Raw genomic sequence first — 115,343 nt, 5'->3', positions numbered from 1 at the left:
ATAACAAATCCTACACCATAAAAATCCCAAAAGACAAGATTGAAAATACATTAGAACATTCAAATGAGTTCCATCTGGAAGATCTATTTGAAGATGCTGGTATTAAAAACGGTATATTAACAATCCATTTAAAATATAAAGAATCAGAGAATTCCAGCTGGAAGGTGGAAGTTATTAAATTTGATATTAAAAAGCATCCTTAACTGCCTTACCATTCAAATGATTGGAAAAGATCATACTTAGAGATATTTTTGTTTTTCTAAAATCCGGTTAATATTTTACTTATTTTTATAACACCAAATCACCAAACAAAATATTAATCATGAGCTTAAAAACATTAATCACAAACAGTGTTCAGTACAACAACTGGGTAGTCAATAAGTATATTGACTGGCTTTCTACAAAGTCTGATGAACAGCTTAATCAGGAAGTAATTTCTAGCTTTCCTACGATTCTAACAACTTTACACCACATCTGGCAAACACAGGAATACTGGTGGGGCTATATTTCCGAAAATAATGACTTCGATTTTGCTGCCATCTCCGCAGCCGTTACCAAAGAAGAAATTTTTACAGGCATAAAAAATAATTCTCAGAAATTAATGGATTACGTTGAAAACTTATCCGAAGAAGATCTGGCAAAAAATGTAAAAATAGAATCCCCATGGTTTCAGTGTGATTTTTCCAAATTTGAATATATTCAGCATGTGATCATCCATGGAACCTATCACAGAGGACAGATCGTAACAATGGGACGAAACGTAGGAATCACAGATGCTCCGATGACGGATTATAACTTCTGGAACATCTATAAAGAAGAAAGTGTAAAAATATAAGAATTAAAAATACACCTTTGGGAATTTAATAAACCGTTCTGATTTTCAGGACGGTTTTCTTATTTCAAAATTCCTTCAAATACATATTACACAAAAGAGTAATTGACAAATAAACGGAGATAGAATAGCTTTGAATGTATTAGAAATGAGCTATTCTGATGATATAAAATTAATCACATAATCATCTTATAACTCAACAATTATTTGTTAACCTAAAAAGTATAAATTATGTGTAAAAAATGTTTTTGTTCTATCGTACCACCTAATGTTTTAAGTGGACTATCAAAAAATGGAAGCGAAGCTTCAAAAATTGCTTTGGCTGATTTAGCAGGTCTGGAACTGAAAAGACAGGCCACTTTAGCCTCACTTACTAAACAGAAAATTGTAAAAGGTGATGCAAACCGATATGTTTATGATTCTCAAAATACCTGGGAATTAAGAAAAAAATTAGTCAGAAAAGAAGGTGATGCTCCGGTTACAGACAAAGATGTAAATAATGTGTATGATATATCCGGTTTTATGAGAGATTATTTGATGAATACATTTGGTTATGATTCATTAGACAATAATGGAATGGATCTGATTTTTAATGTACATTACAGAGAAAATTATAATAATGCCTTTTGGGATGGTGATGAAATGGCATTTGGAGATGGTGATGGAAGAGAATTTATCGGCTTTGCGGGTTCTATAGATGTAATTGCTCATGAACTTATGCATGGAATAACTCAGTTCACAGCCAATTTACAGTATTATGGACAACCAGGCGCATTAAATGAACATTTCTCCGATGTCTTCGGAACAGTGATAAAGCAAAGATTATTAAACCAAACTCCTGATGAAGCTGATTGGCTGATCGGGAATGATATTATTGGCACTGAGTTTCCCGGTGAAGCATTAAGGTCTATGAAAGCTCCAAGTACAGCAAATATTTACGATAATCAACCTGATCATATGGATAACTATTATAATGGGAATGAAGATAATCAGGGTGTCCATATTAATTCAGGAATTCCTAATAAAGCATTTTATTTAGCCACAATTCATCTCGGGCTTGATGTTACAGAAAAAATTTGGTTTCAAACCCTCAAAAAACTATGGGCTGTTGCTAATTTCAATGATATGCTTGAAAAGATTCTGGAGGTAACATCTGAAATGATCCGCAATAATGAAATACCTGCAAATTCATTGGCAATAATCGAAAAAGCATTTTCAGATGTTGGTTTAAAAAAAGATATGGCAGTTCTCAAGTATCAGATCGAAATTTCGGGCGGTCTACTTTCTCCGAGTGAAATTTTAAACGGAAAAATTCAAGATAATGATCTTACTGAATATATAGAGCAAAATAAAATCTCTAATCTCAATAATAATTTGCTCAGAGATGGACAGACATATAAATTTAATTTAACAACAAATAAATTAAAAAAAGAATTTACTGTTGACGAATCAAGTCTTAATGATAACTTAAAAAGAATCATAGATATTGCGCAAAAAAACAAGGCTTTGAAATAAAAACTTGTTCCAAAATCCGATGCAAGCCTTTCACCATGCTAAAGATCGGATCATTTTTCAAAATGCATAAAACCGTTCGAATTTTTCAGAACGGTTTTATTATTTTTACCATAAATAAATCCAAATGGAAGTAACAGCTCATTTAATTTTTGAGATGATTAAAATTGCAGCCTTAAGTGCATTCTATTCTTTAATCATTCTTATTATATTTAAGCTATTCAGAAAAAATACGATCACAGGGTTTAGAAAGATTTGGTTTAAAATTGGAATGATAATTTACAGTCTTTTATTTGTTTTTATGTTTACCCATTGGGGAAACCATGGATTTGGAGACAGTGCAAGAATTCCGTTAAAAAACGGATTAGCGCTTGAAAATATTGACTGGAATGCAGTTGCATATATAGAAGAAATAAAAACTGAAAACAACTCAACACTTGAAACAACAAAATTCCTGATAACTGATAATCAGCTTTTAGGTAATCTGGAAAGTAACTTTTATGATTATTCAAATAAATATTTTGTACTTGATATTAAAACCAAAAAACTGACAGAGTTTAAAGATGAAAAAAGTTTTGACATTTATTTACACAAAAACACATCTTCCGGTCGTAATAATCTGCTGAATTTTGAAGATAATTATCATAAATACTGGAATGGCTGGAAATTCTGGTTGCTTCCATAAATATTTTAAATTTTCATATCTTATACCTTAAAACTAACACAATAATGAGTACAAATAGAGAAGAAACTCCAATTTATTATCACGGTACTAAAGCTGATCTTAAAACCGGAGACCTCATCGAAATCGGTTTCAGTTCAAACTACGGAACCAAGAGAAAGGCAAAATATATTTATCTTTCCGCCACTTTGGAGGCAGCGACCTGGGGAGCGGAACTAGCTTTCGGAGATGAAAAAGAAAGGATTTATATTGTAGAACCAACGGGCCCTATTGAAGATGATCCCAATTTAACGGATAAAAAATTTCCGGGAAATCCCACAAAATCTTACCGTTCCCTGCATCCGTTTAAAGTTGTCGGAGAAGTTAAAGATTGGCAGGGACATTCTCCGGAACAACTCAAAACCATGAAAGATCACCTTGAAAAACTGAAGCAGCAAGGCATCGAAGCTATTGAGGATTAATAAAATAATGAAAAAATGATGGATTTTCAACTCTGGGAAGAGGAATTAAAAACAATATGGAATCAGTTGGGAAAAATTCCCGACACTGATTTTATTGACAGAATAAAAACACATACGGACAAAATCACTGACGACCAGCCCAACGCTATTGCAGATTTTGAAAAAGCCTGTGCCTACGATTCCACTGGATTTGAAAAAAATGCAGAACCACTTTACAGATCAGCTTTGGAAACAGGACTCTCAGGTCTGAGGAGGAGAAGAGCTAGAATTCAGCTCGCAAGTACATTACGAAACAATGGAAAATTCCATGAAAGCATAGAAATTTTAAGAGAAGAAAAAGAAAATTATTCTGATGAGCTGAATGATGCTGTGAATGCTTTTCTGGCACTGTCACTTTCCTCAGTCAATAACGATAAAGAAGCATTATCATTAGTATTGGAATCACTTGCTGCACATTTACCTAGATATAATAAATCCGTTTACAATTATTCTAAGGAACTTATTAAGCAAAACTAAACCGGATTCCTGTAAAAAACATACACCTTGAAAGCAAAAACATTATCAATAGACCAACTTAGTACAGAAAGATTAATTCTTATCCCTTTTACAATAAAAATTTGTGAAGACCTTCTAAATAATGATTTCAGTGAACTGCTTGCATTGGGAGTGAAAAAGGGAGAAGTATGGCCGGATCATGATCTATTGGAAATCATACCCAAAATAATCCATAACCTTTCACAAGTTGATGCCCCCACAGGGTTTGAATCCTGGATGATCATGAAAAAAGATACATCCGAAATAATTGGTGATGCAGGATTTAAAGGCTACAACGCCGAAGAAAAAAATATTGACATAGGATACGGCATTATTGAAGAAGAAAGGCGGAAAGGTTATGCCGAAGAAGCCGTGACAAAACTTATACAATGGGCTTTTTCTACCGGAATTATACGTGAGATTACCGCCCGCTGCTTATTGGAAAATACCAATTCTGCCTGTTTTTTGAAAAAACTTAATTTCATCGAAACAAAGCAGGACTCTGAAATGATTTACTGGACCCTGAAAAATAAATAAGTTCAAAAAATTAATGACCATATCTTCTCAAAATGTATTCCTGATATTCATTACCTTACTTTTACTTTCCTGCGAAAGTGACAAAGAAAGACTGTCAAAAATTGAAAAAGAATGTGCGGCAAAGACTAAAATTGACGGTTTTACTATTTCCTTCTTCGGATATTTTCCAAAGGATGCAGATTCCATAGATATTCAGATAAAAAGAGGAGATAATATGATCCAAAATTACAGCGACAAAATATCTGATATGATTTCCGATTCTTTAAGGCATCAGAGAAATTATCTTGTAAAAAATGAAATCCTGTTAACAGATACCGTTTTTGTGAAAATCAAAAATGAGCCTGCTAAAAAGATTTATGGATTTAAATACCTTGTCAGATCCCATTACACTATGATGAACAAAGACTGGGGCTGTGATTTCTATGAACTGACAACCGATGGCAAAATAAGCGAAGGAGCTACTGTAAATTTTACGGCTGAAAACTGGAAAATCCTTGACAGAAAAGATTTTAAAAATTATTATTCCCAATAGGCCGGTCTCTTTTTAAATAAATACGCTCTACATTTAACAAATTAATGGGTTTACAGGTATTCCCCATTCTATTTCTTTTTGTAATTTAACGCTCCGGAAATTTTTTCCGCCACACCAAATACCAAATTATGAAAAACTACGGCTATGTAAAAACAAAGCTTTATATGCTGTTGTGCTGTATATATTTCCTGCTCAGTTCCTGTTCCGGGCCGGCTCCTGCATCAAAAATCAAAGATATTTCTGATATAAAAGCTGAAATTGACGCATATCAAAGCTTAACGGATGAAAATGACAACTCCGTTTCCGTGATCCTTTATGATAAAAAAGGAAAAGAATTTGGCAACGATTCCGTGCAGGTCTCAGTCAATGGAAAAAAAGCAGAATACAAAGTCATACAGTCACTGTATTATTCCAAAAACTATAATTACCGTATTGACGATGTTCCTCAGAAAAACGGAAGCTATAATATTCATATCCAGTTGTCCAATGGAAAAAAATTTCTCCTTTCCAACCTTCCCTCCCTGAAGACAAGCAGCTCAAAGAATATCATTTACAATAAAGAAGGATTCCTTAATCAGGATTATTCAATACAATGGTCAGAACTTCATGATGTTAATGTTTTATACGTTACCAAAAGTGTTAAAATAGAAACAAAAGAAAAGGATAGCAACATACAGACTTTTATGGAACAGAATTCCGATACTGTAAAGATTGGTCCATCAGGAAACTATACTATAAAAAAAGAAAGATTCTCCAAACCCGGAGAAATGCTGAGCATATTGGGCTTTCAGTTCACAGCAGAGAAAACAGGCACTCTCAATCCTAACTTGCTCAAAGGAAGCAGCAGTAAGATCAGGGGCTATCACGAAGAAAGAGTAAACTTCAAATAATATTTTAAAACTACATTTTTTTGAATTGATATTTCTGAAAAAATATCACAGAATTTATTTAATAATCAGTTATGCAAAACACTAACATCCAGGAAGAATGGTTCTCGAAAGGAGAACAGTATGCCACAGAAATTAATGAAATGGTCGACTTCGGCGAGAAAAACGGCTGGGAAAACTGGAAAGGTAAAGAGCCTGAAGACAAACGAGCCAATCTTGCAGAAAGTATTTTCAAACTGCTTAAAGCAGCCAACCAGAATGGAGATACAGAAAACTTCAGAATATTTTTCCCTCCAGCCCACACCCCTATTATTCCCTTATTGGAAAACAAGTCCCAAAGTATCGAGCATCTTCATTTCATTTCCGGGCAGAAAATCGTTTTCCTTACCGGCACGTCTTACGAAACAAGACAGGCGTACCTGTTGGATCACGATCAGGTTACAAAACTTGATGAAAATATCCGAGCCATCGGAAAATCTAAACAAAATGATGTTTTTGCAATAGCCACAGACACTAAGATATCGTTCTATAAAGGCTGGAACGGGCCACTCATTAATGAGTTTCAATTGGATCAGGCTGCAAATTTCGGTATTACAGAACTGATCCCTTTCAATGACGGCAGCAAAGTGCTTATGGTAACTTCAGATGGGATTTATCTGATCTCTCAGAAAGAAGAAAAACTCATCCACCCCATCAACGAAGATGATGAGGAAGACTGGACGCCAAATATTGATATGGAAAATGCTGCACTTTCCAATGACAATTCTTATATCGTAGTTGGTGATCAGAGCTATGATCACAGGATTTTAGATTCGGAAGGCAATACATTGGGCTCTATCGGAGCACAGTCCTCCTATCCGCATTTCTGCCTTTTTTCAAAAGACGACAGCCAGCTGATTACCAATTCCTGCCATTTTTACAACGGTATTACCATAGGAATCAATTCTGACCAATATGCAGGCGCCGATATTGAAGCCTACACTGAGAGTGATGACTATACCATTATCGATGAAGAGATGAGAGTATACATGGGTACAGCTACAAAAAACTATTATATCCTTGGTGATGCTTATGGATATATCAAAGCTTTTGACAGAAACGGGAAAAGACTTTGGAGACACTTTTTAGGTTCTACCATTTCAGGTATGGCACTTTCGGACGATGAGGAAACGTTATGGGTAGCTGCCTACTCCGGTATTTTACACAAATTAAAATTGGGAAAAGGCCACAGAGACACCCATACCATAGGCAATGGAAACCACTACGAAGAATTCAGGCTGCTGATCTGGAAAAATGAGTCCCAGATATGGAAATGGTAATTTTATAAAGCAAAAACGTTCTGTATTCAGGGCGTTTTTCTGTATTTTTACCTGAACATAACCACACAATTATACAATATATGAGAAAGGTGATTCTGGATCTGGCTGTTACCCTGGATGGATTTATTGAAGGCCCCAATAGTGAAACAGACTGGTGCATTATGGATGATGATATGAATTTTGATGAATTCCTTAACAGCATTGATACTATTTTCTACGGCAGGGTAAGCTATGATACCTGGGGAACTTATCAGCCAGAAGAAAACGCGGATCCCGGAGAAAAGGAATTCTGGAAAGCCATTCATTCAAAAAATAAATATGTTTTTTCGAACCAGGACAGGAAAGATTCAGAAGCTGTTTTTGTCAGTTCCGATATTGCTGAAAAAGTTGCAGAAATAAGAACGCAGCCGGGAAAAGATATCTGGCTTTATGGCGGGGCCGGTCTTATTAAAACCTTTATTAATTTAGATCTTATTGATATATACAGGATTTCGGTTCATCCTATAGCCTTAGGGAGCGGAAAACCTCTGTTTGAAGACCTGAAAAAAAGACTGGAACTGAAACTTATCACTACAAATGTCTTCAGATCAGGTGTGGTACAACTTATCTACCAACCAAAAAACAAATAAATTCAATTATAAAAGGATATTAATTATGGAAAAATATGCACAGTCTTCGGACGGACAGAACATTCACTATAAAGAAAGCGGACAGGGAAACACTTCTATCCTGTTCGTACACGGTTGGCTCGGTAATGAAGAATGGTGGAACAGTCAGCAGGAATATTTAAAAGACCATTATCAGGTTATACAGATGGATCTTGCAGGACATGGCAAATCGGATGCTTCCAGAAATGAATGGAAAAGTGAATTATATGCAGATGATATTAAAGCTGTAGCAAACCAGATCAATTCATCTGAGATCATTCTTGTGGGGCATTCCATGTCGGGAGCTTATGTTCTCGAAGCTTCTTTAAAAATACCTAATGTGAAAGCACTTATTCTGGTAGACACCATAAAAGATCTCGATGAAGCCTTTACTGAAGAGCAGGCCGAGCAGATTTTATTTGTACATTACCGTAATGATTTTAAAAATGCGGTTGAAAATATCCTTCCCCAATATCTTTTTTCAAAAGAAACACCCCCAGAGGTAAAGCAGAAATTACAGAATGAATTTCTTCAAAATACATCAGAAACTGCTATTAATCTGCTCAGACCTTTATACAAAACAGATTTCAGAGAAACTGCATCAAAGGTTCAGATTCCGGTGAGGGCAATCAATTCGGATAACTTTCCTACCAATATTGAAAACAACAGAAAATATTTAAAAGATTATAATTATGTTGAAGTAGCAGGAACAGGGCACTATCCAATGCTGGAAAATCCAAAGGAATTTAACCGTATCCTTCATGATATTCTTAAAGAACTAAGTTAATCACCAATAAAGAAGCCATGCAGAACACCAGAATTTATACCACAGCTTTTGCCAGCGTTTACCCGCATTATATCCAGAAAGCGGAGAAGAAAGGCCGTACAAAATCCGAAGTTCATGAAATTATATTCTGGTTAACCGGATATGATGAAAAAAAATTACAGGAAATCCTGGAGAACAGAACGGATTTTCAAACATTTTTTGAGCAGGCTCCGCAAATCAATCCTAATGTTTCGCTGATCAAAGGGGTTATCTGCGGATATCGTGTGGAAGATATTGAAGATGAACTGATGAGAAACATCCGGTATCTGGATAAATTAATTGACGAGCTCGCGAAGGGCAAGAAGATGGATAAAATACTGAGAGAAAGTTGATAAAACAATCGTTTATAACATAATAAAACCGCCTTTTAAGAGCGGTTTCATTATATTAAGATGAATATCATTTGATCTGACCAAGATACCGGTCTATTGAAAAATCGACTGCTTTTTTGCCATTTTCAAGAATATAGGTTCCAAAAGCTCCAAATACAGAATTATATGCCAAAGGATCCAAAGACTCTTTAGCATATTGAATGGCTTCCGGCGGCAAAGGAATGTAATTGGGATAACTGTACATAAATGTCACCGTTTTCCTGTCCGTACAAACAAGCGGCATATCTCCGGTAAGCAGCTGCCCTCCATGATCAGGATTATATAAAACCGCAGCTCCGTCAAAATGTCCTGCACACAACACCAGCTTCATGCCATCCCAAAGATCTTTTTCCCTGCCTTTCCATAATTGGACAGCATCGCCTTTACGCTGTACCCATTTTTCATCCGAGTGATGAATATAAACCGGTACATCACCAAAAGCCTTACTCCACTCCATCATAGTTGAATAATAATGAGGGTGAGAGATGGCAATTGCTCTTATACCGCCCAGCTTTTTCACAATATCAATAGTTGTTGCATCCAGATTCGTAATACAGTCCCATAATATATTTCCATGAGGGGTAATAACCAGATGAGCATGCTGCCCGATCCCAAAACGCGGACTCGTATAGATTGCATAAATATTAGGTGCTACTTTTTCTATAATATTCTTATGTGATTTGTTGATTGCTGTCAGCGTAGTCCACTGCTGGCCGTCTGCATTAACGTATTGTCTTGAATCTTCACAAACCGGACAATTTTCCTGTGTTGAAGACTCATACTGAACGCCACAGGTAGCACAGATGGGATGTTTTGTATTCATTTGCTTATTTTTGTATAATGAAGCTGTAACAGATCCGGGAATTGTAAGAGCTAAAGCTGCATACGTATTTTGCTTGATCCATTTTCTTCGGTTAATTTTTGTCATTGTTCTTATTTTTATGTAAAATTATACTGGAAATGATCCCCGGAAAATGGATAAATTGTATCATCTATTGTACATTTCGACATGAAATCAAAAATTCCAACTCACCCGCTGAACAAGAGTTTTTCAAAGTTTGAAGAACAGGATAGAAATATTATTATTGCTGATTTTGATGACCGCTCCAAGATTTATGACCGACAGTATCCCCATAGGCATACTTATTACGAAATATTCTTGCTGCAGGACAGTTCAGGAATACATCATATTGATTTTGAAGCTTATCCTTTTTCTGGACCCGTACTATTTCTGACAGCTCCGGAACAGGTTCATCAGCTAATCAGGGAAAAAGGCGGACATGGTTTTGCCATACAGTTTGAAGATGATTTCTTTAATAATGACAGTGAAACAGATTCCAGATTATATTCTTACTTCCTGTTCGAGCATTTTCAGACCCATCCGGTAATTCCGTTGAACGAAGCTGAATGGGATAAACTTAAAACTCTTGTAGACCTTTCTTTACAGGAATATAAAAATAATGTAGCCGGTACTTCTTCCCTGATTTCCGCCTATGTAAAAATTATTCTGATGGAAATTCTCCGCATCAGGAAACAGCATTTTCAGGAGCAGGAAGTCAAGACAGACATACAGCACCAGCACCTTCTGAATTTTAAACGTTTATTAAATGAGCAATATACCGCTCATCATGAAGTTCAGGATTATGCAGAACAGCTCCGGATCACTCCGCGGCAGCTTAATAGTCTGGTGAAACAGTTTTTGGACAAATCTGCATCTCAAATTATCAAAGAACGTCTTCTATTGGAAGCCAGGCGTCTTCTGGCACTTAACAATCTGAGTACTAAAGAAGTTGGATATGAACTGGGATTTGAGGATCCTGCCTATTTTTCACGATTCTTTAAACAGGGAATAGGAATGACCGCTGCAGAATTTAAAAAATCCATCCAGGATATAGGATAATATATAAATGTAATCTGAATAATTTCTTTCATTCCTCGAAAAATACTGTCAAAAATCACTTCCCCAATTCAAAAAACTTCCCGAAATTAGCAGTCTGTGCGTTAAAATATAATTAATGAAATAAAATTTTAAATCAGAACATACAGTAAAACTTAGTATAAGTTTTCTTCGGGGCAGGGTGAAATTCCCTACCGGCGGTTACAGTCCGCGACTCCTTTCTTATGAAGGGACTGATTTGGTGAAATTCCAAAACCGACAGTTAAAGTCTGGATGGGAGAAGAAAATGAAACGGTCAGTAAGATTCCTTACAGGCTTATTGTGCCGTATTTCATTTCCATGTACCGAAGACTATTTTAACTTTTAAAAGTAAAATAACATGGAAAAATTATTAGAACAATTTGGAGCAACCTCCACAGAACGTGTAGAAAACGCACTTTTAAAACTACAGCAGGGAAAAGGAATTCTTTTAGTAGATGATGAAAACCGTGAAAACGAAGGCGATATCATCTTTCCCGCCTCCACTATTACAGAAAAAGACATGGCACTTTTGATCCGTGAATGCAGCGGAATTGTTTGTCTGTGCATTTCGGAAGAGAAAAGCAAGCATCTTAATCTTCGCCCGATGGTGGAAAACAACAATTCTAAAAACCAGACAGCATTTACCATTTCTATTGAAGCCAAAGAAGGTGTTGAATCCGGTGTTTCCGCAAAAGACCGTGTAACAACCATTAGAACAGCTGTAGCAGAAAACGCGGAAGCAGGACACATTGCAAGTCCGGGACATGTTTTTCCTCTAATTGCTAAAAAAGGCGGTGTTTTCGAAAGACGGGGACACACGGAAGGCAGTGTAGATCTTGTGAAAATGGCTAATCTGGGTGATGATGCCGTACTTTGTGAACTTACGAATGAGGACGGTTCCATGGCAAGGCTTCCGGAAATCGTGAACTTTGCCTCCCAAAAGGGAATGAGTGTGGTAACTATCGAAGATATTTACGCATACCGCAAAATAATGAGTAACTAAAAATTATATTTAACGTACAGAACCGGCGCCCGATGAAATCGGGCGCCGGTTTTATTAAACATTCACTAAGAAATTAAAAAGTAGCTGCAGGCGCAGTTTCGTTATTCAGTTTTCTCTGGATTTCCGTTTTCTTTCCTTTGGAGAAATCAAAGCTAACTCCCAGTACGAACATTGATTTATTATTCATAATCTTTGTATGCACATTATAATCCACTAAACTTTCCGGAAGGCTTTTTGTCTTATATTCCGAAGGCATACCGATCCAGTACATTCCTGCCGTAAAGCTCCAGCTTTTAAGTTTGTAACTGGCAAAGAAATGGTTTTGGTTCTCATTGGTGTTAAGGAAAGCACCATTCAATGTGTAAACCGGGATATTCACCATATACTGTACGCTGAACGATTTATATTCTGAGGATACTGAAAAGTTATTAGCGAGATAATCATTCTTGATCAATGCGCCCTTGCTTGTTCTTAATGTTTCCGAAGTTGGCGTTAATACAGCTTTTAATACAAGCAGGCTACTTCCGAACGGCTTATAGCTTCCTGACAGTTGTACTCCATACCGTTGTGCATTTTTTCCATTTTCGTAGGTTAGTGCATAGCCTCCGAAAGTATCATCCAGAACATAATATTGGTTGATCACACGATCTGTATAACGGTAGAAAAGGGTCGCATTAAAATCAAACTTTTTATTATTAAAAGAGTAAATTAAATTATTGGAAAAGTTCTGCTGTGACTTCAGGAAAGGATTTCCCTTTTGAACAATATTCGGGGCCAGCTGAACAATGTTACTGCTCAGGGCACTACTCCATGGACTTGTAGGACTATAGCTGCTTGTCAGTCTCAAACTTTGATTACTTTTCAACTGATAGCCTAAAATAACTTTTGGAGTAAATGACCACTCATCAAAAGTATTGGCGGCACTTTTATTATGAATATTCGTCAGTCCCGCACCGACTCTATAGCTGAATTTATCCACTTTTCCTGAAAATTCGGTATAGAAATACTGTTCCAGATAATTAACGCTGTATTGTGAGTATCCTGCAAGATTGTTCAGATCATTAGAAATAGCAGTACTTGAAATACGGTAACCGGAAGAGAGCTTTCCGGCTTTAAAATCATGGGTATGGGCAAGTTCACCGACAAAATTAGTTTGTTCCGTTTTCAGGATCATATCATTATCATATACTGAAACACCCGATGGGATGATCCATTCTCTGGCAGATTCTGTCGTATTGGTTTTATAATGAGAGCCCACGGCATTAAAGCTTAATTCATCTTGGGTTCCAATCTTTTTGGAATAATACAGATCCAGTTTAGGGATAACATAGCTTGAACCATTATTTTTAAACATTTCATGCTCTTCCGTGAAACTGTCTTTTGTAAAAACACTTTCTCCAATCCCTTTTGAAAACCTGCTTACGATATCCATATTCATTTTAGCCTGAAAAGCATAATCATCAGGAACCATACGGGTATAGCGCAGGGCAATATTCTGAGAGGTATATCCAAAATGATCTTTCCGCTGTTCATCCGAACGGTAATGTTCTCCGTTTAACTGATAATCATAGATACTCTGAACTTTTCTGTCATCATAATCCCTAAGATTAAATGAATACTCCAGCCCTAAATTATTTTTTCCCTTTGTAAAATTGGCATAAGCAGCCCCATTCACAAATCCTGTAGTTAGTCCTGACATGACATCAACCCCGAAAACATATCCCGTTTCATTGGATCTCGTAATAATATTGATCACAGTATCTGCCCTTGAAGCCCATCTCGCCGGCGGAATATCATAGTACTCCACTTTTACCACTTCACTTGGTGCCACACTCCGGATCTGAAGGTCCGTAGCTTCTATTCCATTGATAAGAAACAGGGAAGTTCCGCCTTTTGTGCTTATGACCGTATTGGAAACAGGATCAAGCTGCAGTTCCGGTAAAGTTCGAAGCAAATCTTTCGCATATCTGGCTTTCTCCAGAGCTTCTTTATCAAAAGTATAAACAGCTTTATCTGCAAACTGTTTTTTACGTTGAGACTTCAGGATCACTTCCTGGATTTCCTTTGTATTTGCCTGCCCGACTGTATCACTTTTTACGCCTTCCTGCGAAAACACCAAAATTCCACAAAGAAAAAACACAGGATATAGAACCTTTTTCATATCAGAAATAAATTGTATTGATAAAAATAAGACAGCCAATATCCGGCATTTGTTACATTTTTATCAGGTTTTCATCAAAAATAAAAGTAAATATCTGCTTTATAAAGATTTATTTTTCATCTCATTCACATTCTCAATTAGTGAGATAAAATATTTAATCATCACTGCAATCTTGACTACTCTCGCATAATTAAGTATTCAAATAACAAAAATATTTCCATTTAAATATTAAAAATTAATTCATATTAAAATACAATTAAATTTTTGCCCGTTTTTTGCTGATACTTTTCTACACCACAAAATATAAAGTCATGAAAAAGCTTCTCATATTAATTCCCTGTTTCCTGATTTCAAAAACAGAAGCACAGGAACTTCAGGCTGCCCCTTCGGAGAAAATGAATATTATCAAAACCAATGTGACAGCTTATGCATTCAGAAACATCAATCTCTCTTATGAAAGGGCAATCACCCAATGGTTCTCTCTTAATATAGGATTTGGAACAATGACACAGGGAAAAGTACCTTTCATTAATGCTTTCTTAAAAGATGAAGATGAAAAGAGATTTCAGAATCTGAGAGTAAAAGCTACCAATTTCACCATTGAACCAAGATTCTATATTGGGAAAGGTTATGGAAAAGGATTTTATTTTGCTCCTTATTACAGATATTCAGACGTTTCTTCCAATAGCTTTGATTTCTATTACGATTACGATGCTGTTGACGGAAATACCTATCAGATTCCGCTCAAAGGCCAGGGAAGCACAAGCGGAAACAGCGGAGGTTTGATGGTAGGTGTACAATTCTTTCTTACACGAAGCCAGAATCTTGTTCTGGATTTCTGGATCGCAGGTGCTCATTATGGAAGTGGAAAGGGAGGCTTTACCATGACCAGTGATTATGCATTAACACCGGAAATGCAGGCCCAACTTAAAAAAGAAATTGAAAATCTTGATATTCCCTTTGTGGATTACACCGTAGAAACAAGTGCAACCGGTGCCAAAGTAAAAGTAGACGGACCATGGGCAGGTTTCAGAAGCGGGCTATCCATTGGATACAGATTTTAAAAATGAGATTTAAATACAGCACAACCGTTCTTTCAGGGACGGTTTATTTTTTTGATGAAATTTGTATCTTGGCTTTCCTATATTTTCTTTATTATTTACAAGCTAAATTTATGAATTCATCATCCATAACCACCGCTCAAAGAATCAAAGCCATCGTGGGCGGATCTATCGGAAATCTCGTTGAATGGTACGACTGGTATGCTTATGCAGCCTTTGCCATTTATTTCTCCAATTCATTCTTTCCTGATTCTGATATGAACGCTCAATTGATGAATACGGCAGGAATTTTTGCCGTAGGATTTCTAATGAGGCCAATCGGAGGCTGGATATTCGGAAGCATTGCCGATAAAATCGGAAGAAAAAAAGCAATGACCTTTTCGGTACTTCTGATGTCTTTCGGTTCACTTCTCATTGCTCTTACTCCAACTTATAAGACCATAGGAATCTTAGCGCCCGCCTTATTGCTTCTCGCCAGGTTATTGCAAGGGTTAAGTGTCGGAGGAGAATATGGTGTTTCCGCCACTTACCTCAGCGAAATGGCATCCGAAAACCGCAGAGGCTTTTATTCAAGTTTTCAGTATGTAACGCTTATTGGTGGACAACTAATCGCACTGGGAATTCAGTTAGTTTTACAAAAACTTCTTTTAACAGAAGCTCAGCTTGAAGAATGGGGATGGAGAATTCCTTTTGTAATTGGGGCAATACTGTCAGTCATTGCCTTGTATTTAAGGGCTAACCTTCATGAAACAGAAGCTTTTGAAAACAAAAAACAAGTCAGCGAGAAGAAAAAAGGTACAGTGACAGAATTGCTTAAGCATCCCAAAGCATTGCTTACGGTAGTAGGACTGACTTTAGGTGGGACCCTGGCATTTTATACATATACAACCTACATGCAGAAATTTCTGGTAAATACTGTTCATCTTACAAAAGAGCAATCTACCCTGATCTCGTTTGTTTCATTATTTATATTTGCCTGTCTGCAGCCTGTTTTCGGAGCATTGTCTGACAGGATCGGAAGAAGACCACTGCTTTTAGGTTTTGGAATTTTAGGAACATTGTTTACAGTTCCTCTTCTCACCGCTTTAAGTACAACAACATCAATGTGGACTGCATTTTTCCTGATCATGGCAGCCCTGATTATTGTAAGCGGTTATACTTCAATTAATGCAGTTGTAAAAGCAGAACTTTTCCCTTCCGAGATCAGAGCACTGGGAGTGGGACTTCCTTATGCTCTTACTGTAGCTATTTTCGGAGGAACGGCAGAGTATATTGCTCTTTGGTTCAAACAGGCCGGAACCGAACAATATTTTTACTGGTACATCACCGGGTGTATTCTATTTTCCCTGATCGTTTATGCCGGAATGAAAGACACAAAGAAAACCTCTGCATTGGATAAAGATTAGTAAATAAACACAAAAACCGGGCGCCGCAGAGTATCTGCGGCGCCCGGTTCTATTTTTAATGATAAGCCTGTTTGAATTTTTCAATCATACTATCCAGATTATGGCGCTGGACATACACGCTTTTCACTTCCTGATACCTTGGTGATTTGTAAAAAACCTCGTGGAAATCCATACTTCCGTTCCCTACTTTCACTACTTTCTGTACATCAATATTCAGTTTTTTTAATTCGTCTTTAAAAACTTTGAATTCATCTTGTATATTGCTCATTTATATTTTTGGATTTTAGTTAAAAAAATCAACTTTACACTTTATACCCTTCAGTAACCTGGGGCACATTCTAAATTTATAATAAAATTAGTGAATTTTCCAATATAATCATCAGGTGAATACTATTTTTTTATTCAATTTGATAATTTTATAAGGATTTTACATTTTTTAATGATTATCAGATCATTTAAAGGCTATAGATTTTTTTGATAAACCGGTTTGAAAAGTCCATCAATTCAGGAAAAAACATTGATAGAATATTCTTTTTCATATGAATTATTGTGGTTAATTTTTTTTACACTTTATCACAGGTTTAGAATAATAAAAACCATGTATTGCTGCTTTTGATTGAAATTTTATAAAATAATTTAAATCATTTTGTAACATTTTGAAAAAGTCCGTCTCTAAAAGACAGATTCACTTTAAAATTTTATAAAAATGAAAAAATACAAAATCTTCTTTATCCTGATGCTGGTTTTTGCTGCAGCGTGTAATATATTTGGACAGACAAAGACTTACCCTTTCGAAGTAAAAAAATCAGGAAAAGGCAAACAGTCTATTATTTTTATTCCGGGATTTGCTTCTTCTGGAGATGTATGGAATGAAACCACTACAAAATTTGAAAAGAATTTCACCTGTTACACTTTAACTATGGCAGGATTTGCAGGGGTAAAACCGCAAGCCAATATCAGTTTTAATGATTGGGAAAAAGGAATTGCTTCTTACATAAAAGATCAGAAAATTGAAAAAACTATTATTGTAGGACACAGCATGGGAGGCGGGTTAGCTATGGCATTGGCTGCAGATTATCCTGAACTGATCGGAAAAATAGTTATTGTAGATACTCTTCCCTGCCTTGCAGCCTTATCCGATCCGAATTTTAGGTCAAAAGATAATAATGACTGCAGCTCAACTATCGATAAACTGAAAGCAATGACGGATGAACAATTTAAACAGATGCAGACAGGAACCATTCCCCGTCTTGTTGCCGATACTTCTATTCAGGAAACGGTGATTGGTTGGAGTATGAATTCGGACAGAACCACTTTTGCAAAAATGTTCTGTGATTTTTCCAATACTGATCTCCGTGAAAAAATCCAGCATATACAATGTCCTACCCTTGTGCTTCTGGAGTCTTATTTTGTTAATTTTAAGCCAGCTATTGAAGATCAATATAAAAATTTAAAAAATGCAGATATGAGGTATGCATCCAAAGGGCTTCACTTTATTATGTATGATGACAAAGAATGGTATTTTGACCAGTTAAATAATTTTTTATCATCTAAATAATGGTATTTGAAGAAATATATGAAATGTACTGGCAGAAGATATTCCGTTTATGTATGGGATATGTAAATGATTCTGAGCAGGCACAAGACCTCGCACAGGAAACATTTATCATCGTCTGGCAGCAGCTTCCGAAATTCAGGAATGAATCGAGTATTGGAACATGGATCTTCAGAATTGCCTCGAACAACTGTTTAAGGCAGATTGAAAAGGAGAAAAAGTTTACCAAAACTGATCTGCCGGTTAATCTCGAAGAGAAAAAGCAGGAATCCCTGGAACCACAAATACAGATGCTTTATCAGTTTATCTCTGAACTGCCTGAAACGGACCGTATTATTATTTCTCTGGAACTGGAGGAAGTAAAACAGGCAGAAATTGCAGGAATCGTAGGACTTTCAGAATCGAATATACGGGTAAGGATTCACAGGATAAAGGAAAAATTAACAAAAAGATTTAAAGAAAATGGCTACTAATATAGACTTCAAAAATCTCTGGAAACAGCAAACCGCTGAAAAGCCCAGTATAGAAGAGCTCCTTGGCAGGCTGAAAAAATTTAAGAATGAAAATATCAGAAAGCTGGTTGTTACCAATATTCTATTGATCATAACGTGTATATTCATCGGATTGATATGGTATCATTATCAGCCTGAAATGCTTACAACAAAAATCGGGATCGTACTTGTTATTGTAGCTATGCTCATTTTCCTGTCTGCATACAACCAATTGTTCATGAGTTTTAATAAACTTGACAGTGACCGGACCAACTCCGAATATCTGCAAAGCCTGTATTTATTAAAAAACAAACAGAAATTCATGCAGACAACGATGTTGAACCTGTATTTCATCATGCTGTTCGTAGGAATCTGCCTTTATATGTATGAATATACTTCCCGAATGGAATTTATATACAGTGTAATGGCATATGCAGCTACTTTTATATGGATCAGTATTAACTGGTTCTACTTAAGGCCTAAAACAATAAAAAAACAGCTGACAAAAATTAACGGATTAATTGATAAATTTGAAGAAATTAACAGTCAGTTAAAAGATTGAAATCTGTTAGCAGCAGTCAGCAACTGATATGAATTGAATAAAAGATGACAGATACAAGCAAAAAGCACTGGGAAAATGTATATGAAACCAAAAATCCTGACGAGGTAAGCTGGACACAGAAGAAGCCTCAGACATCACTTGATTTCATTCATTCTTTCGGATTGGGAAAAAAGGCCAAAATCATTGATACTGGTGGTGGAGACAGCAACCTTGTTGATTTTCTTCTTGAAGAAGGTTATGAAAACATTACTGTTCTTGATATATCAGCCAAAGCTCTGGAAAAAGCAAAGGAAAGATTAGGTGAAAAAGCTGACAAAGTAACCTGGATCACTTCAGATATTACAGCATTTGAACCTTCAGAAACTTATGATATCTGGCATGACAGGGCTGCGTTTCATTTTCTGACTACTCCGGAACAGGTTTCAAAATATATCAGCACAGCAGAAAAATGGGTAACCGGATTTATGGTTCTTGGAACTTTTTCAAAAGACGGCCCGAAAAAATGCAGCGGCCTGGATATCCAGCAGTATGATGATGCTACATTGACTGAGAAATTCAAATCAAATTTCACGAAAATAAAGTGTTTCACTCAGGATCATACAACCCCGTTCGGAACAGTTCAGAATTTTGTTTTCTGCAGTTTTAAAAAGATCTAATCAACAAATTTCACAATAAAAAAGAGAGCTTCATTTCAGTAGCTCTCTTTTTGTTTTGTATCTGTAGTTTTTATTTCTGTTTTTCTTCTTCCAGCTCCACTTCATGTCTCAGCTGGGCTTTGTAAAGCGTTGAATAATATCCGTTCTTGTCAAGAAGTTCCAGATGCTTCCCTTCTTCTACAATTTTACCATGCTCCATCACAATAATTTTATCAGCTTTTTCAATGGTAGAAAGTCTGTGAGCAATAATAATTGAAGTCCTGTTTTTAGTAATCTTTTCAGTAGCTCTCTGGATCAGCTTTTCACTTTCGTGGTCTATGGAAGAAGTAGCCTCGTCCAGAATCAGGATTTTAGGATCTGACAAATAGGCTCTCAGGAAAGACAGAAGCTGTCTCTGACCTAATGAAATGGAAGAACCTCGCTCACTTACCACAAAATCATAACCGCCCGGAAGCTGCTCGATAAACTGGTCCACTTCAATTTCCTTTGCCCCTGCTTTTATCTTTTCCAAAGTAATGCTTTCATCTCCAAATGCAAGGTTTTCAAAAATGCTTCCGTGGAAAAGGAAAACATCCTGCAGAACAACCCCGATATGACTTCTCAGGTTGTAAAGCTCATAATCTTTTAAATCAACATCATCAATAATAATCTTTCCGGAATTGATATCATATAACCTTGTGATAAGACTGATAATAGTAGATTTTCCTGCACCCGTTGCTCCTACGATCGCCACGGTTTCTCCCGGATTTACCTTAAAATCAATTCCTTTAAGCACTTCCTGTTTTTCATCGTAAGCAAAGCGCACATTCTCAAATTCTATTTTACCGTCAAAATGATCTTTCTTTACCGTTCCGGTATTAGGCATTGCGTAATCTTCATCCATCAGTCCCAATACTCTTTCGGCCCCTACAATACCTCTCTGAATATTATTGAAACGGTCCGCAATCTGTCTCAACGGACGGATCAGCATTGAAATATACTGGATAAATGCAATAACAACTCCGGCACTGATCGTAATATATCCTCCATAAAACAGGATAAACCCAATAAATAAAGAAGAAATAAGTTCTACCACCGGAAAGAACAGTGAGAAGATAAAAACCGTTCTCAGCAGAGCACTTTTCAGGGTAATATTAATATCATCAAACTTTTTAAATTCGGCTTCCTGTCTGTTGAAAACCTGAATAATGGACATTCCCGCCAGCCTTTCCTGAACAAAAGAGTTCTGATTGGCCGTCCATGTTCTTTCATCTCCGAAAGCTTTTTTAAGTCTTTTCTGAAAAAATCTGGTAATCATAACCATTAAAGGCAGGATCGCCAGGGTAATATAACTCAGATGTACATTGGTACTGAACATCATAACCAGAACAAATGCAATTCTGAGAATATCCCCGAAAACCATAAGGAAACCGTCCGTATAAACGGTAGCAATAGTCTCCACATCACCTACGGCACGGGTTACAAGCTGCCCGATAGGAGTCTTGTCAAAAAATGATGTTCTGAAATAGATCAGCTTTGCATACAACCTCTCCCGAATATCACGGATAACGTTCTGCGAGATATAATTTGAAAAGTAAACCAGGAAAAAGTTCAAAATAGTTTCTGCGAAAACCAAACCTATCAGCATATAGATATGTTTCATCATCAAAGCTTTATCCTTCAGCTTGGTGATGTCATTATCCACTACCTCCATGGTAAGATAAGGTCTGTAGGTAGAAACTACGGACAGCAATACAGAAATAATCAAAGTAAGGATGAACCAGGACCGGAATTTCATTCCTATAAAGAACAGCCTCTTAACAATTCCCCAGGTATCTTGTTTTTTCATTGTACAATTTGAAGAAAGAATTTAAAATTCTATGCAAAAATAAGACTTTAAAATTTGACAGCCTTTACAAGTTGATCAAATCGTCATAGAAAATTTCAGATAAGGATCATTTACAATATGAATATATTAAGCCAGGTTTTTGAGCCAGTTCAGAATATATCCTGCCACTTCTTCCCATCCTTTTTCACCACATATAAAATGGCTTCTGCCTTCAAATTCTTTAAAATCCACAATACTGTTCTCATCTTTGTAAGCATCCGCTATTTTTCTTGAAAAAGCTGCAGGGAAAATATGGTCGTTGGAACCCGCAATAAAAAGCAAAGGCACATGAGGTTTCTTTAAATCTAACGTAGCGGAAGATTTAAAAAGCGGATCTCTGGCAAGTTTACGGCTTTCAGGAGCAGCAACCGTTTCGTATAATCTGTCACTTTCTTCTCTTGAGTAATTATTGAAAAAAGCCTTATGATACCATTCTTTTGTTCCGAGGAACGGACTGTTTCCTTTAAAAAAATTAACAACAGGCCACACTATTTTTACAGTAGAAAAAGGAGCCATTACATTTTTAGGTGGCGCTCCGTCAATGCTTACTCCGGCCGATGCTTTTCCCATATCTACAAGCTTCTGAATCATCAGCCCGCCAAATGAATGCCCAATGACAATAGGTTTTTCAGGAAGCGTATCAATGAATCTAACCAAACGGTCAACGGTATCATCAAAACCTACATTTCTTAATTCTTCCGGAATATTCGTTTTAAGTGTTTTTGGATCACCTTCATGTCCAGGATTAGAAGGGGTATGAACGGTGTAGCCCTGTGCTTCAAAATAAGTTTTCCATTCTTTCCAGCTTGTATTATTCACAAATAATCCATGAATAAATACGATAGTTTTTGTTTTCATAATATGTATTGGTTTAAATTATGAGACAAAGTTCCGCAGATAAAGTGAGGATTATTTTAACCTTGGTTAAAATCGTACTATTTCCCTGAAATTCTTTTTCTTATCCTGCTCAGAGACGGCCCCTGAATACCCAGATAAGAGGAAATATGATACAGCGGGACATTATTGAAAATATCAGGATGCTCCCTGATCAGGTCTAAATAACGTTCTTCAGGAGACTTCAGCAGAAAACCTTCAATTCTGGTCATGGTAATATTAAAAGCTTCCTGAGCCAGAAGCCTTCCGAATTTTTCCCACTTATGCGATTGCTGATACAGCGAAAGCAAATCTGTGTAGCGGATATAAATAATGGAAGCATCCGTCAGAGCCTGCGTATGATAATCACACGGAATCTGGTTGATAAAACTTTTGAAAGATACCACAAATCCATTGGCAGAATACAGAAAAACATTCTTCTCCTCTCCTGTTTTTTCCTCGATCGTATAAGACCGGAAAACACCGTCTATAATAAATCCGAAATAGGTGCAGACTGCCCCGCGGAGATTATAGAATTCTCCTTTTTTATAGGTCTTCGGTACCCAAAAATCTTCAGACTGCTTAAATTCTTCCTCCGAAAGACCGGCGAATTGATTCAGTGCAAAGGCCAGTTTATCTGTTTCAGTCATGGCAGGTATTGATTACAGTTATGAAAATGGCTGATTTTGAAGTTGGCTGAGGCACTCGAAGCCAACATAATGGTAACTTCGAGTGCCTTAGCCACCACATATTCACTACAAATCCTTATCTCCGATCTTTTCGATTTCAAGAGAAGGTTTGCTAACGTGTTCTTTCACAAATTTCTTTTCAAGAAGTTGATAAACCCCATATACAGCAGCAATTGAAATCACCCAGCTGATCATATTAATTAATGAAAATCCTGTATAGTTTACATTATCCACAGCATCAGGCTCTGTAATTCCTTTATAAATACCATAAGAAAAGCCAAAGAAGAGCTGACTTCCTAAATATACTCCAATCGCTAAAAGGCCGTAATGCCATTTTGTTTTTCCGAACCTTTCAGCCAGCTGCGCATAATATCTGTAGGCTCCTATAAGAATAAAAATTGATAAGATAATTCGTGTTTTATATATTTAACATTTCAGACTATCCGATTTTATGAAAAATAATGTAATAATCCTTATAGAATAGCCATTGATTGCTAAAATAACACTTTTTTCAATGCTGTAAAACAAAAGAATATCCGTAAAATCACTAAAATTTCACCCTCGGATTAAAATTCGTATCCTACATCCACAAGAAACAATCCGTGGCCCGGAGCTGAAGTTCCCGCAGCATTGCGATGCTTGTCTTCAATAATTTTACGCAGATCTTCCGGCTTTATTTTCCCGCTTCCGATTTCAACCATGGTCCCGACAATGGCACGGACCATATTTCTAAGAAAACGATTGGCGGAAACCGTAAATTTAAGTTCTGTTCCATCCTGCTCCCACTCTGCTTTGTACATTTTGCAGATATTGGTTTTGTTGTCCGTTTTTAATTTAGCAAAACTTGTAAAATCTTCATATTCGAATAAAATCTTACAGGCCTCATTCATTTTATGGATATCCAGCGGTCTTTTCCAATGCTGCCATGCCGATTCCTGAGTAAAAGGATTTTTCGCCAGGGAAATATAATATTCATAAGTTCTGTAGGTAGCATCAAAGCGGGCGTGAAAATCATCTTTCACCTGAAAAATTCTTTTTATCGCAATATCAGGTGGTAAGAAACTGTTTAATTTATAAGGCAGATTTACCTCGTCCACAGCCTGCTCTGTATCAAAATGGGCAAATATTTTTTTGGCATGAACGCCTGTATCTGTTCTTCCCGCACCTGTTGTTTTGATTTCTTCCCTCAATATGGTGGAAAGTGCTTTTTCCAGCTCTTCCTGTACAGAAATGGCATCCGGCTGTATCTGATAACCGAAATAATTTTTCCCGTTGTAAGAAAATTCTATAAAGTATCTCAATGTATTATAATAACTCAACAAAAATACTTTAATTTAATGAAATATTTGTTGAAAAGTCTTTGAGAATATTACATCAATCCCTACGAAAATTCCTATTTTTGCAAACGTATGAAAAGATGGTACCTTTATCCTTTTTCCCTCGGTTATCATTTGGTAACGGGTATCCGAAACACAATGTATGATCTGGGCGTTTTTAAAACGACTAAATTCAAGACTCCGATAATCAATGTCGGTAATCTTTCTGTGGGCGGAAGCGGAAAATCGCCTATGGTGATGTATCTTGCCCAATACCTGTCCAAACACTACAGAACAGGAGTTCTTTCACGCGGTTACGGAAGATTGACGAAAGGCTATGAAGTAACCAATTATGAAAGCAATTATAAAATTGTAGGTGATGAGGCCATGCAGCTTTTTGAACGCTTTAAAAACCGTTTCGTTATTGCTGTTTCAGAAGAAAGAGTTCCCGGAGCCAAAAAAGTGATCGAAGACATGGATCTTGATGTCCTTGTTTTGGATGATGCCATGCAGCACAGAGCCATAAAAGCAGGATTCAATATTCTGATGACGGACTTTAATGATCCTTATTTCAAAGACCATCTTCTTCCTGCCGGAGACTTAAGGGAATCCAGAAACGGTTCCAAAAGGGCGGATATTATCATGGTCAGCAAATGTCCTGATGAACTTACCGAAGAAACCAAACAATATTATATTTCAAGGATCAGACCTTCCTACAACCAGAAAGTGTTCTTTTCATCCATCAGTTATGACGAAAATGTGTACGGAAGAGACAAAATGCTTCCGGACAACAACCTGAACTATTATGATATCCTTCTGATTACGGGAATTGCCAATCCCAAACCTCTTCTTGAGCACCTGGCTAAATTTTCCCAGAGAGTTAAGCATTTAAAATTCAGGGACCATCATAATTTTACGGATGACGACATCAAAAATATCACTGCAGAATATAAAAAATTAGGCGAATACAAGCTGATCCTGACCACGGAGAAAGATTATGTACGTCTGAAAACTTTTGACTATCTTAGAGAAATTGTTTACTACTGGCCTATCAATGTCATTATTGATAAAAAGGAAGAATTCAACCAAATCATCTTAGATTATGTTAGAAAAAATTAAGCAGACCGCCGATTTTATTAAAAATACCATCAAAGAAATTCCTGATTTTGCTGTTGTTTTAGGATCCGGACTGGGAAAGCTGCAGGATGAAGTGGAAACTATTCATGTTTTAGAATATTCTGAAATTCCAAATTTCCCACAGACCACCGTTGTCGGACATGGAGGAAAATTAATCTACGGAATCCTGAACGGCAGAAAAGTTCTGATGATGAGCGGCCGTTTCCATTATTACGAAGGCCATTCCATGGAAACCGTTACTTTCCCGATAAGGGTTTTCCATCTTCTGGGTATTAAAAACCTCATCCTTTCCAATGCCTGCGGTGGTGTAAATCCTGCTTATAATGTTGCTGATATCGTTATTTTAAAAGATCACATCAATATGATGCCTGAACATCCTCTTCGCGGCAAAAATATTGAATCTTTCGGACCCCGTTTCGTTGATATGAGTGAACCGTATAACAAAAAGATGATCGAGGCTGCTGAAAAGGCTGCTGCTGAAAACAGTATTAAAATTCATCAGGGCGTTTATGTGGCTTTACAGGGACCAACTTTTGAAACCCCTGCAGAATATGGAATGATCAAAGCTATTGGCGGTGATATGGTAGGAATGAGTACCGTTCCCGAAGTGATTGTAGCAAAACATATGAATATGGATGTTTTCTGTATTTCCATTATTACAGATCTTGGCGGGCCGGATATTGCATTTTCTGTGTCCCACGAAGAAGTTCTGAATGCAGCCAACAAAGCAATGCCGAATGTAATTGCTGTGGTAAAAGGCCTGGTCAAAAACTACCAGTAGATCTTTATAGAAATTTTCAATCTCATAAATTTTTCCTAATTCACAAGAAATCAATGTTAAATTGCGTTTCATTGTTTAGATTTGTATAAAATGAAATTGAGAGAATGAAAAAGTTAGCATTAATTCTTACGATAAGTGTTTTTAGACTGAGCTATTCACAGCAGCAGCCTAAAGTGCTTAAAACCAGTTTTTCAAAAGAAGCTTTGGTACAGAAACTGGAAGATGAGGAAGGAAAAAGCGTCACTATTCAGCAGATTCTTGATCACCATAAAGGTAAAGTTTTAGTGATTGATTTCTGGGCCGGATGGTGCAGAGATTGTTTAAAAGCACTTCCCAAAGCCCAGGAACTTGAAAAAAATAATCCAAATGTAGATTTCGTATTTCTTTCACTGGAAAGATCAAAAGAAGGTTTTGACAAAAGCCTCGACAGATTCAGTATGAAAGATAAGGATAACTACTGGTTTGCTTCAGGCTGGAAGAATGATTTCAATAATTATATTGATCTGAACTGGATCCCAAGGTATATGGTTATAGATCAGAAATCTGCTATTGCAAAATATTACGCCATTTCACCGGAAGATCCGGATATTCAGGAAACCATTAACAGCCTTTTACAATAATGCTTATCAGGGAAGCTACAGAACAGGATCACAATATTCTTTTAGAATTTGAACAAGGTATTGTTACTGCTGAAAGACCATTTAACAGTACTCTTATCGAAGGTGAGATTCATTATTATGACTTGTTGAATTTCATAAAATCTGAAGAAGCCACTGTGCTTGTTGCTGAAGAAAACAACGAAATTGTAGCATCCGGTTATGCATTGATTAAAAAGCCTGCAAATAATTATTCTAATTTCAGTCAGTATGCTTATCTGGGATTTATGTTTGTAAAACAGAAACAGAGGGGAAAAGGAATCAATAAACTGATTCTTGACGAACTGATCAATTGGGCAAAATCCAAGAATATCTCCGAAATAAGGCTGGATGTTTATTCTCAAAACGAATCTGCTGTAAAAGCTTATGAAAAAGCAGGATTTGAGTCATTACTCACGACAATGAGGATGAAAGTAGAATAAGAATTAAATTCAAAATAAAGGAATCCATATCTTTGCGGTATGGATTCTTCTTTTCCCTTTCCCAGGGTTTAAACGTATTACCATACGGGATTACATTTTCCCAACAAACAAAATTTTTATAGAATCCTTATTTAAAAATAATCAAAAAGATTATTGACAAATTATGTTACGACGAGTTTTGTCGTTACCTGCTTCTACATTTGGTATAAGAAAAAAGATAATGTAAACCAAGCAAAACGACTAAATACAAAAAATGAAAAAATTTGATGACGAAATAGGAGACTTATCCGGATTTAAAATTCTCTCTTTTGAAGAAATAAATAAAGGATTTAAAGGAGATAAAAATCCATTTCAGGGAATTCTTTCAAACTCACTGGAATTTAAAGATGATGAATATATTAACATTACCAAATTATTAGGAGATTTAAAATATAACTATAACGGAGGAAAAGGAGGGCACATGCAATATGTGTTCAAAGAATATTTTCAGGATATAGCACAAACCTATATCATGGATGGAGAAAAGCATATTTCTGTTTCCGCTAAGATTTATCTTAAAGACGGGATAGTAAAGACTTCCCAAAACATGGGACTAGATAAACCTCGTATGGAAGTATTTTTTGATGAAAATGACAGACTTACCTATGCCCTTACATTCCGCTACGAAGATACTATGCAGGATGTCATAGAACTTAGAACATATTCTTTTGTGGAATACAAAAATCTTTTACTCTATTTGGGGTATGGAAACGTGGAAACAGATTATGATGCTTCATCATTTTTCATTAGAGAATTTACTCGTTTTTTAGAAGGATCCGAAAGAGCAGGTGATTTATATAAAGTATATGGAGATTTGCCAACCAGTTTTATTATAAAAATACATCTTCCTACTGAGGCAGTGGTAAATCATCTGATAATATTAACAAAAGAAGATAATACAGGATGGTTTAGCTGGACAAAAGACACCACTTCCCTTTTAATAAAAGTAATGGGGATGTTCAGAAAATTTCAGGAAGCAGCAGATTATTTTTGGAAGAACCCAAAATTGCTTACCGAAATTTATGATAATCTGGATGGACATTCAGAAGTATTGGGACAGTTTAGATCTAACCGAATTCTTTTTGCTTCTGTACTGAATGTATTTGCCCAAAGAGATGTTGGTTCTAAAAGTAAAATAACTAAAAATGCCCTGTTAAACGGGAATGGTTATTTTATAGAAAGTAATATTCTGGAATTAAATGACACTCTGAACATCATCAAAGGAATTATGAGTTTTGATTGGGATTTTGACTATAAAGACGCCATTTTTCTACAACAGAAAAGAAAAGTAAACCAGAATGTAAAAGTAGTCTCAAAAGAAGGAGATCCGCTGGCTGAAGAAACCGTAACTCAGAATATAGATCCTGGATATTTTTATCATCCTATGAACCTTGTTCATTTTACAGATAAGACGCAGGAAAAAGCAAATCTGGTGACAGCTTTATTTATAAAAGCAGTTGCAGATGAAGAAGAGTGGGCAGAAGTAATGCAAAACATCCGTATTGGTGGAGATATTGTTGCCATTATTGCAGGATTTATGACAATGGGACTTACAAGTAACCTCTCTGTACTGGCTATTGCAGATATAGGTTTGGCAGGTATAGATTTAGCATTAATGGACGACGATGTAAAAAAATGGGTTTCTGATTTACCGGGCGGAAAATGGTTTGTAGAAAACTGGGATATTATTTACGCTTTAGTAGGAGCAGGCATTCTGAGCGCAGTAATGATTGAGGGAATCCTTACTTATGGTCCGGCTCTTTTGGAAACGATAAAGAATCTCAAGAATTTAAAAGGAAATTATGTTACTTTTACACAACAACTAGAGAAACTGATAGTAGAACTGGAAGCCTATCAATTGAGAAATCCTAGTAATATTATAGAGGAGGTGGTATTGGTTGGTGAGAAAAATGGATTACTACGAAAATTAGTGAAGTTTTTTTCTTCTTCAGATGCAAATTTTGAGTATATAATTAAAAATCTTACTGAGAAAAAAATTACTGTAAGAAAAGTAGGAGATAATCTTTACGAGGTTTATTATAAATGGCATATAGTAAAAACAGGTACAGAAGCAGAAGTAGGAGCTTTTCTGAGTAGAGTATATTATGCTTCACCAACAAAAGCAACAGAATTTATACAAGGTGTGCTTATAGAATCACTTACAGATTTTGAGAAGGCAGGTCTGCTTAAAAGTATATATCATTACTACAAAGGTCTGAAATATAGGATATTAATATACGAAGACCAAATTATTTGGAAAGTGGCTGATGAAAGGTTTGTTTGGGAGAATTCTGCAAGAGTATGGGGAGGTGAATTAGAGTTTGATTTTAATACTTACGGAGTAAAGGGATTAGGACAAAAATTTACAGATGAGGCATTTAACCATTTTGGAAAGAAAGTAAAAACGATAAAAGTGGAATGGAAAGAATTATCTGATTATCCTGGTGGAGAATCTTTGGGATATAAACAATTTTATGAAATTTTTTATGAAATTGGCGATGCAGATGAAGCCGTAAAAAGTACAACATTCTATAAAACAATGAATAAAAAAGGATTTACAGAAATCAAATCAGTATTTCCTGAAAAATCTGTAAAAGTAATATTAACAAAAAAATAGTAAAATTATGTATAAATCAAAATATTTAGAACGAATACTTGAAAACGGAATGTACTATAATTCAATATTAAGCCAATATCTTATATATGATTATGAAAACTTAAAAATCTCAAATCTCTTAAAAGAAAGAATTAAGACAAATGTTGATTCTAATCAGAACTTCGAAATTCCTCTTTCAGAATTTAGCACAATACAAATAGCTCTAGATCTAAGAATAGAAGAGCTTTTAAAACATCCAGACTTTGATCCATTCAAAGAGGAAAAAAGGAAAAGATTCCCAGAACAATATGGAAACCAACCTTTTGAATTTCATGGAAAAATTTATTATTTACATACTAAAACATTTCCTGTTGACAGCTTAATAGATAGAATTATCGATTTTAAAGAATTATTAGAAGAACATTTCAAAGCTAATAAACCTTTAAAATATCTATATAAAGAATAATAATATGAGCCGTTTCTTAAATGATGCGGCTTTTTATTTAATGGATGCGGAGAATCAACAGAAGAACTAACAAATGATGTGATACGGCAGAAAACTTAAAATATAAGATTAAGCAGGAAGTAAGATCGTATATACCAAAGTAAAAGATTTATATGCTGCATTGGAAAAATTTAGTAGTGAATATAAAATCCTAAAAATAAAAGATAGAATACAACAACCTCTAAACGGTTATCGGGATATCTTAATGAATATTGAAATGAAAAATGGTCATATAGTCGAGTTCAGGCTGCATTTAAAAGAAATGGATGACGTTGCTGGCGGTGTGGGACATAAACTGTATGAACAACAACGAAGTTTGTGTTTAGATTACATATTATTGATTTTTACCAACAAATTAAAATAAACAATTTATGTATACAAAAGAACAAGCAAAAGCAAAAAATGCAACGATTTGTAGATTATCAGAATAATTTAATAGTTGGGAATGAGGAAGGAGAACCGGATATTATTATATATGATCATCTTACAGAAGAGCATCCATTTAGATGGGTATTTTATTGGCAGGTAAAAAATATCAAAGAAGACTTTTCTAATTTTTTAGCTGGAAATGGCCCAATAATTATTGAGAAAGACACATTAAATGTTTATAAAATGATGACTGCTATTTCTACTGAAGAGAACATCGAGCTATATAAAAAAGATAAAAATAAATTGCTTCAGTTAGAGGAAGATCAGGATGTTTTTTTTGATCCTGTAAATATCTAACTTTCAAACTGAACTTCGGAATTTATATCAATTGCAGTTTTCCCTCTGCTCATTACAATATGAGTGAAAGTATAATTCAAAATAAAGGAATCCATATCTTTGCGGTATGGATTCTTCTTTTCCCACCCGTAAGATTATTCATGTCGATATGGATGCATTTTATGCTTCCGTGGAGCAGCATGATAATCCGTCACTCAAGGGAAAACCTATTGCTGTAGGCGGAGAACACCGCGGTGTAGTTTCTGCGGCAAGTTATGAAGCCAGAAAATATGGTGTCCGTTCTGCAATGCCCAGCAAAACAGCTAAAGAAAAATGTCCGCATATTATTTTTGTTCATCCCCGTTTTGCCAGATATAAGGAAATATCAAAACAGATCCGGGAAATTTTTTATGAATATACAGATCTTGTAGAGCCTTTATCATTAGACGAAGCCTACCTTGATGTAACTGAAAATAAAAAAGATATAGAATCCGCCAATCAGATTGCCAAAGAAATCCGCCAGAAGATATTTGAACAGACAGGGTTGACTGCTTCCGCAGGAATTTCAGTCAATAAGTTTCTTGCAAAGGTAGCTTCTGATATCAACAAACCTAATGGTCAGAAAACCATTCATCCGGATAGAATTGAGGGATTCCTTGAAGAACTTCCTGTTGAAAAATTTTACGGTGTAGGTAAAGTTACCGCTAACAAAATGTTTAGTTTAGGGATTTATAAAGGAAAAGATTTAAAGAAAAAAACTTTGGAAGAGCTGGTAAGGCTTTTTGGAAAATCCGGAGGATATTATTACAATGTGGTACGTGGGATTCATAATTCTGAAGTAAAACCTCATCGTATCCAGAAAAGTGTTGCAGTGGAAAGAACTTTTTTTGAGGATCTTTTTGACGATCAGGCAATCAATGAAAAGCTGGAACATCTGAGTCAGGAACTTCATCAGAGGCTACAGAAAAATAATATTCTCGGAAGAGCTTTAACTTTAAAAATTAAGTACAAAGATTTCTCCCTTTTTACAAGAAGTTTTACAAAGGAAGATTACTTTACTTCTCCTGAACAGTATTTTAGTACCGGAAAGAAACTTTGGGAACTAAGACCGTTTGACAAGCCGGTAAGACTGTTGGGACTTTCTCTCTCCCACCTCAACACTGAAGAGAAAAAGCAGGTTTCCATTCAACTAAAAATCCCGTTCGAAGAGTTTGAAAATTAATAGATGATAAATTTTCACTATCTTGTAGAAAACCAACCAAATCACAGCTTATGAATGCGACGATGATTCAGTTTTTCCACTGGTATTCTGAAGGAAACGGAAAATTATGGAAAGAAGCAGAAAAGGAAGCCGCACATCTGGCAGAATTGGGAATTACCTCAGTATGGTTTCCTCCTGCCTATAAAGGAACGAATGGAGGCTACTCCGTAGGTTACGATGCTTATGACCTGTATGATCTGGGAGAATTTGACCAGAAAGGAAACCTTCCTACTAAATATGGTACGAAGGACGAGTATCTAAAGACCATTAAAGCTTTAAAAAAACAAAATATAGAGGTCATCGTAGATATTGTTCTTGGACACAAGGCCGGCGGCGATGAACTGGAAAAGTTCAAAGCTGTAAAGGTAGATGAAAACAACAGGGAAAAGATCATTTCCGATGTCATTGATATTGAGTCCTATACTAAGTTCACATTTCCCGGAAGAGGAAAAAAATATTCTGATTTTGAATGGAATTTTACCTGTTTCAGTGGTGTAGATTACGCTGAAGGCATGGACTCCCATATTTATAAGATCCAGTCTGAATATGGAAACGACTGGGAAGAAATGATTGATGATGAAAAGGGAAATTACGATTACCTGATGTACAATGATATAGAGCACCGGAATCCTTTTGTACGCGAAGAGCTGAACAGCTGGGCAGAATGGTATTTCAACCTGACTGATTTTGACGGGGTACGGCTGGATGCATTGAAACATATTTCATTTGATTTTTATAAAGAGTGGCTCACCATGCTTCGTTCCAATTCCGAAAAAAACATTTTTGCCGTCGGAGAATATTGGGCTCCGGGGCAGTTGAATCTCCTGCAAAAATACATCGAGGTTACAGAGGGATGTATGAGTCTTTTTGACAGCTCGCTGCAGAATAATTTTCATACTGCATCCAATGAAGGCAGCTCTTATGATCTCCGTAGAATCTTTGATGAAACCCTCACACAGGCGGATCCAATACATTCTGTAAGTCTAGTGGATAATCATGACACACAGCCTCTACAGGATCTTGAAGCTCCGGTACAATCATGGTTTAAACCTTTAGCTTATGCACTGATCCTGCTTCGGGAGAACGGGTATCCGTGTGTGTTTTATCCTGATCTGTATGGAGCCCATTATGTTGATAAAGGCAGGGATGGAAATAATCAGGAAATTTTCTTACAGAAAGTAGATGGTATGGAAGACCTTCTTACAGCAAGAAAGGAGTATGCGTACGGAACACAGAGAGATTATTTTGAAGATGCAAACTGCCTGGGATGGACGCGTGAAGGGGACGATGAGCATTCCGGATGTGCTGTAGTTCTCAGCAACAAAGAGGCTTACAGCAAACCTATGGAAATGGGCAGACAGTACGTAGGGAAGAAGTTTCATGATCTGCTACAGCGATTTAAAGAAAAAGTAATTATCGATGAAAACGGCTGGGGAAATTTTCCCGTTCCTGCAGGAAATGTAAGTGTATGGATTCCTGAATAGTCCTGAAGGTTTGAACTTGCTCATACATTTAAGGTTCAATTTTCCGGACTTCCAGAATCTCAGGCCTTTCAGAATCATCAGAAATATTTCCGCTCCGGGCAAATTCTGCCCATAATGCTCTCAGTTTTTTTCCATTCTCATCAATGTATTTCCACGGAATATCTTTCAGCATTTCAGAGGATTTCCAGGCTGGCTCATTCCCGAAAATCAAAGGAAGATCAATACAATGCGGAGCCCCGATATGAGTATTTCCTGCTCCGGAATGGATTCTGAACAAATAAACATTTCCTCCCGCCTTTGCATGATTTTCTGCAAATATTTTTGCCGGGGTTCCATAAATAAGCTCAGTTGTTTTTTCAACTGTTTTATCCATAATTTTCAGTCCCAGCCCTTTTCCGAAGTATTTATTTAAAGCATCAGAAGTTTTAAGGTAAAATGCAGTTTCGTCATTGTTCAGGCCAATCAGCACATCATATTTTCCGGCATTTTCTTTCCATTTTTCCGTTGATTCTTCTTCCCTGCATAAAGGTGGAAATCCATATTGGATACCAAAAGGCATGGCAGCTTTCAAGCCGTATTTGATGACGGAGGGTACATATTTCCTGTACTCATCCATCATTTTAAAAACATCAGCCTCGTCTTTTAATCTTTCGGTTTTTTTCAGAAATTCAGCAGACATTTTCTGTCTTTTATAACGTAATCCTAGTGGCGCACTCTGTATGATCACTCTTTGAAACAAATCTTCAACATCTTCAGAGATCATCAGATGGGCAATAGCATCTCCACCTGAAGACTGGCCTAAAAGAGTAATATTTCCAGCATCACCTCCAAACTCTGGAATATACGTTTTGATCCATTTTAATGCTTCTATAATATCTAGTAATCCTAAATTAGGCGGTTTTTCATCACCTCCCAGAAAGCCGAAAAGTCCAAGCCTGTAAGAAACAGCAACAACAATCATCTGCTGCTCTTTCACCCAGTCACCGGGATCAGATGTAGGGAGATCGCCACATCCTATCTCATGGGAGCCTCCATGAATCCAGACTACAACGGGAAGCTTTTCATTGTCTGTAAAATTATCCGGACGGAATACAGAAAGATATTGTGTGGATTCATCAGGAGTAAAGCTTTCAATATCGGTAGGGCCAATCATTTTTTCTACCAGCGGACTGATAGCCTGCGGACAAACCGGTGTTTTATCCGGAAAAATAATTTCTGAAGGAGACGGCTGTTCTGCAACAGGTTTTTGAAATCTTTCTGAACGGGCATAACGGATGCTTTTGGCTTTTATCACACCATTCTCTTTTAATGCGATAATTCTTCCAAATGCTGTCTGAAAAATGTGTGTTTTGGACTGCTGAACTGTCATTTCAAAAACTGTGAAAATTTTTATCTATTAAAATTAATTTAGTTTTTTGGAATGAGAAAATTTTCGCTTTGATTTAACGTTAAAAATATGTAGGTTCCATAGGGTTAATTAAACACGAATTTCACAAATTCCCTGCACAAATTTCCACAAATATTTTAGTATAGAATTGTGGTATTTGTGAAAATATTTTTGTCTTTTCTGTTTAAAAATCAATTCAGGGTTTTGTATTCACTGGGCGAAACACCTACTTTGGTTTTGAATAGTCTCGTAAAATGCTGTGGATATTTAAACCCAAGGTCATAGGAAATCTCACTGATTGATTTTGAGGGATTCAATATTTGTTCTTTGGCAGTATCAATCAGTTTATTGTGGATAAATTCCTGGGCAGAAATCCCTAATTCCTTTTTGATAAGGTCTCCGAAATAATTGGCAGACAGGTTCAGCTTTTCTGCAAAATAGTTAACCATTGGAAAACCAATATTTTTAGGGTTGTCAGATTTAAAATAATCATCTACCAGATTTTCAAATTTCCCGATTACCCCCTGATTGATATGATCTCTCGTAATAAACTGACGGTCATAAAAACGCATACAGTAATTTAAAAACAATTCAATATTATTGACAATCAGTGATTTACTGTGTTTATCAATCGACTGTTCAAGCTCAAGCTTTATATTTTTAAAACATTCTAAAATGATTTCTCGCTCTTTTTCAGAAAGATGTAATGCTTCATGGACATCATAGGAAAAAAAGGAATAGTCTTTTATGTTCTTCCCTAAATTGGTTCCTTTGATCAGATCCGGATGAAAGAGTAAGGCATAGCCTGCCGGCTGAATCCACTTTCCTTTATTGTAAATTCCATAGGTTTGGCCAGGTGCGATGAAAACCAATGTTCCTTCCTGATAATCGTAGCTGTTTTTTCCATAAAACATATCTCCACACATCACATCTTTCAAAAAAACAGTATAAAAACCAAACATTCTTTTATGCTGGCAAATAGGATCAGATTTTGAAAAATCAATCACACTTACCAACGGATGCAGGGTTTCGTGGTTGGCCATTTTATTATATTCCGATACGCTATTGTAAATTTCAACTTCCTGATTTTCCATGAATTTCATTTTAATCTTATTCAAAATTACCACTTTCCCGCATACCTTGTATGGTGTCTGTAAAATTGGTAAGTATTTCGGTAATCTGTATAAGCTGTGTTTATTTAAAAGTTTCGACTTTTGTATTGTTATGGAAACATTAAATACAAATATTTTTCCAAAAGGAGAAAAAGCGCCTGAAGCTTATTTTTCTGGAGGAACAGCCTGGATTCAGATTTTGAAACCTAATGAAGATGACCTGAACTGCCAGATCGGAAATGTTATTTTTGAGCCGGGCTGCAGAAATAACTGGCATTCTCATAGTGGCGGTCAGATTTTAATCGTAACTTCAGGAACAGGGTTTTATCAGGAAAAGGGAAAAAATGCACAGATCTTAAAACCGGGAGATGTTGTGAATATTCTTCCTGATGTGATTCACTGGCATGGGGCAGCCCGGGATAGTGAGTTCACCCATATTGCCATTAATCCCAATACTCAAAATGGTATTGTGGAATGGCTGGAACCTGTAAGTGATGAAGAATACAATAATTTATAACTAGACAACTTATTAACTTAATTGAATAAACCAATGAGCACATTAACAGTAAAAGCCTACGGAGCTGAATCAGCTACGGCAGATCTGAAAGAAATGAACATCGAAAGAAGAGTGACCACACCCAAAGATGTAGAAATTGAAATTCTATATTGCGGAGTATGCCACTCTGACCTTCATACAGCCAGAAACGACTGGGGCGGATCTTTGTATCCTGTAGTCCCGGGACATGAAATTGTGGGAAGAATTACCAATGTAGGAAGTGAAGTTTCCAAATTTAAAGTGGGGGATCTTGCCGCAGTAGGATGTATGGTGGATTCCTGCGGACACTGTGACAGCTGTAAGGAGGACCTGGAACAGTATTGCCTGAACGGATTTACAGGAACATATAACGGAAAAGACAAGCATTTAGGAGGCCATACTTTTGGAGGATATTCCCAGAAGGTGGTTGTAGACGAGCATTTTGTATTAAGCGTACCGGAAAATCTTGATCTGGCAGCAGTAGCCCCACTTTTATGCGCAGGTATAACAACATGGTCTCCGCTAAGACACTGGAATGTAGGTCCGAATTCTAAAGTTGCAGTTGTAGGTTTGGGTGGATTGGGACATATGGCGATCAAATTAGCAAAAGGATTAGGTGCTGAAGTTACCCTGTTTTCAAGAACTCCGGGAAAAACTGAGGATGCCAAGCAGCTGGGAGCTGATCATGTGGTTATTTCTACAGATGATTCACAAATGGACACTGTAAAAGGAAAATTCGACCTGATCATTGATACGGTTCCTTATGAGCATGAAATCAATCCTTATATGCAGACACTTACTTTAAACGGAACTTTGGTTCTTGTAGGATTTGTTGGGGAATTCCAGAATGCAGAAGTAAGCACAAGACCTATGATTTTCCAGCGTCGTTCTGTTGCAGGATCATTAATCGGTGGTATTGCTGAGACTCAGGAGCTACTGGATTTCTGCGGAAAGCATAATATTGTTTCGGACATTGAGCTGATCAAGATGCAAGATATTAATCAGGCTTACGAAAGAATGATCAAAAGTGACGTGAAATACCGTTTCGTTATCGACATGCAGTCTTTATAGTATTTTTTTCAGATTAGATAAAAAGACTCTTCAGGTGAAGAGTCTTTTTTATGTTTAGTAAGCTTTTTTCATGTCCTGAAAGGCCCAGTCCGCCATTGCATCAATTACCGGAGCCAATTTAAGTCCTGCCTTACTTAATTCATAGGTAACATGTGGTGGAACTACAGGTTTTGCAGTCCTGATAATCAATCCATCAGCTTCCAGTTGTTTCAGATGCTGGATCAACATTTTTTCCGTGACTTCCGGAATGGCTCTTTTTAATTCGCTGTATCTTTTCTCTCCTGTGGAAAGATTAAACAGGATAATGGGTTTCCAGAACCCGCCTATTTTTTCCATAACATACATTACGGGGCACTGTTCCAATACGCTTTTTCGGTTTTGCTGGATGGTGGAGCTTTCTTTAATTGCGGTCATGATACATACTTTAGGGTAAGTACTTGTATAAAAGTAAGTACAAATATAACTTTGTATCAGGAAATAAACAACATTTAATATGAAAATTATCGTAACAGGTTCTTTAGGGAATACAGCAAAGCCATTAGCACAGCAGCTAATTTCAGAAGGTCATGACATTACTGTAATCAGCAGTAGTGAAGCAAAGAAAAGTGAAATTGAATCTTTGGGAGCAAAGGCAGCAATCGGCTCTATTACCGATGTTGGTTTTTTGGTAAAAACATTTGAAGGTGCAGATGCCGTATTTGCCATGACCCCTCCGGTTATGGGTGAAACCCATATTGTTGAAAATACAGCCAATGCGGGAAAAAATTATGCAGAAGCCATTGCAAAAGCAAATGTAAAAAGACTTGTCATGCTAAGCAGCGCAGGGGCTGATTCACCTGTTGAGACTGGTCCAATCAAAGGGCTTTACCATATTGAGAAGGTATATAATGGATTGGAAAACACTTCTGTTACTTTTCTAAGGGCAGGCTATTTCTACATTAATTTTTTCAATGATATTCCTTTGATTAAAAATGCAGGAATCATTGGCGGAAATTATCCCGAAAATGTAAGCATTCCATTAACACATCCAGTTGATATTGCTAAAGCTGCAGCTGAAGAGCTGGTAAAAAATACAACAGGGAAAAACATTCGTTACGTTGTAAGTGATTCACGTGTACCTTCGGATTTTGCAAAAGTTTTGGGTTCTGCTGTCGGAAATTCAGCATTGCCCTGGGTTGAATTTACAGATGAGCAGTCTTTTGACGGAATGGTTCAGGCAGGTCTTCCACAGGAAATGGCTGAATTATATGTTGAAATGGGCAAAGGAATGAGAACAGGGGTTGTCCAGAAGGATTTTATTGAGCAGGGATCTCCGGTTGACGGCGAAATTAAATTAGAGGATTTTGCTAAAGAATTTGCTTCTAAATTTTAATCTTGGTTTTCTATAAAATAGTTTCGGCGGACCTTTGGTCCGCCGAAACTTTATCTTCAATAATTTTAATTAGTTCTTTTCTTTTAAAGTTCCTTTTAAAACTTTAAGTTTTCCATCAATTGGCTGGTCAATTTTCAATCCGAGGATTTCAGCAACCAAAGGATAAACATTGACATTAGAAAATTCATCTACAACTACATTATTTCTGAATTGCGGGCCCCAGGCAAAGAAAGTCGCCTTCATTTCAGGAACCAGTCTTGGGTTGTAACCATGTTTTCCAACTGATGTTTTCTTGCCTTTTTCCAAAAATATTTTAGGAGCCTTTGGAATAAGAAGAATCTGGCCTATTCTGCCGTATTGATCGTCTTTAGTTCCAAAATGCAGATATTTAGGAAGTCTTTTATCTAAATATACTTCGTAATCATCAGTTTTTCCGGCTTTAAGCTCCTGATAAACCGATTTTACTTCGTCAGGATTTTTCACCACTACTCTTAATAATGTCTGGGAATTATAAAAATCAAATCTGTCTTTATTTAAAAGTATGGCAGGAATTTCTAAAGGAGCTCCACCGTCTACTTTTATCATTCCGTGATCTGAAACAAAAACGAAGTTTACATTTTTCAATCCCAGATCATTTACTTTCTGCACCAGGTCTCCTATTGCATGATCTATCAGATGAACAGCTTCATCTGTTTCTTTTGATTCCGGGCCAAAATGATGTCCGCTTCCATCCACTTCCGGGAAATATAATGAAATAAAGTGAGGTCTTTTATTCATCGGCAATTTCAGCCAATCAATTACTTTATCAACCTTTTCAGAAGGTGTGAATTTTTCATGGTAGGGATAATAATAAGTAGGTCTTTTTCCTCCTGCATCACTTGCAGAACCTACCCACATCATAGAAGCTGAGATCATTCCCTGCTTTTCAGCCAGCCCCCATAAAGGAAGTCCGCCATACCAGCTTCCGTCCTCAGCATTTTTTTTGTCACTCATGGCATAGAACTCTTTTCTCTTATAATCGTAGAAAAAATTATCAATCAAACCGTGATGTGAAGGATATAATCCGGTAGCCAGGCTCCAGTGATTCGGGAATGTTATACTTGGATAACTGGGAATCATTGCTTTTGCCTGAACTCCTTCATTGGAAAGCTTCAAAAGATTCTCTGCATTATATTTTTTAGCATAATCATAACGGAAACCATCCGTTGAGATCATGATTACATAAGGTTTTGTCTGGGCATCAACTGTATTATACCGGTTGGGAATAACAATCTGAGTGGTATCTACCGGTGCTTTCTGTGCAAAAAGTGTCAAAGAAAAAATAAACAGTAAAAAATGCAGTCCTCGCTTCATTATAGAAATTTTCAGCAAAGTTACTGTGTCAAAACCTCAGATGAAAATTTAACGGGTTAAAAAATCATTAAAACCTTTTTTTAGGATTATGATAAATAAAATCTCTATATTTTTGTGGTCATTATTAAAGTATGGGAAGCATTTACATTTGGGCTGGTACAATATTGTTCATGTTAACAATGGGTTTGGCAATTCTTTTAAACAAAACAAAAATTAAACCTTACATTTTATATGCTTTATACCTAGTTTTAATCTTTGTATTTTCATTTAGAATAATGAAAGAAATAAAAGAATATAATGCTTTCAATCAGGAAGATTTTTCAAATATCATTAAAATACTGATTGACGACCGGGAAATAGACAAAGAAATTGTAAAACCATTATTTGAAGAACTTAAACATGATGATTTCACATGGGTGGATCATCCAATAAAAAGAAAAGAGTACTTTATTAATGTTTATACTCATAAAAGAATATATCGGTTCAAAATATGGGATACTTACAATCAAGGCGTTCTGGTTTCTAGATTTGATTGTGATGGAAAAGATTTTATAACAAACAGAAATGATAAGCTCTTATATTTTTTAAACCGGAATAATGAAATACAACAATAGGCCAGTATAAAAGTAAATCCTCCACAAAAAGCGAAGGATTTACTTTAATTAAAATTTTTAATAATTTATTCCTTAATCAATTTCTCATAAGACAGGCTTCCGTCTTTCAAAGTAATTTCAAAATAGTAAGTTCCGGATTTAAGATCCCTTACATTTATATTTTCACCATCAGGCTTTACAGATCTTACTTTTCTTCCTGCTGATTCATAAATATCAATGGATTTTATTTTATCTGCATTTTTGAAACTAACTGTTTCTTTAGCAGGGTTTGGATAAAGAATCACTTTTTTACTCACCATATCAGTTTCATTCACTCCCAATACGCTCGTAAAAGATGCAGTAGCATAGCCTACATTGGCAGTTCCCCCATGAGGAGCAACCGTTGTAGTTGCAGTAGCTGGTCTTGGTCCCGCAAAACTTATGGAAGTGGTTGTAGCATAAGGCATCTGATAATCATTCGGATCTGAATTTGTCAAAGCCCTTGTTAAAGTCAGCGTTCTTACAGAACCGGAAACAACATCACTTACTATAGTCCAGTCCTGGGAGCTGTCTAACGGAGGCTGTGTAGTTCCTATAAAGTTTCTGTCTGTCAGTTTAGGAGTGGTAACGGCCGAATAAACTACAGCATCTCCCGCTGACATGCTAAATCCCGCATTAACACCAATTCCCAAGCCAAACCATCTGTCAGATGGACCTTTTAAGACCAAAGTTACTTTAGATGTTGCATTATCAAGAGTAAAATTTGCAATTATCCCGTTATTAGGGGATAAAGGTACGTCACCTGTAGTTTTTTGCTGCGAAAAGCCCAAAAAACCTATTAATAAGAAGGAAAAGAGTACAATGTTTTTCATATTTTAATTTTTTAGTTGGTTGATCAGTTCAGGGTTCTTGGATAAAACAGCATATTCAAAAGCTGTATTTCCTTGTTTGTCTTTGAGATTTTTATTAGCCTTATATTTTACAAGGAGCTTAACCATTTCTACATTACCCAATTTCGAGGCAAAAATAAGAGGTGTTGTCCCCTGTGAATCTATTGTATTGATATCTGATTTATGATCTAACAGTTCCTGAGTTAATTTTAGATCGCCTTTATACACAACTGCCATGAGTGCAGTCCCCATTGAAGAATTATAATTGATATCCTTTACTTTATCCATCAAAAAATCAGCCACTTCCACATTGCCTCTGTAGCATGAAAGAATAAGAGGAGAAAAACCATTTTCGTTGGTTTTATTGATAATATCCGGATCCTGTTTCATGAGATTCTGTACCTCAGCTACCGTTCCGCTTCTGGCAATATCAAAAATGGTTTTTACTTTTTCCTGGGCATATATCATAGAAAAACCCATGAAGAAACTTATAATGAAGATTAACTTTTTCATTGTTTTGTCAGTGTATAATTATATTCTACATTCACGTTTTCTGCTACTTTTTTCATAACCATTTTAGGAATCGTTACATTAAAGTCTGCAGGTTTTGCTATAAATTTCCCATTTACATATACTTTTCCATCTTTAGAATAAACAGAAGCAGCTGAAGAAACAGCCCTGTCTACCCCATGAAAATTCAGAGTTCCCTGAATCGTATATTTTTGTGGTGAGGCTGTAAGCTTTGTTTTATCAAAATTTACAATCTTTCCTTTGAAGGTTGCTTTAGGATATTTGGCAGTTTCTGCATAACTCTCATTGAAATGCTCTTCCATTAATTTGGTTTTAAAATGAAAGTTCTTTACCGCAGAAACGGAAGCCATTTCACCATTATCCGTATTCAGAACTACAATGTTATTATCATCCTTAGCATACACATCTTCAAACAGCGGCACGGACGCTTCAAAAGTTACGCTGCCAGTTTTGGAACTGTATTTCTGGGCTGAAGCAAAGCCTGTAAAGAACAGTACACTACTTATTAATACTAATTTTTCCATATCAAATATTTTTAATTTTCAGCAAGCCCGTCGGCTTTCCATTTTATGAAAATGTTGATCTGTGTCTGGGATAGTGATCCACCCTGCGGCATTTTTTCAGGATCACCATTTGATCTTTGTATTCTGTCCAGGATATTATCTATATTATTTTTTACCTGATCATAACTTGTCCATGGCTGAAAAGAAGCTGACCCTCCGGGAGAATGACATGCAATACAGTTGGCATCAATAATAGGTTTTATATCCTTCGCGTACTTTACCTGTTCTATAACAGGTGTATTATCTGAAATCTCTTCATAGGTTCTGCTTTCACAAGAAATAAGAAAGACAAGGCCTGCTAATATGTATATTATCTTTTTCATCTTAAAAAACTCTGTAAAGATTAAACCCAAAGAAAATCTGTCCTTTTTCCCATCTCCCTGCCGCATTGGTAAGATATCCTATATCCGAATTGATTTGGGAATTGGTAAATAAAAGCTGGAAAACATGTCCCCCGGTTTCAATATCCATACCCAGCGAAAGCGGATTTTTATAAAAACTGTGATTGTCGAAATTCACAAAGTATTCTGCGTTGATAGAAATTCTTTTTGAAATTTTATAGCGGCCGCCCAATCCCGTGAGAAACTGGTTTTTATCTTCGATAGCAGGATCATAAAGGTTCTTGTGAACATATGAAGGAGACAGCTGCAGTGAAAATTTGTCATTGAATCTTCTTGAAATCAAAGCCTGGGTAAGATAAGAAAGTCTGTCACCAAATTTAAGATAGGGATAATTATCCTTATCCAGATCCGTATTAAGAGCCATCACATTATACCCTACGATATCTGCCGGAAAATTATCTGTCTGTTTTACAATTTTATACTTTACAGCACCTTCAAATGTTTTCATATTTGTTTCTCTGGAAAAACTTACTGAAACATTGTCTGTAACACCATAAATGACCCCTAATTTGGTAGAAGCATCATCAAGACCGAAAAAATTTTTAAATCCAGTGCTTATGTCTCCAAAACGGTGGGCTACAACAATATACCACTCTTTTTTAGCGGCAAGTTTTGTAGATTGCCCTGTGACGATCTGGAGAGCCTTGAAGGCCGGTTGGGAAATTTCTGAAGTTGTTTTGAGGGTGTCAATATCTTTCAACAGGTCTTCCTGTGCTGAAGCAAGGCCTGATGCAAGTACCGACAAAAATAAGAGAGTTTTTGTCATATACAATTTGAATTAAATTACGATATAACAAACTTATCGAGTTATAGATTCAAAAGTATGTGACAAAAGTCACCATAAAAATTGTTTTTATCAATGATAAAGACAAAATAATTAAAACATCATATATTAGATGAATCTAACATTTTCATTTACAGGAACTTTAATACCTTCTTTGGTCTGAATAATTTCGCCTTCGTTTTCAATTTTTTTTAAAACCCGGCTCACCACTTCTCTGGAGGTCCCCAAATTGTTGGCTATTTCACGGTGGGTAATCTTTAAAGGATTATGTCCTGTAATGGAAACCTGCTGGCGGATATAGTTCAGCACTCTTTTATCAAGTCTGTGAAACACAGCATCATTCACCATATTCATGACATCAGAAAACCGTTTGTCGTATTCATGATAAAACACTCTGTTAATTTCCGGAAAACGGATCAGCCATTCGTGTATAACAGAAACAGGAATCAGAATCACTTCAGATTCTTCTTCCGCTACAGCGTATACTCTGCTTATATAATCTGTAAAAATAGACGAAAAGGTCATCAGACAGCTGTCATTAGGTCTTATATAATAATAAATAAGCTCTCTCCCGTCATTGAGGGTGAAAACTTTTATAGAGCCTTTAATAAGAAAAGGGACATATTTATTTTTCTGTCCTTCCCTGATAATTTCAGTTTTTGATTTTATATCAGTAATAATGGCATTAGCATGTAATTCATTTAAAAAATTCTCTCCTAAAAAACCAAATTTGTCAAGAATAAATTGATTATTTACCATATCCTTTATATCATTTAAGCAAATATATAAAATTGGTGTGTTGATATAGTATAAAAAAGCTTCATTAATTATCTATATATAAAAACTTAATAATGGATTAATTAAGCAAAGTCTTTTACCTCAAATTCAAAATAAGATTTAAAATAGGAATAAACTACAGTTATTTTTTTGTTAAAAATAAAATTTACAGGAGAATAAAGAAGACATTTTTCCCACTCAATAAATACCTTTTTCAATAAGCTAAACTATACAACATTTTTACCTGATTCAAATTAATAAATTGAAAATCAGAAAATTAAAAACACTAGGTACATAATAGGTATCTCATTTTTTTAAGTTTTTTGGAAAGCTGTTGTAACATTGCAAATTGAAAAACGCAAACAATAAAAGGTCAATTATAAAACATAAAAATGAAAAAAATTATTCTGTTATCAACTTCAATTACATTGAATTTATTATCAATTTCATATGCCCAAACTATCGGCATTAATACAAATGATCCAAAATCCACTCTGGATATTAACGGAAAAAAAGACACCTCAGGCAATCTGCTGGCAACAGATATAACCGGAATACAGGCGCCACGTCTTACAAGAGCAGAGCTTACCTCAAAAGGTAACACTTTGTATGGTACAGATCAAAAAGGAGTTTTAATATACATTACAGACATTACAGGAGGAGATGCCGATGCAGCCTCACCCAGAGTAAATGTCACAGCTACCGGATACTATTATTTTGATGGAGCTGCCTGGATAAAAGTAGGAAGCGGAACTGCTGCCAATGATTGGCATACAACAGGAAATAATGATATTGTTGATGGAACTAATTTTCTGGGTACAACCAATCATGTATCACTTGCTTTTAGAGTAAATAATCAACCGGCAGGACGTATTACTCCTAGTGATGGCAGTTCATTAAGTGACAATATATTTTTTGGTGCAGGTGCAGGTACATCGCCGGATTTTGCCGGCACCGCCAATGTAGGTATTGGATATAATGCACTCAATGCGAACACAATTGGTGCCAACAACGTCGCAATAGGTAAGGAAGCATTAGCTGCAAACACAAGTAATAATGACAATATTGCAATAGGCTCCTATGCATTACGGGATTTATCCGGTTCGGGTCTGGATAATATAGGTATAGGATTTAGAGCTGGTAAAGGCATAACAGGAGGTGTTATGAACATTATGATCGGTAATCATTCGGGAGGTTCAAATCCAGATGGCAACTATCAGCTTAATATAGGAAATGCTATATACGGCACTGGTTTTTCAAGTAATAATCCAGCACTGCCTGCAGGTAAAATAGGCCTGCTTATTCCGGATCCAACGGAACTTTTAGACCTGGGCGGTTTTAATGCAATTGGTCAAGGAGGTCTTCGTATCCGTAATATCAATTCAACCGGTTATATAAGCAGTGTGATGAGTGATAAAATTGTAGTTGCTGATAGCAGCGGAGTTCTTAAAACCATGTCAGCAGCCAATATTGTAAAATCTTCCAGCTCACTTTCAGGAACAGGGAATGCTTACGCATGCATCAATCCGGCCGGGCAGATTTTCAGAAGCCCAACTCCTTGTACCCCATAGGTTTTTATAAAGAAATGTTTAAAACTGTCAGAAACCAGGATCAACAGATTAAAAACACAAAAATGATGGCTAAAATTGCGGATGGGAGACATTACCAATCTCCCATTCTGTAATTTTTTTGTCTTATTAAGAATATGGTACTTCAAAATCAAAGTGCACAAGTACAAATCTGAACTCAACATCTTTATAAAAGATTCAAATATAAAGACAGTGATCTATTAATTATTCATTTATAAAACAAATTTATTAATTTTATATAGCCATTGGGTTGATTGTGATCATAATAACTACAACAAGAATATTATATAAAAATTAATTAAACACATCAATTATTCTTATGTCTTATTTTTTTCTTAAGAATAGTAAACTTATATTCTGTATATGTGTTTTTTACACATACAGCTTTTCATTTGCTCAAAATGACATTCAAAAACAACAGGAAATAGATTTGTTATTGAAAAAATCAGATGCAAGCTATCGCAATTTTAATCAATTACAGTCTTTAAAATATGCAAGGAAAGCCAATATTCTAGCCCTCCAAACAGGAAATTCCGAACGTATTGCCAAGAGTTATCACAATATGGCGATAGCACTCACCAATCAGCAAATGCAAAAGGAGAGTATTGAATATATTGAGAAAGCATTCCAACAGGAATATACACAAAAGAACATAGTTTTTCAAGCTGAATTAATGTTTATAAAAGCCAATAACCATAGTATTATGGGGCTCTATACAATGGCTTACAAGGAGAATCGTGAGGCTCTCGCATTATTGAAGAATGCTCAGAACTCTAACAGTACATTTAATCTAAAGGCAAAAATCCTGGGAGAAATAGGATCATCATTTTATATTGAAGAAAAAAATATAGATTCTGCTTCTAAATATTATAATCTAATGCAAGCCACTCTCAAGAAAATTCCGGAAAAACTCGTTGTTTATGACCTTGCCAAAGCCTACGATGCAAAAGGGTATTTTTTTCTGGAAACCAAACAATCCGATTCTGCATTGTATTATTTCAAAAAAGAATATGATCTGAAAATAAAATATAATGAGCCGGTTCTTTATATGCAATACTGCGCTTTTGGTGATTATTATTTCGAAACAGGAGATCATGAAAAAGCTCTTGATTATTATCTGAAAACAGTACAAAGCCTGGAGCAGCACCAAATACAGGAAACAAACTATGTAAGCGTATATAAGACGTTGTCTGAAATATATGGCCAAATGGGGCAAAAGGAAAAGGAAAGCTATTATATTAAAAGATATGCTGAAATAAACAGCAAATTTGCCGAAGCAAACAAGAAAAGTACAAATGAAGCCCTGAAAATTATCCTGGACGAAAAAGAAGAAGATTTGCAGAAATCAAAATCAAAGCTGTATTGGATTATTTTCGGAATTATTCTGTCTGCATTATTGGCCTCTTTAATAGCGTATCTGCTGCATCAGAAAACAAAAAGAAAGAAAGAGCTCGAAATCATAGAAAAAGATAAAATAATTACCCAAAAGCATGAAGAATTTCAGGAATTGTCTGAAAAATTAAATCCGGCTTTTGATGAAGTTATTCAGCTGGCAAAAACAAACAGTCCGGGATTTTTCACCCGTTTTCAGGAAGTTTATCCTGAATTCAGCAATAAACTTCTGGCCATCAATCCTAATCTGATAACCAGTGAGCTTAAGTTCTGCGCTTTGCTGTTCCTTAACTTTTCAACCAAAGATATCTCGGAATTCACCTTCACTTCTCCGAAAACGGTACAAAACAGAAAAAACAGCATCCGGAAAAAGCTTAATATCCAATCGGATGAAGACATTTATATCTGGATGAAAAATTTATAAGAATTAGTTTCAATTGTGATTTAAACAAAAAAAATGCCTCAAATAAATTTGAGGCATTCGTGATTTATTTTGAAAAAAATCTTAAGCTTGTACGTTGTTCCCACCTAATACGAAAGGCTCAACTTCTTTGATTTCTCCAAATTGCTGCTCGTAGTTAGTGATGTTCTGTTGAAGAGCAGAAAGTACTCTCTTAGCGTGAAGCGGAGCAAGAATGATTCTTGATCTTACTTTAGCCTGCTGTACACCCGGCATTAATTGGATGAAATCTACAACGAATTCAGATGGAGAGTGGTTTACTAAAGCTAAGTTAGCATATACTCCAGCAGCTACCATTTCGTTTAATTCGATGTTGATGTTTCCGTCTTGTGGATTTTGATTGTTGTCCATTGTTATAAATTATGTTTTTTAAATTCGAAATTTGAGATTGTGAAAATATAAAAATAAATTCAAACCTCAAATTTCAAATCATTAATTTTAGTTAAGGTCTTCAAATTCTTTTTTAGAACCTACAATTACATTCTGGTATTCTTTAAGACCTGTACCTGCAGGGATTCTGTGTCCTACAATTACATTTTCTTTAAGACCACTTAAGAAGTCTATCTTACCAGCAACAGCTGCTTCGTTCAGAACTTTAGTGGTTTCCTGGAATGATGCTGCAGACATGAATGATTTAGTCTGAAGAGCAGCTCTTGTAATACCCTGAAGTACAGGCGTTGCTGTAGCAGGTAAAGCTTCTCTTACTTCAACTAAAGCCTGATCTTCACGCTTCAGCTTAGAGTTCTCATCTCTCAATTCTCTTGCAGTAATCATCTGACCTGGCTTGAATTCTTTTGAATCACCAGCTTCAACTACTACTTTAAGACCGAATACTCTGTTGTTTTCTTCCAAGAAGTCGAATTTATGTTCTAATGCACCTTCAAGGAACTGAGTATCACCTCCGTCTACGATAGATACTTTTGTCATCATCTGTCTTACGATGATTTCGAAGTGCTTATCGTCGATTTTTACCCCCTGAAGACGGTAAACTTCCTGAATTTCATTTACAAGATATTCCTGAACTGCAGTTGGGCCTTTGATTCTTAAGATATCGTCCGGAGTGATAGAACCGTCAGAAAGTGGCGAACCAGCTCTTACGAAGTCATTCTCCTGAACAAGAATCTGGTTGGAAAGTTTTACCAGGTAAATCTTTCTTTCTCCAGTTTTAGCTTCAACAATAAGTTCACGGTTACCTCTCTTGATTTTTCCGTAAGAAACTACCCCGTCGATTTCAGTAACAACCGCTGGGTTTGAAGGGTTTCTTGCTTCGAATAATTCGGTAACTCTCGGAAGACCTCCGGTGATATCCCCTGCTTTTGCAGATTTTCTAGGGATCTTGATTAAGACTTTACCAGCCTTAATTTTTTCACCATCATTTACCATCAAGTGGGCTCCTACCGGTAAGTTGTAAGCTTTCTGCTCAACTCCTTTAGAATCTACCACTTTCAATGTAGGTACGGCTTTCTTATTTCTGGATTCAGAGATTACTTTTTCTTCAAATCCTGTTTGTTCGTCAATTTCAAGCTGGAATGAGATACCCTGGATAATGTCTTCATATTCAACTTTACCAGAAGTTTCTGCAATGATTACCGCGTTATACGGATCCCACTTACAGATTACATCTCCTTTCTTCACTTTATCACCCGGTTTAACGGATAGAACTGAACCGTAAGGTACGTTGGCAACCATTAACGGAGTTCTGGTTTCGTTATCCGCTACCAATCTGAATTCCGTTGAACGGGAAACCACAACTTCTGCTGTGTTACCGTTTTCATCTTCAGAAGTAATTGTTCTTACTTCATCCATTTCAACGATACCGTCTCTTCTTGCAACGATAGATGGGTTTTCTGATACGTTACCTGCAGTACCCCCTTGGTGGAAGGTTCTCAACGTAAGCTGAGTACCAGGTTCCCCAATTGACTGTGCTGCAATTACCCCTACTGCTTCACCCATGTGGATCATCTTACCAGTTGCCAGGTTTCTACCATAACACTTAGCACAGATTCCTTTCTTAGTTTCACAAGTAAGCGGTGAACGAACTTCTACAGATTCTAGACCTGCAGCTTCAATTTTCTTAGCTAATGCTTCATTGATCACCTGATCTGCTTCAGCGATCAACTCGTCTGTTTCAGGATCATATATATTATGAAGAGAAACTCTACCTAAGATTCTTTCGGAAATCTTTTCAACGATCTCGTCATTTTTCTTAAGTGCAGTTACTTCAGTACCTCTTAAAGTACCACAATCGTCCTCAGTAACGATAACGTCCTGAGCAACGTCTACCAATCTTCTTGTCAGGTAACCTGCATCGGCAGTCTTAAGAGCGGTATCCGCAAGACCTTTACGGGCACCGTGAGTAGAGATAAAGTACTCAAGGATGGAAAGACCTTCTTTAAAGTTTGCAAGGATCGGGTTTTCGATGATCTCAGCACCAGTAGAGCCGGCTTTCTGCGGTTTTGCCATCAAACCTCTCATCCCTGATAACTGACGGATCTGTTCTTTAGAACCCCTCGCCCCTGAATCAAGCATCATATATACAGAGTTGAATCCACCTTGGTCAGATTTCATTCTGCTCATAATCATTTCAGTTAATCCGGCGTTTGTATTTGTCCAAACGTCAATTACCTGGTTATAACGTTCTGTATCTGTAATAAGACCCATGTTATAGTTGGCTCTAATTTCGTCTACAGTTTCGATTGACTGTGCAATCATCTGTTTTTTCTCAACAGGAACTACGATATCTCCAAGTGAGAAAGAAAGACCTCCTTTGAATGCGTTTGAATATCCTAAGTCTTTCATTGCATCCAGGAACTTCACAGTTGTAGGGAAGTCTGTATCAGCAAGGATCTTACCGATAACGTTTCTTAATGATTTCTTAGTAAGAAGTTCATTGATATATCCTACCTGCTTAGGTACAATCTGGTTGAATAAAATTCTACCTACAGAAGTTTCGATCAATCTTGTTACGATTTCTCCATCTTCTTTAACCGGAAGTCTACATCTTACTTTAGCATTTAAAGATACTCTTCCTTCCGCATAAGCAATTTCTGCTTCTTCCGGAGAGTAGAATGCAAGACCTTCTCCTTTTACTTTCATTGTATCTGTAGAACTCAATTCTTTAGTCATGAAATAAAGACCAAGAACCATGTCCTGAGATGGTACAGTAATAGGTGAACCGTTTGCAGGGTTCAGGATGTTCTGAGAACCTAGCATCAATAACTGAGCTTCAAGGATTGCTTCTGGTCCTAACGGTAAGTGTACCGCCATCTGGTCACCATCGAAATCGGCGTTGAATGCTGTTGTTACCAATGGGTGAAGCTGGATTGCTTTACCTTCGATCATCTTAGGCTGGAATGCCTGAATACCCAGTCTGTGAAGAGTAGGTGCCCTGTTCAACAGAACCGGGTGGCCTTTCATCACATTTTCAAGGATATCGTATACTACAGGTTCTTTTCTGTCGATGATTCTTTTTGCAGATTTCACAGTTTTTACAATTCCTCTTTCAATCAGTTTTCTGATGATGAACGGTTTGTAAAGTTCTGCTGCCATATCTTTAGGAATACCACATTCGTGAAGCTGTAAGTTTGGACCTACAACAATTACGGAACGCGCAGAGTAATCTACTCTTTTCCCTAGTAAGTTCTGACGGAAACGACCCTGCTTACCTTTCAGTGAATCTGAAAGTGATTTCAACGGTCTGTTTGATTCAGATTTTACAGCAGAAGATTTTCTTGTATTATCAAATAATGAATCTACTGATTCCTGAAGCATACGCTTCTCGTTTCTCAAGATTACTTCAGGAGCTTTGATCTCCAATAGTCTTTTCAGACGGTTGTTTCTGATAATAACTCTTCTGTAAAGGTCATTTAAGTCGGAAGTTGCGAAACGTCCTCCATCCAATGGAACCAATGGTCTTAGTTCTGGTGGTATAACAGGAAGTACACGCATAATCATCCACTCCGGTCTGTTGATCATTCTTGTATTAGCACCTCTTAATGCTTCTACAACGTTCAATCTTTTAAGAGCTTCAGTTCTTCTTTGTTTTGAACCTTCGTTGTGAGCTTTGTGTCTTAAATCGAAAGACAATGCATCAAGATCGATTCTTTTTAACAGATCTTCAACAGCTTCAGCACCCATTCTGGCGATGAATTTGTTTGGATCGGAATCATCAAGATACTGGTTTTCCACAGGAAGAGTTTCCATGATATCAAGGTATTCTTCTTCTGTTAAGAACTCCATAGCATCGAAGTCAGAACCGTCTAATTTTTTAGCAATACCCTGCTGAATCACTACATATCTTTCGTAGTAGATGATCATATCTAATTTCTTAGAAGGGATTCCTAAAAGGTAACCGATCTTGTTTGGCAATGAACGGAAATACCAGATGTGCGCAATTGGAACTACAAGGTTGATGTGCCCGATTCTCTCTCTTCTTACTTTTTTCTCAGTAACTTCTACTCCACAACGGTCACAAACGATTCCTTTGTAACGAATTCTCTTGTATTTACCACAAGCACATTCGTAATCCTTTACGGGACCAAAGATTTTTTCACAGAACAACCCGTCTCTTTCAGGCTTATGCGTTCTGTAGTTAATAGTTTCCGGCTTTAAAACCTCTCCTCTTGATTCCTGAAGAATCGATTCGGGTGAAGCTAAACCGATGGTTATTTTATTAAATCTACTTGATTTATTTTTATTTGACATTTTTTAGATTTTAGATTTTGGATTATAAATTTTGGATTATAAATTCTGAATTGATTCAAAATTCAACACTCAAAATTTAAAATTATTCCTCAAGTCTTACGTCAAGTCCAAGTCCTTGTAACTCGTGAAGTAATACATTGAATGATTCCGGAATACCTGGTTCAGGCATAGATTCACCTTTTGCAATTGCTTCATAAGTTTTCGCTCTACCAATCACGTCATCTGACTTCACAGTCAAGATTTCTCTCAAGATATTTGATGCTCCGAATGCTTCAAGAGCCCAAACCTCCATCTCTCCGAATCTCTGACCTCCGAACTGAGCTTTACCTCCTAACGGCTGCTGAGTAATCAATGAGTAAGGACCAATAGAACGTGCGTGCATCTTATCATCAACCATGTGTCCTAGTTTCAGCATGTAGATAATACCTACTGTAGCCGGCTGAGTAAATCTTTCTCCGGTACCACCATCATAAAGGTGAGTGTTACCGAATTTAGGAAGACCTGCTTTTTCTGTATATTCAGTGATCTGATCAAGGCTTGCTCCATCGAAAATCGGTGTAGCGAACTTCATTCCCAGTTTCTGACCAGCCCATCCAAGAACTGTTTCATAAATCTGTCCGATGTTCATACGGGAAGGTACCCCAAGTGGATTCAATACGATATCTACCGGTGTTCCGTCTTCAAGGAATGGCATATCTTCTTCACGAACGATTCTTGAAACGATACCTTTGTTACCGTGACGTCCTGCCATTTTATCCCCTACGTTCAACTTACGTTTTTTAGCGATATAAACTTTAGCCAATTTCATGATACCAGCCGGTAGTTCGTCTCCGATTGAAATTGCAAATTTCTCACGGTTTTTAACTCCCTGGATATCGTTGAACTTGATTTTATAGTTATGAATCAATTGTTTAACCAATTCATTCTTATCGTTATCTACAGTCCAATCTGCACCGCTTACGTTTACGTAATCTTCAACTGAAGTCAATAATTTATGAGTGAACTTCACACCTTTACCGATGATTTCCTCATCAAGGTCGTTGGTAACTCCCTGAGAAGTTTTACCGCCTACCAGTGTATTTAATTTTTCAATTAAAGTGTTTCTTAACTCATCAAACTTAGCCTTGTAAGTGTTTTCAATTTCTTCAAGTTTAAGTTTTTCTTCAGTTCTCTTCTTTTTATCTTTAATGTTTCTTGAGAACAATTTTTTGTTGATCACAACTCCTCTCAGTGAAGAATCTGCTTTCAATGAAGCATCTTTCACATCACCGGCTTTGTCACCAAAGATTGCTCTAAGAAGTTTTTCTTCAGGAGTTGGGTCAGATTCACCTTTTGGAGTGATCTTACCGATCATAATGTCTCCAGGCTTCACTTCAGCACCAATTCTGATCATACCGTTTTCGTCAAGATCTTTGGTAGCTTCTTCAGAAACGTTAGGAATATCTGCTGTCAATTCTTCCATACCTAGTTTGGTATCACGAACTTCCAGTGAATATTCATCTACGTGGATTGAAGTAAACCAGTCTTCACGTACAACTTTTTCGTTGATTACGATTGCATCCTCAAAGTTGTATCCTTTCCAAGGCATGAAGGCAACCACAAGGTTTCTACCAAGGGCCAGTTCTCCATTTTCAGTAGCATAACCGTCGCAAAGTACCTGTCCTTTCTGTACCGTTTCACCTACTCTTACGTTTGGTCTAAGGGTAATGGTAGTACTCTGGTTGGTTTTTCTGAACTTAGTCAGGTTGTATGTTTTAGTAGCAGACTCGAATTGTACTAAATCTTCGTCATCGCTTCTTTCGTATTTGATAGTGATCTTATCAGCATCTACGTATTCTACGATACCTGTACCTTCAGCATTGATCAAGATTCTTGAATCTTTAGCAACCTGCTGTTCCAGACCTGTACCTACGATCGGAGCTTGTGGCTTCAATAGAGGAACGGCCTGACGCATCATGTTTGATCCCATCAATGCACGGTTCGCATCATCATGCTCCAGGAATGGAATTAATGAAGCGGAGATACCTGAGATCTGGTTTGGAGCAACGTCGATAAGGTTAACCTGAGAAGGTTCAACTACCGGATAGTCACCATCCAATCTCGCAATAATTCTGTCTGTTAAGAATTCTCCGTTATCGTTCAATTCTACGTTAGCCTGAGCAATTACTTTATCTTCTTCGTCTTCTGCATTCAGATAAATAGGATCTGCAGAAAGATCGATCTTACTGTTTTCTACTTTTCTGTATGGAGTTTCGATGAAACCTAAAGTATTGATTTTAGCATAGATCCCCAGGGATGAAATCAAACCGATGTTTGGTCCTTCCGGAGTTTCAATCGGGCAAATTCTTCCGTAGTGGGTATGGTGAACGTCACGAACCTCGAAACCTGCTCTTTCTCTTGATAAACCACCAGGCCCTAGTGCAGATAATCTTCTCTTGTGAGTGATCTCTGAAAGCGGGTTGGTTTGGTCCATGAACTGAGAAAGCTGGTTGGTACCAAAGAACGAGTTAATTACTGATGTTAATGTCTTAGCATTTACAAGATCAAGCGGAGTAAAGATTTCGTTATCTCTAACGTTCATTCTTTCCTTGATCGTTCTTGCAATTCTTGAAAGACCTACACCGAACTGTCCTGCTAACTGCTCTCCAACAGTCTTGATTCTTCTGTTAGATAAGTGGTCAATATCATCAACCTCTGCTTTAGAGTTTACAAGCTCAATAAGGTGTCTTACGATAGCAATGATATCTTCTTTTGTAAGAACTTCAGTAGTTGTAGGAATGTTAAGACCTAATTTTTTGTTTAGTCTGTAACGTCCAACTTCACCAAGTGAATATCTCTGCTCAGAGAAGAATAATTTTTCGATAATTCCTCTTGCAGTTTCCTCATCTGGCGGATCTGCGTTTCTTAACTGACGGTAGATGTACTCTACAGCTTCTTTTTCAGAGTTTGTAGGGTCTTTCTGTAATGTGTTCTGGATGATAGAGAATTCGTTGCTGTTTTCTTTGTGAATCAGGATAGATTTCACGCCAGCATCAAGAATAAGATCTAAGTGTTCTTTTTCAAGGATTGTTTCTCTGTCTAGGATGATCTCGTTTCTTTCGATAGAAACTACTTCACCTGTATCTTCGTCTACGAAATCTTCGAACCAAGTGTTCAATACTCTCGCAGCCAATGTTCTTCCTTCTACTTTTTTAAGGGCAGCTTTAGAAACTTTCACTTCTTCAGCAAGGTCGAAGATCTGAAGGATATCCTTATCAGATTCATAACCGATCGCCCTTAAAAGGGTAGTTAATGGTAACTTTTTCTTACGGTCGATATACGCGTACATTACGCTGTTGATATCGGTTGTAAATTCCATCCAAGATCCTTTGAAAGGGATAATTCTTGAATAATACAGTTTAGTTCCGTTTGCGTGGTAAGTCTGTCCGAAGAATACACCAGGTGAACGGTGAAGCTGTGTAACGATAACTCTCTCTGCACCATTGATGATGAAAGATCCACTAGGCGTCATGTAAGGAACCGGGCCTAAATACACATCCTGAACCACAGTCTGGAAATCCTCGTGCTCAGGGTCTGTACAATACAATTTAAGTCTTGCTTTAAGAGGAACTGAATACGTCAATCCTCTTTCCACACACTCGTTAATTGAATAACGTGGAGAATCTACCAGATAATCAAGAAATTCCAATACGAACTGATTTCTAGAATCGGTGATCGGGAAGTTTTCCTGGAAGGTTCTGTATAAACCTTCGTCTGTTCTGTCTTCTGGAAGGGTATCAAGCTGGAAAAAATCTCTGAAAGACTCTAACTGGATGTCCAGGAAGTCAGGAGTAATGATTTTTCCTTTAGCTGATGAGAAATTAATTCTCTGATTCCCCCTTGTAGTTGCTGTTGTTTTACTCATAAAACTTTTAAGAAAGGGTTAAAAAATATTTTGATTTATTCAAAAATATCAGAAGAGAGTAAAGAGAAAAGAGGCAGAAAAAAGAAAAAGTATGAAAATTTTGGCGCAATTATCGGTCTTTGTTCTTTATTCTTTGATTCTAAAGTCTTCAATCTGACTTCTAACTGCAACGCTGGTATATCTTTTCACAGCGTAATGCAAAATATTTTTATTTACTTTTTGAGGCAGAATTAGCCGCAGTATCTATATACACGAAATCCCTTTCATTACTTTCATGAAAGAGCTGATTTTCAATATTTTATAGATTTACAAACAATTATTCGCGCCAAAAGAGGGACAAAGGTACGAAATCTCATTCACATAGACAAATAAAACTTATTCATTTTGAGATCATTAAAAACTTTTCAAATAAAAAAAGGCCGCCCCTAAGGACAGCCTTTCATTTATGAGTATCTGAAAAATTATTTCACAATAATCTTATAAGATTTCACTGTAGACTTAGTTTCTATTTTTACAATATAAACACCTGTTGGCAGTGAAGCTGTACTGATTTCAGAGTTTCCTTTGAATTTATCAGATTTGATTAACTGTCCTTGAGCAGAGAATACTGTATATGTACCTTCCTCCCCTGATTTAACGTTAAGGTTTTCACCTGCTTTTACCGGGTTAGGATATACATTGATATCGCTTGCAGTTGAAGTAACATCAGCACCAGCTACTCCTCTAGCAGCAGATCCGTTTTTAGCGAATACAGCGTAAGGAGATAGTGGAGAATTAGGAGCTCCTCTCTTCACAAGATCTGTATCTACTACAGCCTGGATACCATCTTTATCAGTGTCATTGATTCTAGAAATAAATCCTACTCCAAAGTCATCCAAGTTATCTTTACCGATAGCCCAAAGATCATAGTCTGCTCCATTTGAATTCAAGTCAACGAAATCTGGTTTATCATCACCATCTGTATTTTTTAGAGGGTATTTAAGAACTCCTGAATCTGGTGAAGTTTCTAAAATGTCTGCAATACCATTAGTTCCTACTGCAAAATTGCTGTCAATAATACCATTTTTGTCTGTATCAATTTGGTTGATCACTGATGTTGGGATACCAGATTCAAATAAATCTAACACACCATCATTATCAGAATCTAAATCCAAATAGCTGGAAATTCCATCTCCTAATACCTGAACAGGACCAAAAACTCCTTCTGTATCATCATCTTCAAATTTACCATTCCCATCAAGATCCTCTAAAGAATCTGGAATTCCATCATTATCAGAATCAAGATCACATGCATCCATAATTCCGTCACCATCTGTATCAATAGAAGGAGACTTATCGTTTACTGCTGTACATCCTTCTGCACAATCAGGAATACCATTTCCGTTAGTATCGATGCTGTCGTTACCGTTAGGACACTGATCGAAGCAGTTTGGAACTCCATCATTATCGTCATCTCTACTAGCAAATGCATTGTAGATATAATAGTTCTGAGGAATACGCACCCCTGTACCGCTATAGAAAGTAACTTTAATACGGTTAAACGGTTTAGTTGCCTTACCTCCTACATAAAATTTATTAGAATCTGTAGTGAAGAAATTTCCGCTGATTAAGCTACCTGTACTTGTGAAAGTATCTGTCTGTGTATTATTATTGTAAAGTGTTACTGTAATATTTTCAAGAACACTTACTCCGATTAAGTTTGCAGCTTTCTCTAATGTAAAACCTGCATATGTGTTAGCCGGAAGCAAACTGTTAGTACTTACTGTTGCATATGCTGAGAAAATACTTAAAAGTGAAGCAGCAGGAATAGTTGCTGTAGCATAGTTAGAAGTATTTGTATCTACGATATTTCCAGGATTAACCATTTTTGCCAAGATAAGCCCGAAAAGCCCAGGACCAGAAGTCCAGTTAGTTCCTGATACCAAGTTCCCCGGAATTGCAGAACCACTTGTCTGAATTTTATCATTACACTCGCAAGATGCAGGCTCTTCAAATGCATAATACACTTTTAAAGATCCTAAATTAACACCTAAAGTCTGTGTAACTTTTAAACGTACTTCGTTAAAAGGCTTAGTTGTAGTAACTGAAACTTTTTGTTTTCCAGTACCAAAACCAAGAACTTTAATATTAATCAAACCTCCACCATCAGATAATGTTTTAGAATCCTGAAGCTGACCGTATAAATAAGTTTCTACTGTAATATTTTTTAAGAACTCTGCACTTAAAAGTTTACCTTCATCGTCTGGAGAGATCACAAAACCTGCTTTGTTTCCTGCAGGATAAACCTGATTTTTATCCAATACTCCTACTGAGTAAGACCCAAGAAGTCCAGCAGGCAATACAATTGATCCGTAAGAATTCTTATCTCCGTCCCCTATTCTCTCTCTGTTTTGAACATAAGAAAGCGGAGCAAGGAAACTGCTGCTTCCTGATATGTTTCCATCTACACCACTTCCAGCAATGATATCATCACAAATTCCGTTATTATCAACAGGAACTTTAGTAGGATCGAATGCAAAAGCATAATATACATTCATTGCACTGAATATAGACAGTACGTTTGTTTGGTATAATCTTACTTCGTCAAATTCTCTTGTTGTTTTCAAATGCAGGAAAATTCTGTTCTTGCTTCCTCCGAATGCAGGAACTGACAATAAAGTACTGCTTGTAGTAGATTCCTGAAGTACACCATTTTTGTATGTACTGATTCTTAGTGAGCTCAACAAGTCTACTGTAATAAAGCTTGTTCCCAAATCTACATTAAAACCTGTAATGTATCCTGCAGGATAAGTAGTATTTGTGTTTTTTACAGATATACCGTTTCCACTTACTAAAGAAGCAAAGTTCCCCATGCTTACACTATTGTCCAAATTCGCATCTATTACCGGATTCATACTTCCGTTATAGCATGCCAGACAAATACCTGAATTATTTACAGGTTTGGCCTCTACACCCATCCCACGGATAGGCTCATAACCTTTTTGAGCATATACTGCCACTGACATCGTAAATATCATGAGCATTGCTACAAATTTCTCGAATAATTTTTTTGTCATTTTTCTTTTGTTTTTGTTTTATTTTCGTTAAAGTGTGTGTCTTGTTATAATGTCTGCCACGCGTATGCAGAATTACCCGTTTGTCTGCAACCTACAAAATTCCCGCTTGTTACACTTAATACCGTTGTTACTTCATATATTATTGAACCAGCATTTGAGGCGTCACATGTTGGCCTTGTTGCAGTAGATTTTATTTGTACAGCTTTGCTTACTTCCAAGTCTGCATAGTTTGTTAAATTTGGAGTCATGTTAATTCCCACATCAGATATTACACTACCTACAGCTCCCTGTCCTGAAAATACATGGGTAGTATTAGCATAAGTAGATTGATTAGCAACTGAAGTTCCACCAACCCCAATTGCAATAGAACCTGCTGTTCCACTTACATTATTATTACTTCCAAAAGCAAAGTTGTTTAAAGTAACAGTATTGTTGGCCCCAAAAGCAAATCCTCCGTTAGTAGCATTGTTTGTGTGTCCTACTGCTACAGCAATTGAATTACCTGTTGTGTTAAAAGCTCCAAAAGCAAAATTGGCATTTGATAAGGTTGAATTGTTATTACCAACAGCTTTACCTCCTCCTGCTACATTGTTATTTGAACCAATAGCAACAGCAGGAAAATTGGCACCTGAAGTAGTGGCTGTATTTCCTTTTCCAAGTGCTATATTATTTGATGTACTGTTCACAGTATTCGTACTTCCCCACGAAAGGCTGGAAGCATTTTCACCACCTCCTGACAATCCACCTCCAGCATCAAGAACAGCATGTACTTTATTGGCACTTATCATTACAAGATCAGCAGCTCCTTTTGGCCCTAAATAATTAGCAGAAGCCGGTGCAGCCCCTAAAACTTCTGTTGTAGTAGAAATTTCGCCCGCTATATTTCCTGTAATATGCCAATCTGTAGGCTGAGCCGCAAGAGTCAATGGCGACCAGTTCGTTCCATTAAAAGCTAAAACCTGCCCATTAGTTGCACCCGTTGTAGTTCCCAGTGGAGATCCATTAATCTTAACTACTGTAGTAGTTCCTAACGTCCCGGTAACATCTCCGTTTAAAGGAAGTGTTGAAGCCGAAAAATAAGACGGAGCCCCTGCAGAAGCTGTATTATTTCCAAAAATCGTATTGGCTGGAGCATTGGTAAGAGCAAATGCTAACGCCGGATTGGTGGTAGGGTTCGTAACTGTAGTGGTAAATAATGGAGATAGATTTCCTGAAGAAAAACCGGTTACAGTTCCAGCACTGCTTCCTGAAGAAACTTTCACCCATACAGTTCCATCAAAATAATAATACCCCGGAGCTGTTACGTTCACTGTTTGGCCTGCCGGAGCAATATCTGCCAGTGTTACATAAACCAGCGCTCCTGTTTGAGCAGCACCATATGTTTTTTTATTCAAGTCCGTTTCAGTCAGTCTGGGAGCAATGATCCCATCCATTTTACTTGTGTTTGAAGGAAATCCTACTACATCAAGGGTTGCCTGCCCCTGTCCTATATTTATTCCTACTTGTGCGCTGACCCCAAAACATAAGGACATAGCTGCAATCGTAAATAATCTGTTTTTCATTTTTAGTGATATTTGTCTTTTTTTTGTGTGTGTTTTATTTTAAGAAAAGAAATGCCATTTTTACTCTCCGGCAAAGAGTGAAACTACATTAAACCGTTTATTTTCGATTTATATTCATTCCTACTTGTGCGTCTATCTCAGTACATGAAACATATCTGACATCATAAGTAATCTGTTTTTCATTTTTAGTAACATTTGTCTTTGTATTGTGTTTGTTTTTTTTAAGAGATATGGAAATTCTTTTACACTCCGGCAAAGAGCAGAAAATATTATTATTTCGTTAAATAAATGGATTATTTGTATTCTTCAGTAATTAAGATACTTTATCCGGAAACTCAATTATAGAGTGAAAGCCTCTCAAATCTTTATGATCTTCAACAATATATATAGAAGAACTGTATTGTTGCAGGATTTCTACATCTTCCAGCAAACTTTGATATCTGGACCTGGTATTAGCATACAACTTATTTATTTTTAAAGAAGTGTTACTAACAGCCGGAATCTTATCTCTTTCTGAATTTCCTGTGGCATTACCACTCTTATAAAGACAACAAGGGGACGCAGTAGAATTTTGTACTGCTAAAGATGTAGTGCTGAGATTTCCTATCTGCCACGCAAACAACATACTGATACAATATGCTATAGCATAGCCATAGAAGACAAAGTAGCTTCTTTTCAAATTGTGTGTGTTTTTTTTCGGGACAAAGATAGTAAATTTTCAATAAAAATAACATTCCAATATTAAATTTTAATGAAAAATAATAAATTTCACAAATAATAAACAGTTAACCATATATAAAATTATATAATCGATAATAATAATCAAATATTAAAATATATAAATTAATTATATTCAAATATTATTATCAAATAATATTAGTCTTAGCATACAATAAAAACAAAAAAGCCCGGACATTTCTGTCCGGGCTTCTTATTTTATAGGTAATTGAATTATTTCAATTCTACTTCAGCACCAGCTTCTTCCAATTGCTTCTTAAGAGCTTCAGCTTCGTCTTTAGATACACCTTGCTTGATTGGAGCAGGAGCACCGTCTACGATATCTTTAGCTTCTTTAAGACCAGCACCAGTTAAATCTTTTACTAATTTAACGATAGCTAATTTAGAAGCACCTGCAGACTTAAGAATTACATCGAATTCAGTCTTTTCTTCAGCAGCTTCACCTGCACCACCTGCAGCAACTACTACAGCAGCAGCAGCTGGCTCAATTCCGTACTCATCCTTAAGGATAGTAGCTAATTCATTTACGTCTTTTACTGTTAGGTTTACTAGCGTTTCAGCTAAATTTTTTAAATCTGACATTGTTGTAATGTTTTTGTTGATTATTTATTTAATTTTTTGAGTGTAATTATTCAGCAGCTGGCGTTTCGTCAGTGCTTTCTGCAGCAGGAGCTTCTGGAGCCTCAGTAGCAGGAGTTTCTTCTACAGCAGGTGCAGCAGCTTCTTCAGCTTTAGCTTCTACTGTTTCAGATTTGTTTTGAAGAGCAGAAACAACTCTTTGAATTGGAGACTGAAGTAATCCGATGATTTCACCGATCATTTCTTCTCTAGACTTAATGCTTACTAGGGCATCAAGGTTGTTGTCACCAACATAGAAAGTTTCCTGTACGAAAGCAGATTTCAAAGCTGGCTTCTCATCTTTCTTTCTGAAGTCTTTGATTAATTTTGCAGGAGCGTTAGCTGTTTCAGCAATCATTAAAGCAGAGTTTCCTTTGAAAGTGTCAAACATTTCAGAGAAATCTACTCCATCAATTTGCTCCATTGCTTTTTGTAAAAGTGTATTTTTCACCACTTTCACTTTGATATTTTGTTTGAAAGCCTGTCTTCTGAAATCAGATGATTTAGCAGCATTCAAACCTTCTAGATCTGCTACATAAACTACTTTAGCATCCTGAAGCAAATCTTTGATCTCTTGTATTGCTACAACTTTTTGGTCTTTTGTCATTGTCTTAAGGATTTATTATTAGTTAACAGATTTAGTATCAATTGCAATACCCGGGCTCATTGTAGAAGACAAGTAAATGCTTTTTACATAAGTCCCTTTAGCAGCAGTAGGCTTCATTTTGATCAAAGTCTGGATCAATTCCTGAGCATTTTCCTTGATTTTAGCAGCATCGAAAGATACTTTACCAATACCGGCGTGGATAATACCGTATTTATCAACTTTGAAATCAATTTTACCTGCTTTTACTTCAGTTACTGCTTTACCAATTTCCATAGTTACAGTTCCTGATTTAGGGTTAGGCATAAGACCTCTTGGACCTAATACTCTACCTAATGGACCTAATTTACCCATAACAGCTGGCATAGTAACGATAACGTCAACATCTGTCCAACCTTCTTTTATTTTTTGTAAATATTCGTCAAGACCTACATAATCTGCTCCAGCTTCTTTCGCTTCAGCTTCTTTATCCGGTGTAACAAGAGCTAAAACTTTAACATCTTTACCAGTACCATGAGGAAGAGATACTACACCTCTAACCATTTGGTTTGCTTTTCTTGGATCTACACCCAATCTTACAGCGATATCTACAGAAGCATCAAACTTTGTAGTGTTTACTTCTTTTACAAGAGCAGAACCTTCTTCAAGGTTATAGATTCTTCCTTTTTCTACTTTGCTTAAAGCTTCCTTTTGCTTTTTAGTCAATTTTGCCATTTCTAATAGTTTTAAGCGTTAAAAGTTGGTTTAGTTCCTGTTACTCTTAATCCCATAGATCTAGCAGTACCTGCAACCATAGAAACTGCAGAGTCAATTGTAAAGCAGTTAAGGTCAGTCATTTTATCCTCAGCGATTTTCTTCACCTGATCCCAAGATACAGAACCTACTTTGTTTCTGTTTGGTTCTCCGGAACCTCCTTTGATTTTAGCCGCATCCATTAACTGAATTGCTGCAGGTGGAGTTTTAATAACGAATTCAAAAGATTTGTCTTCGTATACTGTAATTACTACAGGTAAAACTTGCCCTGGCTTATCTTGGGTTCTCCCGTTAAATTGCTTACAAAACTCCATGATGTTCACACCTGCAGAACCTAATGCCGGACCTACTGGTGGAGAAGGGTTAGCTGCGCCACCTTTCACCTGAAGCTTTACCATTTTAAAGACTTTCTTAGCCATTTTTAATTTTTTTAGTTTGAATAATTAATGAGTTTGGAAGCATTTATTATTCAGTAGATTACCGACTCACATACAGTAAATCTACTTTTCGGACTGCAAAATTATAAAATATTTTTGAAATAGCAAATGGAATGTGTTGATTTTTAGAAAGAATTCATAATATTTTTTTAAAGTACATTTATAATAAAACGAAGATGCATGAAAGCCAAATTTTTATTCTTGGACATATTTTTAACGTTTTTATCTCTTATAAAGGCACAGAATGAATTTATCACTTTCCCGGAATTGGAACAAATTATGAGATCTATTGGGAAGAAGTAGGCGATCCTGTCCATAACGGAACACTTACCAATGTCACAACATCTATGGGAGCACCTCTTTTAATTGATTTCGGAAATCCTTCCAATCCTGTTGCCAATAATTCGACCTATACATTGAAAGTAAGTGAGGGAACATATGTAAGATTACCAAGACCAACTGGCTTACATTTTAATATAAAGCCACAAAACTTTCAAATGTTACTATATCCAAAATAAAAAAAGACTGCTAAAAAGCAGTCTTTATATATTTTAAAAAGTACAAGTTATACTTTTTCTACTTGCATATAGCTAAGCTCCATTGGAGTTTTTCTACCGAAGATCAGTACAGAAACTTCAATTTTCTTCTTATCTTCAAGAATCTTCTCAACAGTTCCGTTGAATCCATTGAAAGGTCCGTCAATTACTTTAACGTTTTCACCTACAATGTAAGGGATCTCAACATCTGTTGCAAATTCTGAAAGCTCATCCATTCTTCCTAGCATTCTGTTTACTTCAGATTTTCTCATAGGAACAGGATCACCTCCTTTTGTTAAGCTTAAGAAAGATATAACTCCCGGAATGTTCTTAATCACGTGAGGAATTTCTCCCATCAGATCAGCTTCGATCATCAAGTATCCAGGATAGTAAGGTTTCTCTTTAGGAACTTTTTTTCCGTTTCTGATCTGAATAACCTTTTCCATAGGAATAACCACTTGAGTAACGTACTGCTCAAACCCTAAACGTTTGATTTCTGTCTCAATGTAGTTTTTCACTTTATTTTCCTGTCCGCTGATTGCTTTCAGCACATACCATTTCAATTCGCTCATTATGGGAAAACATTTTTATTAGTTGAACACGTTAATTAGCATTCCTATTATGTTGCTGATTGCTTTTGAAAACAATTCATCAACTCCAAAGGTAAATAATGCCAAAATCACTGTAGCAATAGTTACTACAATAGTAGAAGACTGAAGATCAGCCCACTTTGGCCATTCAACTTTATGTCTGAATTCGTTATAAGAACCTTTTAAAAAATCGACAAATGAACTCATAATTAATATTTGCACGGGCACAAGGATTCGAACCCTGATCAACGGTTTTGGAGACCGGTATCCTACCATTGGACGATGCCCGTAGATAAAAAGCTTCCGAGAGTTTCCTGCCGGAAGCTTTATTTATTTTAAGATGATTAGTCTAGGATTTCAGTAACCTGACCAGAACCTACAGTTCTACCTCCTTCTCTGATCGCGAATCTAAGACCCTCGTTAAGAGCGATTGGCTGTAGTAATTCTACAGTGATCTCTAAGTTATCACCAGGCATTACCATTTCTACACCTTCTGGTAAGAAGATCTCACCTGTAACGTCAGTAGTTCTTACGTAGAACTGAGGACGGTATTTGTTGTGGAATGGAGTGTGACGTCCACCTTCTTCTTTAGAAAGGATATAAACAGATGCTTTGAATTTTTTGTGCGGCTTCACAGAATCTTTCTTAGCGATTACCATACCTCTCTTGATGTCAGTTTTTTCAATACCTCTCAACAATAGACCTACGTTATCACCAGCTTCACCTCTGTCTAGGATTTTTCTGAACATCTCAACTCCTGTAATTGTAGAAGTTAATTTTTCATCACCCATACCTACGATATCAACCGGGTCACCAGTGTTGATAATACCAGCTTCGATTCTACCAGTTGCTACAGTACCTCTACCTGTAATAGAGAATACGTCTTCAATTGGCATCAAGAATGGCTTATCTGTATCTCTTGTTGGCTCTTCGATCCACTCGTCAACAGCATCCATTAATTGCTCAACAGTTTTGAACCACTTGTCATCAGAATTACCTTCTGTAGCAGCAGTAAGAGCACCAAGAGCAGAACCTTGGATTACTGGAGAGTTATCTCCGTCAAACTCGTAAGTAGACAATAAGTCTCTAAGTTCCATTTCAACAAGCTCTAATAACTCAGCATCGTCTACCATGTCAACTTTGTTCATGAAAACAACGATTCTAGGTACGTTTACCTGACGGCAAAGTAGGATATGTTCTCTAGTTTGAGGCATTGGACCATCAGTTGCAGCACATACTACGATAGCTCCATCCATCTGAGCAGCACCAGTTACCATGTTCTTAACATAGTCGGCGTGACCTGGACAGTCAACGTGAGCATAGTGTCTTTTTTCAGTTTCGTACTCGATGTGAGCAGTATTGATAGTGATCCCTCTTTCTTTTTCTTCTGGAGCAGAGTCAATTGCAGAGAAGTCTTTTTTCTCAGCAAGACCTTTGCTAGCTAATACAGCAGAAATAGCAGCTGTAAGAGTAGTTTTACCATGGTCAACGTGACCAATAGTACCAATGTTCAAGTGTGGTTTGTTACGATTAAACGTTTCCTTTGCCATGATTTAAAATTATTTATTTATTGTTTTTCAAATTTTCGGTGTGCAAATATAATGATTTTTTAAATACCAAAACCTTTTTATTTAAAAAAGTTTCAATATTCAAATCAAAGAAGCACAAACCCTATATTTCAATGTATGAGACTGCAAATTTACACAAATTTCCGGATTGAAAAAAATCATTATAAGCCTTTTTGCGTGAAAGCAGAAAGTATCTGGCTAATTCTGAATAATATAGGAAGTGAAAATAATTTATTTGCAAATAAATTCAATGCATAAAACGGCTATATTTTTTTTCTCATCTGTAAAAACAAACCTTATAAACAGATATCAAAACCCTTAATTGCAATACTTTTCCTTCCAAAAAATAATATCCGGAAATTTTCAGAAGAGTCAGGGCTTGAGATTTCAATACAAAAGAAGCGCGGCAACCTATGTTTGCCGCGCCCCGCTTAATAAATATAGAATAGAAGAAATATTAAATCTGCTGGGACTTCTTCGTCCTATTGAAAATCCAGAAAATGATCGGGAAAATCAGCAAGGTCAATACAGTTGCCGTAATCAACCCTCCAATAATTACAATTGCCAAGGGTTTCTGGGATTCCGAACCAATACCTGTTGACAGTGCAGCAGGCATTAATCCTATTGAAGCCATCAGCGCTGTCATAATAACCGGCCGTGTTCTGGATTTTACTCCGTTGAGTATAGCATTATCCAGGCTCAACCCGTTCTTGACATTCTGATGAAACTCTGTAATGAGAATTACTCCGTTTTGAATACAGATACCGAGTAATGCAATCATTCCCACTCCTGCTGATATTCCAAAATTCATTCTGGTAAGATGCAGGGCAATAATCCCTCCTATTAAAGCAAAAGGAACATTGGCCAATACCAGCAGTGAATCTTTCATATTTCCAAAAAGAATAAACAGTAAAAAGAAAATCCCCAAAATACTGATCGGAACCACCTGCGCCAGCCTGTGTGAAGCTCTCTGCTGGTTTTCAAACTGACCTGTCCAACCGATAGAATAACCGTCAGGAAGATCAATATTGGCTACTTTTTTCTGTGCATCGGCAATAGTACTCCCCAAGTCACGGTCACGAATAGAGAATTTAACCCCGATATATCTTTTAATATCATCTCTGTAAATGAATGCTGCCCCGTTATCTTTTACAATCGTACTGATTTCTTTTAAGGGAATTTTTGTACCGTCCTGTGTAGGAACCATTAATGCAGCAATATCATTTTCGTCTTTTCTGTATTCCTGGGAATAACGGAGACGGATTGGAAATTTACGTTCACCATCAAACATTTCTGAAGCAGTTTTACCTCCGAAGGCCATTTCCAGTACAGATTGTGCATCATCCGGCATCACACCGTATGCTGCCATCTTATCTCGATCCAGCACTACACTTACTTCCGGCTGGCCGATATTTTTAATGATACCGGGATCTTTTACCCCATCAACGTCTTTAATCTGTTTTAAAACCTCATCAGCCAGTTTATCTAAAGTTTCCAGATTATCTCCATAAATCTTAATTCCGTTTTCCGCTTTGAACCCGGCCACAGCTTCCGCCACGTTATCTGAAATCGGCTGGGAATAATTGAAGGTAATTCCCTGATAACTTCTGAGTTTTTTATCAATCTCCTCAATTAATTCCTCATAGCTTATGCTTCGTTTCCATTCTTCCTTAGGCTTCAGGTTAACGGCAAACTGTACAAATCCGAAACCGTTCGGGTCTGTCCCGTCATTGCTTCGTCCCGTTTGAGCAAGAACATCTGTGACTTCCGGAAAGCTCATAATGTCTTTCTTTAAAAGATCAGCGGTTTTCAGAGATTCTTTTAATGATGAGCTCATCGGCATTTCTGCAGTGATCCAGAGTGATCCTTCATTCAGCTGCGGCAGAAATTCTGTACCTAAGAATTTTCCTGAAAACAATGTTATCACCATGAAAGAAACGGCAACAATTAAACTCATCTTTTTATGTTTAAAAGTATAGTTGAAGCCTTTCAGAACGATTCTGTCCCAGAAATTCACAAACGGGTTGTTTTTCTCTTTTACGTTTTTGTTCAACAGAATATGTGAAAGAACAGGAACCAGAGTTAATGTAAATATCAAGGCCCCTATCAAAGCAAATCCTAAGGTAAATGCCAACGGTGAGAACATTTTCCCTTCCACTTTCTGGAATGAGAAAATAGGAATCAATGATGTGATAATGATTAATTTTGAAAAGAAGATGGCTTTTCCCAAACCTGTTCCCGTTTGCTTGATCCAGCCTCCCTTTGAGAGTTTATTAAATCTTTCCGTTCCGTATTTAAGGGCTTTATGGTCGAGCATTACAAAGAGTCCTTCCACCATGACGACGGCTCCGTCAATAATAATCCCGAAATCTACGGCACCCAATGAGAGCAGGTTCGCGCTCATTCCTGCCAGTTTTAGGCATAAAAATGCGAACAACAGGGATAGCGGAATAATGATGGAAACAATAAGAGTGGTTCTCCAGTCTGCCATAAAAATCAGAACGATCACAGTAACCAGAATGATTCCCTCGATCAGGTTGTGCATTACAGTATGTGTCGTGAAATCCATCAGGTTATCCCGGTCGTAGAATGTCACCATTTTTACGTCTTTCGGAAGAATCTTTTCATTAAGCTCTTTGATTTTGGCTTTTACCCCAACCAGAACTTCACGTGGGTTCTCTCCTTTTCTCATTACAACTATACCTTCTACTGTATCTTCATGTTTGTTGAGACCGGCCTGCCCTACTCTGGGCATAGAACTTTCATGAACTTCAGCTACATTTTTTACCAATACAGGATTTCCGCTATCATTCTGGATGGTAATATTTCCGATATCTTCTACAGATTTTACCAGACCAATCCCTCTTACTACATAAGCCTGACCGTTTTTCTCAATAACATCACCTCCTACATTCAAATTACTTTTGGTAACGGCATCATATACCTGAAGCGGGGTAAGATTGTACTTGTCCAAAGTTCTCGGATCGATACTTAATTCAAAAATTTTATCCTGTCCTCCGAAAACATTGATATCTGCAACACCCGGAACACCTCTCAACGCACGGTCGATCACCCAGTTCTGAAGGGTCAGCAATTCTCTTGAATCCTTTGTTTTACTTTCCAGCGTATATCTGAAAATTTCCCCGGTAGGCCCGTAGGGTGGCTGTACTTCCGGATCCACCTCATCAGGAAGGCTTACGGTTCTTAATTGGTTATTCACCTGATTTCTGGCAAAAGTATCATCCACCCCGTCGTCGAAAAGAATTTTAACAATAGAAAGACCAAACATGGTGGTACTTCTCACACTTGTTTTCTTCTGGACCGGGCTCATGGCCAATTCGATGGGCGTAGTGACAAAACGTTCCACTTCTTCTGCACTGCGGCCATTCCATTGAGTTATAATAACGATCTGGGTATTGGTAACATCCGGGAAGGCTTCAATAGGCATATTTTTGAAGCTTATAAATCCTGCAATGGCCAGAATAGCTACCCAGATAAAGGTAAATGCTTTGTTTTTTAAGGAGAAAGCGATTATATTTTTAATGAATTTATTCATGATGATTAAATTGATGACCTAAAAAAGCCGTTGAAAGAAATTTTAGAAATTTATTTTGGACATTTAAATTTTAAATAGTTTTCCAAACCATTAAGCTGATTTAAGGGTTTAAGAATTATTAAGCCACCCGCAAGTGGATTTTTGACAAGCTCTGGATTTTAAATATTTTCTTAATTAAGCTTAACTCTTAATTTAATATCTTGATGGTTAAAATAAAATTTAACTGTTCAAAGAACGGTAGATCAGCAGCTGATTATTGGTAACCACTTTTTCTCCTTCAGATAAACCTCCGGCTATATAGGTGGTATCTCCTACCTGTTTAAGTATCTTTATTTCTTTAATTTTTATATCGGTTCTGGATTTGAACACCACTACAAAACTTCTGTTATCATCAAAAATCACTGCTTTTGAAGGAACTGACAGTGCTGTACTACTTTCAGAGCTTGACACTTTGATGGTTGCCTTACTTTCCGGAATTAAGAGGCCGTTTGCGTTATCCAGTACTACCCGCGCCTGCATAGCATTGGTTTCAGGATCAATGATCTTGAAAATTTTATCAATTCTTCCGTCAAAAACCTTATCAGGATAAGACAGTGTAGAAACCTGAGCTTTCATTCCCAGGCTTATTTTTTCAATATCAGATTCATTAACGTTCATGATTGCCCATACATTGGTTGTATTGGCTACATCAAAGATATTTTCGCTTCTGTCGCTTCTCAGCTGCATATCTTTATTGATATTTTTCTGAACGATATATCCGCTGATAGGCGCAACAACACTATAGATATTTCCTTTCTTCACATTATAAACCGTACTTACGGCTGCAGCTCTCTGCATCTGGTCCTGGGCTTTCTGCAATACACTTTTGGCCTCAAGAACTTCTCTTTCTGTATTTAGTTTTCCTTCATACATTTCTTTTGCAACCCGAAGGTTATTCTGGGCAACAACAAGGTCTGTTTTTGCATCACTCACATCTTTCTGTACTTCTGCAAGCTCGGTACTTCTGATTGTTGCCAGCACCTGACCTTTTCTTACATAATCTCCAAGTTCCGCATTTACACTTAAAACATTTCCGCCCACCAAAGGATATACATCAATATAACTGTTTTTATCGGCAGATATTTTTCCGTAAAAACTGTATTGATCTTCTACATTTTTTCTTTCAACATTGGCCAGAGAGATAGAGTTGAGCATGGTATTACTCAGTTCAAAACCCTTTTTCGCCTGTGGTACCTTTTCTTCTTCTTTTTTCGCACATGACAACAGAGACAGGGCTATCAGTGTAGGTATTATATATTTTTTCATTGCTTAATAGAAGATTTTCGTTTGTATAAGTTGGTTAAGTTGTTCTGCAGACTGCATGATCTCATTCTTCATATCGAAGATCTGGAGTGCCGTTTGTCTGTAGCTGTCCATGAAATCTGTGAATTCTATCAGGTTGACATTTCCTTTTCTGAAATTTTTCAGCATCCCGTCATACACCAGCTCCATATTACTAAGGTCTGTGGTTTTGATCTCCGCAAGCTGGTCGTATTGACTTTTCCATGTTTTATAAGCAGCCTGAACTTTGGTTTCAAGATTCAGTTTCTGATAATCTGCATTTTTCTGATTTTGCTGAATGGCATAATTGGCCTTTTCTACATTTCCCTGATTGGATTTCCATAATGGCAATGGTATTCCTACCATCAGGTTGACTTCGTTTTTAAAGGTTCCTCCATTCTGATCCCACCCGGCTCCTACATTCAGATCAGGAATGTTCAGAGATTTTTGCCATTGTGCATATAGCTTGCTGCTATCAATTAATTTTAGAAAATACTGATAGTCGGAGTTATTTTCCAGTGCCTTTCTTTTTAATTCATCTTCATCTCCGAAAGGCTGGGCGGCAAGGATTTCTTTTGCATCGGCATCAGAAAGCCGGGGTTCTATCTCATCAGAGATTCCTGTGAGTACTTTTAAGCTCTGTTCAAATTCAAGGATATTTTTATTGATACTCAGCTTGTCATTATTAAGCTGAATAACGAGGCTCTGCAGTCTCACTTCGTCTTTAAGGGAAACATTTCCTTTTGCGGACTGTACACGATAAGCATTCAGCAGGTCATTCATATATCCCAGCTGTTTATTCGTATTGTCGAGTTTCTGTTTTTCGTAATACAGATTGAAATAAGCAGCATGAAGCTGAGTTCTCAGATCTACTAAAAGCTGTGAAAACTGTAACTGGGCTAATTCTTTGTTTGATTTTGCAAAAGCAATTTCATTTTTCTTTTTTCCGCCCATATAGATCAGCTGGGTGATCTCTGCTCCTTTGGCATGACCTATATCAAAAGCTTTCTTACCTTCGGGATTGTATGCATTGATCTGTCCGCTCAGCTGTGGAAGTTCCCAAATCCTAGCCTGCAGGATATCTGCATCAGCCATATTAATGTTGTATTGTTCTGCAAGAAGCTGAAGATTGTTTTTCTGAAAAGCCTCTTCACAGTCCAAAAGCGACATCTGCTGTTGTGCTGCCATGAATGAGGAAATGGCAATAAACAGCCCTGCAATTTTGTTCATTCTATCTTTTTATGATGCAAAATTGCCTTTACGCGATTAAAACGACCTTAAAGGAGCCTTAAAAAAAAATTAAATTTGGTTCAGGAAAGTTTAAAACACTACGGCTTATTATAAAATTGATTAAAAATTTACATTTAAATCATTAGGATTCAATAAGTATTTAAGACAGTGTATGTAAACAAAGTATTGACTAAACAGTTAAAGCTCTTTGTTAAAAATAATTCTGAAATTATTGATATGATCAGCAGGAGAAGAATATGTGATTTCTGCACCGTGATATTCAAGAATTCTCTTAACAATTCTAAGTCCAAGACCTGAACCGGAAATATGTTGAGAATTATGTCCTCTCATAAAGGCTTCAAACAGTTTTGCCTGCTCTTCTTCAGGAATGGTATTTCCATGGGAAGTCACATCAACGGTAAGCTCATCGTTTGTTTCTGTTATTAACACATCCACTTCTGCATCATCAGAATATACGGCAGCATTTTTAAAGAGATTAATAAAGACAATTACCAGCAAGGACTGGATACCATTTATCGTCAGAAGACCATTTTCCGAAGTATCTTCTGAGATCAGGAAATCAAGCTTCAGGGCCGGATAACTTTTTTCTACGGCTTCGAAGGATTCAAAAATAACTTCATCAATTCTTACTTCTTCATAAATACTCTGGATATTTTCTTTATCAAATTTTGTAAGCAGTAAAAGTGAATTGGTTAGGTCTGAAAGCTGATAGACGTCTTTTTGTATTTGCTGCAGAGAAGCCAATGTCTCGGGAGAATGTTCCCCGAACTTGATCAGGTTCTCCAGCTGAAATGCCATTCTCGTAATAGGAGTTCTGATTTCGTGGGATGCACTCGCCGTAAAGTCTTTCTGTGACTGAAAAACATCATCCAGCCTCGCAATCATGGTATTAAAAGACTTAGCAAGAACATTGATCTCATCATTAGACTCCTGAACGGGAATCTGTGTAGTAAGTTTATGGGCTGTAACTTCTGAAATTTCGGTATTCAGATCTTCTAACGGACGCAGAAATCTTCCCATGAAATAGTAACTGAAAAAGCCGATCAGAAGGGTACTCATTACATAAGCCGCAATCAAAAGGTATTTCAGATACTCAAGTTTGGATTTTCCGTTGGTATCTAAAGCGCTGGTAAGGATATAATAATTTTCTCCATTGATGTTCCGAAGTGCTGCATAGATTTCAGGAACCGTTTTCTCAGTATAGATGATTTTCTTTTCGTCCAACTCTTTGAGAAGGCTATTATCCCAGGTTACATTCCGGTCTTTAATGGTGCTGTAGACAAGTTCTTTATCACTATTGAAGATTAAGATTGTTTCATTAAGAAGAATATTATCTGAATTTTCATTAAAAAAGATCGGTGCTTCATCTTCGAAATTTCTGGATTTTGAAATGAAATGGGATGTAAATTCAAGACGCTGCCTGAACCTTTCTTTAAATTCATCTCTTCTGAAATCATTAAAAGACAGATAAATCACCGCCATCACCATTGCAAAAAGCAGGGAAAAAGCGACACTGATCGTTAATGCTATCTTTCTTTTTAAAGTCATCTACAATGGACTTAGGTAATATCCGAAGCCGGAACGGGTATGAATCAGTTTCAGTTTAAAATCTTTATCAATCTTTTTTCTTAAAAAGTTGATGTAAACTTCTACTGTATTGGTATTGGTATTGAAATTATGCTCCCACACATGTTCTGTAATCTGCTGTTTGGAAACGGTTCTCCCTTGTGCCTCGGCAAGATACACCAACAGTTGAAATTCTTTAAGCGTAAGGGCTATTTCATTACCTGCCCTGTATACTTTCTGTTCCGTTTTATTAATGATAAGATCATCCACTCTGATGATATCCTGATCCGCAGAGTCAGACGGAGCTTTTCTCCTTAACAGCGAGTTGATTCTTAGCAGCAGCTCCTCAAACTGAAAAGGTTTTACCAGATAATCATCGGCAAGTCTTGTGAAAGCATCTTTTTTATCTGAAATGTCTCCGTAAGCGGAAATGATAATGATTGGGGTGTTTTTATCAAAAGAACGGATGGTTTGGCAGACATCCAACCCGTTTATTTTAGGGACATTGATATCCAGCAGATACAGATCGTAAGTATTGTTTTTTATCTGTCGGAGAAAGGTTTCTCCGTCATAGATTTTATCGCAGGTAAAACTGTTTGATTCTAAAAATCTGCATAGTTCCGCCGAAAGAATGAGGTCGTCTTCCAATAAAAGAATATTCATCAAAATCTTATTTTATACGAATTTAACATTTTTTTTATGTTAATGAGCCATTCAACGATTGCAGATAAACAGATTTAATTAAATTTTAAGTTAATTTTTTTATGGAAAAGGAGATACAGGCTAACAATCTAAGCTTGCAAGTTTTTTTAACGCAAAGTTTTATTTTCAATACGTATAATTTTGAGAAAGCAAAGAAATAATCAATCTTTGATTGATTTGACTAAGCAAGCGTACTATACAATGCCTAATGTATGTGAATGCCTATCCTGATAGCCCCTTCCCGTCTGTCTAAGTTTAAAAGACTTATATTTTGAGGTATCTTTTATTTGAATTTAGGGCAAAAAAAATCCCGAAGGAATTCGGGAAAATCTGGAGAGCCAACTACGGGACTTGAACCCGTGACCTCTTCCTTACCAAGGAAGCACTCTACCGCTGAGCTAAGTCGGCATTGAACCAAAAAAATCACACTAATTAGCGTGATTTTCTTTGAGCGGAAGACGGGGGTCGAACCCGCGACATTCAGCTTGGAAGGCTGACGCTCTACCAACTGAGCTACTTCCGCAATTTTGTTTCCAAAACTATTGGTAACGCTGTGCAAACTTAGGAAAAACCTTTTAAATCTGCAAGATTTTTATTAATATAAAATGTGGGGAGAGCAGGATTCGAACCTACGAAGCCGAAGCAACTGAGTTACAGTCAGTCCCATTTAGCCACTCTGGAATCTCCCCTCATGTTTATATTAAAATTGAGCCTCCAGAGGGATTCGAACCCACGACCCCGAGATTACAAATCACGTGCTCTGGCCAACTGAGCTATGGAGGCAATTTTAAATTTGAACTGAATGCTTTAGAGAAAATCTACTCTATGCTTTTCAGCAGTTAAAAAAAAATCACCCTCTAGCAGAGTGATATTATTTTGAGCGGAAGACGGGGGTCGAACCCGCGACATTCAGCTTGGAAGGCTGACGCTCTACCAACTGAGCTACTTCCGCAATTTTGTTTCCAAAATTATTGGTAACGCTGTGCAAACTTAGGAAAAATCCTTTAAATACACAAGTTTTTGTTAATATAAAATGTGGGGAGAGCAGGATTCGAACCTACGAAGCCGAAGCAACTGAGTTACAGTCAGTCCCATTTAGCCACTCTGGAATCTCCCCTCATGTTTATATTAAAAAGAGCCTCCAGAGGGATTCGAACCCACGACCCCGAGATTACAAATCACGTGCTCTGGCCAACTGAGCTATGGAGGCAATATAAAAAAAGAATTCAAAAGATCGCTGTTCCCTTTTTGCGAGTGCAAATATAGAACGGATTTTTTGAATTCTCAAACTTTTCTATAATTTTTTTTAACTTTTTTTATTATGCCATTTCTTTTTTCTTGATTAATAGCTTTTTAGCAGTATCAACACAAAGGTCTAAACTTTCTTCAAAAGTTTCAGATGTCTTTTTTACTACGATATCGTCTCCCGGGACGGCCAAAATAAGTTCAGCAGTTTTGTTACTCTTGTCGGAGTTATTCTCAACTTTTAAGAACACCTTACACTCATGAATTTTATCATAAAAGGTTTCCAGTTTGGTTACTTTTTTGTCAATGTGTGATTCTAATGGTTCGTGTGGAGTTAAACCAATTGATTGAACTGTGATCTTCATAATTCTTCTTTTTTTGATGCTCGAGGGTGAGCCTGATTAAACACTTTTTTCAATTGTTCAATATTGGCATTCGTATAGACTTGAGTACTGGCAAGACTGGAATGCCCTAATATTTTTTTTACTTTGGAGATCTCCGCCCCATTATCCAAAACGTGTGTAGCAAAGCTATGACGAAGGATGTGAGGACTTCTTTTTTCTTTCGTTGTTACAAGACTAAGGTACTTATTAACTACCACATAAACAAATTTTTCATTGAGTTTTTTACCCTTTTTATTAACAAAAAAATATGATTTATATTCGTTGTTGGGGTCCCTTATTTCCAAATAACTACTCAACAGTCCTGAAAGATCTTCGGAAATGGGAATAAAACGTTCTTTATTACCCTTCCCTATTACCTTCAGCTCATTTCCGTCTATATTAACATCCTCAAACATCAGGCCACAAAGCTCGGCTTTACGCATACCTGTCTGATATAATACTTCTATAATACATTTTTCCAGGATATCATGCCGGTCTGTCAGAACACGATCACTCAACGTCTGCATTTCCTCCTGAGAGATAGGTATCTGTTTTTCAGCATAAAACTTAAGAGAAGATATGCTTTCAGCAGGAGAAACCTTGATTTCACCGATTTTTAAAAGAAATAAATAAAAACTACGGAGTGATGATAATTTTCTGTTGATGCTTCTTTTTGAAATATGATTTTCACTTAACTCAACAATAAAATTCCTGATTACTTTTTTATCGGCTTTGGAAATATCTTCGGAGGCTTCTGTCTTGAGGCAGAAATGGGAAAAGTCTTCAAGGTCTTTTCTGTAGCTTGTAATGGTGTGAGGCGAATACCTCTTTTCGAACTGTAAATATTCTAAATACTTATCTAACATCACTTAGGGTATAAAAACAAAAATTCACCTCTCAAATATACGTATTTAAGAAGTGAATTTAGTATGTGGTTAAGAAAAATCTTAAGCCTGCTCTTCCTTGCTAAGTCCTCTTTGTTTGTAAGCGGCCTTTAGTCTAGCTTGTCTTAAAGTTACAGAAGGCTTAATAAACTGTTGTCTAGCTCTTAATTGACGAACTGTACCCGTTTTATCAAATTTTCTTTTATATTTTTTTAAAGCTCTGTCGATGGATTCACCATCTTTTACTGGAATTATTAACATATTTTACATCTCATTTTGGATTGCAAAGTTAAGACTTTTTCATTGATTCACAAATAATATTCCTAAAAAATAATTTCATGAACATTATTATCTCTTAATGAATTATTAAAACACTAATATTAAACTCGATTTAACAAAAAATTAGACAAACTTTAACAAAAAAGAGTAAATTTATTTAAAATAAAATCAAAATATTTTGAGATAAATTTATTTTAATTAGATTTGCAATTATTAAAACTCTAAAAACCAGAATTCTATGAAAATACAGGAAAGAAAATCATTTTTTATCCATTAACCTCCAATACCGTCCTGCTATAGGCTACAATATATATTCGTTAAAACAAACAGCAACCTTAAGCTTCTTACTTATATAACACTTTACCACGTTATGGCAAAAAAACTACTTTTCTTCTTTTTGTTAATATTCCACCTGTCTCTTTTTGCACAGGAAGACTGCAGCTCTGCCATCACGGTATGCGGAAATTCTAATATTAACTACACTCCATCCGGAATTGGAAATATTAATGAAAATGTTGGGGGATGCCTATCAGGGGAACATCATTCGGTATGGTATAAATTTACAATTGCCACGAGCGGTACGCTTACATTTAATCTTGTTCCTACCGGACCTGTTGATTATGACTGGGCTATTTACGGACCTAATGCAACCTGCAGTAATCTGGGCTACCCTATCCGGTGTAATGCATCGGGAAATCTTTCGAGCACAGGAATGAATATGACCAATACGAACACTTCATCAGCAGGCGGAAACACCAACCCTTACTGCAGATATATGGATGTAGTAGCAGGACAAACCTATTACCTGTATCTGGACAACTGGTCTTCTACAGTATATACTTTCAATTTAACATGGGGAGGAACGGCAACTTTTGTTTCGCCTTTTAATAATTCTTCAGCAGCTCCCAACCCTTTCATACCTCCCGGAACGCCTGGTCCTAATGCGAATTCGCCCCGGGAAATTGCCATCTGCGGAACAACATCCGTTTTTGACTTCAGTACCTTATCCGTAGGAATATTAAACGGAAATCCGAACTTTACAGTCACTTATTTCAACAGCGCGAACAATGCAGCAACAGGGACCAATCCTATCACAGCCCCTATAACTGTAAATACTACAAATACTTATTACTACAGCATCAATTATCATGATCCGAACAGCTCAGGCAGCACAATCAACGCCTGCAGACAGACCAATGCCATTGTTTTTAAAGACAAGGGCTTAACTTCTGTAATTACTCCTACTGCTACCGTTTTATGCCCTGGCGGAAATATTACTTTAACATCAAATAACGCAACAGGAAATACATGGTCTACAGGAGCAACTACCTCATCAATTACCATAACTAGTCCCGGTACCTATACTTTAACAAGCAGTAACGGAACCTGTACAAGTTCTCCCACTTCGGTTACCATCACTCAGGACACTGATCCCAATGCAGAAATTACAGGAAATCTTATCATGTGTGAATCTACAAGCACACAGCTTACTGCTTCTTCAAACGGAGCCGGCAATACTTATACATGGTCTACAGGTGCAACAGGAAATAATATTTCAGTCTCCGCACCGGGAACCTATACTGTAACCGTAAAAACACCAGCAAATTGTCAGTATACAAAATCGGTGAACGTGATACAAGGCGTTGTTCCGGCTGTTCAGAATTCAAGCTTAAGCCAATGTTCCAATTCAGCAACAGCCATATTTGATCTTACATCAGCACAACCCGGAATCAGCACAGCAGCAGCCGTAAGTTTTGATTATTATATCAACCAGGCAGACGCCTTTGCAGGAAACACGAATATAATTGCCAATCCTTCGGCCTACAGTTCAGGTAATGCGACGATCTATGTCCGTGTAAAATCTGCAACATGTTTCAAGATCGCTGAATTACAGCTATCTATTACCCAACTGGCTGTTCCAACGATCACTGCCTCATCCTCAACAATCTGTTATGGTGGAAATGTTACTTTAACCTCAAATACTGCTACAGGAAATACATGGTCTACTGGTGCTACAACACAATCCATTACGGTAACAACTCCCGGAACCTATACTTTAATTAACTCAACCGGAGTATGTACAAGTACGCCCGCATCTGTAGTTATAACTGCTGAAAATAATCCTAATGTACAAATCTCCGGAAATCTTACTTTCTGTCAAGGATCTTCAACAGTATTAACTGCTACTGCACTAGGAACAGGCAATACATTTTCATGGTCAAATAATGTAAGTGGAGCAGCTAATACCATTACAGCACCCGGAACATATACCGTTACTGCCACAACGCCTGCAGGCTGTCAATATCAAAAATCAGTAACAGTATTAATGGATGCCGCAATAAGTGTAAATATTGCTCCTCCTGCACAGATTAACTGCACAAATTCACAAGTTACGCTAAACGCAACAGCTTCGGTATATCAACCCGGAGCGACCTTTATATGGACTGCTACCAACGGAGGTGTTATTGTTTCGGGAGCAAATACTTTAACTCCAACCGTTAGCAACAGCGGAACTTATACACTTACTATTACAAGCTCAACGCCTTCCGGATGTACAGGTCAGGCTTCGGTAACGGTAATAAAAGACACAACCCCTCCGGTAATTACCATTTCCACCCCTAAACTTACAATCTGCAAGGGAGAATCCATAGTATTGACAGCAACAGGAGCTTCTACATATACATGGACAGGGCTGACCGGCAATGGCAATACACAAACCGTATCTCCAACAACAACGACATCCTATACCATAACAGGAACAGGAACAAACGGATGCCCCGCACAGACACCAGCTACCATTACCATTACGGTTGTTCCGGAAATAACCTCAACATTACAGGATATTGAAATTTGTAAAGGTGACAAAACAATTCTGGATGCAGGAACGGGACCTAATTACACTTATCTCTGGAATACAGGTGCCACTACACAAACCATCAAAGCAGAGCTGGCAGGAGTTTATACCGTAACTATCAACAACGGAGCATGCTCAAAAATTTTTACAGCAAATGTAAATTATATTGTCACTCCTGAAATTCTTGATATTATTTATAAGGACAATACTTTAACAATCAATATAAAAAACAGCGGAAATTTTCCTGCAGAATTCTCCATTGACGGAGGAGTGATATGGCAGTCGTCCAATATATTTACGAACGTACTCCGAAATACTCAATATTCCATTAAAGTAAGGAACAGAGGTGCCTTATGCGAAACCTCTACCACCTACTATACTTTCTTCATGTCTAATGTAATTACTCCAAACAGTGACGGCAGAAATGATGTTATTGATTTCAGTGAGATCAGCAAATATGGGAATTTCCAGGGAAGTATATTTGACAAGTATGGAAAAACAGTTTTCAAAATCAGCCCTAAAACTCCGATCTGGAACGGAAGATATCTGGACAGGCCACTTCCTTCAGACACCTACTGGTATAAATTATTGTGGGAAGACCGCATCAGTAAAAAGCCGGTAGAAATATCAGGCTGGGTATTATTAAAAAACAGAGACTAACCGATTAATCCGCAGGCAGCCTTCACTTGCAATTCCTTTTTAAAACAATACTATAGCCGTTATTTTAAAAAGGAATAAGTGATATTAACTATATTTAAACAAAAAGCTTTATCTTTGCATTCACTTTATTCATGGGGTTGACTGGTTTCGACAGCAAGATCAATGGGTAAGTAAGCATGCAGAGAACCGTGGCGCGATCTCTTTAATCCCTTGCTACAAAATTTTAACTGGCAACGAAGAGTTCGCTCTTGCAGCTTAATATCGAAGTATAGTAGATCAAGCGTTTTCCTGAAGATAGTAAGGAAGCAAGATATCTCACAAATGCTCTGTTCTGCGGCGTTTGATTCTGGGATATAGGAATGCAGGAATAAGGTTTCAGATACTTTGGCTGAAACTCGAAAACTTTAGAAGATAAGCTGGAAGTTGGGTGTCTGCCCTCTGCCTCCAGTCGAAAACCAATGGTAGAATAAGCATGTAGAAAGCTTATGTATTGCTTGTTTGGACGAGGGTTCGAATCCCTCCAACTCCACCGAGATGAAAGGTTATGAAACTTTTTGACAAGTAAAAACCCTTTATATCAATGATATAAAGGGTTTTTTGTTAAAAATATGACTTCATTAAATCTCAATAGATTTCAATCAAATGGTAGCAATGGTGGTGGCAAGCAATTTATATCAACAGAAATAATTCTAAAAAAAGAGTTTAGTATTAAATTTAGATGACTAAACATTAATTCCAAATCTTTTTAATTTTTTTATTGATTCATAGGCTTTCAATAATGACTGCTCTTTAATCCGTTCATTTTTTGACAATGATGATTGTATAGATTTTACATTACCTAATTCAGGTATTGTAAAAATATTAGTATGGTTTGCCAAGTCAATTATTTTTTTCCAATCATCTTTTGCCAGAAGCTTTAGACGATCAAATATATACTTTATTTCAACCGATTCTTTGTCCTCTAATTTAGATTGAACTTTCATATCTAAAAGAAAAGAAGGGTCTTCTGCTAAATACTTAATCATTTTCCTGCCGATGGTTATATCTCTTAGTAAGAAGTTTTTATTTTTCTGAATAGCTTTTAAAACCTCTTCAACCGAATTTTTGTTAAATCCTTCCAAGGAGTTATTTTCGAGAAAACGAACAAAACCATCCCAAAATTTCAATCCAAATTTGTGGATTTCACTGATAATAAAAAGCCTATCTTCCTCATCATTTGTATCGATATCCTTTTCACTTTCTCGATCTTCTTTTTCTTTTGTAGAAATTAAATAATCTCTAAGGATAACCTGCAAATCTTCGACGTAATGTGTTTCTTTCAATTTATTCCACGAAGATTCTCTTTTAGCATATTCAGATATCAAACTGTTATGAGCTTCTTTTACTAAATGATCATATACAAAAACCAAAAGTTTTCTGAGTTCAAGCATTAAAAAATCATCTATTTTTTGGTCTTCATAAATTTTCCATAAATCCAGTCGGTTATCTGTCAAATAATGGAAATAAGAAACCGTATAAGCTACAGTGAAAGATTTTAAGTTGGTATCACCAATAGCATCAACCCCTTTTCGCCCGAATAATTTATCTGTTGATTTAAATAAAATCGCATTAGCTACCATTTTTTTGTAGAAATTTTCCCCCGGTAATTTATTTTTACTAACTAAAATATTGATTTTTTTGGTGAAATGAATGAAGTTTTTCTGTGAACCCTGTGAAACAAAATGAGGTTCCAATTCCCATAGGTTAATGAACTTCGCAACATCAGACTTCACAAACTTCAAATGAGAAGGATTCTGCTCCTTGAATTTTTTTTGCTGACTTGGGGTTTGCTTATTCAGCGTTTCACGATACTGCCCGTTTGCACGTTCAAAAAACCAAAGTAGTGATTGGTTTTTGTTTTCCGAATTCACTACGTATTTTTTCCTCGAAAGATTTTCGATCTGAACAAAATAAGGATTGTTCGATGACAAATCAAGTTCAGAGACTTTGTTTTGGCTGTTGGCAAATCTTGAAATATTAGGTACTTCACTATTTTTCTGTTCTTTATCTTTTATAACCGTTAGTTTCATTTGGACAAAAATCTTGCTCAAATCTGCATCTTTGAATTTCTTCTGGGTATGATAAAGTGAAGCTGTCGTTTGCCCCCCGTTTACGATTTGAAAATCATTGAGTCTAGTGATGACCATTTGTCCGTCAACAGATTTTGTTTCTACGCTTTCGGCGGTTGCAGTAATTCCGTTATTGTAAGGTAAAAACATTTGTGGTTTTGTACGAATGGTATCCCGAATTCCTTTGTTGAATTTTCCGGCCTGACCAAGAAATGCACGGACATTGCTTTCCAGTAATTCGTTAGAAAATTCTTTGTATAAATTGGCTAAAACTTCACCAGGGACAATCGCCAAATAACAATCATACATTTCGTCGATGCTTGGAACCTGAAGACATTGCAACCCTTTTCCTTCTTGGGTAAATTTTTCAAACTCAATTTCAATCGGCTCGTGAACGCTGTTTGTTTCGTTTATTTTAAATAATCTTGTAACGTCCCAAGTATGAACGGAAACATCAACATCGTTAATTTCTAATTTTTCTTTTTCATGATTTGAAAAACCATTGATAAGAAAATATACATTAATTCTGTCAAAATCTTTTCCTTGTTTACCAATAATTTTTATCAGTTCGTTGAGTTCTGTATGCGAATGGTCGATGTAATCAATATGTCTTTTCAGTGATGAATTGATGAATCTTTTGATTTGATTCAAAGACTTTGTGTATTCATCTTTCTGAATATTATACTCAAAACTGTCGTTTCTAAAACTCGTAATGAATAAATCTAAAGTTTCAAAATATGTTTTGTTATTTTCATCTCTAAATTGGTCTTTCAGACAATAGCCGTTAATCTTCCAATCGATTCCGCCTTGATTATTGGGGTGAATATAAGACAAAACTCTTGCTCCTTCAGACTTTCCGATTGATTCAAAAACTTCGATGCAGTATTCTGTAAATTTATCTTCAAAACTTGCACCTTCTCCATCTGAGTAAACCAAAGAAGCCACATCTGATTTCAGTTCTTCTATGTAATTTTTTAATGCTTTTTCCATTCATTAAATATTTTGGGTAATCTCATCTATTTCGACTGAAAAATTATCTACAGCGGACAGTTCGATAAAATAAGAAGTATTGTAAATGCCAATAGGAAGATTACTCTTGATGATTTTCGGAAACTCTTCTGAAACAGAATAGGAATGAGTTCTCTTTAAAGAAAACATTTTATTATAGTGTTCTTTATCTTCGTCAAAATAACCTAAAAGCATTAGTCTTTCGTTGAAAAACTTAAGTTCATCGATATTTACAGACAGTTTTTTTCGAGTTTGACTGATTAAAGAATTGAGTGTAAAACCATTATCTTTCACATCTTCAGAGATAAAGAGAATCAAAAATAATTCGGTTAAATTTTGCGAGTCCAATTGTCCTTCATTGGTAATTTTTATTTTTGGATATTTTGAAGATGTCAATTTAATTTCAATTCCTATTCCTCCAAAAACAAAATCTTTATCCTCAAAATCTGGTCCTGTCCAAGCATTTAGTACAGTTGAGGGAGATTTTTGACAGTCTAAAAGATGGTTGATAAAAAGCAATTCGCCAATCAAACCTTTTTGTTGTTCAATACTTAAACCATTGAAATTTATTTTATCAAAAAGTTTTTTCCATTTAGAAATAACGTTAAGTGTTTTCGTAATTGCTTCATTTTCTGTAACACATTTAGCAACATCCTCCAGAATATTTTGGATGAACAAAGAAAAAATATCTTTTAAGTCATTGTCTAACAAATAAATATTCAACTCACAAAAATCATCAGTTTCCACACTGAAAATCTCCACGCCCTTGAAACGGTAATTTTTAAGTTCCGGGATTTCTACATTCTTGGAAACCGACATTATGTATAAATGCAGTCCTGTGATGTTATTAGTTGCAGCGTAACAATTTAGATGTGGAATCTCTCCAATTCTTGTTTTTATAATGATGTCACCGGTTGGCTTCTGTGTTTCCCAGATTGATTTAATATTAACCATGACTTATTCGATATCGTCGTTTGGGGAATCATCATCTTCTTGTGGTTCTTCATCAAAACCATCAAAAATCGTAGTCGTATATGACGTTTTTACTTCATTTTCAATTTTTGGAAAGTGAAGACTATAACCAATTATTGGAATTCCGTTATTTACATTCGGTGTTCCTCTTTCATCTAAAGCATAGATTAAAAGCAAGCCTTTTTTCTCAGAAGCTCTTTGCTCTTTTATTTCTTTATTCGTTGTCAACTCATTTACTGTCAAATCAACTTGTCTATCTTTCAAATCATCAATCTGATTTTTTGCAATCAAATAAAAGTCGCTTCCTCGAGTGATTTTTGGTTGGTTACGAACACTACACCCTAATGTCAGTGATTCATTATTGAAATGTAAATCATAAGTCATTACATCTTCTTTTTCCTGTCTTTCATTTAATGGTGTATTACCAATGTAATCGATAAACACTTTTTCATCAGTATTAGAAACTATACAGATATTCCATTCTTTAATGGTATTATCTTTATATTGAGCTTTAATATAATCGCTTAAGGTTGCATTTTTAATGCTCGGCTGTTCAATTTTGAAAGAATCAATAAAATCACAAACTGGTTCAATATCAATTTTAGGATAATATAAATATCTAATTTTTCCTCGTGTCTCCTTCCTGTTTTGAGCTTCAGGAAACCCAATTACTGAAATTAAATTATTAAGTGCTTTAAAGTTATTTTCAATTGCAGACTTAGTCTTCAATAATTGGTAGGTCTGCGGATTCGTTCCGGAAAAAGAAATTTCAATTTTTTTCGAGAAATGTAGTTTTGCCAAACTTGTAATTGTCATTAAACCGTGATGATTTCTAACTTTTAATCTGAAATCTTTCGGACGTTGATGAGAAGCAGTCATTTCATCAAAATCGTTCCGCATTTCTTCAGTCGCCATTGTGATGTGGTTAAACCATTCAAAAATCTGTTCCGTAGTGTATAATCTGCACAAATCTACATAACCCGGTCGATAGCCAAACCAGCGTCCCATCTGCATCAGGGAATCATACATTTTTGTTGTTCGTAAATAATAACTTACGGATAGACCTTCCAATGTAATTCCTCGTGACAATCTGCTTCCTCCAACAGCGATTACAGACAAACCGTTTTCGTATCTATTATAATCAATTTCTTCAATGTTGTGATATTCTAAATTTGCTGTAGAACGAGTTCCGTGAACAGAACGAACATCAATTTTAGAAACTGCTTTTTTTAATTCCCCTTTTACTTCTTCCCAAGAATGCTGTCTAATTCTGATATCTTTGTAATCCAAATTTTCTAACACATTTTCAGTAGTTGGAACAAAATCTGATTCATATAATCCCTTTAGTTCCTGTAAAATCTTGGTATCATCACTTCTAATAGCATTGGCGTATTCTTTCGTCTTTTCGTTTACTAAGTAAGCCACCCTGTCAATCCATTTTACCAACAACGCAACGTGAACAAGCATTGAATTATGTTTATTTTCCTGTCCTCGTAATCTTCGTATTGCACAAGTAAGAATGAAAGACTTTATTGCTTTTTCTAAACTTTCAGGAAGATATTCCGGTAATTCCTCCTTATTATTTTTATTAATAGTCTTGAAAAATGGTGGATCGTAGTCATCAATTGCTCTGAAAATGTCCAAAGGATCTTTTTCTTCTCCATTAGGATTTTCAAAACCAAATATTTTCGAAGCACCGATATAATTTGTAGGTGCTTTAATGTTGATAATAAAATCTCGTGGAAACAAATCTTCCCCGATTTTGTATTCTTTATTTTTTACAATTGTCGTCAGTTGTTCATTATGCTCTTGCGAAATAAACAAGTTTGCATAAGGTGTAGCAGTATATCCTATGAATGTATTCTGATTGAATAAATTAAGTAAAGTTCTTATTAATCTATTGATGGTTTTGATGTCTTCAATACTTTTGCTTGCATTAACAGAAGCGGCATCAGCTTCGTCATCAATTACCAAAACAGGAACATCAAACAGCTTTGGAGTTCCATCAACAATCTTTGCATTAACATCTTTCGAAAACCAATCAATAAGGTTTTCGAGAATGCTTTTATTTTTTTTAATAACAAAAACAACCGGATTTTTTCCTATTGGAATATTTAATCTGTTCGCAACCGACTGACTAAAATCACCTTCATCCCCATTTTTGTAATAGGATGAAGTTAAAGAATAAATATCTGTATTTACTTTATATTTTCCAACGCCTATTATTTTATTTTCATTTTCTCTGATGAACGCAGAACTATTTCTACCAATATAACCAGAATCAATTCTTTCCTGGGTTTGTCTTCTTAATGAACTAATTGTTCCTGCAATTACAATAATTACTTTGTAGCCAGCGTCAGTAGCTTTATTAATCAAACCGACATAGTTAGAAGTCTTACCTGATTGAACGTGACCAACAACCATTCCTCTTCTGTCAAATGATTTTGTTTCTTTTGGATTTACACATTTATCAAGGATTTTATCTGTAAAATCGTCCAAATCGTTAACTGGAAAAGAAGGGTCATTCTTCTGCATATCCAATTTGTATCTATTCCATAATTCAAAGTCGATATTTACCTTTTCATCGTTAAGCCAAGGTGTAACATTCTCATCATAAAGTTCTGTGATTGCCCCACTTCCTATGCTAAAATCGGCACGGAGTAATTCAAACAATAATTCCTTGTCGACATTTTGAAACTCTATTGCAGACGAAATTTTATCGTTTATAATTTTTAAAATTGTATTATCATCAATTGTATCACGAGGAACTAAATTTAGATAGGCGTGACAAATAAGTTTTGCTGTTTGGTTTACATCGTTCATTTCAAATAGTTATTAATTAATGGAAATAAATTAAAAGGTGTTGAAGACATAATTTGTTGTTTTGCCAAAGATTCCGGAATACCTTGCTGAATGTAAATTTTATATAATTCAACAGCTAAATTCAGCAAATCATCACTTGGAGTTTCAGAATGTTTTTCTAATTCGTGAAAGCTTGGATCTTCGTTTTGGTTGTTTAGAATAAGCTCCACAGGAACATTTTCTTCGAGAAGCTGCAATGCCTTTGACATCAATTTATTTTTGTCAGCTAACAAAGAATTAATTATCGGGTGTTTTCTGTTGATCTTATATTTTTTGATTCCTTCACGAGTAATTTCATCTTTCCACAAAGGTTCAAAATTTGAATTTGAAATTTGAGAGATAGATTTTTGCCCCCGCCAATTATAGATCTTAGCAGATTTCATAATTGCTATTTTCGCAATCCTCGAAAGCTCCCGACGGATTTCTATTGGTGGTGCTGCTGTAGATTTTTTAACATCAAGATTCCAATTAAAATCATTTGAATTTGAAAAATTGACTGATATTCTGGCTAATTTGGCGTAGTCCCTTTTCTTTTCCAATCCTAACCAATCTCCTGAAACGAGCAATCTATCTCCACGGTAAACATAAAAGCCCTGTTGTTGAAGCCAACCAAGAGAACCTCCCGTTTTGTCGTAATCTTCTTTGCCAATTTCAGACATATGAGGCAAAACAAAATAGGTAACCTCTACATCTCCAAATTTTTCCGGCAATCCCATTTCTGGTTTTGGGTCAAGGTTTAGTAAAAAAGGATTATATGGTTCGATTTCTTCATTTTGAAAAAATATTCTTATTCTTCTACTTTCGATAAATTTATGAAAAACCAAACCGAGATGCTCACGTACATTTTCCATTTCCTGGTAAAATGCATTTTTTACACTCTCGTTGTTGCTTTCAGCTTTGCCAACTATTCTGTCTAATTTCTCCCATAAAACCAGCGTTCCACATTTTTGTTCATTTATTTCATTAAGGAAACTTGAATCAGAAATATAATCTAATAATTGCCACTCTTCTTCATCATTAATAAAATCAATATCCCAACATCTTTTTATTGTTGAAAAATTTATTCGTTTAGAAACACAAGTCAATCTTTTACATTGAGAAAACGAAGCAGTTTTCAATCCCATTCCAAAACGTCCTAAATCTTTTTCAGAACGTTCATCTTCGGGATCTTTGCTTCCTGGAGTCATTGCTAAAACCAATTCGTCCTTATTCATTCCATCTCCATTATCTCTAATGGAAATAAAAGAGTGTTGGCCTTCCCATTTATAATGTATAGAGATTTCATTGGCATTTGCAGAAATACTATTATCTATGATATCCGCAATCGCAGTCGATAAATTATACCCAAAGCTTCGGTAAGAATTAATTGTTGATTTGGGATTTGGTTTGGCTATTTCGGCTTTAAATTCGTGCATTTAATTATAAGTATGATTCAGTCTTATTAGTTTTTTGTTTGTAAATTAATAACCAATTATTAATATTCCTTCTAATGGAAGAGTCAATCTTCCTGATGCATATAATGTTTCAAAAAAAGTCATTACAGTTTGAAAATCTTGATTTTTTGCATAACTTTTTCTAACTGCTATTACCAAATAATCTACTTCATGCATCATACAAGCCTGAAATAGATCCTTCAAAAATTGATAATTCGTCACCGCTCTGCCTGCCTCAACTTCTACTACCGTTTTAAATTCTTCATTGTAGGCATCAGCATCAAAATATTTTTCAAGTCTACCGTTCATACCGAATAAAACCGGAACTTTGATTTTATCATTAGCCCTCTTAGACAATTCAACTTTATAATTCAATTTCAAGAGACTTGAAGTTATCTTTTGCAAAACCTCATTACTATGTAAAAAATGTATCTCTGAAGATATTGATTTCTCATTGAAATTGAAAATATCCACAATGTCTTTTAAATGTGTCGGTATTTCTTTTCTTTTGGGATAATATTGCCAATTTATCATCTCATCATTTCCTTTATTGTGGTGGCAATTCCCTGCGCCATTAGTACCGGTACAGCATTTCCGATTTGCTTAAATGCTGCTGTTCTACTTGACTCAAAGAAATAGTCATCGGGAAATGATTGAATTCTTGCCGCCTCTCTTACCGTTATAGAGCGGTTCTGACTAATATCCGGGTGTATATAATAATGTCCATCTGCACATATATGTGCAACAACAGTATGAGAAACACCTTTATGATTAACAACCTGGAAACGGTTGGTAAATGTTTTAGTATTATTATGTTTGATTAGTCTTGGAGGAAGTTCAGCATAATTTAAACGCTTACCTTCATTAACCCATTTATCAACAGCAATTCTATATATTTCAAGATCATTTTCATTATTGAATCTGGAAATATGTTGTGTAGTAAATTCAATACCGTTTCTTATACCGGAAGCCTTTAAATAATCGTTAGTATCTTGAATATATGGAGAAACTCCCCACTCACCCTGACCGCTTTTAATTTTTGGAAGATCAGAAAAAAGATGTTTCGCCACTTCAAATCTCTGTTCAATCTTGTAAAACTTTGGATATTCTATTTCTAAATTATTTTTCCAACCTATAATGATTACTCTTTTTCTATCTTGCAACACACCAAAATCCTGTGCATTCAATACTTTTTTATCAAGTTCATAACCTGCTTCTCTTACTGCATCAAAAATTAACTGAAGATAGTGACCATTGTTAGCAGAAAGTATTCCTGGAACGTTTTCGAAGACAAACATTTTAGGCTGGTACTTTTTCAAAAATTCAACATAATGTTTGTAAAGATGATTTCTTGGATCATCTGTCATATCTTTTCTTACTCTTCCGGCTACAGAATATGCCTGGCAGGGCGGACCACCAATTACCAAATCAACCGTATCATTTCCCAACTCTTCATCAATCTGCTCAAATATCGTGGGTAAGCTTTTTTCTGAAATTTCTGTATTAATTACAGATTTTATAAGATGATCCGGGACTTTAGACCAAAGTTCTTTCCTTGTTATAGTTCCGTGAAGATAATCATTATATTCACTTATTCTCCCCTCCTCTCTTAGCCAATGAAAAGCAGTTCGGGTCCTTAAAGTATCACATGCGTCTTTATTCATTTCGACGTGTGCAACAGGTATAAATCCCGCTCTCACAAAACCTTCTGAGAGACCACCTGCACCTGCGAATAGATCTATAAATTTTAGTTTTGACATTTTATTAAACTTTAAACAATACCTATAATTGTTTAACTAATTATTTTTTACAATCTACAAAATTACGATGTTTCTGTAAAATAAAATACCGTAAAATTACCTATAATCCTTATTCAAATACATTTTTTGTAAATTTACTTCTATTGTACCCATTGTAGATACGGGAACCCGTAAATTATATAATTATGAGTGACACACACACACCGGAGCAGAGAAGATTTAATATGCAGCAGATAAAAGGAACAAACACCAAACCTGAAATACTGTTGAGGAAACTTCTTTTCTCTAAAGGTTTCAGATATAGGATAAATAATAAGAATTTACCAGGAAAACCAGACATTGTTTTAAAAAAATATAACACGGTAATTTTTGTAAACGGCTGTTTTTGGCACGGTCACCAAAATTGCAGATATTATGTTATTCCGAAAACCAGAACTGAATTCTGGACTGATAAGATTAACGGCAACAAGAAAAGAGACAAAAAAAACACTGAATTACTACTTCAAAAGGGATGGAAAGTTATAACAGTGTGGGAATGTGAGTTAAAAAAAGACAATTTAGATCAGACAGTAGAAAAATTGATTCATGAACTCCACAATAATCTTTTAGCATAACCATTGCAAATTCATTTTTTTGCCAGATATTAGCCTGAAATAGGGCATCCATGAGTATAAAATATTATTTAAGAAAAAAAACCGGGGAAACAAAAATCAGTTTCAGATACCGAAGGGGCAGAAAAGATGATATTGTCCTTACAACGCCATTCTCAATCCTAGCGGAACATTGGGATTCAGAAAATGAGTGTTACCGAGAAAGTCTGCGAAAACGGAATCCCAAAAATGAAATTGATAAGTTACTTAACAAAAATATAGATTCCCTAAATCTAAAATTAAGTGAATTTAAAGTCTCTTTGAACGGTTTTATTTTAGATAATAATTACCGAATTAACAGTGATAAGATTAAGGGTTTTTATTGCAAAAAATTATGGTAATACGCCATCAAAAACATTAAAACCTGTACAGTCTCCAATATTAATTTCTGAACTTATCGAAAAATACATTAAAGAGAAAAGTACTTTTTCTTTAGGTAAACATAAACCCATTACTGCCGCCTCAATCAGTAAATTCAGGGTTATAAAAGGTAAGATAAATAAAATAAGTCCTAATCTTGCAGTTAAAGATGTTAATGACAGTTTCAGAGATAAATTTACCCGTTGGTGTGGAGAAAAAAAATATTCAGAAATAACAATTGTAAAAGAACTCAAGATCATTAAAACAATTATAAAGTTTGGAAAATCAAGTAAAATTAAAGTCAGTGAGGATGTTGCCAACTGGTCGTTTTATGTAACACCAAAAAATTATAAACACCCCATACTTACATTTGAAGAACTAAAAAAATAGAATCAGTTAAACTACCTCATGATTATTTAGAAAACGCTAAGGATTGGTTATTAATTGGATGTTTTACCGGACAGCGAGTTTCAGACCTTTTAAACTTTAACCATGAAAAAATTGTACAGGAAGATTTTTTAACTTTTACTCAGAAGAAAACAAATGATGAAATTACTATATTTTTAATTCCCAAAGTAAAAGAAATACTTACTAAGAGAAACGGGCAATTTCCAAGAAAAATATCTGATCAGAAATTTAATGATTATATAAAAACCGTCTGTCAGTTAGCCGATCTGGATGAAAAGTTGGTGGGAGGCAAAATGGTGGGAAACAGAAAAGTAGTAGATACTTACGAAAAATGGGAATTAATATCGTCACATATTTGCAGAAGGTCTTTTGTTACAAATTTCCGGCACATTTTAGGTGATGAGGGAATAATGACAAACACCGGACATAAAACTCAGGCAATGGTGGAATTATACGATCAGAATACTCAACTTGAGAAGGCAATTAAATAAAAGGATTTAATACTGAAAAAACTTGAATTGTTAGACGCATAAAAAAAGATGTCGTGCTGCCACGACATCTTTTAAATCTAAAAGTTTTCAAGATCAAATCTTTTATAATAAACTCTGTTTCCTTTATTGTGGGTCATAAGTCGTCCATCCTTCGTCCATCTGTTTAAAGTTGATTCACTGATATCAAGAAGTTCACATACTTCTTTTCGTGTCAGAAGTGTTTTTTTATTACGGTCTGTATCTTCTAACAACAGTTTTATTTCCTTAACAACAGTATCCCTCAATTCCTGCAGCAATTCCTGTTTCGTTATTTCTAAAATTAATATGTTTTTCATTTTTTTATTTTTTAATTAGTTGTATTGGTCGCAGTTTAGATGTAAACTAAATTCGGCAACCGTTTAAGTATTGGTTAATAAGGTCATCAACACTTTCAAAAGGATCTGAGTTTTTAACATCAAATCTGACAGGAATTCCAATAACCTTTTCGGTTGCATCTTTAAGATACTTTATCATCTGCTTCTTATGACTTGTTTTTACAATCACTGAATCATGTATTGTGACCACCGGTTCCTTGGGAAAGTGATTACAGAAACTCTTAACTCCAACCTGTAATAAATGATACGATTCAATTCTTTGCAGTAATAGGGAAAATGGATTTTTGTATTTAAGTCTGAGTTGAGGATCTTCAAATTTGAGTCTTAAGAAGAACTCAACAATTCTGTTGACATTCGGAAAATATCTTCTCATACAGTTTGATATAAAGTCTTTATTACGGTCACCGGAATTATTGAGAAACAGCTGAAAACGTTCTTTAATCTGTTCCCGAGTCATATTCAAATTTAAATAATCTGAAATATGCCGATAAAAATCCACATGAAAATTCATGCTCTTAAACTCCCTTACATCTGTCATTTCTTCAACTTTTCCACACATATATATAAGGGGTGGTGAACCACCATTATATAATAATCTTATATCAGAATATATATAATATTTAATATTATTATTTATTGATTTAAATGAATGGAATATACTATTTATGTAATCATCATTTATCTTATAATTAAACATTTCCTGTATCTTCTTATCATTAATTACCGTTTTATAAAGCAATTCATCGGTAAATGGCACCGGTATAAAACTGTAACCCTAAATGGAAAAACTGATATACCTTTAAATTCATACAATCATACAATCATGCAAAATGTGAAATAGAGGCAATACATGAGTTTACTACCAACAGTAAATACCTTTTAACTAACTATGTCTTAAACTATTCAACTAATCAATGTCAGCAAATTGGAAGCATTGAGACATATCCATATTCTTATAATTCTTCCACCAACATATTAGATATTGATGGTGAGAAATACTACATAAAGCATAGCAACGCGAATGAACTTATTCTTCAAGATTACGACTATTATGATCAAAATGGTGACGGAACGAAAGATAAAAAGTTAGACTATTATAAAAAATAGAGAAGACACCATGAAATTCATTGAATACCTGGAAAATCTTGACTTTGAGTCACTCATTTCTACAACTTTTCTGTTACCGTTTTTCGGTCTTATTATAATATTAAAAATTTTATCAGTAATACTTTACTCTTTTGTAATAGAAGATGATGAGAACGAATTACCTAAAGTTACGGCGTTTTCAAACTGGTTTGCTTATTTCATTTTTTCATTCGTAGTCTTGATTATGTATGATTATTTTGACAGGAAAGAAAAATTGGATTTCCGGTTTACTAATAAAATTGTAACCGAACATCATAACCAAACATATTCTGTAAATAATGACAGTGAAAATAATGAAACCTTGGAAGGAATCAATATTGATAATGAAACATTTTCATGGAATGATATCGAGATCACACCGGAAGCAGAAAATCTTGTTAACAATGCAAAACTGACCGAAAAATATGACGGTTTATCCTCCGAAAATCTAATCAAAATAAAGAAAATAATGAGTGATCCAAACCCCGATCCATTAATACGAAATGGTGAAACATGTAGTATGGGAATTAAAGAATGTAAATGGTGCGGAAAAGAAATTAGTATCGATGGTACAATTAATACATCAAAAGATTTATTAAGGTTAGTTGTAAAACCAAAATCCAACGATCCATTAGAAATACTTGCCTCTATATATGGTGCATTTACCGTTAGTCCAAAATCTTGCATTGAAAGTTACGAATTAGATGACAATCATAATCGGAAATACCAATGTATTGTAAATAACGAAAAAGAATTTTGTTCTTTAAAATGCGAGGAAGATTTAAAAAATAACAGAGGCTACTAAGTTTTAAACTTCCGTTCATATCAGATACATAAAAAATTATAATAATTAATAACTAAATCAATGAAAATACTGTCTCTAATCGGAATTCTGATCAGCATTTTAGGAATTATTCTCTCGTTTGCTGTAATCGACAATCATATTAATTTTTACAATACACTCCATGACGCATTGGGAATATCTTTTGAAGATTTTGAAAGTGACACATTTAAAAATAAAATTTATAAAACGGCATCCACCTTGGACAATGGGACAAATATTTGTTTTTTCCTGATGATTCTTTTTGCATATCATCTTTTCATATGTGGGAAAGTTTACCGCTCAAAAGATTAAAAATAATATTCTTAATCTTTTGGTATTAATTTCGAATTTGCTATTATAAAAGAATATATAAAATTTTAACAATAAGTAACTCAAAAGGAACAAACCCAATTACCCAAACCAAATAGGAAATCCTTATGTAGATAACAGAGGAACATTCCAAAGACACCAAGTCTTAAAAGTAGTTAATAAAAAGTAAAAAAAGCCTGAAATATTTTCAGGCTTTACTCATTATTCCTTCAAAGAATATATACAAAAGCACTGCAATTAAAACTTTTCCAATAGACTATTTATAAAGGAATCATCAATTCGGATACATAGTCAGTTTAAAATTAAACGCCTTATAATAAAACTTTATTTATATCTTTAATCAGTTCGGTAAAACCTGAATCCCCGATTTTATCTAAAACCCATTTATAGTTTAGTGAACCCTTAAATTCAGCGTTATCCATTCTAAGATCAACTTTTTCATTTTTGTTTGCTGTTTCTTCAATTGTATTATAGCCATCAACAATATGGAATAAATACTCACCTGGATTTTTAAAATACTTGCAATTTTTCCTTACATATTCTACATCCATTACATTTTCATTAGCTCTTTCAATAACCACAATCGCAAAATTTTCATTTTTCAATTCCGAGACAGCTCTTTTTGCTTGAGATATTGCAATACTAATCGGATCTGTATTTTGAAATTTACAAGATTTTAATTCTATATAAAATGATTTACCTGTTTCCGGATTAGAAACCCTGATATCATATGAACCTCCACCAGCGTGAACAATTTCTTCCCTATTACTTAAAAAATTAAAATCTTTAAGAGTTTCAACAAATAATTGTTCCACTTTTGATCCTATCTTTAATAAATTACTAAATTCCTTTTTCTTACGGGAGTCTTCTTTTGCATAGTCCATTAAATTTTGTGGCAGCCCATTCGGATAAAACTCTAATAAATCTGCCAGTTGCTCTTTAGAGACTTTAGACTCTTTAATCAACCTTAATGTACCTATTGCTTCTTCATCTTTTATTAAAGTAAGAATTTCATTGGTCATAGAAAATTTGACCCATAAATCATTCTTACGTTGTTTGAAATGTTTCAAATAATTTGAACGACTTTCATTTTGATTACACCATTCAATTAATTTAAAAATAGACTCCTTAAAAGAATTAATGTAACCGATTTCGATAGCTTCCTGTTTCTCTATTTCTATTATTGCTGAATCCACTGACACTGCCAATTCTTCAAAAATTTTAGGTTGGCAATCTATATTAATGCCATCTAATACTAATTTTTTATTCCAATCCTGTGATGTATCTAATTTATTTAAAATTAATATAAGATCATCATCTAGTGGAGACTCTTTTGTACCGAAATTTTTTAAGTCATCATAAGCACAAAATTCTTCATATCGATTGGGAACAATATTTCCGAACTGTATATGGTGTGAATAATCCTGTTTTGATAGCAATCTATTTAAATAATTATCAAGCCACAATACAGCAGCAGGCTTATCAATATTTAATTTTTTAGATAAGCCATAGATATTTACAAGACTTTCAATTTCAGAATTAAAATCTTCTATGTAAATATTTAATGCATTACGGAAGTTAAAATTCGCTGTATTAGATACTTTTCTAACATTTTCTTCAAAACGAAAAAGTTGTTTACCTCTCTGGAAAATTTCGATTCTAAAATTTTCAGTATTTTCCAATGATGTAATATTCCGTAATATATCAATAACTATTTTAAAGTAATTGGGTCGTTTTCTAAAATCATCCTTTTTTATGATTTCATTAATTCTATTCGAGGCCAATAATAAATCTTTTTTTTCAATATTTTGGCCAGGCATTTTAACCTCCCGATGAATTAGCTTGTTTTTCCAATCATCCCCTAAGTCATTTAAAACATTTAAAAATTCATCCGGAATATTAAATTCTTTATCTTCTAAATGTAATGTATCCGGAGTTAATTTTTGAAAACAGTTGTTTTGATTAGGAATAATTGCAAATTCTTTTAAGTAGTCAGTCTCTTTATACTCTATTAAAAAAGCGTATAAGCTGTTTAACCAATCAATTGCTTTTATTTCACCTTGTATTTTGCCAGATAAAGCATCAAGGTTTTTCAATCCTTGTAATTCTTCCAGCAACTCAACAATAGAATACCTAATGTTTCTGCCCCAACTTTTTAGCTCATCTTTGGGGCCTGAAGCTTTAATCCAGTTTATTAAAAGCTCTTTTTTAGGTATTTTATCTCTACCGATGAATGGCGCTACAATATTATAAAATTTCAATCTATCATTCTCATTATCGCAGTAAAATGGTAAGTATGCAAAATCTAATTCTATATTTTGTTTTCCATTTTCAAGAAAGTCGGTTTCTATCAAAGCCTTTTTATTTAAAAAACTACGATAATCTTTTTGTAATGATTCGTACCAAAGTTTTGATGCCGATTGCCATTTTTCATCAGGCAATCTCGACATAGCACAGACATATAGATTTTGAGCGCCAATTTGCAAAAGATAATTAGTAAATACTTTAGCAGCCTCAAAGGCTGATTCTACTAACCTTCTGTTATCAAGGTGATCAGCAGCACTTTCGCTATGTATAGGAATTCCACTACGTTCTTCGGTAGGATGTAGTTTATTTCCATTGAACACAAAAGGAAAATAAAATTTATCCGAACCTATTAACGGAAAATCCCGATACAAATTTGGCGTTTTTCCAAAATGTTCTATTAGTTTTAGGTTCTCAAAATCATTCACCTCCACAGATAATGAAAGTTCTGCTGTGTAATATGTAATGAAATAGCGAGATTTACCATTACTTACTTTAATCTGAATTTTCCTTATCTGTCCGTCATCATAAATATCTTCACTTTTATAAGTATTTATTGTATTTTGTATTTGATTAATAATTTTTACTTGCTTTATTTTAGGAACATTAACCAATGTCAGAGGTAATGTGTTCTCCACATCTGCAATCCCGTCTTTAGCCGCATCTTTCTTTTCATCATTTGTTAAGATATAGCTGAAAGAAGTATGATAATGTTCTTCTTCTCTGTCATTTTCATAGTTTTCTATAGTTCTAAAAGAAGAGTCTGTATCTATTTTTCTTACTTTCTCTAAAGCATCTTCAATTTTAGGTAGTAATTCTTCAGATGTTCTGCCACCTCTATCCAAAACAACTTCAAACTCTTTATGAGTATTTTTATGATAAACAATTCCATTTACTGTTATAACGTCAGACAGAAGATGTGTTGCAATAAAACCTGTACCGAATTTACCTGTCACCTCCTCATCTGTATTGTTTGAATCTTTCGAACTTACTTGCTGAATTAGTCCAGTTACATTAGCCATTTTAAAAGGATCTCCATTATGTCTGAAAACCAATTGATCATTAAACAATTCAATTTCAACAGAAACTTTTCCAAATTTATTTTTTACATCTTTAGCATTCTGCATCAATTCCCATATCCAACGTTTGGCTGATTGTGAGGGATCATTTAATATTTTACTGAGTTTTTCTTTAATTTTATCGGCAGTGAGTTTGTAATTATTTTTTCTGATAATTGCATCAACATCATCCTCATCAACTTTCTCTATTGGTAAATTTTGTTGTTTGTTAATGTTTTCATTAAAATTCATGGTTAGTTTAGTTTTTATGATTAATTTATTAAATTCCTAATTTATGGAATAAGACCTTATTCCTTTTTTTAGCATTTGATAAAACTTGATTAAAAGGCAAAATTTCTATCGTACATTTTAATGTTTTATTGTAACCGTACCATCCAAGTCCATCGAAAGTCTTCTCCAACTGAGCATTTTCAGCATATTCATCTATTTTTTCATTTCTATCACAAACCAAATAGCAATAAAATCTAGTGTGGTCACCTATATCATAGGTTCTTCCATCATTCGTTAGCTTTTTGCCTTTTCTAATTTTTCTAACATAATCATACAACTGAACAATTGGATTATCATCAGTTTCATTATATCCTTTTCGCATTGGCCGTTTAAATTCGACTAAAACAATAGAGTTAAAAGGTGCTTCATCTCCTTCAACATAAGAAATTGGATTGTTAAATATCATTAAATCGGGACGGTCGGAACTGTCATACTCAAACCCATCAATCGTATTTAATGGTTTATCTGAAGATAGGTAGTGGTGAAAACTTAGTCGCTCGTCAATAATCCAAAGATTCTGATTATTAAAATCAATTTGATTGGAATCTGTTTTTGTAGGATAAATAATACTGTGAACTGTATCCTCCAATTCATATTTACCGCTTTGGTTTAAGGCAAGAGATTTTTCGAAAAGTTGTATAATATATTTCCGATGAACTACATATTGAGCAAGTTTCGATTTATTGATATCAGAAAGTTCTTCAAATAATTTTGAATACTTCTCTTTTAATTCATCAGCACTTTCCTCGTCGCTATTATTTAGAACCTCAATCGTTTCTTTTCGGGATTCAAACTCAATATCCTGTAATTTTTTATACAATTTAAGATCTAAATCTTGATCGGAAGTATTTTCAGCTACTGCAATATCTTCGAAAGAATGATTGTACTTATTTAATTTCACCAGCTGGTGCAATTATTACAGCTTTAGTAATCCAAAATCTGTCAAGAACTCTTACGGTATAAAATCTTGCATGAGGATTATAGGTAAAGTTATTTGCCCTATAATCGATTGCGTCTTGATAAGAATCGAAAATTGGTATTGTTTTTTCTTCCATTGTGCTATTTATTAGATGCGTCAGTAATAAGTTGCTCAATTTCTGCAATAGATGACTTTGTCACCATTTCAGTTCCACAGCTTAGAAAGACACGAGATAAAATGACATTTAAATTTTGTTCCATTGGAGTTTCTGGCTTATCCGGTGTATAAATGTGTGTAATTTGGTTTATGTTTACTTTGTAAACAACATCATTCCAGCCCTTAATTTCAATAAAGTTTTTCATGTTTTAAAGTTTTTATCAAATATAGAAAAAAGGATGTGAGAATAATATGGGATTCCGTACAAACATCATTTCAATATCTTACTCTGAGGTAATCTTTCTTTAAACATTAAGAAATGCTATATTTCTTCATATAAAAACTTATTACCTTTAAGGTTATGAATACGAATTTATACAATGTACTATATTCAATTAAATGTGGTAGCAAAGTTTATAAGTAAACTCAAGGTTCTGATATTCTGATTAGATTCTATATCCTCCAACTCCACTAAAAAACTAAAAGAGAATCTATAAAAGATTCTCTTTTGTTTTTGGACTAAACCAAATCCAGATTTTAAGCTTTACAGTTCAATCAAAGCATATCAACTACATTTTCTGTAAAAACTTATCATCCGGAACTTAACATTAAACACATATCCCTATGAAAACTATACTGGGATTTTATTTATCCGCCTGGATCGACAACATCTTTTTCCATTTTGCAACAGTATTTCTGCTAAGACTAAAATGTTGAGCCAGTTGGGTATTATTTAATTTATTGTTCTTTTGATAATCTAAGATTTTCAAAATAGAAACCCTGTCGTAAGAGCGATGCTTTTGATTAAAAACTTCTGTTTCATTATTTTTGTAGCCAAAGATGATTTCATCAAGTTTAAGTACATCCAATGCAGAAAACTTCTCCTTTGCAAAAAATGGCCGGCATTGCTTTTCCTTTTTAGGATATTTTCTGGCTACTATCTCTTCATATATTTTTTTATAGTTAGGCTGAGTGCTCATATTCGTATTTTTTTATCCATTTATATAAGGTTGTTTTCGGAATATTATATTCATTGACGATTTCTTTCTTTGTTTTCTCGCCAGTCTCTAACAGCTCCAGAATATAATTAACCACCTCTTTTGTATAAATATTCTTTCGAAATTGGGGCATCTCTGTTTTCTCTTTTCCGGAACCGGGTTTACATTTACCTGCAGAAGGCGCAAACAATATCAGATGTTGTGTATAAACTCTGAAAAAATCGTATCCCAGAATTTTACTCAGTTTTAAAAGTACCTCTGAGTCTACACTCTTAGCCCCGCACACAGCTTTGATCTCCTCTTCTGTATACTTCATAAAATTACAGACACGGGATATTTCTATTTCACTTTCTATGATTCTATGATATATTATAGAACCCATATGAATATTTTTGAAATCAAAATCTATCATTTTGAAATTGCATTTATGTTTTTAGAATCTTTATTTAAAGTTTTATTTTTTGATTATAAATCTATTTTATTGGTTTTTAAATATTCAACAGCCCGCCTGAAAGACTGTTTTTTATCAAAATTTCATTAGAAGCAGCCATCTTTTTTATTGATGACTGCTAATAATTACTACGTGTTATTTATTTTACCCAATATTGCACGATTCTACCTTCACCGTTATTGAAACTATGAGGTCTCCAGTTGGACCAGCCGTTATTACAAGCACTCGCACCTCCATAATCATCTGTACTGTTTGAACAAGTACCGATATGGTGATTCAGTTGGTTTTCAGCATTCATATACAACCCAAACAAGTCGTTGATATCATATTTATTAAAGGTTGCAGAACTGCCATTACTTGAAGTATAAGTAAGGTTGTTGGTCACATTATTATTTGATACATAACCACGACCTCCATAAAATCCCGTAAAGAAACCAGCCTGGCTATACATTCCCGGAGGATTGATTACAAAATTAATTCCGTTAAACTGATAAGCATTAGAACTGGCAACAGGTTTACCCCATGCGAAGCCAAACAGCTTACCTTCAGTTGTATTATTATCATTATTATAGTTACCTGTCGCAGGATTTCCATCATTAATAACAACATTCCAGTAATTATTCAATGTCCAATTGTCATTGATTGGAGCTGTTGTAGTACTCTCTACGATAGAAGCTGTAAGTGCACCTGTATTCTGATGTCCCTTCTCTTTAATAGTAAATCTGAAATTTTTAGTAGAACCTGTAGAATTTCCAATATTATTTACAACTGCTGCTGGTACAGAAAATGCATATTCATTAAAAACTCCGGTTTGAGTAGTAACTACATTTCTGGCCCCTTGAGAACCGATAGATTCATTCTGGGTACGTTCTACCACTAAAATTTGTTTTTCAGATAAAGATTTCACCAAAGTCCAGCCACCATTGCTCATATCACAATATGTTTTGTATTTATTACTTGATGCATCTCTCACCCAGTAATAACCATCCGGAGCAGAAGGATTCTGACTTAAAATTTCCGTACATCTGTTCGCAGGATCTGCAAATGAACCTTTTGATGATACTATCGTTCTGGAAATATTACCACTACAGTTAGGTGTCACATTCTGCAGTGTAAAGTTGGCGACTCCAGGAGTACTGCCTATGCTACCCTGAGCAAACATACGTATAGATGTAGTTGAGCTGGTAACTGCAACAGAACCGGATGAAAACTTAAGCCCATTCTGGGTATTCGTTTCCAGGGTCACATTGCCGCTTCCTGAAATAGTTACTGCAACATCAATATAATCTGTAGCTGTAGAGAAAGAACTTTGCCCTGTCGTATAAGTCCCGGAGCCATAAGTGATACCACTTGTACAATTAATACCGGTTATAGTCGCTCCCGATGACAATACATTAACAGGAGGAAGTGTACAGGATGGTGTTACGGGAATTCCATTGAATTCCAAAGTTACAGCATCATCAGGGACAGTTCCTTCATTATGATTAACAGGAGTTCCGGAACCTTCCAATGTCACCGTATATTGTCCTGTCGAACTAAATACACCGGTTTTGTAAAAAGAATATCCATTGGCTGTAGAAACTTTGATAGTATAATTACCCGGTTCTGTTACATTTAAAACAACATTATAAGTTGCCTGCGGATTCCCGTTTAAGCTTGTCCCCTGTCTGAAAGTATAAGAAGGATTAGGTCCTGATGGTGCATCACAATTAAATATTGTAAAAGTAGCAGGTCCCATATCACCGCAAAGACTCAGCCAGCGTGCCATACCTCCATCATAGTAATTGAAACAATTAGTAGACACATTATAAATAAAAAGTCCGTTTGCCAAAACAGCAGGAATGGCATCTCTTTGACCAGTTGTTAATCTTGGAAATAAAACTCCTTTGGTTGAAGAAGTTATATCCAATTGTGCATTAGTATCTATTGTGGAACTTCCTATTCCAATCTGCCCCTGCTGGTAAATATTTTCAGTATTAGAGGCCGACCCGTTATTTGTTATTTTAGAAAACCATGGTTCAGACGCACTTCCAAGAGCTTCCCACTTTTGCTCAATAGCATTATAAGAATAATAACCCTCTCGTGCCACATTACTTGTTTTACTAGAAGACACACCCACTGCTTCCGTTACATAAACAATTGCACCATTTTGATCAGTGTCATAATTAAGGTCCGCAGCCTTAAGGTCATCACCCGTTATCCGTGGAGCAATAACACCCGCCGGAATTACAGAAGATGTCCCGGACACAATATCCAGAGTTGCTTTTGGTGCCTCAGTATTTATTCCAACTTGCCCATGAACGGCAAATGAAAATACAAATACCAAAGGAATCAGTAATTTTTTTTTCATAGTAGGTTTAGTTTAATGAATAAAGATTTTTTTTTACACTTTCATTATTTTATCCTAGAAAATCCATTGATATCTTCAGAATTCACCTGTACCTGTTTTCAGAAAATAAACCGAGAAATTAAAATTACCGGAGAAACACAGCGAATTATATATTAACGCTAATTATTCCCTCCAGTTCCGCTATCCCTCAGAGCCGGTTGAGATATGATAATGGAAGTTTTTATTTCGGAAAGAATACTTTACAGATTGATACTGTTTCCTCCAAAAAAGAATGCATTTTCTATTCAGAAGCAAAGCTATCGGATAGAGTTGCTAACTATGAAAAATTCGGGCTGGTATTTTATGACAAAATATGTCAGCAAAACTGACATTATTATAATTTATTGATTTACAGATGTTTAGAATTTCAAACCTTTGCCATCCAGATATAGATATTTTCAGAATTACTGATATTAAGCTTTTTTCTTATCCTGTATTTTCTGCTTTCTACAGAAGCTATTGACGTTTTCTTTATTGTAGCAATCTGCTTGGTATCAAAATTAAGCTTAATCAGGGCACAATACTCAATATCTGTTGGAGTCAGCTGGGTGCTTATAGTCAAGAGGGATTTATTAAATGTAGGGAATACATCCAGAAATTTAATAAGAAAAGACTGATCATTATTTTGTGCCAGTTCAATAATATCGTTTAAATATTTAAAATCAGCTTCCTTACCTTTTTCCTCATCCTTTTGTATCTCCTTAGTGTTGGCAACAGAAGCAATCAATTTCTCATGATCATTCCCGTTCGAAATATTGTCTTCTTTTTTACGTCTGTTTTTCCAGATAAACAATAAAAATAACAGTAACAGAACAGATATGGCAGCAATTAAAATATAAACAATATTATAACTTTTGTTTTTGTTTTTCTTTTCATTTTCTGCAGCACCTACCTTTTCTGTCATTTTGATATTGCTCATTGCAAGGCTGTCTGATATATCCTTTGCTTTGGCAAGATAGATAGCCTGATTTTTATAATCTTTGATCTCCCCGTAAGATTCTGCAATTCCAGAATAGTTCTCCACTAATTTTGAAGGCAGTATTTTATATTCCTTTAAAAGATCTGTCGATTTATTGAAGTACTCAATAGCCTTATCATAGTTCTTTTTTTTATTTTCAATTTTTCCTTTCAGAATATAAAAAGAGATATAATCAGAATTTGGTTTTTCATCTTTTGCCAGTATTTCAAATTCATTCAAATACTTGTCAGCTTCAGGAATTTTGTTCTGGGCTATGGAGATAGCAGCTATATTTTTAGCATTTTTTGCAACATACCTGTTCTTATCAGGAAATTTATCGCTTAGCTTCTTTGTTTCCATATAAGCCATATGATAATAAAACTCAACGGAATCAAGTTTTTGGGCTCCTGAACTCCCCTTTTCGATATTATATGCAATATGCCTGAAAATCTTTGATTTTATGGTATGTCTGTTATCACTTTTCGGGATTTTATCAGCAATCAGTAAACACTTTGGAAAATTATTTTCTGCCTTTTTAAAATATCCCAGATCTGTATAAATACCTGCCTGCAGCAAAAGTAAATCTGACCAGGTTATATAGTTTTCTAATTTCTCAGCCAGCGCAAGCCCTTCTGTAATTTTATTGAAACATTCTTTATAATTTCCTTCATTACTATAGATTTCGGACATTTTCACCAAAGCCCTCAATTTACCGGGTTCATAATCTATGTTGTGAGATTGATAGTATATTTCAGTACATAATCTCAACATTTCTTTACTGCCCTTTTCAGCATATATACCTTTGCCGTTGACTAAAGTCCATAAACTGTCAACAGATGTACGGGTTGCCACCTGTGCTTTTATTAAACTGCAAAAAATAAAAGTGAGGAAAAAAATAAATTTATTCATCATTCAAAAAATCATTAAATAAAGTAAACTTTATCATCAAACCTGGTTCCCCAGAATCTATCCTGCAGCATTTTTTGCATCTATTTTCGTCTCAGAAATTTGCGTATTTTGATCAGAGTTTCCAGGTTATTTTCACTGCAAGTTACTAAATTCCTGCAGAATCAGCGCATTCAATAAAGAATCTGCATTCTTGATCCTACAATGACGAAGCTCTGCAAGTAAATTTATATCTGTTAAAAATATAAATCAAGAGTCCTGTTTAATATATTGATCTTATTTCATCATATTGAAACACCCACTATTCAATAAATATAAACACCTGAAAACGAAAACACTAAAACCTTTCACCGCAAAATAAGTATAGTCTACCCACAAAAAAGACTAAAAAAATGTTTTATCGTGAAGAATTTTATATATTTGCACCATCTAACAATTAAAAAAATAATTTACTATGTCAGACATTGCATCAAGAGTAAAAGCTATCATCGCTGATAAGCTTGACGTTGAAGAAACAGAAGTAACTCCTGAAGCTAGCTTCACTAACGATTTAGGAGCTGACTCATTGGATACAGTTGAGTTAATCATGGAATTTGAAAAAGAATTCAACATTCAAATCCCTGATGATCAGGCTGAAAAAATTACTACTGTAGGTCACGCTATCGCTTACATCGAAGAAGTAGTAAATAAATAATATTCTTCAACAAAAAAGAAAATTTTAAAAGTTTATGGAATTAAAAAGAGTAGTTGTAACCGGTTTTGGCGCAATAACACCGATTGGAAATAATGCAAAAGAATACTGGGAAAATCTTCTTAAAGGTGAGAGCGGTGCTGCTCCGATTACTCTTTTTGATGCCACAAACTTTAAAACCAAGTTCGCTTGCGAAGTAAAAGGTTTCGATCCACTGCAGCATTTCGATAAGAAAGAAGCAAAAAAAATGGACCGAAACACTCAACTTGGGCTTGTAGCCGCAAGAGAAGCGGTAGCACACTCCAGAATTATAGAGGACAATGTAGATAAAAACAGAGTCGGAGTAATCTGGGGTTCCGGTATCGGAGGTTTGGAAACTTTCGAAACTGAGGTTTTAGGATGGGCAAACACGGAAATTCCAAGATTTAACCCGTTCTTTATTCCTAAAATGATCGCGGATATCACTCCTGGACATATCTCTATTGAGTATGGCTTTCACGGGCCAAATTATACTACGGTATCTGCCTGTGCATCTTCAGCCAATGCTCTTATTGATTCCAAAATGATTATCCAGCTTGGAAAAGCAGATGTTATTGTATGCGGAGGCTCTGAAGCAGCCGTAACAGCAAGTGGTGTCGGTGGATTCAATGCAATGATGGCACTTTCTACAAGAAATGATGATCCTAAAACAGCTTCAAGACCATTTGATAAAGACAGAGATGGCTTTGTATTAGGTGAAGGAGCAGGATGTATCATTCTTGAAGAATATGAGCACGCGGTAAAACGCGGAGCTACAATTTATGCAGAATTACAAGGTGGTGGTATGAGTGCAGATGCACATCACATGACTGCCCCGCATCCTGAAGGATTAGGAGCTTATCTGGTAATGAAAAACTGTCTGGAAGACGCAGGCCTGACTGCTGATGAAGTAGACCATATCAATATGCATGGTACGTCTACTCCATTAGGAGATATTGCAGAATCCAACGCAATTTCAAAATTACTGGGCGAGCACGCTTATGATATTCAGATTAATTCTACAAAATCAATGACAGGCCACCTTCTGGGTGCTGCCGGAGTTATTGAAGCTATCGCTGCATTAGGAACTATTATTCATGGTATGGTTCCACCTACCATCAACCATTTTACTGATGATGAAAATATTGACAGCAGACTGAATTTCACATTCAACACAGCTGTTAAGAAAGATGTAAAAGTAGCCATGAGCAATACTTTTGGATTTGGCGGGCACAATGCTTGCGTTCTATTTAAGAAAATCTAAATTCAATGAATGGAGTTACAGAAATACTTTTCTAAATTCCTTCTCAAACAAAGAAAAAGAAAATTAACGGAAAGAGATTACTACCTTAGTACCGAACTGAAAAAAATGTTAGGTGCAGAGGTTCAGAATATTGCTCTTTACCGTGAAGCTTTCTCTTTAAAAAGCTCTTCTAAAAATCAAGACAGTAATTACGAAAGACTTGAATTTTTGGGAGATTCTGTTTTGGGTACAATTATTTCCTGTCACCTGTTTCAGACCTATCCTCAGGCTAATGAAGGATATCTGACCCAGATGAAATCTAAAATTGTTAATAGGAAGAATCTTAATAAATTAGGTGAAGACCTGAAGCTTATCGATCTTTTGCAGAAGCAGGGATCCGCAGCATTAGGTGAGAACATTTCCGGAAATTTATTTGAGGCACTTATTGGTGCTGTGTATCTGGATTTTCATTATGATGCCTGTAAAAGGATCATCTTGGAAAGATTGCTTACGCCTACTGAAATTAACAAGCTTGAGAATAAAATTGTAAGCTATAAAGGTCTTCTGCTTGAATGGAGCCAGAAGAAAAAAGTAAATATAAAATACGAGACCTGCGAAGAGGTTCAGGTCAATAAATCAGTTGTATTCAGGTGCCATGTCTGGCTGGGAGAAGAAAAGATCGCCAATGCGACGGAAACTTCCAAAAAGAAGGCCGAAGAAAAAGCAGCACAGAGAGCATTTTATATTTTAAACAAAAAAGAAAACATACTTGGAAATTCAAAAACTTTATGATTTAGACGATATAGAATTTGAAGATATTGCCATAGGATTGGTAAGATTAGCAAAAGATATACCTGCTCATGAGTTTTTCTACAAAATAAATCAAATCAACGGCCTTACTTTTTCCAGAAAGAAAGATATGATCTTTCACGGGGCTTATTATGACTATTATTTTCCAAGATTTGAAGCTTATGATAAGTTTACAAAGACCTGTTTCACTTTCATTTCAAACAAATCTTCTGAAAGTAAACAAAAAAAAATACAAACCGAACTCTTCACAGAAGAAGAAAACATTAAATTTTTATTAAATAATCAGGTAGATGTGGAATATATTCTGCATACTTCGGAACAAATTCCTGATTTTTCCGTAATTTTGCTCCCTGAAAATCTTGTATTTCCGATACAAGACTATACACTAGGTTCTGAAGAAGAACTTTATCAAATTATCCAGTATTATGAATAAGTATTTAAAGAAGACAAAAATTATTGCAACACTAGGGCCTGCTTCATCGTCGAAGGAGGTAATGTTAGGACTAATGAAAGCAGGTGTTGATATTTTCAGAATAAATTTTTCACACGCAGATTACGAACTGGTTCGAAGTAATATTGAAATTATCAGAGAACTTAATCAGGAATTTGGATTTTCTGTTGGTATCCTGGGAGACCTTCAGGGCCCGAAACTGAGAGTAGGTGTAGTAAAAGAAGGTTCTTACCTGAACCCGGGAGATATCCTTACCTTTACCAATGAGAAAATTGAGGGTGATTCTACTAAGGTTTATATGACCTATCAGCAGTTTCCTCAGGATGTAAAAGTTGGGGAAAGAATCCTTATTGATGATGGTAAGCTGGTATTGGAAGTTACCGAAACCAATGAAGTGGATACTGTAAAAGCAAAAACCATTCAAGGGGGACCTCTAAGTTCTAAAAAAGGGGTAAACCTGCCAAATACCAATGTATCGCTTCCGGCACTTACGGAAAAAGATATTCAGGATGCCAATTTCATGCTTGACATGGAGGTTGACTGGATTGCACTTTCTTTCGTTCGTCACGCACAGGATATCATTGACCTGAAAAAACTGATCGAAAGTCATCCGAACGGTAAATTCAAAACTCCGATCATCGCTAAGATCGAAAAGCCTGAAGGTGTTAAGAATATCGACGAAATTTTATTGGAATGCGACGGACTGATGGTTGCCCGTGGTGACCTTGGTGTGGAAGTTCCGATGGAAGAGGTTCCTGCTATCCAGAAAAACCTGGTAGAAAAAGCAAGATTCTATTCAAAGCCGGTAATTATTGCTACGCAGATGATGGAAACAATGATCAACAGCCTTACGCCGACAAGAGCAGAGGTAAACGACGTTGCCAACTCTGTATTGGACGGTGCTGATGCAGTAATGCTTTCCGGAGAAACCTCTGTAGGAAGATACCCGGTACAGGTAGTTGAAAATATGGCGAAAATTGTACAGAATATCGAAAAAACCCATTTTTATCAGCATAAAAATGAACCGATCGAAAAAGACTATAATTGCATCGATGAAAGATTCATTACCAACAGAGTATGTCTTGCAGCCGTAAGAATTGCTAAAACAACTAATGTTTCTGCCATTGTTACATTAACGCATTCAGGATATACAGCATTCCAGCTTGCAGCACACAGACCTAATTCCCATATCATTGTATATAGTGGAAACAAAAGAGTAATCACGATGCTGAATCTTCTTTGGGGAGTTCATGCCTATTACTATGATATGAAAAAATCTACAGATGAAACGATCATTCAGGTAAATATGCTTACACACAACCACGGTTATATCGAAAGTGGAGACTTTGTAATCAACATCAATGCTACTCCATCTTATGAAGGCGGAAAAACAAATACATTAAGACTGACAACAGTTTAATAAAAGTAATAACAAATATTACTTTAATCATATAAAAACTCCCGGAGATAAATAATATTTCCGGGAGTTTTTTATATTGACAACTGTAAGTTTATATTAATACATCATACAAATTAATTTCCCACAATCGTTTTAGCCGTAACAAACTCTCTCAGAGCCAGCAGTGAAAGCTCAGTTCCGTAACCGGAAGATTTAGTTCCTCCGAATGGAAAACGCGGATCAGAACTTGTCATTCTGTTAATATTCACTGTTCCTGATTCAAGATTTTCGATAAAAAACAACTGACGTTCTTTGTTTGCAGTCCATACAGAGTTTGAAAGTCCGAAAGGAATATCATTAGCCATCTGTAATGCCTTTTCATCATTTTCAGCCACCATAACCATCCCCAGAGGACCGAAAAGCTCTTCCTGAAGGATCGGATTACCTTCTTTTACCCTTATCAGTCCCGGCTTGAATTCATGATCTGAAATTCTTTCCAGTGGAATGATAATTTCCGCACCGTTTTCCAATGCTCTGCCGAATTGAGCTTCCAACTCATCAGCAAGGTCCGGTCTTGCCATTCCCGCTAATTTTGTTTCCTTATTTAAAGGATCTCCAACTTCGTATGTTTTATATTCTTCAATGAATTTCAGCAAAAATTCATCTTCAATCTTTTCAGCAATAATAAATCTTTTAGCAGCAGTACAAGTCTGTCCACAATTTTGAAGTCTGGATTTCACTCCTGCTTTTACTGCTTCATCTAAATTCGCATCATCGAAAATAATAAAGGCATCACTTCCTCCTAATTCCAATAAAGATTTTTTAATATTTAAACCGGCGATTGAAGCCACTTCACCACCTGCCTTTCCACTACCTGTAAGACTTACTCCTTTTACAACATCGTGCTCAAGGATTTCCTTTACCGCTTTATGCCCCACTTCCAAATTCTGGAAAACACCTTCCGGAAAACCTGCCTCCAAAAGAACATCTACAATTGCATTTCCACTTCCGAAACAAATTGAAGCATGTTTCAAAACTATCGTATTTCCGGCCAAAATTGCAGGAACAGCGAACCTCAATACCTGCCAGAAGGGAAAATTCCAGGGCATTACTCCTAATATTACACCTTTCGGAACATAATGAACTTCAGAATAGGAAAATTCAGATTCAACTTTTTCGGGTTTTAAAATATTTTCGGCCTCTGCATAATAATTCATCATCAATGCACATTTTTCAACTTCAGCAATCGATTCCGAAATAGGCTTATTCATTTCTGTAGTAATAATTCTGCCGAATTTTTCCGAATTACTTTTTAAAATTTCCGCCGCTTTTACAATCAGCTTCTGTCTTTCTTCAAACGGTACTTTTCTCCATTCTGAAAATGTCTTATCTGCTTTAATAAGCTTATTTTCAATTAACTGTTCCATAATATAATTTCTGTTTTAAATTCACAAAATGAATTTATTAATGCTTTCATTCTAAAAGCACTGTGAAAGTAACAAATTCTATTCCTTAAGGCTAAATAAAGCAATGATTTTTCTCTATCGAAATAATATAAATTCGTATTAGATCATAAACCATTCGTTCACAAGACACGCCGCAAGTCTCGCTGTCCTGTCCTGAATATCGAGGGAAGGATTAACTTCTGCCGCATCCAGTGCTACAAGTTTTTTGCTTTTTAAGATATGTCTGTAAAAATGCATAAAAGGAGTATCTGCAAAAATTCCATTGTAGGCAGAAGCTGAAACTCCCGGCGCAATCGATGCATTGAAAACATCCATACAGATCGTAAGATAAAGAAAATCCACACTCTCCGCCAGTTCATCAATTCGTTGATAAATAGACGAAAGATTTTCAAAAAAGATTTCATCTGCAAGGATATACTTCATTCCATACTGATGGGCTGTATCAAACAGTTTAAGAGTATTTGAATTTCTCTGAATCCCGATATGAAGTGAATTGATCTGCCCTTCCTGTGCAATCTGCCAGAAACCCGTTCCTGAGCTAGCTCCTACTCCCTGTTCCGGCTGTCTGTTATCAAAATGGGCATCTATATTAATGATCCCGATCTTCTGTTCAGGAAAAGCTGTTTTTACACCTAAATAATGAGCATAGGTTATTTCATGACCGCCGCCTAAAACAATTGATTTTCCTCCTTTCAACAATACTTTTGACACATTTTTTGCAAGGCTGTTTTGGGTACTTTCCAGATCTCCGTCTTCACAGCTGATATCTCCGAAATCAAGAAGAGAAAAATCCGGACGAATCACGGGGAAATTGGACATATTCTTCCGGATCACATCAGGAGCATCTTTAGCTCCCTGACGGCCTTTATTTCGTCTAACTCCTTCATCTACGGCAAAACCATGCAATACAAAATCATCTGCTTTAATATTGTCGTAATTACGTTCTTCTTTAACTCTTTGAAATATTCTGTGGAAAAGAAGTTCTTCTCCGTCTAATCTGCCTTGCCAAATCATAATCTGAATTATTCTCTAAATTTTCCTCTGATCGTTGGTATTAGTATTTTGAAAAAACTTAATATATCTTATAAGTTTCTGTTTTGATGGTATCATTTTATCTAATTTTATTTCCATCAATAAATACATGCTCTGCACTCAAACTTCCCTGGTTATAAAGCACGTTCTGGAAATTATCCGTTTTAAAGGTTACAAAATCTGCCTTTTTGCCGTTTTCCAGTTTTCCTATATTTTCCAGACCTAATGCATAAGC

Annotated in this window: 104 protein-coding genes, 8 tRNA genes, 1 other RNA gene and 1 riboswitch (2 of these 114 running past the window's edge); of the genes, 47 read left to right on the top strand and 66 right to left on the bottom strand. The window is 35.7% G+C overall.

Annotated features, from left to right (window positions below; genetic code table 11):
* From ACQWU4_RS18270 to ACQWU4_RS18210, 13 genes are all read left to right on the top strand, one after another.
* A protein-coding gene (locus ACQWU4_RS18270; protein ID WP_429937182.1) for a hypothetical protein crosses the window boundary here: on the top strand, positions 1-203 show its 3' end. The gene continues 466 nt to the left of window position 1, outside the view; 203 of the gene's 669 nt are visible here — the last part of the coding sequence; its start codon lies beyond the left edge, outside the window; it ends in the stop codon at positions 201-203.
* A gap of 119 nt (positions 204-322) precedes the next feature.
* Positions 323-835 carry a DinB family protein gene (locus ACQWU4_RS18265; protein ID WP_429937181.1) on the top strand — a complete coding sequence of 171 codons (513 nt, stop codon included), beginning with the start codon at positions 323-325 and terminating at the stop codon, positions 833-835.
* Between the two features lie 228 nt (positions 836-1,063).
* Positions 1,064-2,347 carry a M4 family metallopeptidase gene (locus tag ACQWU4_RS18260; protein ID WP_429937180.1) on the top strand — a complete coding sequence of 428 codons (1,284 nt, stop codon included), beginning with the start codon at positions 1,064-1,066 and terminating at the stop codon, positions 2,345-2,347.
* Between the two features lie 268 nt (positions 2,348-2,615).
* Positions 2,616-3,029 (top strand): hypothetical protein, encoded by a 414-nt coding sequence (locus tag ACQWU4_RS18255; RefSeq protein ID WP_429937179.1) that lies wholly within the window; start codon positions 2,616-2,618, stop codon positions 3,027-3,029.
* A gap of 44 nt (positions 3,030-3,073) precedes the next feature.
* Positions 3,074-3,487, top strand: a complete 414-nt coding sequence (arr, locus tag ACQWU4_RS18250; protein ID WP_429937178.1) for an NAD(+)--rifampin ADP-ribosyltransferase — start codon at positions 3,074-3,076, stop codon at positions 3,485-3,487.
* 15 nt (positions 3,488-3,502) lie between these two features.
* Positions 3,503-4,003 (top strand): tetratricopeptide repeat protein, encoded by a 501-nt coding sequence (locus ACQWU4_RS18245; protein ID WP_429937177.1) that lies wholly within the window; start codon positions 3,503-3,505, stop codon positions 4,001-4,003.
* Positions 4,004-4,030: 27 nt separating this feature from the next.
* A complete protein-coding gene (locus ACQWU4_RS18240; RefSeq protein WP_429937176.1) occupies positions 4,031-4,558 on the top strand; it encodes a GNAT family N-acetyltransferase in 528 nt (175 codons plus the stop codon).
* A 13-nt stretch (positions 4,559-4,571) separates the two neighbouring features.
* Positions 4,572-5,090 carry a hypothetical protein gene (locus ACQWU4_RS18235; RefSeq protein ID WP_429937175.1) on the top strand — a complete coding sequence of 173 codons (519 nt, stop codon included), beginning with the start codon at positions 4,572-4,574 and terminating at the stop codon, positions 5,088-5,090.
* Between the two features lie 128 nt (positions 5,091-5,218).
* A complete protein-coding gene (locus tag ACQWU4_RS18230) occupies positions 5,219-5,980 on the top strand; it encodes a hypothetical protein (RefSeq protein ID WP_429937174.1) in 762 nt (253 codons plus the stop codon).
* A gap of 71 nt (positions 5,981-6,051) precedes the next feature.
* On the top strand, positions 6,052-7,296 hold the full coding sequence (locus tag ACQWU4_RS18225) for a hypothetical protein (RefSeq protein WP_429937173.1): 1,245 nt from the start codon (positions 6,052-6,054) through the stop codon (positions 7,294-7,296).
* 80 nt (positions 7,297-7,376) lie between these two features.
* Positions 7,377-7,925 (top strand): dihydrofolate reductase family protein, encoded by a 549-nt coding sequence (locus ACQWU4_RS18220; protein WP_429937172.1) that lies wholly within the window; start codon positions 7,377-7,379, stop codon positions 7,923-7,925.
* Between the two features lie 25 nt (positions 7,926-7,950).
* Complete coding sequence (locus tag ACQWU4_RS18215) at positions 7,951-8,730, top strand: alpha/beta fold hydrolase (protein ID WP_429937171.1); 780 nt, start codon at positions 7,951-7,953, stop codon at positions 8,728-8,730.
* Between the two features lie 17 nt (positions 8,731-8,747).
* A complete protein-coding gene (locus tag ACQWU4_RS18210; RefSeq protein ID WP_429937170.1) occupies positions 8,748-9,101 on the top strand; it encodes a DUF2200 domain-containing protein in 354 nt (117 codons plus the stop codon).
* 67 nt (positions 9,102-9,168) lie between these two features.
* Here the strand turns inward: ACQWU4_RS18210 and ACQWU4_RS18205 are convergent, their stop codons facing one another.
* The gene (locus ACQWU4_RS18205) at positions 9,169-10,068 is read right to left on the bottom strand and encodes a hypothetical protein (RefSeq protein WP_429937169.1); all 900 of its coding nucleotides are present in this window, start codon (positions 10,066-10,068) and stop codon (positions 9,169-9,171) included.
* Positions 10,069-10,149: 81 nt separating this feature from the next.
* Here ACQWU4_RS18205 and ACQWU4_RS18200 point away from each other — a divergent pair, with 81 nt between their 5' ends.
* The gene (locus ACQWU4_RS18200) at positions 10,150-11,040 is read left to right on the top strand and encodes a helix-turn-helix domain-containing protein (protein WP_429937168.1); all 891 of its coding nucleotides are present in this window, start codon (positions 10,150-10,152) and stop codon (positions 11,038-11,040) included.
* Between the two features lie 160 nt (positions 11,041-11,200).
* Positions 11,201-11,326, top strand: a riboswitch (FMN riboswitch).
* 90 nt (positions 11,327-11,416) lie between these two features.
* On the top strand, positions 11,417-12,061 hold the full coding sequence (ribB, locus tag ACQWU4_RS18195) for a 3,4-dihydroxy-2-butanone-4-phosphate synthase (protein WP_429937167.1): 645 nt from the start codon (positions 11,417-11,419) through the stop codon (positions 12,059-12,061).
* 73 nt (positions 12,062-12,134) lie between these two features.
* Here ribB and ACQWU4_RS18190 read toward each other — a convergent pair whose 3' ends face one another.
* Positions 12,135-14,222 carry a TonB-dependent receptor plug domain-containing protein gene (locus ACQWU4_RS18190; protein ID WP_429937166.1) on the bottom strand — a complete coding sequence of 696 codons (2,088 nt, stop codon included), beginning with the start codon at positions 14,220-14,222 and terminating at the stop codon, positions 12,135-12,137.
* 311 nt (positions 14,223-14,533) lie between these two features.
* On the opposite strand from ACQWU4_RS18190, the gene ACQWU4_RS18185 reads away from it, so the two are divergent.
* Together ACQWU4_RS18185 and ACQWU4_RS18180 are read left to right on the top strand one after the other, a co-directional pair.
* Positions 14,534-15,286, top strand: coding sequence for a DUF3575 domain-containing protein (locus ACQWU4_RS18185; RefSeq protein ID WP_429937165.1), 753 nt, complete (start codon positions 14,534-14,536; stop codon positions 15,284-15,286).
* Between the two features lie 110 nt (positions 15,287-15,396).
* A complete protein-coding gene (locus tag ACQWU4_RS18180; RefSeq protein WP_429937164.1) occupies positions 15,397-16,689 on the top strand; it encodes an MFS transporter in 1,293 nt (430 codons plus the stop codon).
* A 55-nt stretch (positions 16,690-16,744) separates the two neighbouring features.
* On the opposite strand, the gene ACQWU4_RS18175 is transcribed toward ACQWU4_RS18180, so the two are convergent.
* Complete coding sequence (locus ACQWU4_RS18175) at positions 16,745-16,957, bottom strand: hypothetical protein (RefSeq protein WP_429937163.1); 213 nt, start codon at positions 16,955-16,957, stop codon at positions 16,745-16,747.
* Positions 16,958-17,395: 438 nt separating this feature from the next.
* Here ACQWU4_RS18175 and ACQWU4_RS18170 point away from each other — a divergent pair, with 438 nt between their 5' ends.
* Genes ACQWU4_RS18170 through ACQWU4_RS18155 form a run of 4 tightly spaced genes read left to right on the top strand, consistent with a single transcriptional unit; the run spans position 17,396 to position 19,953 of the window.
* The gene (locus tag ACQWU4_RS18170) at positions 17,396-18,247 is read left to right on the top strand and encodes an alpha/beta fold hydrolase (RefSeq protein WP_429937162.1); all 852 of its coding nucleotides are present in this window, start codon (positions 17,396-17,398) and stop codon (positions 18,245-18,247) included.
* A complete protein-coding gene (locus tag ACQWU4_RS18165) occupies positions 18,247-18,717 on the top strand; it encodes an RNA polymerase sigma factor (protein WP_429937161.1) in 471 nt (156 codons plus the stop codon). Before ACQWU4_RS18170 ends, ACQWU4_RS18165 begins: the two co-directional genes overlap by 1 nt.
* Positions 18,707-19,297 (top strand): hypothetical protein, encoded by a 591-nt coding sequence (locus tag ACQWU4_RS18160; RefSeq protein WP_429937160.1) that lies wholly within the window; start codon positions 18,707-18,709, stop codon positions 19,295-19,297. Before ACQWU4_RS18165 ends, ACQWU4_RS18160 begins: the two co-directional genes overlap by 11 nt.
* 44 nt (positions 19,298-19,341) lie before the next feature.
* Positions 19,342-19,953, top strand: a complete 612-nt coding sequence (locus ACQWU4_RS18155; protein ID WP_429937159.1) for a class I SAM-dependent methyltransferase — start codon at positions 19,342-19,344, stop codon at positions 19,951-19,953.
* A 70-nt stretch (positions 19,954-20,023) separates the two neighbouring features.
* Here the strand turns inward: ACQWU4_RS18155 and ACQWU4_RS18150 are convergent, their stop codons facing one another.
* The 5 genes from ACQWU4_RS18150 to truA form a co-directional block, all read right to left on the bottom strand.
* Entirely contained in the window at positions 20,024-21,781 is a 1,758-nt protein-coding gene (locus ACQWU4_RS18150; protein ID WP_429937158.1) for an ABC transporter ATP-binding protein, read from the bottom strand.
* Positions 21,782-21,907: 126 nt separating this feature from the next.
* A complete protein-coding gene (locus ACQWU4_RS18145) occupies positions 21,908-22,678 on the bottom strand; it encodes an alpha/beta hydrolase (RefSeq protein ID WP_429937157.1) in 771 nt (256 codons plus the stop codon).
* 77 nt (positions 22,679-22,755) lie between these two features.
* Positions 22,756-23,343 carry a Crp/Fnr family transcriptional regulator gene (locus ACQWU4_RS18140; protein WP_429937156.1) on the bottom strand — a complete coding sequence of 196 codons (588 nt, stop codon included), beginning with the start codon at positions 23,341-23,343 and terminating at the stop codon, positions 22,756-22,758.
* Positions 23,344-23,448: 105 nt separating this feature from the next.
* On the bottom strand, positions 23,449-23,616 hold the full coding sequence (locus tag ACQWU4_RS18135) for a hypothetical protein (protein WP_429937155.1): 168 nt from the start codon (positions 23,614-23,616) through the stop codon (positions 23,449-23,451).
* A 332-nt stretch (positions 23,617-23,948) separates the two neighbouring features.
* The gene (truA, locus tag ACQWU4_RS18130) at positions 23,949-24,704 is read right to left on the bottom strand and encodes a tRNA pseudouridine(38-40) synthase TruA (RefSeq protein WP_429937154.1); all 756 of its coding nucleotides are present in this window, start codon (positions 24,702-24,704) and stop codon (positions 23,949-23,951) included.
* A gap of 87 nt (positions 24,705-24,791) precedes the next feature.
* On the opposite strand from truA, the gene lpxK reads away from it, so the two are divergent.
* The 9 genes from lpxK to ACQWU4_RS18085 all read left to right on the top strand — a co-directional run bounded on the left by lpxK (position 24,792) and on the right by ACQWU4_RS18085 (position 34,284).
* Positions 24,792-25,817: a tetraacyldisaccharide 4'-kinase gene (lpxK, locus tag ACQWU4_RS18125; RefSeq protein ID WP_429937153.1), complete on the top strand. Its 1,026-nt coding sequence runs from the start codon at positions 24,792-24,794 to the stop codon at positions 25,815-25,817.
* Complete coding sequence (locus tag ACQWU4_RS18120) at positions 25,801-26,616, top strand: purine-nucleoside phosphorylase (protein ID WP_429937152.1); 816 nt, start codon at positions 25,801-25,803, stop codon at positions 26,614-26,616. Before lpxK ends, ACQWU4_RS18120 begins: the two co-directional genes overlap by 17 nt.
* Positions 26,617-26,720: 104 nt before the next feature.
* Positions 26,721-27,236: a TlpA family protein disulfide reductase gene (locus tag ACQWU4_RS18115; protein ID WP_429937151.1), complete on the top strand. Its 516-nt coding sequence runs from the start codon at positions 26,721-26,723 to the stop codon at positions 27,234-27,236.
* Positions 27,236-27,694: an N-acetyltransferase family protein gene (locus ACQWU4_RS18110; RefSeq protein WP_429937150.1), complete on the top strand. Its 459-nt coding sequence runs from the start codon at positions 27,236-27,238 to the stop codon at positions 27,692-27,694. The genes ACQWU4_RS18115 and ACQWU4_RS18110 overlap by 1 nt, the downstream gene beginning before the upstream one ends.
* 253 nt (positions 27,695-27,947) lie before the next feature.
* Positions 27,948-30,350 carry a hypothetical protein gene (locus tag ACQWU4_RS18105; protein ID WP_429937149.1) on the top strand — a complete coding sequence of 801 codons (2,403 nt, stop codon included), beginning with the start codon at positions 27,948-27,950 and terminating at the stop codon, positions 30,348-30,350.
* Positions 30,351-30,357: 7 nt separating this feature from the next.
* Complete coding sequence (locus tag ACQWU4_RS18100; RefSeq protein WP_429937148.1) at positions 30,358-30,795, top strand: hypothetical protein; 438 nt, start codon at positions 30,358-30,360, stop codon at positions 30,793-30,795.
* Positions 30,796-31,152: 357 nt separating this feature from the next.
* Positions 31,153-31,560, top strand: coding sequence for a hypothetical protein (locus ACQWU4_RS18095; RefSeq protein WP_429937147.1), 408 nt, complete (start codon positions 31,153-31,155; stop codon positions 31,558-31,560).
* 106 nt (positions 31,561-31,666) lie between these two features.
* Positions 31,667-32,761, top strand: a complete 1,095-nt coding sequence (gene dinB / locus ACQWU4_RS18090) for a DNA polymerase IV (protein WP_429937146.1) — start codon at positions 31,667-31,669, stop codon at positions 32,759-32,761.
* Positions 32,762-32,811: 50 nt separating this feature from the next.
* Positions 32,812-34,284 carry an alpha-amylase gene (locus ACQWU4_RS18085; RefSeq protein ID WP_429937145.1) on the top strand — a complete coding sequence of 491 codons (1,473 nt, stop codon included), beginning with the start codon at positions 32,812-32,814 and terminating at the stop codon, positions 34,282-34,284.
* Positions 34,285-34,312: 28 nt separating this feature from the next.
* On the opposite strand, the gene ACQWU4_RS18080 is transcribed toward ACQWU4_RS18085, so the two are convergent.
* A complete protein-coding gene (locus ACQWU4_RS18080) occupies positions 34,313-35,653 on the bottom strand; it encodes a carboxylesterase family protein (RefSeq protein ID WP_429937144.1) in 1,341 nt (446 codons plus the stop codon).
* A gap of 209 nt (positions 35,654-35,862) precedes the next feature.
* On the bottom strand, positions 35,863-36,765 hold the full coding sequence (locus tag ACQWU4_RS18075) for a helix-turn-helix domain-containing protein (RefSeq protein ID WP_429937143.1): 903 nt from the start codon (positions 36,763-36,765) through the stop codon (positions 35,863-35,865).
* Positions 36,766-36,895: 130 nt separating this feature from the next.
* On the opposite strand from ACQWU4_RS18075, the gene ACQWU4_RS18070 reads away from it, so the two are divergent.
* Positions 36,896-37,300 carry a cupin domain-containing protein gene (locus tag ACQWU4_RS18070; protein ID WP_429937142.1) on the top strand — a complete coding sequence of 135 codons (405 nt, stop codon included), beginning with the start codon at positions 36,896-36,898 and terminating at the stop codon, positions 37,298-37,300.
* Positions 37,301-37,333: 33 nt separating this feature from the next.
* The gene (locus ACQWU4_RS18065; protein WP_429937141.1) at positions 37,334-38,389 is read left to right on the top strand and encodes an NAD(P)-dependent alcohol dehydrogenase; all 1,056 of its coding nucleotides are present in this window, start codon (positions 37,334-37,336) and stop codon (positions 38,387-38,389) included.
* A 54-nt stretch (positions 38,390-38,443) separates the two neighbouring features.
* Here ACQWU4_RS18065 and ACQWU4_RS18060 read toward each other — a convergent pair whose 3' ends face one another.
* On the bottom strand, positions 38,444-38,803 hold the full coding sequence (locus ACQWU4_RS18060; protein ID WP_429937140.1) for a winged helix-turn-helix transcriptional regulator: 360 nt from the start codon (positions 38,801-38,803) through the stop codon (positions 38,444-38,446).
* 79 nt (positions 38,804-38,882) lie between these two features.
* On the opposite strand from ACQWU4_RS18060, the gene ACQWU4_RS18055 reads away from it, so the two are divergent.
* Positions 38,883-39,761, top strand: a complete 879-nt coding sequence (locus tag ACQWU4_RS18055) for an NAD(P)H-binding protein (protein ID WP_429937139.1) — start codon at positions 38,883-38,885, stop codon at positions 39,759-39,761.
* Positions 39,762-39,830: 69 nt separating this feature from the next.
* On the opposite strand, the gene ACQWU4_RS18050 is transcribed toward ACQWU4_RS18055, so the two are convergent.
* Positions 39,831-41,114, bottom strand: a complete 1,284-nt coding sequence (locus ACQWU4_RS18050; RefSeq protein ID WP_429937138.1) for an ectonucleotide pyrophosphatase/phosphodiesterase — start codon at positions 41,112-41,114, stop codon at positions 39,831-39,833.
* 131 nt (positions 41,115-41,245) lie between these two features.
* Here ACQWU4_RS18050 and ACQWU4_RS18045 point away from each other — a divergent pair, with 131 nt between their 5' ends.
* Complete coding sequence (locus tag ACQWU4_RS18045) at positions 41,246-41,728, top strand: hypothetical protein (protein ID WP_429937137.1); 483 nt, start codon at positions 41,246-41,248, stop codon at positions 41,726-41,728.
* Positions 41,729-41,793: 65 nt separating this feature from the next.
* Here the strand turns inward: ACQWU4_RS18045 and ACQWU4_RS18040 are convergent, their stop codons facing one another.
* The 6 genes from ACQWU4_RS18040 to ACQWU4_RS18015 form a co-directional block, all read right to left on the bottom strand.
* Entirely contained in the window at positions 41,794-42,579 is a 786-nt protein-coding gene (locus ACQWU4_RS18040) for a T9SS type A sorting domain-containing protein (protein WP_429937136.1), read from the bottom strand.
* 3 nt (positions 42,580-42,582) lie between these two features.
* A complete protein-coding gene (locus ACQWU4_RS18035; RefSeq protein WP_429937135.1) occupies positions 42,583-43,110 on the bottom strand; it encodes an ankyrin repeat domain-containing protein in 528 nt (175 codons plus the stop codon).
* Positions 43,107-43,652: a YceI family protein gene (locus tag ACQWU4_RS18030; protein ID WP_429937134.1), complete on the bottom strand. Its 546-nt coding sequence runs from the start codon at positions 43,650-43,652 to the stop codon at positions 43,107-43,109. Before ACQWU4_RS18030 ends, ACQWU4_RS18035 begins: the two co-directional genes overlap by 4 nt.
* A gap of 11 nt (positions 43,653-43,663) precedes the next feature.
* Positions 43,664-44,014 carry a hypothetical protein gene (locus tag ACQWU4_RS18025; protein WP_429937133.1) on the bottom strand — a complete coding sequence of 117 codons (351 nt, stop codon included), beginning with the start codon at positions 44,012-44,014 and terminating at the stop codon, positions 43,664-43,666.
* 1 nt (position 44,015) lies between these two features.
* Positions 44,016-44,858: a DUF5777 family beta-barrel protein gene (locus ACQWU4_RS18020; RefSeq protein WP_429937132.1), complete on the bottom strand. Its 843-nt coding sequence runs from the start codon at positions 44,856-44,858 to the stop codon at positions 44,016-44,018.
* Positions 44,859-44,984: 126 nt separating this feature from the next.
* Positions 44,985-45,635: a Crp/Fnr family transcriptional regulator gene (locus ACQWU4_RS18015; protein ID WP_429937131.1), complete on the bottom strand. Its 651-nt coding sequence runs from the start codon at positions 45,633-45,635 to the stop codon at positions 44,985-44,987.
* Between the two features lie 410 nt (positions 45,636-46,045).
* On the opposite strand from ACQWU4_RS18015, the gene ACQWU4_RS18010 reads away from it, so the two are divergent.
* Complete coding sequence (locus ACQWU4_RS18010; RefSeq protein WP_429937130.1) at positions 46,046-47,224, top strand: hypothetical protein; 1,179 nt, start codon at positions 46,046-46,048, stop codon at positions 47,222-47,224.
* 454 nt (positions 47,225-47,678) lie between these two features.
* Positions 47,679-49,058: a hypothetical protein gene (locus tag ACQWU4_RS18005; RefSeq protein WP_429937129.1), complete on the top strand. Its 1,380-nt coding sequence runs from the start codon at positions 47,679-47,681 to the stop codon at positions 49,056-49,058.
* An 81-nt stretch (positions 49,059-49,139) separates the two neighbouring features.
* Here ACQWU4_RS18005 and ACQWU4_RS18000 read toward each other — a convergent pair whose 3' ends face one another.
* The 29 genes from ACQWU4_RS18000 to rpsU form a co-directional block, all read right to left on the bottom strand.
* Positions 49,140-49,445 (bottom strand): DUF3467 domain-containing protein, encoded by a 306-nt coding sequence (locus ACQWU4_RS18000; RefSeq protein ID WP_034702050.1) that lies wholly within the window; start codon positions 49,443-49,445, stop codon positions 49,140-49,142.
* 87 nt (positions 49,446-49,532) lie between these two features.
* The gene (gene rpoC / locus ACQWU4_RS17995; protein WP_429937128.1) at positions 49,533-53,798 is read right to left on the bottom strand and encodes a DNA-directed RNA polymerase subunit beta'; all 4,266 of its coding nucleotides are present in this window, start codon (positions 53,796-53,798) and stop codon (positions 49,533-49,535) included.
* Between the two features lie 82 nt (positions 53,799-53,880).
* Complete coding sequence (rpoB, locus tag ACQWU4_RS17990; protein WP_429937127.1) at positions 53,881-57,702, bottom strand: DNA-directed RNA polymerase subunit beta; 3,822 nt, start codon at positions 57,700-57,702, stop codon at positions 53,881-53,883.
* Positions 57,703-58,163: 461 nt separating this feature from the next.
* Positions 58,164-60,758 carry a T9SS type A sorting domain-containing protein gene (locus ACQWU4_RS17985; protein WP_429937126.1) on the bottom strand — a complete coding sequence of 865 codons (2,595 nt, stop codon included), beginning with the start codon at positions 60,756-60,758 and terminating at the stop codon, positions 58,164-58,166.
* A 44-nt stretch (positions 60,759-60,802) separates the two neighbouring features.
* Entirely contained in the window at positions 60,803-62,320 is a 1,518-nt protein-coding gene (locus tag ACQWU4_RS17980) for a hypothetical protein (protein ID WP_429937125.1), read from the bottom strand.
* Between the two features lie 313 nt (positions 62,321-62,633).
* Positions 62,634-62,999 carry a hypothetical protein gene (locus ACQWU4_RS17975; RefSeq protein WP_429937124.1) on the bottom strand — a complete coding sequence of 122 codons (366 nt, stop codon included), beginning with the start codon at positions 62,997-62,999 and terminating at the stop codon, positions 62,634-62,636.
* 272 nt (positions 63,000-63,271) lie between these two features.
* Entirely contained in the window at positions 63,272-63,640 is a 369-nt protein-coding gene (gene rplL / locus ACQWU4_RS17970; RefSeq protein WP_027375534.1) for a 50S ribosomal protein L7/L12, read from the bottom strand.
* A gap of 46 nt (positions 63,641-63,686) precedes the next feature.
* Entirely contained in the window at positions 63,687-64,283 is a 597-nt protein-coding gene (gene rplJ, locus ACQWU4_RS17965; RefSeq protein ID WP_429937123.1) for a 50S ribosomal protein L10, read from the bottom strand.
* 18 nt (positions 64,284-64,301) lie between these two features.
* The gene (gene rplA, locus ACQWU4_RS17960) at positions 64,302-64,994 is read right to left on the bottom strand and encodes a 50S ribosomal protein L1 (RefSeq protein ID WP_040997412.1); all 693 of its coding nucleotides are present in this window, start codon (positions 64,992-64,994) and stop codon (positions 64,302-64,304) included.
* 11 nt (positions 64,995-65,005) lie between these two features.
* On the bottom strand, positions 65,006-65,452 hold the full coding sequence (rplK, locus tag ACQWU4_RS17955; RefSeq protein ID WP_034723381.1) for a 50S ribosomal protein L11: 447 nt from the start codon (positions 65,450-65,452) through the stop codon (positions 65,006-65,008).
* Between the two features lie 583 nt (positions 65,453-66,035).
* Positions 66,036-66,578 carry a transcription termination/antitermination protein NusG gene (gene nusG, locus ACQWU4_RS17950; protein WP_040997417.1) on the bottom strand — a complete coding sequence of 181 codons (543 nt, stop codon included), beginning with the start codon at positions 66,576-66,578 and terminating at the stop codon, positions 66,036-66,038.
* Between the two features lie 18 nt (positions 66,579-66,596).
* Positions 66,597-66,803: a preprotein translocase subunit SecE gene (gene secE / locus ACQWU4_RS17945; protein ID WP_034702507.1), complete on the bottom strand. Its 207-nt coding sequence runs from the start codon at positions 66,801-66,803 to the stop codon at positions 66,597-66,599.
* Between the two features lie 12 nt (positions 66,804-66,815).
* Positions 66,816-66,886: transfer RNA gene (locus tag ACQWU4_RS17940), tRNA-Trp, on the bottom strand.
* 54 nt (positions 66,887-66,940) lie between these two features.
* Positions 66,941-68,146 carry an elongation factor Tu gene (tuf, locus tag ACQWU4_RS17935; protein WP_072955499.1) on the bottom strand — a complete coding sequence of 402 codons (1,206 nt, stop codon included), beginning with the start codon at positions 68,144-68,146 and terminating at the stop codon, positions 66,941-66,943.
* A 475-nt stretch (positions 68,147-68,621) separates the two neighbouring features.
* Complete coding sequence (locus tag ACQWU4_RS17930; protein ID WP_429937122.1) at positions 68,622-71,720, bottom strand: efflux RND transporter permease subunit; 3,099 nt, start codon at positions 71,718-71,720, stop codon at positions 68,622-68,624.
* 219 nt (positions 71,721-71,939) lie between these two features.
* Positions 71,940-73,025: an efflux RND transporter periplasmic adaptor subunit gene (locus tag ACQWU4_RS17925; RefSeq protein WP_429937121.1), complete on the bottom strand. Its 1,086-nt coding sequence runs from the start codon at positions 73,023-73,025 to the stop codon at positions 71,940-71,942.
* Positions 73,026-73,028: 3 nt separating this feature from the next.
* A complete protein-coding gene (locus tag ACQWU4_RS17920; RefSeq protein ID WP_429937120.1) occupies positions 73,029-74,270 on the bottom strand; it encodes a TolC family protein in 1,242 nt (413 codons plus the stop codon).
* A 198-nt stretch (positions 74,271-74,468) separates the two neighbouring features.
* The gene (locus tag ACQWU4_RS17915) at positions 74,469-75,839 is read right to left on the bottom strand and encodes an ATP-binding protein (RefSeq protein WP_429937119.1); all 1,371 of its coding nucleotides are present in this window, start codon (positions 75,837-75,839) and stop codon (positions 74,469-74,471) included.
* Positions 75,840-76,520, bottom strand: coding sequence for a response regulator transcription factor (locus ACQWU4_RS17910; protein ID WP_429937118.1), 681 nt, complete (start codon positions 76,518-76,520; stop codon positions 75,840-75,842).
* Positions 76,521-76,895: 375 nt separating this feature from the next.
* Positions 76,896-76,967: transfer RNA gene (locus ACQWU4_RS17905), tRNA-Thr, on the bottom strand.
* Between the two features lie 42 nt (positions 76,968-77,009).
* Positions 77,010-77,082: transfer RNA gene (locus ACQWU4_RS17900), tRNA-Gly, on the bottom strand.
* Between the two features lie 85 nt (positions 77,083-77,167).
* Positions 77,168-77,248, bottom strand: a tRNA-Tyr gene (locus tag ACQWU4_RS17895).
* Positions 77,249-77,268: 20 nt separating this feature from the next.
* Positions 77,269-77,342, bottom strand: a tRNA-Thr gene (locus tag ACQWU4_RS17890).
* Between the two features lie 96 nt (positions 77,343-77,438).
* Positions 77,439-77,511 (bottom strand) — tRNA-Gly (locus ACQWU4_RS17885).
* A gap of 84 nt (positions 77,512-77,595) precedes the next feature.
* Positions 77,596-77,676, bottom strand: a tRNA-Tyr gene (locus tag ACQWU4_RS17880).
* Between the two features lie 19 nt (positions 77,677-77,695).
* A tRNA-Thr gene (locus ACQWU4_RS17875) sits at positions 77,696-77,769 on the bottom strand.
* 109 nt (positions 77,770-77,878) lie between these two features.
* Complete coding sequence (locus tag ACQWU4_RS17870) at positions 77,879-78,169, bottom strand: HPF/RaiA family ribosome-associated protein (RefSeq protein ID WP_429937117.1); 291 nt, start codon at positions 78,167-78,169, stop codon at positions 77,879-77,881.
* On the bottom strand, positions 78,166-79,053 hold the full coding sequence (locus ACQWU4_RS17865; protein WP_429937116.1) for a tyrosine-type recombinase/integrase: 888 nt from the start codon (positions 79,051-79,053) through the stop codon (positions 78,166-78,168). Before ACQWU4_RS17865 ends, ACQWU4_RS17870 begins: the two co-directional genes overlap by 4 nt.
* A gap of 81 nt (positions 79,054-79,134) precedes the next feature.
* Positions 79,135-79,332, bottom strand: a complete 198-nt coding sequence (rpsU, locus tag ACQWU4_RS17860; RefSeq protein ID WP_034679125.1) for a 30S ribosomal protein S21 — start codon at positions 79,330-79,332, stop codon at positions 79,135-79,137.
* Positions 79,333-79,720: 388 nt separating this feature from the next.
* On the opposite strand from rpsU, the gene ACQWU4_RS17855 reads away from it, so the two are divergent.
* Together ACQWU4_RS17855 and ssrA are read left to right on the top strand one after the other, a co-directional pair.
* Positions 79,721-82,864 (top strand): T9SS type B sorting domain-containing protein, encoded by a 3,144-nt coding sequence (locus ACQWU4_RS17855; RefSeq protein ID WP_429937115.1) that lies wholly within the window; start codon positions 79,721-79,723, stop codon positions 82,862-82,864.
* Between the two features lie 133 nt (positions 82,865-82,997).
* Positions 82,998-83,396: a transfer-messenger RNA gene (gene ssrA / locus ACQWU4_RS17850) on the top strand.
* 190 nt (positions 83,397-83,586) lie between these two features.
* Here ssrA and ACQWU4_RS17845 read toward each other — a convergent pair.
* The 6 genes from ACQWU4_RS17845 to ACQWU4_RS17820 are packed head-to-tail and all read right to left on the bottom strand — an operon-like array spanning position 83,587 to position 93,007.
* Positions 83,587-85,962 carry an AIPR family protein gene (locus ACQWU4_RS17845; protein ID WP_429937114.1) on the bottom strand — a complete coding sequence of 792 codons (2,376 nt, stop codon included), beginning with the start codon at positions 85,960-85,962 and terminating at the stop codon, positions 83,587-83,589.
* 3 nt (positions 85,963-85,965) lie between these two features.
* The gene (locus ACQWU4_RS17840) at positions 85,966-86,934 is read right to left on the bottom strand and encodes a PD-(D/E)XK motif protein (RefSeq protein ID WP_429937113.1); all 969 of its coding nucleotides are present in this window, start codon (positions 86,932-86,934) and stop codon (positions 85,966-85,968) included.
* Between the two features lie 3 nt (positions 86,935-86,937).
* Entirely contained in the window at positions 86,938-89,775 is a 2,838-nt protein-coding gene (locus tag ACQWU4_RS17835; RefSeq protein WP_429937112.1) for a Z1 domain-containing protein, read from the bottom strand.
* Positions 89,772-91,229, bottom strand: coding sequence for an ATP-binding protein (locus tag ACQWU4_RS17830; RefSeq protein ID WP_429937111.1), 1,458 nt, complete (start codon positions 91,227-91,229; stop codon positions 89,772-89,774). Before ACQWU4_RS17830 ends, ACQWU4_RS17835 begins: the two co-directional genes overlap by 4 nt.
* A 45-nt stretch (positions 91,230-91,274) precedes the next feature.
* Positions 91,275-91,781, bottom strand: a complete 507-nt coding sequence (locus ACQWU4_RS17825) for a hypothetical protein (RefSeq protein WP_429937110.1) — start codon at positions 91,779-91,781, stop codon at positions 91,275-91,277.
* The gene (locus tag ACQWU4_RS17820) at positions 91,778-93,007 is read right to left on the bottom strand and encodes a DNA cytosine methyltransferase (RefSeq protein ID WP_429937109.1); all 1,230 of its coding nucleotides are present in this window, start codon (positions 93,005-93,007) and stop codon (positions 91,778-91,780) included. The genes ACQWU4_RS17825 and ACQWU4_RS17820 overlap by 4 nt, the downstream gene beginning before the upstream one ends.
* Before the next feature lie 185 nt (positions 93,008-93,192).
* Between ACQWU4_RS17820 and ACQWU4_RS17815 the strand changes: the two genes are divergently transcribed.
* Positions 93,193-93,621, top strand: a complete 429-nt coding sequence (locus tag ACQWU4_RS17815; RefSeq protein ID WP_429937108.1) for a very short patch repair endonuclease — start codon at positions 93,193-93,195, stop codon at positions 93,619-93,621.
* A gap of 336 nt (positions 93,622-93,957) precedes the next feature.
* Positions 93,958-94,407 carry a phage integrase SAM-like domain-containing protein gene (locus tag ACQWU4_RS17810; protein ID WP_429937107.1) on the top strand — a complete coding sequence of 150 codons (450 nt, stop codon included), beginning with the start codon at positions 93,958-93,960 and terminating at the stop codon, positions 94,405-94,407.
* A gap of 586 nt (positions 94,408-94,993) precedes the next feature.
* On the opposite strand, the gene ACQWU4_RS17805 is transcribed toward ACQWU4_RS17810, so the two are convergent.
* Together ACQWU4_RS17805 and ACQWU4_RS17800 are read right to left on the bottom strand one after the other, a co-directional pair.
* Complete coding sequence (locus ACQWU4_RS17805; RefSeq protein WP_429937106.1) at positions 94,994-95,251, bottom strand: helix-turn-helix domain-containing protein; 258 nt, start codon at positions 95,249-95,251, stop codon at positions 94,994-94,996.
* Positions 95,252-95,297: 46 nt separating this feature from the next.
* Complete coding sequence (locus tag ACQWU4_RS17800) at positions 95,298-96,047, bottom strand: hypothetical protein (protein ID WP_429937105.1); 750 nt, start codon at positions 96,045-96,047, stop codon at positions 95,298-95,300.
* Between the two features lie 360 nt (positions 96,048-96,407).
* Between ACQWU4_RS17800 and ACQWU4_RS17795 the strand changes: the two genes are divergently transcribed.
* Both ACQWU4_RS17795 and ACQWU4_RS17790 read left to right on the top strand, forming a co-directional pair.
* On the top strand, positions 96,408-97,220 hold the full coding sequence (locus ACQWU4_RS17795; RefSeq protein ID WP_429937104.1) for a hypothetical protein: 813 nt from the start codon (positions 96,408-96,410) through the stop codon (positions 97,218-97,220).
* Between the two features lie 60 nt (positions 97,221-97,280).
* The gene (locus tag ACQWU4_RS17790; RefSeq protein WP_429937103.1) at positions 97,281-97,550 is read left to right on the top strand and encodes a hypothetical protein; all 270 of its coding nucleotides are present in this window, start codon (positions 97,281-97,283) and stop codon (positions 97,548-97,550) included.
* Positions 97,551-97,879: 329 nt separating this feature from the next.
* On the opposite strand, the gene ACQWU4_RS17785 is transcribed toward ACQWU4_RS17790, so the two are convergent.
* From ACQWU4_RS17785 to ACQWU4_RS17750, 8 genes are all read right to left on the bottom strand, one after another.
* Positions 97,880-101,182, bottom strand: a complete 3,303-nt coding sequence (locus tag ACQWU4_RS17785; RefSeq protein ID WP_429937102.1) for a sacsin N-terminal ATP-binding-like domain-containing protein — start codon at positions 101,180-101,182, stop codon at positions 97,880-97,882.
* Between the two features lie 28 nt (positions 101,183-101,210).
* Positions 101,211-102,122, bottom strand: a complete 912-nt coding sequence (locus tag ACQWU4_RS17780; protein WP_429937101.1) for a hypothetical protein — start codon at positions 102,120-102,122, stop codon at positions 101,211-101,213.
* Positions 102,109-102,276 (bottom strand): hypothetical protein, encoded by a 168-nt coding sequence (locus tag ACQWU4_RS17775; RefSeq protein ID WP_429937100.1) that lies wholly within the window; start codon positions 102,274-102,276, stop codon positions 102,109-102,111. The genes ACQWU4_RS17780 and ACQWU4_RS17775 overlap by 14 nt, the downstream gene beginning before the upstream one ends.
* Before the next feature lie 4 nt (positions 102,277-102,280).
* On the bottom strand, positions 102,281-102,502 hold the full coding sequence (locus ACQWU4_RS17770; RefSeq protein WP_429937099.1) for a hypothetical protein: 222 nt from the start codon (positions 102,500-102,502) through the stop codon (positions 102,281-102,283).
* 438 nt (positions 102,503-102,940) lie between these two features.
* Complete coding sequence (locus ACQWU4_RS17765; protein ID WP_429937098.1) at positions 102,941-103,276, bottom strand: helix-turn-helix domain-containing protein; 336 nt, start codon at positions 103,274-103,276, stop codon at positions 102,941-102,943.
* A complete protein-coding gene (locus ACQWU4_RS17760; RefSeq protein WP_429937097.1) occupies positions 103,260-103,676 on the bottom strand; it encodes a transposase in 417 nt (138 codons plus the stop codon). Before ACQWU4_RS17760 ends, ACQWU4_RS17765 begins: the two co-directional genes overlap by 17 nt.
* A gap of 208 nt (positions 103,677-103,884) precedes the next feature.
* The gene (locus ACQWU4_RS17755; RefSeq protein WP_429937096.1) at positions 103,885-106,095 is read right to left on the bottom strand and encodes a fibrinogen-like YCDxxxxGGGW domain-containing protein; all 2,211 of its coding nucleotides are present in this window, start codon (positions 106,093-106,095) and stop codon (positions 103,885-103,887) included.
* Between the two features lie 406 nt (positions 106,096-106,501).
* Entirely contained in the window at positions 106,502-107,944 is a 1,443-nt protein-coding gene (locus ACQWU4_RS17750; RefSeq protein ID WP_429937095.1) for a hypothetical protein, read from the bottom strand.
* A gap of 508 nt (positions 107,945-108,452) precedes the next feature.
* Here ACQWU4_RS17750 and ACQWU4_RS17745 point away from each other — a divergent pair.
* The 5 genes from ACQWU4_RS17745 to pyk are packed head-to-tail and all read left to right on the top strand — an operon-like array spanning position 108,453 to position 112,631.
* Positions 108,453-108,692 carry an acyl carrier protein gene (locus tag ACQWU4_RS17745; protein ID WP_002976354.1) on the top strand — a complete coding sequence of 80 codons (240 nt, stop codon included), beginning with the start codon at positions 108,453-108,455 and terminating at the stop codon, positions 108,690-108,692.
* 34 nt (positions 108,693-108,726) lie between these two features.
* Positions 108,727-109,971, top strand: a complete 1,245-nt coding sequence (gene fabF / locus ACQWU4_RS17740; RefSeq protein ID WP_429937094.1) for a beta-ketoacyl-ACP synthase II — start codon at positions 108,727-108,729, stop codon at positions 109,969-109,971.
* 9 nt (positions 109,972-109,980) lie between these two features.
* The gene (rnc, locus tag ACQWU4_RS17735; protein WP_429937093.1) at positions 109,981-110,742 is read left to right on the top strand and encodes a ribonuclease III; all 762 of its coding nucleotides are present in this window, start codon (positions 109,981-109,983) and stop codon (positions 110,740-110,742) included.
* A complete protein-coding gene (locus ACQWU4_RS17730; protein WP_429937092.1) occupies positions 110,720-111,193 on the top strand; it encodes an IPExxxVDY family protein in 474 nt (157 codons plus the stop codon). Before rnc ends, ACQWU4_RS17730 begins: the two co-directional genes overlap by 23 nt.
* Positions 111,186-112,631: a pyruvate kinase gene (gene pyk, locus ACQWU4_RS17725; protein ID WP_429937091.1), complete on the top strand. Its 1,446-nt coding sequence runs from the start codon at positions 111,186-111,188 to the stop codon at positions 112,629-112,631. The genes ACQWU4_RS17730 and pyk overlap by 8 nt, the downstream gene beginning before the upstream one ends.
* Before the next feature lie 113 nt (positions 112,632-112,744).
* Here pyk and ACQWU4_RS17720 read toward each other — a convergent pair whose 3' ends face one another.
* The 3 genes from ACQWU4_RS17720 to hutI form a co-directional block, all read right to left on the bottom strand.
* Complete coding sequence (locus ACQWU4_RS17720) at positions 112,745-114,037, bottom strand: aldehyde dehydrogenase family protein (RefSeq protein ID WP_429937090.1); 1,293 nt, start codon at positions 114,035-114,037, stop codon at positions 112,745-112,747.
* A 138-nt stretch (positions 114,038-114,175) separates the two neighbouring features.
* Entirely contained in the window at positions 114,176-115,090 is a 915-nt protein-coding gene (hutG, locus tag ACQWU4_RS17715; protein WP_429937089.1) for a formimidoylglutamase, read from the bottom strand.
* A gap of 97 nt (positions 115,091-115,187) precedes the next feature.
* On the bottom strand, positions 115,188-115,343 hold the 3' portion of the coding sequence (gene hutI, locus ACQWU4_RS17710; RefSeq protein WP_429937088.1) for an imidazolonepropionase. The gene runs 1,071 nt beyond the window's last position; 156 of the gene's 1,227 nt are visible here — the last part of the coding sequence; its start codon lies beyond the right edge, outside the window; it ends in the stop codon at positions 115,188-115,190.

The sequence above is a fragment of the Chryseobacterium sp. MIQD13 genome (genome assembly GCF_050496705.1).
Taxonomy (GTDB): Bacteria; Bacteroidota; Bacteroidia; order Flavobacteriales; family Weeksellaceae; genus Chryseobacterium.
Note: the sequence above shows the minus strand (reverse complement) of the source record. Positions and strands in the feature narration are given on the sequence as shown.

Bases quoted from the DNA above. Each gene is read 5' to 3' on its own strand.
- ACQWU4_RS18265 (WP_429937181.1), top strand. From the start codon at position 323: ATGAGCTTAAAAACATTAATCACAAACAGTGTTCAGTACAACAACTGG.
- ACQWU4_RS18260 (WP_429937180.1), top strand. From the start codon at position 1,064: ATGTGTAAAAAATGTTTTTGTTCTATCGTACCACCTAATGTTTTAAGT.
- ACQWU4_RS18255 (WP_429937179.1), top strand. From the start codon at position 2,616: ATGATAATTTACAGTCTTTTATTTGTTTTTATGTTTACCCATTGGGGA.
- arr (WP_429937178.1), top strand. From the start codon at position 3,074: ATGAGTACAAATAGAGAAGAAACTCCAATTTATTATCACGGTACTAAA.
- ACQWU4_RS18245 (WP_429937177.1), top strand. From the start codon at position 3,503: ATGATGGATTTTCAACTCTGGGAAGAGGAATTAAAAACAATATGGAAT.
- ACQWU4_RS18235 (WP_429937175.1), top strand. From the start codon at position 4,572: ATGACCATATCTTCTCAAAATGTATTCCTGATATTCATTACCTTACTT.
- ACQWU4_RS18230 (WP_429937174.1), top strand. From the start codon at position 5,219: ATGAAAAACTACGGCTATGTAAAAACAAAGCTTTATATGCTGTTGTGC.
- ACQWU4_RS18225 (WP_429937173.1), top strand. From the start codon at position 6,052: ATGCAAAACACTAACATCCAGGAAGAATGGTTCTCGAAAGGAGAACAG.
- ACQWU4_RS18220 (WP_429937172.1), top strand. From the start codon at position 7,377: ATGAGAAAGGTGATTCTGGATCTGGCTGTTACCCTGGATGGATTTATT.
- ACQWU4_RS18215 (WP_429937171.1), top strand. From the start codon at position 7,951: ATGGAAAAATATGCACAGTCTTCGGACGGACAGAACATTCACTATAAA.
- ACQWU4_RS18210 (WP_429937170.1), top strand. From the start codon at position 8,748: ATGCAGAACACCAGAATTTATACCACAGCTTTTGCCAGCGTTTACCCG.
- ACQWU4_RS18205 (WP_429937169.1), bottom strand. From the start codon at position 10,068: ATGACAAAAATTAACCGAAGAAAATGGATCAAGCAAAATACGTATGCA.
- ACQWU4_RS18200 (WP_429937168.1), top strand. From the start codon at position 10,150: ATGAAATCAAAAATTCCAACTCACCCGCTGAACAAGAGTTTTTCAAAG.
- ribB (WP_429937167.1), top strand. From the start codon at position 11,417: ATGGAAAAATTATTAGAACAATTTGGAGCAACCTCCACAGAACGTGTA.
- ACQWU4_RS18190 (WP_429937166.1), bottom strand. From the start codon at position 14,222: ATGAAAAAGGTTCTATATCCTGTGTTTTTTCTTTGTGGAATTTTGGTG.
- ACQWU4_RS18185 (WP_429937165.1), top strand. From the start codon at position 14,534: ATGAAAAAGCTTCTCATATTAATTCCCTGTTTCCTGATTTCAAAAACA.
- ACQWU4_RS18180 (WP_429937164.1), top strand. From the start codon at position 15,397: ATGAATTCATCATCCATAACCACCGCTCAAAGAATCAAAGCCATCGTG.
- ACQWU4_RS18175 (WP_429937163.1), bottom strand. From the start codon at position 16,957: ATGAGCAATATACAAGATGAATTCAAAGTTTTTAAAGACGAATTAAAA.
- ACQWU4_RS18170 (WP_429937162.1), top strand. From the start codon at position 17,396: ATGAAAAAATACAAAATCTTCTTTATCCTGATGCTGGTTTTTGCTGCA.
- ACQWU4_RS18165 (WP_429937161.1), top strand. From the start codon at position 18,247: ATGGTATTTGAAGAAATATATGAAATGTACTGGCAGAAGATATTCCGT.
- ACQWU4_RS18160 (WP_429937160.1), top strand. From the start codon at position 18,707: ATGGCTACTAATATAGACTTCAAAAATCTCTGGAAACAGCAAACCGCT.
- ACQWU4_RS18155 (WP_429937159.1), top strand. From the start codon at position 19,342: ATGACAGATACAAGCAAAAAGCACTGGGAAAATGTATATGAAACCAAA.
- ACQWU4_RS18150 (WP_429937158.1), bottom strand. From the start codon at position 21,781: ATGAAAAAACAAGATACCTGGGGAATTGTTAAGAGGCTGTTCTTTATA.
- ACQWU4_RS18145 (WP_429937157.1), bottom strand. From the start codon at position 22,678: ATGAAAACAAAAACTATCGTATTTATTCATGGATTATTTGTGAATAAT.
- ACQWU4_RS18140 (WP_429937156.1), bottom strand. From the start codon at position 23,343: ATGACTGAAACAGATAAACTGGCCTTTGCACTGAATCAATTCGCCGGT.
- lpxK (WP_429937153.1), top strand. From the start codon at position 24,792: ATGAAAAGATGGTACCTTTATCCTTTTTCCCTCGGTTATCATTTGGTA.
- ACQWU4_RS18120 (WP_429937152.1), top strand. From the start codon at position 25,801: ATGTTAGAAAAAATTAAGCAGACCGCCGATTTTATTAAAAATACCATC.
- ACQWU4_RS18115 (WP_429937151.1), top strand. From the start codon at position 26,721: ATGAAAAAGTTAGCATTAATTCTTACGATAAGTGTTTTTAGACTGAGC.
- ACQWU4_RS18110 (WP_429937150.1), top strand. From the start codon at position 27,236: ATGCTTATCAGGGAAGCTACAGAACAGGATCACAATATTCTTTTAGAA.
- ACQWU4_RS18105 (WP_429937149.1), top strand. From the start codon at position 27,948: ATGAAAAAATTTGATGACGAAATAGGAGACTTATCCGGATTTAAAATT.
- ACQWU4_RS18100 (WP_429937148.1), top strand. From the start codon at position 30,358: ATGTATAAATCAAAATATTTAGAACGAATACTTGAAAACGGAATGTAC.
- dinB (WP_429937146.1), top strand. From the start codon at position 31,667: ATGGATTCTTCTTTTCCCACCCGTAAGATTATTCATGTCGATATGGAT.
- ACQWU4_RS18085 (WP_429937145.1), top strand. From the start codon at position 32,812: ATGAATGCGACGATGATTCAGTTTTTCCACTGGTATTCTGAAGGAAAC.
- ACQWU4_RS18080 (WP_429937144.1), bottom strand. From the start codon at position 35,653: ATGACAGTTCAGCAGTCCAAAACACACATTTTTCAGACAGCATTTGGA.
- ACQWU4_RS18075 (WP_429937143.1), bottom strand. From the start codon at position 36,765: ATGGAAAATCAGGAAGTTGAAATTTACAATAGCGTATCGGAATATAAT.
- ACQWU4_RS18070 (WP_429937142.1), top strand. From the start codon at position 36,896: ATGGAAACATTAAATACAAATATTTTTCCAAAAGGAGAAAAAGCGCCT.
- ACQWU4_RS18065 (WP_429937141.1), top strand. From the start codon at position 37,334: ATGAGCACATTAACAGTAAAAGCCTACGGAGCTGAATCAGCTACGGCA.
- ACQWU4_RS18060 (WP_429937140.1), bottom strand. From the start codon at position 38,803: ATGACCGCAATTAAAGAAAGCTCCACCATCCAGCAAAACCGAAAAAGC.
- ACQWU4_RS18055 (WP_429937139.1), top strand. From the start codon at position 38,883: ATGAAAATTATCGTAACAGGTTCTTTAGGGAATACAGCAAAGCCATTA.
- ACQWU4_RS18050 (WP_429937138.1), bottom strand. From the start codon at position 41,114: ATGAAGCGAGGACTGCATTTTTTACTGTTTATTTTTTCTTTGACACTT.
- ACQWU4_RS18045 (WP_429937137.1), top strand. From the start codon at position 41,246: ATGGGAAGCATTTACATTTGGGCTGGTACAATATTGTTCATGTTAACA.
- ACQWU4_RS18040 (WP_429937136.1), bottom strand. From the start codon at position 42,579: ATGAAAAACATTGTACTCTTTTCCTTCTTATTAATAGGTTTTTTGGGC.
- ACQWU4_RS18035 (WP_429937135.1), bottom strand. From the start codon at position 43,110: ATGAAAAAGTTAATCTTCATTATAAGTTTCTTCATGGGTTTTTCTATG.
- ACQWU4_RS18030 (WP_429937134.1), bottom strand. From the start codon at position 43,652: ATGGAAAAATTAGTATTAATAAGTAGTGTACTGTTCTTTACAGGCTTT.
- ACQWU4_RS18025 (WP_429937133.1), bottom strand. From the start codon at position 44,014: ATGAAAAAGATAATATACATATTAGCAGGCCTTGTCTTTCTTATTTCT.
- ACQWU4_RS18020 (WP_429937132.1), bottom strand. From the start codon at position 44,858: ATGACAAAAACTCTCTTATTTTTGTCGGTACTTGCATCAGGCCTTGCT.
- ACQWU4_RS18015 (WP_429937131.1), bottom strand. From the start codon at position 45,635: ATGGTAAATAATCAATTTATTCTTGACAAATTTGGTTTTTTAGGAGAG.
- ACQWU4_RS18010 (WP_429937130.1), top strand. From the start codon at position 46,046: ATGAAAAAAATTATTCTGTTATCAACTTCAATTACATTGAATTTATTA.
- ACQWU4_RS18000 (WP_034702050.1), bottom strand. From the start codon at position 49,445: ATGGACAACAATCAAAATCCACAAGACGGAAACATCAACATCGAATTA.
- rpoC (WP_429937128.1), bottom strand. From the start codon at position 53,798: ATGTCAAATAAAAATAAATCAAGTAGATTTAATAAAATAACCATCGGT.
- rpoB (WP_429937127.1), bottom strand. From the start codon at position 57,702: ATGAGTAAAACAACAGCAACTACAAGGGGGAATCAGAGAATTAATTTC.
- ACQWU4_RS17985 (WP_429937126.1), bottom strand. From the start codon at position 60,758: ATGACAAAAAAATTATTCGAGAAATTTGTAGCAATGCTCATGATATTT.
- ACQWU4_RS17980 (WP_429937125.1), bottom strand. From the start codon at position 62,320: ATGAAAAACAGATTATTTACGATTGCAGCTATGTCCTTATGTTTTGGG.
- rplL (WP_027375534.1), bottom strand. From the start codon at position 63,640: ATGTCAGATTTAAAAAATTTAGCTGAAACGCTAGTAAACCTAACAGTA.
- rplJ (WP_429937123.1), bottom strand. From the start codon at position 64,283: ATGACAAAAGACCAAAAAGTTGTAGCAATACAAGAGATCAAAGATTTG.
- rplA (WP_040997412.1), bottom strand. From the start codon at position 64,994: ATGGCAAAATTGACTAAAAAGCAAAAGGAAGCTTTAAGCAAAGTAGAA.
- rplK (WP_034723381.1), bottom strand. From the start codon at position 65,452: ATGGCTAAGAAAGTCTTTAAAATGGTAAAGCTTCAGGTGAAAGGTGGC.
- nusG (WP_040997417.1), bottom strand. From the start codon at position 66,578: ATGAGCGAATTGAAATGGTATGTGCTGAAAGCAATCAGCGGACAGGAA.
- secE (WP_034702507.1), bottom strand. From the start codon at position 66,803: ATGAGTTCATTTGTCGATTTTTTAAAAGGTTCTTATAACGAATTCAGA.
- tuf (WP_072955499.1), bottom strand. From the start codon at position 68,146: ATGGCAAAGGAAACGTTTAATCGTAACAAACCACACTTGAACATTGGT.
- ACQWU4_RS17930 (WP_429937122.1), bottom strand. From the start codon at position 71,720: ATGAATAAATTCATTAAAAATATAATCGCTTTCTCCTTAAAAAACAAA.
- ACQWU4_RS17925 (WP_429937121.1), bottom strand. From the start codon at position 73,025: ATGAAAAAATATATAATACCTACACTGATAGCCCTGTCTCTGTTGTCA.
- ACQWU4_RS17920 (WP_429937120.1), bottom strand. From the start codon at position 74,270: ATGAACAAAATTGCAGGGCTGTTTATTGCCATTTCCTCATTCATGGCA.
- ACQWU4_RS17915 (WP_429937119.1), bottom strand. From the start codon at position 75,839: ATGACTTTAAAAAGAAAGATAGCATTAACGATCAGTGTCGCTTTTTCC.
- ACQWU4_RS17910 (WP_429937118.1), bottom strand. From the start codon at position 76,520: ATGAATATTCTTTTATTGGAAGACGACCTCATTCTTTCGGCGGAACTA.
- ACQWU4_RS17870 (WP_429937117.1), bottom strand. From the start codon at position 78,169: ATGAAGATCACAGTTCAATCAATTGGTTTAACTCCACACGAACCATTA.
- ACQWU4_RS17865 (WP_429937116.1), bottom strand. From the start codon at position 79,053: ATGTTAGATAAGTATTTAGAATATTTACAGTTCGAAAAGAGGTATTCG.
- rpsU (WP_034679125.1), bottom strand. From the start codon at position 79,332: ATGTTAATAATTCCAGTAAAAGATGGTGAATCCATCGACAGAGCTTTA.
- ACQWU4_RS17855 (WP_429937115.1), top strand. From the start codon at position 79,721: ATGGCAAAAAAACTACTTTTCTTCTTTTTGTTAATATTCCACCTGTCT.
- ACQWU4_RS17845 (WP_429937114.1), bottom strand. From the start codon at position 85,962: ATGGAAAAAGCATTAAAAAATTACATAGAAGAACTGAAATCAGATGTG.
- ACQWU4_RS17840 (WP_429937113.1), bottom strand. From the start codon at position 86,934: ATGGTTAATATTAAATCAATCTGGGAAACACAGAAGCCAACCGGTGAC.
- ACQWU4_RS17835 (WP_429937112.1), bottom strand. From the start codon at position 89,775: ATGAACGATGTAAACCAAACAGCAAAACTTATTTGTCACGCCTATCTA.
- ACQWU4_RS17830 (WP_429937111.1), bottom strand. From the start codon at position 91,229: ATGCACGAATTTAAAGCCGAAATAGCCAAACCAAATCCCAAATCAACA.
- ACQWU4_RS17825 (WP_429937110.1), bottom strand. From the start codon at position 91,781: ATGATAAATTGGCAATATTATCCCAAAAGAAAAGAAATACCGACACAT.
- ACQWU4_RS17820 (WP_429937109.1), bottom strand. From the start codon at position 93,007: ATGTCAAAACTAAAATTTATAGATCTATTCGCAGGTGCAGGTGGTCTC.
- ACQWU4_RS17815 (WP_429937108.1), top strand. From the start codon at position 93,193: ATGAGTGACACACACACACCGGAGCAGAGAAGATTTAATATGCAGCAG.
- ACQWU4_RS17805 (WP_429937106.1), bottom strand. From the start codon at position 95,251: ATGAAAAACATATTAATTTTAGAAATAACGAAACAGGAATTGCTGCAG.
- ACQWU4_RS17795 (WP_429937104.1), top strand. From the start codon at position 96,408: ATGAAATTCATTGAATACCTGGAAAATCTTGACTTTGAGTCACTCATT.
- ACQWU4_RS17790 (WP_429937103.1), top strand. From the start codon at position 97,281: ATGAAAATACTGTCTCTAATCGGAATTCTGATCAGCATTTTAGGAATT.
- ACQWU4_RS17785 (WP_429937102.1), bottom strand. From the start codon at position 101,182: ATGAATTTTAATGAAAACATTAACAAACAACAAAATTTACCAATAGAG.
- ACQWU4_RS17775 (WP_429937100.1), bottom strand. From the start codon at position 102,276: ATGGAAGAAAAAACAATACCAATTTTCGATTCTTATCAAGACGCAATC.
- ACQWU4_RS17770 (WP_429937099.1), bottom strand. From the start codon at position 102,502: ATGAAAAACTTTATTGAAATTAAGGGCTGGAATGATGTTGTTTACAAA.
- ACQWU4_RS17765 (WP_429937098.1), bottom strand. From the start codon at position 103,276: ATGAGCACTCAGCCTAACTATAAAAAAATATATGAAGAGATAGTAGCC.
- ACQWU4_RS17760 (WP_429937097.1), bottom strand. From the start codon at position 103,676: ATGGGTTCTATAATATATCATAGAATCATAGAAAGTGAAATAGAAATA.
- ACQWU4_RS17755 (WP_429937096.1), bottom strand. From the start codon at position 106,095: ATGAAAAAAAAATTACTGATTCCTTTGGTATTTGTATTTTCATTTGCC.
- ACQWU4_RS17745 (WP_002976354.1), top strand. From the start codon at position 108,453: ATGTCAGACATTGCATCAAGAGTAAAAGCTATCATCGCTGATAAGCTT.
- fabF (WP_429937094.1), top strand. From the start codon at position 108,727: ATGGAATTAAAAAGAGTAGTTGTAACCGGTTTTGGCGCAATAACACCG.
- rnc (WP_429937093.1), top strand. From the start codon at position 109,981: ATGGAGTTACAGAAATACTTTTCTAAATTCCTTCTCAAACAAAGAAAA.
- pyk (WP_429937091.1), top strand. From the start codon at position 111,186: ATGAATAAGTATTTAAAGAAGACAAAAATTATTGCAACACTAGGGCCT.
- ACQWU4_RS17720 (WP_429937090.1), bottom strand. From the start codon at position 114,037: ATGGAACAGTTAATTGAAAATAAGCTTATTAAAGCAGATAAGACATTT.
- hutG (WP_429937089.1), bottom strand. From the start codon at position 115,090: ATGATTTGGCAAGGCAGATTAGACGGAGAAGAACTTCTTTTCCACAGA.